Source organism: Kocuria salina (assembly GCF_013368965.1).
Taxonomy (GTDB): domain Bacteria; phylum Actinomycetota; class Actinomycetes; order Actinomycetales; family Micrococcaceae; genus Kocuria; species Kocuria rosea.
The window spans coordinates 503,217-616,494 of record NZ_SSSF01000001.1 but is presented as its reverse complement, the minus strand read 5'-3'; the positions used below and the strand labels follow the sequence as shown (position 1 = coordinate 616,494).

The window sequence follows — 113,278 nt, the reverse complement described above, 5'->3', positions numbered from 1 at the left end:
CGGTCCGCCGCGGCCAGCGGCAGGACCTGCTGGGCGATGAAGTTGTTCTCCGGGTCCTCCAGCACCACGAGGTCGTTGTCGGCGATCGCCGGGGTGGTCGTGAAGATGTCGGCGACGTCCACGTCCCCGTCGAGGAGGGCCTGGACGGTGAGCGGGCCGCCGCCGTCGTTGATCGGCTCGAAGGACTCCGGCACGCAGCCGTACTTCTGCTCCAGGCCGTCGAGGCCGTAGGCGCGCTCGGCGAACTCGGGCGGACCCGCGATCACGAGCTCCCCGCACACCTCCGCCAGGTCCGCGATGCTCGTGAGCCCGTACTGCTCCGCGGTCCCGGAGGTGACCACCATGGCGTCCTTGTTCTCCGCCTCGGAGGCCTCGAGCACGGTCAGGCCCTCGGGCAGCGCGTCGGGCAGGGCCGCCATGATCTCGTCGGCCGAGCTCGCCGTGGCCTCGGGGTCCGCGAAGAGCAGCAGGTTGCCGGAGTAGTCCGGGACCACGTCCACGGACCCGTCCTGCACGGCCCCCACGTAGGCCTCGCGGGCACCGATGCCCAGGGACGTCTCCGTCTCGACCCCGGCGGACTTCAGCGCCCCGGCGTAGAGCTCGGCCACGATCTGGCTCTCCGGGAAGTCGGCGGAGCCCACGGTCACGGTCTCCGAGGACGTGGTCGCGGACCCGTCCTCCTCGGCGAGGGGGTCGCCGCCGCCGCAGGCGGTCAGGCCCAGCAGCAGGGCGGCGCCCAGGGCGGGCGCGGCGGCGCGGCGGCGGAGCGCGGGAGCGGTGGTCATGGTGGTTCTCCTGTCGGTCGGTGGCACGGAGGACGGTGGGGCTCGGGAGGACGGGGGTCAGGGGCAGCGGTGGGTCAGGGAGCGGCGAGGCGCAGCCCCGGCGAGGTGGACAGCCGCTGGGCCAGGGCCAGGACGGCGTCCACGACGAGCGCGAGGACCGCCACGAGCACCACGGAGCCGAGCATCCGGTCGTAGTCGCGCACGGCGAGGCCGTCGATGAGGTAGCGGCCGAGGCCGCCGAGGTTGATGTAGGCGACCACGGTCACGGTCGCCACGACCTGCAGGGCGGCGTTGCGGACCCCGCCCAGGATCACGGGCAGGGCGTTGGGCACCTCCACGCGGGTCAGCACCTGGCTCCCGGTCATCCCCATCGCCGCCCCGGCGTCCTTGAGGGCCGGGGACACGTTCGCGACCCCCGCGTAGGCCCCCGACAGGATCGGGGGGATCGCGAGCAGGACGAGCGCGATGATCGGCGGCACCAGTCCGAGCCCGAGCAGCAGGGTGAAGAGGGTGAGCAGGCCCAGCGTGGGCAGGGCGCGCAGCGCCCCGGCCAGGCCGACGACGACGCCGGAGCCGCGCCCCGTGTGCCCCACCCACAGGCCCAGGGGGACCGCCACGGCCAGGGCCACGGCCATCGTCACGCCGCTGTACGTCAGGTGCTCCAGCAGCCGGGCGGGGATGCCGCCGGGCCCGGACCAGTTCTCGGGATCGGTCAGCCACTCCAGGGCGCCGCCGGCGAGGCTCACGCGACCGCTCCTCTGCGCACGCGCGGGACCGGGGCCGTGCCCGCCCGCTGCCAGCGCGTCAGGGCGCGGCCGGCCCCCCGCAGCACGAGGTCCATGAGCACCGCCAGGACCACGGTCAGGACGATGCCCACCGCGATCTCCTCGAGGATGGACCGGCGCAGCCCGTCGGTGAACAGGGTGCCGAGGGACTGCACGCCGATCACCGCTCCCACGCTGACCATGGAGATGTTGCTGACGGAGGCGACCCGCAGCCCGGCGACCAGCACGGGCACCGCGAGCGGCAGCTCGACCGCGAAGAAGCGCCGCAGCGGGCGGTAGCCCATCGCGGTGGAGGCCTGCAGGATGTCGCGGTCCACGGACTCGAAGGCGTCCACGGAGGAGCGCACCAGGATGGCCACGACGTAGACGGTCAGCGCCACGACCACGTTCACCACCGAGGTGATCTGCGTGCCGAGGAGCAGGGGCAGCACCACGAACAGGGTCAGGGAGGGGATGGTGTAGAGCAGGGAGGAGCCCGTGACGAGCACCGGGCGCAGCGTGCGGTTGCGGGCGGCGAGCCGCGCCACCGGGACGGCGACGAGGGCGCCGAGCAGCAGGGGCAGCACCGACTGGACGAGGTGCGTGCCCGTGAGCTCCAGGACGTAGGGCCAGTTCCGGCTCGTCCAGTTCATCGGGGCGTCCGCCCGCCGAGCCGCGCGTCCTCGATGGCCGCGATGATCTCCCCCGGCTGCATGATCCCGACCGCCCGGCCGTCGTCGTCGACGACCACGGCGAGGCCCGACGGCGAGGACAGGGCCGCGTCCAGGGCGCTGCGCAGGGAGCTGCCGGGCCGGTGCAGGGTGCCGCCGACCACGGGGTCGTCCTCCGCGCCGGGCCGCACCCAGCCGCGGGGGGCGCCGTCGTCGTCGACCCGCAGCGTCCACCCGTCGGGGACGGGCCCGTCCCCGGTGCCGGCCACGCCCTGGGTGCCGTCCGGGCGCACGGTGGCCACCGGGTGCACGGGGATGTCGTGGGCCGAGTCGAAGGTCAGGGAGCGGAAGCCGCGGTCCCGGCCCACGAAGTCCGCCACGAAGTCGTCGGCGGGCGCGCGCAGCAGCTCCTCCGGGGTGGCGTACTGCGCCAGCCGCCCGCCGGTGGCGAAGACGGCCACCCGGTTGCCGAGCAGGATCGCCTCGTCGATGTCGTGGGTGACGAACACGATGGTGCGGTGCAGCCGGCGCTGGAGGTCCAGCAGCTCGCGCTGCAGGTCCTGGCGCACCACGGGGTCCACGGCGGAGAACGGCTCGTCCATGAGCAGGACCGGCGGGTCGGCGGCGAGCGCCCGGGCCACGCCCACGCGCTGCTGCTGACCGCCCGAGAGCTGGGAGGGGTAGCGGGAGCCCAGGGCCTCGGCGAGCCCCACGGTGCTCAGCAGCTCGCGGGCCCGCTCCCGCGCCTGCTTCCTCGGCACGCCGTTGAGCCGCGGGACGGTCGCGATGTTGTCCACCACGGTCCGGTGCGGCAGGAGGCCCGACTGCTGCATGACGTAGCCCATGGAGCGGCGCAGCTCGTGGGCGGGCACGGACGTGACGTCACGGCCCTCGACCGTGACGGAGCCGGAGGTGGGCTCCACCATGCGGTTGATCATCCGCAGGGAGGTGGTCTTGCCGCAGCCGGAGGGTCCCACGAACACGGTGAGGGACCCGCGGGGGATCTCGAGGTCGAGGGCCTCGACGGCCGTGGTCCCGTCCGGGTACGTCTTGCCGGCGCCCTCGAAACGGATCGCGATGTCGGTCATGGAGATCCTCCCGTTGCCGTCCGGCCAGTATAGGCAAGCACGGCGGACGCCCCGCTAGACTCGCGTCCACCGGAGGCGGATCCCGCGGGACCGCCGGCCGACGCGCGAGGAGGTGGACGGTGCACAGCCTGGAGCTGCTGCTCGGCGAGGACGCCGAGGCGGCCGTGCGCGCGGACTGGGACCGGCTGGCCGAGGCGGGACTGCCCAGCTCCGGCCGGCACCGCTCCGAGTCCAACCGTCCCCACATCACCCTGGTGGCCGCCCCGTCCCTGGCCCCGGAGACCGTGCCGGGGGTCGACGAGCGGGTCGCCGCGGCCGCCGGGTTCGTGGACCTGCCGCTGACCAGCGCGGGCGTGCTGCTGTTCGGTCCGGGCCGGGGCGGCTACGTGGTGGTCCGCCAGGTCGTGACCACCCCCGAGCTGCTCGAGCTGCACCGGCGGGTCTGCGACGCCGTGGGCTCGGTCCCCGGGCAGGCGCGCACCTCCTTCCCCGGGGCCTGGACGCCGCACATCACCCTGGCGCGCCGGATGCGCCCGGAGCAGGTGGCCGCCGCGCTCGACGTCCTGGCCCCGCACCCCGAGCCGCTTCGCGCCGTGGCGCTGCGCCGCTGGGACGCGGACGCCCGCACCGTGGTGCAGCTGGCCTGAAGGTCCGGCCCCGTGCCGGCGACGGGTGCGGAGCCGCGTAGGCTCGGATCATGACGAGCGCACAGGACATCGCCACCTGGATGATCGACCGCATCCGGACCGAGGGACGACTGTCCCAGGACCAGGCCGTCCAGGACATCCCCGGGACCTTCGGCCCCGAGTGGGTCCGGACCCTGGAGAACGGGCACACCGGGATCAGCAAGGAGGTCCTCGCGGAGTTCCGCAAGGCCCACGGCGGCACGGTGCAGTGGGACCGCGACCGCCGCTTCTGGTCCCTCAAGAGCTGAGCCGCCGGGCCGATCCGCCGGGCGGCTCCCCCGGCACGGCCGGGGTTCCCCGCGTGACGGTGGACACCTCTTTCCGGCTCCGGCTATCCTAGGAGCAGAAGACGCCCATGAGCTGTGGTGGGAGAGTCCCGCCGGTGCACTCGGACCGGCGGGCGCCGTAGGAGCAATTCCTCCCCAGGAAACTCTCAGGCCCCCGTACCACCACGGATCGGCAACTCTGGAAAGCAGCCCGGCGCGCGTCGCCGGACTCACCGACGGTGCAAGCGGCTCCACGGCCGCGGAATCTCTCAGGTCCCAGACAGAGCGGGGAGGAACTCGAACCGATCCACGCCGCCCTGGCGTGCAGCACCCGGGAGTTCCTCATGACGATCCAGCTCGCCACCACGTCCCCGACCACCGTCTTCGCCGACCGGCACATCGGTGCCGGCTCCGACGCCGTCCGGACCATGCTCGCCCGCGTGGGCCGCACCAGCCTCGACGACCTGGCGGACGCCGCCGTGCCCGCCGACATCCGGCAGAACACCCCTCTGGACCTGCCCGCGGCGCTCAGCGAGCAGGAGGTGCTCGAGCAGCTGCGCGCCTTCGCGGACCGCAACACCACGGCCGTGCAGATGATCGGGCAGGGCTACTACGACACCCACACGCCCCCGGTGATCCTGCGCAACGTGCTGGAGTCCCCGGGCTGGTACACCGCCTACACCCCCTACCAGCCCGAGATCTCCCAGGGCCGCCTCGAGGCGCTGCTGAACTTCCAGACCATGGTCTCCGACCTCACGGGGCTGCCGGTGGCCAACGCCTCGCTGCTGGACGAGGCCACGGCGGTGGTCGAGGCCGTGCTCCTGATGCGCCGGGCCAACAAGGCCCGCGGCAACGGCGCGATCGTGGTCGACGCCGACATCCTGCCGCAGACCCTGGCCGTGGTGCTGGCCCGCGCCGAGGCGCTGGGCTTCGCCGTGCAGGTCGCCGATCTGACGGCGGGCCTGCCCGAGGGCGAGATCACCGGCGTGGTCCTGCAGCAGCCCGGGGTCTCCGGGCGGGTCGTCGACCACGCCGCGGTGATCGCCGAGGCCAAGGAGCGCGGGGCGATGGTCACGGTCGCGGCCGACCTGCTGGCCCTGACCCTGATCACCCCGCCCGGCGAGCAGGGCGCGGACATCGCGGTGGGCTCCTCCCAGCGCTTCGGGGTCCCCCTGTTCTTCGGCGGCCCGCACGCCGCCTACATGGCGGTGCGCTCCGGCCTGGAGCGCAACCTGCCCGGCCGCCTGGTGGGCGTCTCCAAGGACGCCACGGGACGGGCCGCCTACCGCCTGGCGCTGCAGACGCGCGAGCAGCACATCCGCCGGGAGAAGGCCACCTCCAACATCTGCACCGCTCAGGCGCTGCTGGCCGTCGTGGCCGGCATGTACGCCGTCTACCACGGCCCGGAGGGGCTGAAGGCCATCGCCCGGCGCGTGCACGGCCTCGCCCGCACCCTGGCCACCGTGCTGCAGGGCGCCGGCCACGAGCTCGTCGCGGAGCAGTTCTTCGACACCCTCACCGTGCGGGTCCCCGGCCGGGCGGAGCAGGTGGTCCGCGCGGCCGAGGGCCGCGGCGTGAACCTGCGGCTCGTCGACGCCGACCACGTGGGGATCTCCTGCGACGAGGCGACCACGGAGCAGCACCTCGTGCTCGTCGCCGAGGCCTTCGGCGTGGCGGACGCCGCCGCGGCGGTCGCCGCCGGGCCGCGCGGCCCGGAGCTGGACGCCGGGCTGCGGCGCACCACGGAGTTCCTCACCCACCCGGTGTTCTCCACCCACCGCTCCGAGACGCAGATGCTGCGCTACCTGCGGCGCCTGGAGAACCGGGACCTGGCCCTGGACCGGACGATGATCCCGCTGGGCTCCTGCACCATGAAGCTCAACGCCACCGCCGAGATGGCGGCCATGAGCTGGCCCGAGTTCGCCTCGATCCACCCGCTGGCCCCGGCCCACCAGACCACCGGCTGGCGCGAGCTGATCGCCGACCTGGAGGGCCGCCTGGAGGAGATCACCGGCTACGCGGCCGTGTCCCTCCAGCCCAACGCCGGTTCCCAGGGCGAGCTGGCGGGCCTGCTGGCCATCCGCGGCTACCACCGGTCCCGCGGCGAGGAGCAGCGCACCGTGTGCCTCATCCCCGCCTCGGCCCACGGCACCAACGCCGCCTCCGCGGTCCTGGCCGGCATGAAGGTCGTCGTGGTGAAGACGGCCACCGACGGCACGATCGACCACGCCGACCTCGAGGCGAAGATCGAGGCCCACCGCGACCAGCTGGCCGCCATCATGATCACGTACCCCTCCACCCACGGGGTCTACGACGCCGACGTGCGCCAGGTCTGCGACGCCGTCCACGCCGCCGGCGGGCAGGTGTACCTCGACGGGGCCAACCTCAACGCCCTGGTCGGGCTGGCCCAGCCGGGGAAGTTCGGCGGGGACGTCTCCCACCTGAACCTGCACAAGACCTTCTGCATCCCGCACGGCGGCGGCGGGCCCGGCGTGGGCCCCGTGGCGGTGGCCGCGCACCTGGCCCCCTTCCTGCCCGGCGACGCCACCCGCGCCGAGGCGGACGGGGAGTCCGGCGCGCCGATCTCCGCCACGATGTTCGGCTCGGCCGGCGTGCTGCCGATCTCCTGGGCCTACATCGCGATGATGGGCGGCGACGGCCTCACCCGGGCCACGCAGACCGCGCTCCTGACGGCGAACTACGTCGCCGCCGCGCTCGACGAGCACTACCCGGTGCTCTACACCGGCAACAACGGGCTGGTCGCCCACGAGTGCATCCTGGACCTGCGACCGCTCACGGCCCGCACCAAGGTGACCGCCGAGGACGTGGCCAAGCGGCTGATCGACTTCGGGTTCCACGCCCCGACCCTCTCCTTCCCGGTGGCCGGGACGCTGATGGTCGAGCCGACCGAGTCCGAGGACCTCGCCGAGATCGACCGGTTCATCACCGCGATGACCACCATCCGCGAGGAGATCGAGCAGGTCGCCCGCGGTGAGCTCAGCGCCGAGGACAGCCCCCTGCGCCACGCCCCGCACACCGCCGAGGTCGTGGCCGCGAGCGACTGGGACCGCCGCTATCCCCGCGAGCAGGGCGCCTTCCCCGTCCCGGAGCTGCGCCAGGACAAGTACTTCCCGCCGGTGGGCCGCATCGACGGCGCCGCCGGGGACCGCAACCTGATCTGCTCCTGCCCGGCCCCCGAGGCCTTCGAGAACTGATCCGGCACCGCACCGCCACGAAAGGCACGACATGAGCGTCAGCACCACCTCCCGCCACACCGCCCTGCACGACGAGCACGCCGCGCTGGGGGCGTCCTTCACCGACTTCGGCGGCTGGGACATGCCCCTGAAGTACGGCTCAGAGCTGGCCGAGCACCGCGCCGTGCGCACCGCCGCCGGTCTGTTCGACCTCTCCCACATGGGGGAGATCCGGGTGACCGGCCCGGACGCGGCGGCCTTCCTGAACACGGCCCTGGTGGGCAACCTCGCCGCCATCGCCGTGGGCCGGGCCAAGTACTCCCTCATCTGCACCCCCGAGGGCGGGATCATCGACGACCTGATCAGCTATCGGCTGGCCGAGCAGGAGTACCTGGTGGTGCCCAACGCCGGCAACGCGCCGACCGTGCTCGCCGCCCTCCAGGAGCGGGCCGCCGGCTTCGACGTCACCGTGGCCGACGAGTCCGCCGACACCTCGCTGGTCGCCGTCCAGGGCCCCTCCGCGCAGGCGATCCTGCAGGAGCTCGTCCCCGCCGAGCAGCAGGAGCTGGTCGCCGAGCTGAAGTACTACTCGGCCGCGCCGGTCACCGTCGCCGGGACCGACGTGCTGCTCGCCCGCACCGGCTACACCGGGGAGGACGGGTTCGAGCTCTACGTGCCCGACGCCCAGGCGGTGTCCCTGTGGCGGAAGCTCCTGGAGGCCGGGCAGGGCCACGGGCTCGTCCCCTGCGGCCTCGCCTGCCGCGACTCCCTGCGCCTGGAGGCCGGGATGCCGCTCTACGGCCAGGAGCTCACCCTGGACCTCACCCCCTACGAGGCCGGTCTCGGCCCGGTCGTCTCCTTCAAGAAGGAGGAGGACTTCGTGGGCCGCACGGCCCTGGAGGCCCGCAGGGGCGCCGGGACGGACCGCAAGCTGGTCGGCCTGCGGGGCGAGGGCCGGCGCGCGGCCCGCGGCCACTACCCGATCAGCGTGGACGGCGAGGTCGTCGGCGAGGTCACCTCGGGGGCGCTCAGCCCGACCCTGGGCTACCCCATCGCCATGGCCTACGTCGACAACGCGCACGCCGAGCCCGGCACCGAGGTGCAGGTCGACCTGCGCGGCAAGCCGGTCCCGTTCGAGGTCGTGTCCCTGCCGTTCTACCGGCGCGGGCAGTGACCCGGCCGGCTCCGGCAGCCCGTTCCACCACCCGTCGTCCTCCCCTCCTGCTGAAAGGTTCTCGATCATGAGCAACATCCCGTCCCACCTGCGCTACTCCGCCGAGCACGAGTGGGTGGACGAGTCCTCCCCCGTGAAGGTCGGCCTGTCCGCGGTCGCCGTCGACGCCCTCGGCGACGTCGTCTACCTCGACCTGCCCGAGGCCGGTTCCACCGTGACCGCCGGCGAGGTCTGCGGCGAGGTGGAGTCCACCAAGTCCGTCTCCGAGCTCTTCGCCCCGGTCTCCGGAACGGTGGTGGACGTCAACGCGGCCGTCGTCGACGAGCCCGGGCTGGTGAACTCCGACCCGTACGGGGACGGCTGGCTGTTCACCGTCGAGGTCACCGACGAGGGCGAGCTGCTCACCGCGGAGCAGTACGAGCAGGCCCAGGAGGACCAGGCCTGAGCACGCCCCCACGAGCGCAGCAGGACGTCGGGACCCTGGGCGAGGGCTGAGCACCGGCCGCGCCCGGGTACCGTCGAGGACCGTGGTGCGGGCCGGGTCCCGGCCCGCACCACGACCGTTCCACCCACCACCGCCCCGCACCGGGGCACCACCTCCTTTGGAGCATCACCGTCATGGCCATCAGCGTCTTCGAACTGTTCACCGTGGGCATCGGCCCCTCGAGCTCCCACACCGTCGGCCCCATGCGCGCCGCACGGCGCTTCGCCGAGACCCTGACCGGGGACGGGCTGCTGGAGCTCACCGCGGACCTGCGCGTGGACGTCTACGGGTCGCTGGCCGCGACCGGCCGGGGCCACGGCACCTTCACCGCGATCCTGCTCGGCCTGGAGGGCTACGACCCCGAGACCGTGCTGCCCGCCGAGGTGGACGAGCGGCTCGCCGACCTCGCCGAGACCGGGACGCTGCGGCTGTGCGCGGCCCTCGGGCAGCGCAAGGACCTCCCCTACCGGGTCGAGGACATGGTGCAGCACCCGCTGACCGTCCTGGAGCGGCACACCAACGGCATGCGCTTCCAGGCCCTGGACGCCTCCGGCGCCGTGCTGGCCGACGAGACCTGGTTCTCCGTGGGCGGCGGCTTCATCGTCCGCGAGGGCCAGGAGGGCGCCGCCGCGGCCGAGCTGGACGCCGCCAGCGCCCAGGTGCCCCACCCCTTCCGCACCGCCGCACAGCTGCTGGCCCACTGCGAGCGCACCGGCCTGCCGATCAGCGGGGTGATGCTGGCCAACGAGCGGACCTGGCGCGACGAGGACGAGATCCGGCAGCAGCTGCTGCACATCTGGACCGTGATGGAGGAGTGCAAGGACTCCAGCCTCCGGCGCACCGGCCCGCTGCCGGGCGGGCTGAACGTGGCCCGCCGCGCCCCCGAGTGGCACCGGCGCCTGCGCACCGAGGACCCGGACCGGGACCCGGGCTTCTGGCCGGAGTGGGTGAACCTCGTGGCCCTGGCGGTCAACGAGGAGAACGCCTCCGGCGGACGCGTGGTCACCGCCCCCACCAACGGGGCGGCCGGCATCATCCCGGCGGTGCTGTTCTACGCCACCCACTACTCCCCCGCCGCCCGCGCCGCCGCCGCGGAGGGCCCCGAGGCGCTCGCGGCCGCCCGGCGGGACATCGTGGTCCGCTTCCTGCTCACGGCCGGGGCGGTCGGGGTGCTCTACAAGGAGCAGGCCTCGATCTCCGGGGCCGAGGTGGGGTGCCAGGGCGAGGTCGGCTCCGCCTCCTCGATGGCCGCCGCCGGCCTCGCCGAGGTCCTGGACGGGACCCCGGCCCAGGTGGAGAACGCCGCGGAGATCGCCATGGAGCACAACCTCGGGCTGACCTGCGACCCCATCGGCGGACTGGTGCAGATCCCCTGCATCGAGCGCAACGCGATCGCCGCGGCCAAGGCGATCAACGCCGCCAAGATGGCGATGTGGGGCGACGGCACCCACCGGGTCAGCCTCGACGAGGTCATCGTGACCATGCGCGAGACCGGCAGAGACATGAGCCACAAGTACAAGGAGACCGCCCTGGGCGGACTCGCCGTGAACGTCGTGGAGTGCTGACCGTGAGACGCTGAGCCCGTCGACCCGGACGGTCCTGTCCGTGCGGACCGGCGAGCAGCGTTGGCACCCACCGAGGAGACGAGACCGCACCGTGACAGCCCCCGCCCAGGACACCCGTTCCCCGCAGCGTCCCACCGCCCTGGTGGTGGGGGCCAGCGGCATCGCCGGTTCGGCGATCGTCGAGCAGCTGACCCGCACCGAGGACTGGGACGTGCTCGCCCTCTCCCGCAACCCCGTCCCCGGCAGCTCGGCCCGGCACCTCGGCGCCGACCTCCGCTCCCCCGAGAGCCTGGCCGCGGCCCTGGCCGGGGAGCGGCCCACGCACGTGTTCTTCACCGCCTGGTCCCGCCAGGCCACCGAGAAGGAGAACATCGAGGTCAACGCCGGGATGGTCCGCAACCTCCTGGCCGCCCTGGCCCACGCCCCGGTGGAGCACGTGGCGCTGATGACCGGGCTCAAGCACTACCTGGGCCCCTTCGAGGCCTACGGCAAGGGGGACATGCCCGACACCCCCTTCCTCGAGGAGGAGCCGCGCCTGCCGGTGGAGAACTTCTACTACGCCCAGGAGGACGAGCTCTGGGCGGCCGCCGGCCGCCAGGGCTTCCGCTGGTCCGTGCACCGGGCGCACACGGTCATCGGCCACGCGGTGGGCAACGCCATGAACATGGGGCTGACCCTGGCCGCGCAGGCGGCGATCTGCCGGGAGACGGGCCGCCCGTTCGTGTTCCCCGGCTCCGAGGTCCAGTGGAACAGCCTGACCGACATGACCGACGGGTCCCTGCTGGCCGAGCACATGGTCTGGGCCGCCACCGAGGAGGCCGCCGGCAACGAGGCCTACAACGTGGTCAACGGCGACGTCTTCCGCTGGCGCCGGATGTGGCCGGCGCTGGCCGCCTGGTTCGGGCTCGAGTGGGAGGGCTACCAGGACGCACCGCGGCCGCTGGAGCAGCAGATGCGCGGCGCCGAGGACGTCTGGGCCCGGATCGTCGCCGAGCACGGGCTCGCGGAGCCCGACCTCGCCCGCGTGGCCTCCTGGTGGCACACCGACGCCGACCTCGGCCGGCCCATCGAGGTGGTCGCCGACATGAGCAAGAGCCGGCTGGCCGGGTTCACCGGCTACCGCCGCACCCAGGACTGCTTCACCGGCCTCTTCGACCGCTACCGGACCGAGCACATCATCCCCTGACCCCCAGACAGGGACCCGGGAGGGGTCAGCCGCCCACGCGGGAGAGGATCGCGGTGAGGGCGGTCCGCACCCCGGTGGAGAGCGTCGGCTCGATCGCCGGGGCGAAGAACGGCGAGTGGTTCACCGGCACGGGTCCCTCCCCCTCGAGGACGGCTCCGTCGTGGCCGCCGAACATCCAGAACACCGAGGGCACCCCGATCGCCGCGCCGAGGGCCCCGAAGTCCTCCGAGCCCATCATCGGTTCGACCTCCACCACGTTGTCCTCCCCCAGCACCTCGCGGAAGCGCTCGACGAGAGCAGCGGTGGCCGCCGGGTCGTTGTAGTTGCGGGGGAAGGTCGAGAGTTCCTCGATGGTGGGCTCCGGGGCCCCCGAGGCCGCCGCCTCCGCGGCGATGATCCGCCGCAGGGCCCCCAGGACGTGGTCCCGGACGGCGGGGTCGAAGGTGCGCACGTTGAGCGTGAACTCGGCCGAGGCCGGGATGATGTTCTCCTTGAGCCCGCCGTGGAAGGTCGCCACGGTGACCACCGCGGCCCGGCGCGCGTCGATCTCGCGGGAGACGATGGTCTGGATCCGGGTGATCATGTGCGCCCCGAGCACGATCGGGTCGGTGGCGTCCTGCGGCTGGGACGCGTGGGCCCCCTTGCCGTGGACGGTGACCCGCCAGGAGTCGGCCATCGCCATGACGTCCCCCGCGGCCCAGCTGACCGTGCCGGCCCGGGAGGGCATCACGTGCTGGCCGAGGACGACCTCCGGCAGCGGCGCCCGCTCCCACAGCCCGTCCTCGAGCATCGCCCGGGCGCCGGCGGCGGTCTCCTCCCCGGGCTGGAACACGAGCACCACGGTCCCGGCCCAGGCCTCCCGCGCGCCGGCCAGCAGCTCGGCGGCCGTCAGCAGGGCGGCCATGTGCGTGTCGTGGCCGCACCCGTGCATCACGGGGACCTCGGTGCCGTCCTCCAGCCGCCCGGTGGCGGTGCTGGCGTAGTCCAGACCGGTGTCCTCGGCCAGGGGCAGGCCGTCGGTGTCGGCGCGGAAGGCCACCGTGGGCCCGTCCCCGTTGCGCAGCACCCCGACCACCCCGGTGCCGCCGCAGCGGAAGTTCTCGATGCCCAGGGCGGTGAGCCGCTGCTCGAGCAGGGCCGCGGTGGCGTGCTCCTGCATGGACAGCTCCGGGTGGGCGTGCAGCTCGCGGTACAGCAGGTGCATCCGCCGGCGCAGGTCGTCGGTCAGCTGGAGGTCCGTGGTGGTGCTCATGGTGCGGGGTCCTTTCGGGAGAACGGTGCTAGCCGATGCGGAGGTCGTCGGAGGAGGCCTCCGGCTGGGGCGCGACGGGATCGGCCTCGGCCGACCTGTCGCGCAGGAACCATGCCAGCACAGCGGTGGCGATCACCGCGATGGCGGTGCCGAAGAACGCCAGGGTGGGCACGGTCGGCACCAGCAGGAACACGACGGCCGCGGCGACGACGCCGGCGGTCACCGTCATCCGCAGGTTGCGGGTCGAGACGACGGCCTGCACGAGCACCGCGCCCAGCACCGACGGCAGGATGTAGGTCTGGACCACGGCGACGACGTCGGCGGGCACGACGCTCACCAGCCAGGAGCCCAGGAGACCGACCAGGACGAGCAGCGAGACCAGGTGCACCATGGCCGCTCCGCTGATCGCCATCACCGCCGCCAGCTCCCCGCGGCGGGTGCCGGGCTTCGCACCGATGGCGGACTGGGCGATCAGCGCCGAGGGCAGCAGCTTGTTGGAGATGTTGCCGATCATGAAGGCCTGGTACATCGAGGCCTGGCCCAGGATCGGGTAGTAGGTCAGCGGCTCCACGATCCAGAGCACCCCGAAGGTGCCGGCGATGGCCAGCAGAGCGGTCCAGATCCGGGCCTGGTCCACGTCCAGGCCGGAGAAGAGCACGAAGTAGGCGGGACCGGCCAGGGCGAAGAGCAGCCCGGCGATCATCGTCAGCCGGCCCCAGCGGGCGGTGGTCGCGTCGAACTGCTCCAGGGCGGGGACGGCGGCGGGGTTCACGGTGGTCATGGCAGAAGTCCTTCGGTGGGTCTGACGCACGGTCTCGGGCACGGGCACGGGCTCAGGCGGTCGGTCTCAGACGATCGGTCTCAGGCGGTCGGGAAGACACCGGCGCCGACGGTGGCGTAGGTGACGACGAGCGCGGTCAGGATGGCGATGCCCAGCGCCCACTCGCGGATCCACTGCGCCCGGAGGGCCTTGGCGATGCCCAGGCACACCGCCATCACGGCCGCGGAGGCGAGGAAGGCCACCACGTGGTTGCCCGACTTCGGCAGCTCCCCGAGCCCGAGGGCGAAGAACGCCCCGAGCAGGGCCGCCCCGGGGACCACGGTCATCACGGCGGGGTTGACCTTGCGCAGGCTGACGTCGCCGCGCTTGAGCAGCGGGGTGAGGACCAGCGTGGCGAGCATCCACATCGCCCCGCCCAGGCTCATCGCCATGAACGCCACGGCGAAGACGCCCTGCGTGTAGGTCGGGCCGCCCAGGTCGGCCCCCATGGTGCCGGCGGCGATGCTGGCCGCACCGGTCTCGAAGGACACCGACCCGATCAGTCCGATCCGCACCAGCACGGCGGGAGCGCCGAAGACGGTCAGCAGCGCGACGGCCACCAAGGCCACGGCCAGGGACGGCCCGATCGCCGAGACCGCCCCGGCGCGGAAGGAGGTCCTCAGCTCCGCCGGGCTCACCCCGGCGGCGGGGGCCGCCACACGAGCGGCCCGGACGTAGATGACGGTCTGCACGACGATGACGGCGAAGACGCCGAGGGCGCAGATCCACAGCACGGGCAGGTTGGCCACGGACAGGATGTCGGTGGAGGCGCCGTCGACAGCGGTGCGCAGGTTCATGGGAACTCCCGGAGGTGGTCGGATCGGCGGGGAAGGAGAGGCGGGGCCACGAGGAGTCCGTCGCCGGCGGATCTCTGCTCCGAGCGTGACGTGACGCCGATCACTCTCATTGGAGATCTTCAATAAACTGCACCGAATGCACTCTTGACCGAAGGAACGAGCATGGAGCTGCCACCGGAGGACCTCGAGCTCGTGCACGCCCTGCAGATCGCGCCGCGGGCGTCCTGGACCCAGCTGGGGGCCGCGCTCGGCCGCCACCCCACCACGCTGGCCGCCCGCTGGGACCGGCTCCGGGCCGACGGCCGCAGCTGGGTCACCGCCCACCTGGGCACCTCCGGCACGCAGGGCTGCGCCACCTTCATCGGCCTCGAGTGCCGCCCGGGCCGCCGGGCGGAGGTGCTGGAGCGGCTGTGCGCCGTCCCGGAGATCGGCACCGTGGAGGAGTCCGCGCGCGCCTGGGACGTCCGGCTCACCGTCCTCACCCGCAGCTGGGAGCAGATGACCCGGGACGTGCTGCCGCTGGTGCGCGCCGATCCGGCGATCCTGCGGGCCCAGCTCACGGTGGCCACCCGGCTCCACGCCATCGGCAGCAACTGGCGCCTGGACGTGCTGTCCCCGGAGCAGCAGCGCCGCGTGAGCGCACTGCGCTCGGAGGCGCACCGCCCGCACGGCGCCGTCCCCGCCCACCTCGAGGAGATGACGGCCGTGCTCCAGGCCGACGGGCGGGCCACCGCCGCGCAGATCGCCGCCGCGACCGGGACCCACCCGACGACGGCGGCCCGGCACCTGCACCAGGCGCTCGAGACCGGCCTGGTGGCCCTCCGCTGCGAACTGGCCCAGCAGCAGTCCGGCTACCCGGTGTCCTGCCAGTGGTACGTCCGGGTGCCGCCGGCGCAGCTCGAGGCGGCCGTGCGCTGCCTGCGCTCCCACCGGACGCTGCGCCTGTGCGCCTCGACCACGGGCGACACCAACCTCACCTTCCTGCTCTGGCTGCGCACCCCCGGGGACATCTTCGACGTGGAGGCGGAGCTGCAGGCCGCCGCGCCGGGGGTCCAGGTGGTCGAGTCCGACGTGGGGGTGCGGACCCACAAGCGCATGGGCTGGATGCTGCGCGACGACTCGACCGCGACCGGCGAGGTGGTGACCGAGCTCGGCCCGGCCGCCCCGTGACGCCGTGCTCGGTCCTCAGCCCCGGCCCGGCTCCCGCAGGAGGTCCGCCGGGACCAGGTGGGCGTCCCGGACGCCCTCGAGCAGCCGGGGGTCGACCGGCGTGCCGCGCCGGAGGACGCTGATCGTGCCGGCGGCCTCGAAGACCACGCACGCGACCTCGTCGGGGCTGCGCACCCCGGCGCCCCGCAGCGCACCGAAGAGCTCGGACTCCACCACGTGGACCCGGCGGAGGTTGGCCTCCAGGACCCGCTCGCCGGCCATCAGCAGCACCGCCCGGTTGTTCATCAGCGCCGACACGCGGATCCCCGCGCGGAGCCGGCCGAAGCCCGCCTCGAGCGCGAACAGCGTGCCGAGCCCCAGCACGCCCGCGGCGAGCGTGGGCGTGTCCCCCAGGACCGCGCGCCCGGCCACGGCACCGAGCATGACCACCACGACCGCGTCGAAGGTCGACAGCCGGGACAGCACGCGCTGCCCGAGGACCCGCACCATGAGCAGGAACGCCAGGTAGATCCCCACCGCCGAGGCCACCACCGCCAGCGCCCCCGGGGCGTCCACGCCGAGGCGCGCCACGGCGTCGTCGAGCACCGGTCAGACCTCCTGGTCCGCGAACTGGGTCTCGTAGAGCTCCGCGTAGCGCCCGCTCACGGCGAGGAGCTCGGCGTGCCGGCCCCGCTCCACGATCCGGCCGTCCTCGACCACCAGGATCTGGTCGGCGGAGCGGATGGTCGAGAGCCGGTGGGCGATGACCAGGGCGGTGCGCCCTTCCATCGCCTCGCCCAGTGCCGCCTGGACGTAGGCCTCGTTGGTGGAGTCCAGCGCCGAGGTGGCCTCGTCGAGGATCACCACGCGCGGGGCCGCGAGCAGCAGGCGGGCGATGGTCAGCCGCTGCCGCTCGCCGCCGGAGAGCCGGTAGCCGCGCTCGCCCACCACGGTGTCCAGCCCGTCCGGGAGGGAGCGGATCACGTGCTCCATGCGGGCCCGGGCCAGCGCGTCCCACAGCTGCTCGTCCGTGGCCTCCGGCTTCACCAGGGCGAGGTTGTCCCGGATCGACTCGTGGAACAGGTGCCCGTCCTGGGTGACCATCCCGATGGTCTCCCGCAGCGAGGCGAAGGTGGCGTCCCGCACGTCCGTGCCCCCGATCCGGACCGCTCCCGAGGTGACGTCGTAGAGCCGGGCCACGAGCTGGGCGATCGTCGACTTGCCCGCGCCGGAGGACCCCACGAGGGCCACCGTCTGCCCCGGCAGGACGGTGAAGCCCACCCCGTGCAGCACCTCCTCGCCGCCCCTGGTGTCGAGCACCGCGACGTCCTCGAGCGAGGCGAGCGAGACCTCCTCGGCGGAGGGGTAGGCGAACCGGACGTCGTCGAACTCCACCGACGCGGGCCCGGCGGGCAGCGACCGGGCCCCGGGCCGCTCCTGGATCAGGGGGACGAGGTCGAGGATCTCGAAGACCCGCTCGAAGCTCACCACGGCGCTCATGACGTCCATCCGGGCGTTCGCGAGCATGGTCAGCGGGGTGTACAGCCGGGTGAGGAGCAGGGCGAGGGTCACGACCGCGCCGGCGTCCAGGTTGCCGAGGATCGCCTGCGCGCCGCCGAGCCCGTAGACGAGCGCCAGGGCGAGCGCCGAGACCAGCGTCAGGGCCGTGACGAACACGGTCTGCAGCATCGCCACCCGCACGCCGATGTCCCGGACGCGGCCGGCACGGCGGGCGAACTCGGCGGCCTCGGCGTCGGGCCGGCCGAAGAGCTTGACCAGGGTGGCGCCGCCGGCGGAGAACCGTTCGGTCATCTGCGTGGACATGGACGCGTTGTGCTGGGCCGCCTCCCGCTGGAGGTTCGCCAGGCGCCCGCCCATGGCCCGGGCCGGGACCAGGAAGATCGGCAGCAGCAGCACGGACAGCGCGGTGACCTGCCACGAGATCGAGACCATGACGACGACGGTCAGGATCAGGGAGACGATGTTGCTCACCACGCCGGAGAGCGTGTTGGAGAACGCCCGCTGGGCGCCGATGACGTCGTTGTTGAGCCGGGAGACCAGGGCCCCGGTGCGCGTGCGGGTGAAGAAGGCGATCGGCATCCGCTGCACGTGGTCGTAGACGGCGGTGCGCAGGTCCAGGATGAGCCCCTCGCCGATCAGGGAGGAGAGCCACCGGTTGAGGATGCTCAGCCCCGCGTCCACGACCGCCACGGCGGCGATGGCCACCGCGAGCCAGACGACCACGGAGACCGCGTCCCCGGCGTTGATCGCACGGACCACGTCGCCGGCCAGGATCGGGGTGACCACGCCCAGCAGCGCCGTGAGCACCGAGATCACCAGGAACACCGTGAGCCTGGTCTTGTGCGGGCGCGCGAAGACGACGATGCGCCGGAGCGTGCCCCGGTCGATCTTCCGGTCCTTGACGTCCTGACCCTGGACGGTGCGCCACAGCACCATGTACGGCGAGTTCTGCATGCTCATGCGGCCAACCCCGATCTGCGGGGATCGCCCGCGCTGCACCAGGCGCGGCACCGTGGTGGTCGTGCGCGCCGCGCCGCCACTGATTTTACGCGGCCGCGCCGACACGTCCGCGCCCGCCCGCCGCGGCCCGCCGACGGAACGCCGGACGACGACGGGCCCCCGCGCCGCAGGGTGCTGCGGTCGGGGGCGGGTCGCTCCGGCGCGGCGGAGCAGCCGGGACGTCGGCGGGAAGGGGTCAGGCCCGGGCGGACCCGCGGCGCCGCGCCGCGACCAGGTGGTCCAGCGACCAGCGGCCGGCACCGGCCAGGACGAAGAGGACGGACGCGGCGGCGAGGAGCAGGACGAGCTCGACCCCGCCGTCGGCGGCGAAGAAGCCCGCGGGAAGGTGCACCAGCACCAGGGCGCCCAGCATGGTCAGGGCGAGCAGGGCGGCGACCACGCGGGTGCCGAGACCCAGGAGGAGCATCAGCCCGCCCACGAGCTCGAGGACGGCCGCGACGGGCGCGGCGAGCTCGGCCGCCGGGACGCCCATCTGGGCGAAGGAGGCCTGGGTGCCGGCGACGGTCCACCCGGTGACCTTCTGCCAGCCGTGCAGGAGGAACGTGGTGCCGAGGACGACGCGCAGAACGGTCAGGCCGAGGGTCGCGGCGGAGGAGTCGGCGGTGGGGACGGTGGGGGCGGAGGAACGGGCGGAGGACGTGCGCTGCGGCACCTGTGTTGTGGACATGTCACCACAGTAGGGGGCAGATACTTTCCGCGTCAAGCTTCTTGGTGAAGGGGGCCCGGTGTCACGGCTGGTCCGAGGCCAGTCCCCGGGCCGTGGGGCCGGCCGCGGCGTCGTCGACCATGCGGCCGATCAGCGCGAGCTGCTGGACCTGCACCGGCGTCAGCCGGTCGATCACCGTCCGCCGGACGTGCTCCACGTGGCCCGGGGCCACCTGCTGGACCCGCTCCAGGCCGCGGTCGGTGATCTCCGCGAGCACCACCCGCTTGTCCTGCTCCCCGCCGGCGCGCACCACCAGGCCGTCCCGCTCGAGACGCGCGACGATCCGGGACAACCGGGACTGGGAGGTGTTGGTGGCCGCCGCGAGGTCCGACATGCGCCGGCGCCGGTCGGGGGCCTCCGAGAGCATCGCGAGCACCAGGTACTCGGCCAGGCTGAGGTCCGCCTCCGCCTGCAGCTGGGACTCGATGCTGCCGGGCAGCGTGAACATGATGGAGACGAGCGCCAGCCAGGCCTCGCGCTCCTCGGGGGACAGCCATCGGGTCTCGGTCATGGCCCGATTCTACGAGCCGATCCTTGACGCCTCATGGGAACGCGTCCGCCGAGCGCGCCCCATAATGGAACCCATGGACTCCCTCGGCACCTGGCCCCGGCCCGTACCCGCGGACGACCGCGACTTCGACGTCCAGGTCATGCGGCGGCTGCGCACCGCTCCCGGCGAGGACGGGGCGCCCGACCGCCCCTCCCTGGGCGAGCGCCTGGGCACGTCGCTGCTGCTGGTGGTCCCGGTGCTGACCGCGCTCGCCGTGGTCCTGCTGTGGCAGCAGTGGTCCCGGTCCGGCTCGGTGCTCTACCTCGCCCTCGTCGCCGTGGTGCTGGTGGCCACGGCCCTGTGGTGGACGGCCCGGCTCAAGCGCGCCTTCAGCACCGCGCAGGGCCGGCTGGGCGCCCGCCTGGCGAACGTCGTGGAGCACGGCGTGGGCGTCGTCCGGGAGGTCGCCCTCGAGCCGGTCGCCGAGGACGCGTCCGCCGCCGGGCGCACGGGCGGGAGCACGGGCGGGAGCACGGCGGCGGACGCGGCGACGGACGGCGGCCGGGTCCGTGCCCGGTTGGAGCTGTCCGTGACCCCGGTGCGGGGGGACCGCTTCAGCACCTCCGTGGAGGCCCTGTACGACGCCGACGCCGCGCTCCTCCTGGAGACCGGCTCGCACGGGCCCGTCCGCTTCCTGCGCGACGACCCGGAGGGCACCACCGTGATCGACACCCGGCTCTCCGAGGAGCAGGTCGCGCAGGTCTACCGGGGCGCAGCCCTCAACTGAGGGCGGCGGCTCACTCGTCGCGCCGGCCGGCCGCCCGCTGCTCCTTCTCGACCCGCAGCCGGAGCTGGTCGCACAGGTCCTCGCCCGCCCGGAGCAGCTCCGGCATCCGGTGCCGCTCCGTGGTCTGGGCGCGGAAGGCGTCCGCCACGCCCACCCCGTGCCCGGCGCGGCGGGTGAGCTCGACCGGCAGACCGGCCCGCAGCGTGCCCGGCTCCAGGACCTTGAGGTAGGCCCCGGAGCGGCCCCGCTCCGTGAAGCGGCGCAGCCAGCCGCGCACCTCCATGCTCGCGCGGAACGTGCCGCAGGGGATGCGGGCGTCCGTGACCTGCAGCAGCACCCCGCCGATGCGCCAGACGTCGCCCAGCCGCGCGTCGTCGACGTCGACGCCCGAGAGCGTGAGGTTCTCCCCGAAGGAGCCGTCGGGGATCTCCCGCCCCAGCTCCTGCGCCCAGAAGTCCAGCTCCTCGCGCGCGAACGCGTACACCGCCTGGTCCGTGCCGCCGTGGTACTTGCCGTCCCCGATGAAGTCCCCGGCCAGGCCAGAGCCGACACCACCCCTGCGGGGGCCCGGGTCGCGGACCTCCACCGGTCCGTCCACGGGGCGCTTGCGGATGCCGGTGGCGCGGTTCGGCCGGGCGGGATTGACCCCGGACCGTCCCACGTTGACGCTGTGCACGCGTCCGGTCACGGCCGGACGTCCTCGCCGGGGCGGCCGGCCTCGTCCTCGGTGCGCTCCTCCAGCTCGTTGTGGTGGGTCGGGGAGTAGACCGCGGAGCCGATGAGGTACCCGGAGCGGGCCAGCGCCATGCTGCCCACGGCCGAGGTCACCAGTTGCAGGACCACCGCGACGATCAGCTTCACCGCGTTCTCCACGCCGGGCAGGAAGAAGAACGCCCCGGTGAGGACGAACGAGACGCCGAGGCCCGTGGCCGTGGCGACCGCCGAGGACCGGGTGTAGAGGTCGGGGAACCGGGTGATCCCCACCGTGGCGCTGAGGAAGATCAGCGAGCCCAGGACGATGAACGCCTGTCCCACCACGCTCATCCACAGGGTGTCGTGCATGATCGGGTCGAAGTCCACGGTCACCGCCTTCCCTTGGTCAGTGCGCGTGCCAGGGACAGGGTCGCCAGGAAGCCCACGAGAGTCGCGATGAGGACCAGGTCGAAGACCGGAGGGCTCATCGCCAGCACGCCGAACAGGGCGATGAGCCCCACCACGGAGGAGAACAGCAGGTCCGCGGCGATGGCCCGGTTGGCGTCGTTGGGGCCGCGGAACATCCGCACCCCCGCGACGAGGACGGAGGCGGCGAGCACCAGCACGCCGAAGAGGATGCCGATCATCGGGGTCCCCCTCCCGGTCGGATGCCGTTCAGCATGTGGGTCTCCATCTCTCGCAGGCCCGACCGGGCGTCCTGCGGTCCGTCCGAGTACATGGCGTGCACGAAGATGTCGTAGCCCTCCGTGCCCGGAGCCCCGTCGTCCCCCGTGCCCACGTCGACCGCGGGACCGTCCGCGCCGCCACGGGTCCGGGCCACGGTGGCCAGGGTCAGGGTCCCAGGGGTCAGGGTGATGAGCACGCTGAGCAGGACCGTCTCGAACTCGCTGCGGCACCGGGTCCGGTAGCGGACCACGATGGGCGAGGACCCCTGACCCGGGGTGAGCACGTCGCGGGTCACCGCGGCGTTGGAGAGGACCAGCTCCCAGGCGTACCAGAGCAGGAAGCCGATCAGGCGCAGCGGCCAGGTCAACCACTTCACGAGTTCACCACCGCCTCCACGAACGCGCTGGTGTCCACGAGCCCGTCCGCCGCCGTGGCGGCGACGCCCAGCAGCAGCTCACCGCCCACACCGAGGACGAGGGTGACGACCGCCAGGACGAGGGCCGGTGCGATGAGGCCCACCGGGATGCGGCGCTCCTTCGTGCCGACCGCGGCGACGACCTCGCTCGACGAGTCCTCCGGATTCCCCAGGAACATCTTCCCCCAGATCTTGAGCAGGTACAGGAGCGTGAACAGGCTGACGCCGACCGCCACGAGGGCCACCACGACCTGCTGCTCCTCGAACGCGGCCAGGATCAGCGCCAGCTTGGCCACGAACCCCGAGAACGGCGGGATGCCGGTCAGGGACATGGCGGCGGCGAAGAACACCACGGCGGTGAGCGGCTCCCGCCGCAGCAGTCCCGTGACCTCGCCCAGCGGCTGCCGCCCGTAGGCGATCTCCACCGCACCGGTGGACAGGAACAGGGACACCTTCACCACCGTGTGGTGCAGCAGGAAGAAGATGCCCGCGGTGAGTCCGGCGGCCCCGAACAGGGCGACGCCCAGCAGGATGTAGCCGATCTGGCTCACGGTGGAGTAGGCGAGGATCGCCCGCGCGTCCCGCTCCCCCACGGCGCCGAGCACACCGACCACCATCGAGACGGTGAAGACCACCAGCCCGATCCACAGGTACTGCTCCGCGCCGTCGAAGATCACGGCGTAGATCCGGTAGATCGCGTAGACCGCGATCTTCGTGTGCAGCCCCGAGAACAGGGCGGTGACGGTGGGCGACATGAAGGGGTAGGTGCGCGCCAGCCACCCGTGCACGGGGACCACCGCCGCCTTCACGGCCAGGGCGGTGAGAGCAACGGCGACCGACACGGCCACGGCGGTGGACTCCGCGGCCCGGCCCGCCAGCTCGGCGAGGTTCACGGTGCCGGCCGTGCCGTAGACGAGCCCCACCCCCGCGAGGAAGATCGTGGAGGCCAGCAGGTTGACGCTCACGTAGATCCGCGAGGACGTGACCTGCATCAGCCGTCCCCGGCCGCGGTGGGCCAAGATGATCAGCGCGTAGGACGGCACGAGCATGACCTCGATGAACACGAACAGGTTGAACAGGTCCGCCGTGAGCAGGGCTCCGTTGAAGCCGGCCGTGAGCACGAGCACCAGGGGGCCGAAGTAGCGCTTCTCCGCCTGCCCCGAGACCACCCCGAACCAGGAGCTGACCAGGGTCACGAAGCCGGTCGCGGTGAGCATGAGGGCGGTGAACAGATCGGCCGCGAAGGGGATGGCGATGCCGGCGGGCCAGCCGCTGATCCGGTGGGCCAGCACGGTGCCGCCGTCCAGGAGGGTGGCCACGAGCCACACGGCCCACACCACGTCCGCCCCGAGGACGGCGAGCAGCCCCGCCTTGCCGATCCGCCCGGAGCCGCCGGCGAGCACCAGCAGACCGGCGGCCAGCAGCGGGACGATGACGAAGAACGGGATCAGGTCCGCGCTCATGCGCGACCACCCCGCCCCGGGCGCCGCTCGGGGCGGGTGCCCACCGGATCCGGGTCCGCGGGGGCGGCGCCGTGCGTTCCGGTGCTGTCTGCGGGGTCGTCCATCAGGTCAGGGGTCTCCATCTCCCGGCCGGTGAGCTCGAGATCGGTGTCGTCGTCCTCGTCGCCGGTCACGGCGAGCACGAGCATGTACATGGTGATGGCGAACGCGATGACGATCGCCGTCAGCACGAAGGCCTGCGGCAGGGCGTCCGCCGTGGTCGCCGGGTCCGGGGAGGAACCGAGGGGCTCACCGCGGCGGTCGATGCCGCCGGTGGACATGATCAGCAGGTTCACCCCGTGGCTGAGGAGGGCGAAGCCGATGATCAGGCGGACCATGCCGCGCCGCAGCATCATGAAGACGCCGCCTCCGATGAGCACCCCCACGGTCAGTGCGAGTGCCATCAGGAATCGTCTCCTCGGGGTCGGTCGGGGTGCTCGGCGGACGCCCCGGAAGGCCGTCCGGAACTCCGGTCGAGAACCCGGATGCTGCTGAGGTCCATGGGCGCCGTGCTGGGGTGGTGCGGCTCGTCCGTGGTGGGGGTCGGGCGGGGGGCGGGACCGTCCACCGCGGTGGAGCCCACCCGCCGCAGGGGCGGTGGTTCCTTCTCCTCCACGCCGAGACGGCTGACCGCGGCCAGGATCACGCCGACCACCGCGAGGTACACGCCGACGTCGAAGAACAGCGCCGTGGTGATCGCGACCCCGAACACGTCGAAGTGCAGGGCGCGCAGGAACGAGCCCTCGGCCAGGCCCAGGAGGCCCACGACCACCGCCACGGCGACCCCGGCGCCGATGAGCTTCACGTAGGGCACACCGAGCCGGCTGACCCGGTCGTCCTGCGCCGAGAGATAGACCAGGGAGATGCCCGCGGCACCGATGAGGGCGGCGATGAAGCCGCCGCCGGGCTGGTAGTGCCCGCGGAGCAGGAAGAAGAGGGACAGGACCACGATGACCGGCCCGAGCAGGCGCTCGGTGACCCGCAGGACCATGGTGTTGTCCCGGGCGTCGCTGATCGGCGACCCGGGCGGCTCCGTGATGGGGCTGTGCAGCTTGGGCAGCAGCCCCCGCGACTCCAGGGCCACGACGATCGCGATGCCGGCCACGCCCAGAACGGTCAGCTCACCGAGGGTGTCCAGGGCGCGGAAGTCCACGAGGATCGTGTTCACCACGTTCGACCCGCCGGTCTCCGTCTTGGCCTCCGCGAGGAAGTACTGGCCCGCGTCGGAGAGCCCCCGCCGGCCGGTGAGCGCCCACGTGGCCACGGCGGCGGAGGTGCCCGCGAGGACCGCGACGACGGCCGCCGTGGTCGACCGCCGCTTCCCGGTCCGGTGGAAGGTGGAGGGCAGTCGGTTGAGCAGCAGGACGATCACCACCACGGTGAGGATCTCGACCAGCAGCTGGGTCAGCGCCACGTCCGCGGCGCCGAGCTCGTAGAACCACAGCGCGACCGCGAAGCCCACCACGCCGATGATCGTCACGAGGGCGATCCGGCTGCGCACGCCCAGGGCCAGGAGCACCCCGACCAGGACCACGCCGAGCAGGACCCAGTCCAGGGGGCGCGTCACGTCCCCGTGCAGCGGCGGGACGTCGACCGTGAACACGCCGACGACCGTCAGCGCCACCAGCACGACCACGGGCGGGACCAGGTGCCGGTAGGGGGCGTCGGCGCGGGTGAGGCCGCCGATCCACGCGCCCAGGGCGACGGAGCCGCCGCGCAGCGCCTCGACCGTGCCCACCCCGGTGATGGGCGACAGCTCCCGGTCCAGGAGCCGGTCCACGCTCCTCCGGGCGAGCACCAGGATCGTGCCCAGGGTGAAGACCGCCACGGACATGTACAGCTCGGGGGCGAGGCCGTGCCACAGCCCCAGGTGGGGCTCGGCGTCGGGCCCGGCCACGGCGGCGGCGGCGGCACCGAGCAGCGGCTCGGCCAGCACACCGGCCAGCCCCAGCACCAGACCGGCCACGGAGACCAGGGCCACGGGCGCCAGGAAGGCCGCGGAGGCCTCCTTCGGCGGGTCCTGGGCGGGGCGGCCGGGGAAGATCGTGATGATCATCCGGGCCGAGTAGGCGAAGGTGAAGGACGCGGCCAGGACCGCCACGGCGCCCACGAGCCACACCGCCGCGGTGGGCGCCGGGCTCTCCGCCATGGCCTTGAACATGGCTTCCTTGGAGACGAACCCGAACAGCGGGACGACCCCGGCCATGGAGACCGCCGCGAGCGTCATCACGACGGCCGTGACGGGCATCGTCCGCGCCAGCCCGGAGAGCTTGCGGATGTCCCGGCTGCCGGCCTGGTGGTCGACCACCCCCAGGGACATGAACAGCGCCGACTTGAACAGCGCGTGGGCCGCCACGTGCACCACGGCCCCCACCACCGCGTAGGAGGTGCCGATGCCGATGGTCGCCGTCAGGAAGCCCAGCTGGCTCACGGTGGAGTATGCGAGCAGCTCCTTGAGGTCGTTGCGCTGCAGCGCGAACACCGCCCCCATCAGGGCGGTGAACAGACCCACGGAGATCAGCAGGACGTTCCACACCGGCACCTCGCTGAGAGCCGTGGAGAAGCGCAGCATGAGGTAGATGCCGGCCTTCACCATGGCCGCCGCGTGCAGGTAGGCGCTCACGGGGGTGATCGCGACCATGGCGTCGGGCAGCCAGGCGTGGAAGGGGAACTGCGCGGACTTGGTGAAGGCCGCGAGGGCGATCAGCACCGCGACGAACGCGGCGAACCCGGGGGACGTGGACCACACGTCGTCGACGAGGATGTCGCTGAGGCGCGTGGTGCCGGTGGCCACCCACATCGCGACCACCGCGGCGAGCAGGCACAGCCCGCCGGCCATGGTCACCAGGAAGGTCCGGATCGCCGGGTCCTTGGCGTGCGGGCCGGAGCGGGCGATGAGCAGGAAGGAGCACAGCGTGGTGAACTCCCACATCACGAACAGCAGGACCACGTCGTCGGCCAGGACCAGCCCGAGCATCGCCGCGGCGAAGAACGTCATGAGGGTGTAGAAGGCGCTGTGCGAGCCCTTGGCGAGGTAGCGGGCCGAGTAGCCGATGACCACCGCGCCGATGACCAGCACGATGAGGCCGAAGAACAGCCCGAGCCCGTCGAGCCGCAGGTGGAAGGTCACGCCCAGGGTCGGCATCCACGGGATCTGCTGGGAGACCGCGTCGGCGTCCCCCCGGCCGTTCCACACCGCGACCAGCGCACCGGCGAGCACGAGGAGGCCCGCGGCGAGCGGCCAGCCGGCGTCACGGCCCGCCCGGCGGCCCAGGACGGCCGCCGCAGGGCACAGCAGGGTGGTGAGAGCAAGAATGATCAGGAGGGACACGCCTGGCAACCGTCCGGTCGGTGGGATGGGAACGAGGTGGACTCGGCCGTCGACTGACCGGCCGCACCGGCCGGTGTCCCGGCCGGAGTGCTCAGGCGTCCCGGGGGCATCCGGAGAGCAGCGGCCCCCAGGAGTTCAGGTAGCCGTTCGTCCCGTTGGACACGCACCGGACCGCCGAGGACAGCACGCGGCCCGGCGGCACAGCGGGGCCGCGGCCGTGGACGTGGTTCCTGGGGCTGGTCATCGCCCCGAATTTACCATGACGGCCACCACAGCCCCCGGCGAGGTGCTGCGGTGCCCGTGACTCCTCCGCGCGCGGTCCGGCCGCCCTTCCGGCCGGTGACGGGGTCAGCGCCGCTCCCGCAGGGGACTCGAACCGGAGTGCGGGACGGTCGGGGTGGCGGCGGTCTCGGCGTCCGGCTCGACGGGCGCGCGGCGTGCCGGCTCCTCCGGCGGGAGCGCGTCCCCGAGGTCCTCGTCCCGGTCCTCGACGAGCTCGCCGTCGCCACCGCGGTCGCCGTCGCGGGGGGCGAGGGCAGGACGACGGCGCGGGGCGTCGTTGATCTCGGTGACGGACACGGCCATCGCGTTGAGCGCGAGACCGGCGAGCACGAACAGCCACGCCGCGACGGGGTACCACGCCAGACCGAGGACCACTCCGACCACGACGAGGGCGACGGAGGTCAGGTAGGCGGGGGTCAGCACGCGCTGGACGTTGAACTTCATGGTTTCCATTCCACCACGCGCGCGTGCGGATCGACCAACGGGCCCGGGCGTTTCCCCGCACCGGCCCGGGCACCCTGGTCCGGGAGCCTCCGTGCGTATACCGTCGGCGGCATGGACGACCTCGACCCCGAGCTGCTCGAGCTGGCGCGCTCCGCGCGCACCGTGACCGTGCTCTCCGGCGCCGGGATGTCGGCCGAGAGCGGGGTGCCCACCTTCCGGGACGCCGGCACCGGACTGTGGGCCCGCTGGTCCCCCGAGGAGCTGGCCACCCCCGAGGCGTGGGACGCCGACCCCGGGCTCGTCTGGTCCTGGTACCTCTGGCGGGCCCGCCAGGTGCGCCGGCTCCGCCCCAACGCCGGACACCGGGCGATCGCCCGGTGGGCGGACCGCGCTTGCGTCCACGTGGTCACCCAGAACGTCGACGACCTCCACGAGCGGGCGGGCTCCGCGGTCCTCGCCCACCTGCACGGCAGCCTGTTCGCGTTCCGCTGCTCGGACTGCGGCGCCCCGTTCCCGGAGCGTCTCCTCCCGGGCCTGGCAGCGGAGGCCCGTCCGGAGGCACCACCCGCTCCCCAGGAGCCCGACCACGAGGAGCCGGGCCGCGAGCGCCCCCCGGTGTGCCCCTCCTGCGGCGGAGCGGTGCGGCCCGCGGTCGTGTGGTTCGGGGAGCAGCTGCCCGAGGGCGCCGTGGAGCGCGCCGCCGCGGCCGTGGCCGAGGCGGAGCTCGTGCTCGTGGTGGGCACGTCCGGGCTCGTGCAGCCCGCCGCCTCCCTGCCGCTGATCGCGGCCGGCCGCGGGACGCCCGTGGTCGAGATCAACCCCGAGGACACCGCGCTCACCCCGCACGCCGACCGGACCGTCCGGGCCGGCGCCGCCGAGGCCCTGCCCCGCCTCCTGCCCCCGTGGGGCGACCGGCGCCCGACCGCCCGGCGGCCACGCGCCGACGGCTGAGCGCCCGCCGCCGGCTGCGGCTGCGGCCACCGTTCCCCGCCTTCCCGGGGCCTCCCGCTGCGGCTGGGCAGCGGAGGCCGATTGCTGAGAGCAGAAAGCACGCTGTCCTTCTTGTCAGCGCGCGGCGACAGCAGGAGACTGTTCGACGGACACCGGGCCCGGACGAGCTCCTCCCGGCCCTCCCTGTCAGCCCCTGGCTGTCTCCCCACGAAAGGCACGGTCCATGACGCAGTCCACGACGCAGTCCCCGACCCTCACCCTGCACGACGGCAGGACCATCCCCCAGCTCGGCTACGGCGTGTGGCAGGTCGACGCCGACATCGCCGAGGACGTGGTGGGCCAGGCCCTCGAGGCCGGCTACCGCCACATCGACACCGCCATGATCTACGGCAACGAGGAGGGCGTCGGCCGGGCGATCGCGAACAGCGGCATCCCGCGCGACGAGATCTTCGTGACCACCAAGCTGTGGAACGACGACCACGGCCACGACTCCGCGCTGAAGGCCATCGACGCCTCCCTGGAGCGTCTCGGCCTGGAGTACGTCGACCTGTACCTCATCCACTGGCCCACCCCGAAGCGCGGGAAGTACCTGGAGACCTGGAAGGCGTTCCAGGAGATCCGGGAGAGCGGCAAGGCCCGGTCCATCGGCGTCTCGAACTTCCCGCAGGAGGAGCTGCAGGAGATCATCGACGCGACGGGCGTGGTCCCCGTGGTGAACCAGGTGGAGCTGCACCCCTACTTCAACCAGTCCGCGCTGCGGGACTTCAACGCCTCGCACGGCATCCTGACCGAGGCCTGGTCCCCCCTGGGCCAGGGCGGCGACCTGCTGAAGGACCCGGTGATCGACTCGATCGCCCGCAAGCACGGCGCCACCCCGGGACAGGTCATCATCGCGTGGCACCTGGCGATCGGCAACGTGGTCTTCCCCAAGACCGTCACGCCGGAGCGGATCCGCGAGAACTACGCGGCCCTCGACGTCCGGCTCGACGACGAGGACGTCCGGGCGATCAGCGGCCTCGACAACGGCGGGCGGATCGGCTCCGACCCGAAGGACTTCAACTGAGTCCTGGCTCCTTCCCCGGCGACGCCCGGGACCGCGGTGGGTGCACCGCGGTCCCGGGCGTCGCCCGTCCCGCCGCCGGCACCGCCCACCGGGGGTGAGCGCGACGGGGCCGCCGGCCGCGGGCGCGCACCGATTGGTGCTCGACCGCCCGGCAGGCCGATCATGGTGCGCATGACTTCCCACACCCCCCGCGCGGCGGACGGCGCCACCGGCGCCCCCGACCCGCGCGACCACCACGACAACCGCTCCGACGTCCGGTCCTTCTTCGGCCAGCCGCGCATGCTGGCGAACCTGTTCAGCGTCGAGCTGTGGGAGCGCTTCTCCTTCTACGGCATGCAGGGCATCGTCCTGCTGTACATGTACTTCGCCACCACCGAGGGCGGGCTCGGCATCGACCGCGCCACGGCCGCGGGCATCGTGGGCGCCTACGGCGGCGCCGTCTACCTGTTCGCCATCCTGGGCGGGTGGGTCGCCGACCGGCTCCTCGGCTCCGAGCGGACGATGTTCCTCAGCGGCGTCCTCATCATGGCCGGCCACGTCTCGCTGGCGCTGATCCCCGCCGTCGCGGGCCTCACGATCGGCCTCGTCCTCATCGCGATCGGGTCCGGGGGGCTCAAGGCCACGATCACCAATCTCGTGGGTGCCCTCTACGACCGCCAGGACCCGCGCCGCGACGCCGGCTTCTCGATCTTCTACATGGGCGTGAACATCGGCGGACTCCTCGGGCCGCTCCTGACCGGCTTCGCGCAGAAGACCTGGGGCTTCCACCTCGGCTTCGGCCTGGCCGCGGTGGGCATGGCCTTCGGCCTGGCCCAGTACGCCCTCGGGCGCAGGAGGCTTCCCGCAGAGGTCCACCACGTGCCCAACCCCCTGCCGCGCGAGCAGTACGGGAAGTGGGCGGGGATCGCCGCGGCGGCGATCGCCGTCGTCGTGGCCGCCGCCCTCACGGGGGTGCTCAACGCGGCCAACCTCGCCGACGTCGTGGTGGGGGTGATTGTGGTGGCGGCCGTGGCGCTGTTCGTCCTCCTGCTCACCAGCAAGAAGGTCGACGACGACGAGCGCTCCCGCGTGCGGGCGTTCATCCCGCTGTTCATCGGCTCGGCCGCGTTCTGGGCACTGTTCCAGCAGCAGTTCACGGTCATCACGATCTACTCGGACACCCGGCTGGACCGCGCGCTCGGCGACTGGACCATGCCGATCTCCTGGGTCCAGTCCTTCAACCCCTTCTTCATCATCCTGCTCGCGCCGGTGTTCGCGGTGCTGTGGACGAAGCTGGGCGACCGCCAGCCCGGCACGCCCACCAAGTTCGGCCTCGGCATCGTGCTGATGGGATCGGCGTTCCTGATCTTCCTGCCCATGGTCGGGGTGTCCTCGGTGCCGGTCCTGTGGGCCGCGCTGATCCTGCTGGTCGCCACCCTGGGCGAGCTGATGGTCTCCCCGGTGGGCCTGTCCCTGTCCACCCGGCTGGCCCCGCGGGCCTATCCCGTGCTGATGGTCGCCCTCTTCTACCTGTCGGTGGCCCTGGGCACGGCCCTGTCCGGCGCGCTGGCCGGCTACTACAGCGAGCAGGCCGAGGCCGCCTACTTCGGGATCCTGGGCGCCGTGACCATCGTCGTCGGCGCCGCCCTGCTCGTGCTGTCCCCCTGGATCCGGCGGATGATGCGCGGGGTGCGCTGACGGCCGTGCCGGGCACCCGCCGTCAGGGACCGGTCGGTGCGCGGAGGATGCCGCGCACCACCTCGGCGGCGGGGACCTCCTGTGCGGCCGCGAACTGCGGACCGGCCCACAGGGCGATGGCCTCGGGGTCCCCGGCCTGCGCCGCGGCCGCCCGGATGGGCTTGGTCATCTGGTTGACCTGGGGATATGCCGCTGGGGCCATATTCGTGAAGCGGTCGAGGAAACCGTTGCGCACCCCGCGCGCCAGCCGTCCCGAGAACGCGCGGGTCACGGCGGTCTCCGTGTAGCGGCCCGAGCCGAGGGCCTCCCGGTACGCGGCGGACGTCCCGGCCTCGTGCGTGCGCAGCAGCAGCGTGCCGACCTGCACGGCGTCCGCCCCGGCGGTCAGGGCCGCGTCCGCGTCCGCCGCGGAGGCGATGCCGCCCGCGGCCACGAGCGGGACGTCCACGGCGGCGCGGACCGCGGCGACGAGCTCCACCAGGGGCTCCTCGCCCGGGACGTCCTCCGCGCGGTGGGTGCCCCGGTGCCCGCCGGCCGCCGGGCCCTGGACCGTCAGCAGGTGGGCACCGGCCCGCACGGCGGCCTGGGCCTCCGGGACCGAGGTCACCGTGACGGACGTCGTGGTGCCCACCGCCGCGAGCCGCGCCAGCACGGAGACCGCGGGGAGCCCGAAGGTGAACGAGACGACCGGGACCCGCAGCGCCTCGACGAGCTCGAGCTTGGCGGCCCACCCGTCGTCGTCGGCGGGGTCCGTGTCCGGCAGCTCCACCCCGTACCGGCGGGCCGTGTCTTCCAGCGCCTCCCGGTAGGCCGCGACCGACCGGTGCACGGCGGGGTCGACCGCCGTCCCGGGGGCCGCGGTGTTCGCCGCCTGCGGGACGAACAGGTTCACCCCGAACGGGCCGTCCGTGCGCGCCCGGACCTCCTCGACGTCCGCGCGGACGCCCGCCGCGGGACGGTTGCCGGCGGCCAGGAAGCCCAGGCCGCCGGCGGCCGTGACCGCCGCGGCCAGCGCCGGGGTCGAGGGCCCGCCGGCCATCGGGGCGCCCAGGAAGGGGAGGCGGAGTTCGGTCAGCCGGAAGCGGGGCGCTGTGCTCGTCATGGTCCCAGGCTAGGAACACGGCGGCTCGTCGTCACCACCTGGGCCGGGCGCGGGGCGTGGCATAGGCTGTGGCCACGGTCACCGCACGCCGGGGCCCGCCAGCCCGTCACCACCGATTCGAGGCATCCGATGGCCCAGTCAGCCGAATCCGGGACCCGGTCCCGCCCCCAGCCGGAGCTCAAGCGCGTCATGGGCCCCGGCCTGCTCCTGCTGTTCATCGTGGGCGACATCCTCGGCACCGGGGTGTACGCCCTCACCGGGAACATCGCCGGAGAGATCGGCGGCGCCGCGTGGGCCCCGATCCTCGTGGCGTTCCTCGTGGCGACCATCACGGCCTTCTCCTACCTCGAGCTCGTGACCAAGTACCCCGGCGCCTCGGGCGCAGCGCTGTACACGCACAAGGCCTTCGGCATCCACTTCATCACCTTCCTCGTGACGTTCGCGGTGCTCAGCTCGGGCCTGACCTCCGCCTCGACGGCGGCCTCGGCCGTGGCCTCGAACTTCGCCCGCGGCTTCGGGCTGGAGGTGGACACCACGACCATCACCGTGATCGCCGTGATCTTCATCGCGATCCTCGCCGCCATCAACATCCGCGGCGTCACCGAGGGCCTCGCGTTCAACGTGGTGCTGACGTCGATCGAGCTCACCGGCCTGCTCATCGTCATCCTCGTGGGGTTCTGGGCGGCGTTCCAGGGCCAGGCCGACTTCAGCCAGACGATGGTGTTCGAGACCTCGGAGGACAAGGGCATCTTCCTGGCCCTCACCGCGGTGACCTCGCTCGCGTTCTTCTCCTTCGTGGGCTTCGAGGACTCCGTCAACATGGTCGAGGAGACCAAGAACCCCAGCCGCGACTTCCCGCGCGTGATGCTCTTCGGCCTCGGCCTGACGGGCGTGGTCTACATCCTGGTCTCGATCTTCACCGTGGCGGTCGTCCCCATCGGCGTGCTCGGGGAGTCGACCACGCCGCTGCTGGACATGGTCCGGATCGGCGCCCCCAACATCCCCATCGACACGATCTACCCGTTCCTGACGATCTTCGCCGTGGCCAACACCGCCCTGATCAACATGCTCATGGCCTCCCGGCTGCTCTACGGCATGGCCCGCCAGGGCGTGCTGCCGGACTTCCTGGGCCACGTCCTGCAGGGCCGGCGCACCCCCTGGTCGGCCATCGTGTTCACGAGCCTTCTCGCCATGGCGCTGATCGTCGTCATCAACAACATCCTCGGCAGCGGCACGGCGAGCGCCCTCGGCGGCACCACGGCCCTTCTCCTCCTGGGCGTGTTCACCATCGTCAACGTCGCGGCGATCATCCTGCGCAAGGACCACAGCCCCACCCACGACTACTTCCACGCCCCCCGGGTCCTGCCCTACCTGGGCGCGATCACCTGCGCCTACCTCGTGGGGCCCTGGGCACAGGACCTCGTCGAGTACCAGATCGCCGTGGTCCTGCTGCTGATTGGGCTGGGCCTGTGGATCGTCAACTTCGTCTACGACCGCCTGTTCCTCGGCCGCAAGGTGCGGTTCGAGCACCCGGAGGCCCTCGCCCGCATGGAGGACGAGCCCGCGGACCAGGACCCCCACCGCGGTCCCTGACCCGTTCCGCCCCACCGTGCCGCTACCCCAGGAGAACCCGTGACCGTCGTCGTCGGATACATGCCCACCGCCCCCGGACACGCGGCGCTGGACGCCGCCATCCTCGAGGCAGAGCGCCGCGGCACCGACCTGGTGGTGGTGCAGCCGCGGCCGAGGCGCCACCAGCCGCCGGAGATCAAGGCAGACATCGACGTGGAGCGGGAGAGGCTCGCCCGTGCCGGAGTGCGCTACGAGCTGCGGGAGCCCGACCACGACAGCGACCCCGCCGACGTCATCCTCGACACCGCCCGCGAGCACGGGGCCGAGCTCATCGTGCTGGGCATCCGGCGCCGCTCCCCCGTGGGCAAGATCATCATGGCGAGCACCGCCCAGCGCGTCCTGCTCGAGAGCCCCTGCCCGGTGCTGTGCGTCAAGGCCGTCTACGACTGAGCCCGGGATTTTATTTCTGTTTTCGAAATATTAGTCTGATCCCAGACCCCGGCGCCTCCGGTTCCGCGGTGGGGTCCGTCGGTCGCCGCGGCTCCGACCTGCTCCTGCCGCTCGTGAAAGGCACGCCATGACCACCCCGGCCCCCACCGCGTCCCGTCCCGCCCCGTGGGCCGAGGCCCCCGGGTCCCCCGCACCCCCGCGGCGCTCCCGCTGGACCACGCTGCTGCGGATCCTGCTGCCGGCGCTGCTGATCGTCGGGTGGCTCGCGGTGGCCGGCGTGGGCGGGCCGTACTTCGGGAAGATCTCCGAGGTCTCGACCAACGACCAGTCCAGCTTCCTGCCCGAGTCCACCGAGTCCACGCAGGTCACCCGGCTGCTGGGCGAGTTCCGGGACTCGGAGGCGATCCCCGCGATCGTCCTCCTCGCCCGGGAGGGCGGGCTGACCGCCGCCGACCGGGCGTGGGCGGAGGACGCCGCCGCGGCGGTGCAGGAGAGCGGCCTTGCCGAGGGGCAGACCTCGCCGCTGATCCCGTCCGAGGACGGGGAGGCCTTCCAGCTCGTCGTCCCCCTGCCCGACGGCGAGGTCGTCGACGACGTCGAGGCTCTCGCGGAACGGTTCGAGACGGACCGGCCGGAGGGCCTGCAGAGCTACGTGACGGGCCCCGCCGGGTTCACGGCCGATCTCGTGGCCGGTTTCGAGGGCATCGACGGGATCCTGCTGGGCGTGGCGCTGGCCGTGGTGTTCGTGATCCTCCTCGTGGTCTACCGCTCCCCCGTGCTGCCCGTCCTGGTGCTGCTGACCTCGGTCTTCGCCCTCAGCGCCGCCATCCTGGTCGTGTACTGGCTGGCGGCCAACGAGCTCGTGACCATCAGCGGCCAGGTGCAGGGCATCCTGTTCATCCTCGTGGTCGGCGCCGCCACCGACTACTCGCTGCTCTACACGGCCCGGTACCGGGACGCCCTCCTGCACCACCGGGGACGGGCGGACGCGACCCGGGCGGCCCTCAAGGGCTCGGTCGAGCCGATCGTCGCCTCCGGCGCCACCGTCATCGCGGGCCTGCTGTGCCTGTTGCTCTCGGACCTCGCCTCGAACAAGGCGCTGGGCCCGGTGGCCTCCGTCGGCATCGTGATGTCCGTCCTGGCGGCCCTGACCTTCCTGCCCGCGGTCCTCTACGCCACGGGACGGGGGGCCTTCTGGCCGTTCCGGCCCCGCTACGACGCCTCGGGCGCGGAGCGCGTGCGCGTGGTCGAGCACGGGGCCGGCACCCGCCCGACCGTCGAGGGGCGAGGCGTGTGGGCCTCGGTGGCCCGGTTCGTGGCCCGCGCCCCGCGGGCGATCTGGGTGGTGACCACTGTGGTGCTCCTCGCCCTCGCCGGGTTCAGCACCCAGTTCGAGGCCTCGGGCGTGGAGCAGAGCGAGCTCGTGCTCGGCGAGTCCCAGGCGCGGGACGGCCAGGAGGCCCTGGCCCAGCACTTCCCCGGCGGCTCCGGCAGCCCAGCGGTCCTGCTGGTCCCGACCCGTTCCCTGGACGCCGCGGTCGAGGCGGTCGAGGGCACGGAGGGCGTGGCCGGCGTCGTCGCCGTCGCCAACGACTCCCCGTCCGGCACCCTGCCCCTCGGGGAGGACGCCCCGCCCCCGGCCGGGCCCTTCGCCGGGGCCGAGCCGACGGAGGCCGAGGGCCTCTATCAGCTCCAGGCCACGCTGTCCGACGCCGCCGACTCCCCCGAGGCGGAGCAGACCGTCCGGGAGCTGCGCGAGAACCTGCGCGCGGCGGACGCGGAGATCCTCGTGGGCGGCACCACAGCGACGAACATCGACACCAACGAGACCTCGATCGCCGACCGCACGCTGATCATCCCGGTGATCCTCGTGGTCATCACCCTGATCCTCATGCTGCTGCTGCGCTCCGTCCTGGCCCCGGTGCTGCTGATCCTCACCACCGTGGTCTCGTTCTTCACGGCCCTGGGCGTCTCCGCCCTCGTGTTCAACAACGTCCTGGACCTGCCCGGTGCGGACCCCTCGGTCCCGCTCTTCGGCTTCGTCTTCCTCGTGGCGCTGGGCATCGACTACAACATCTTCCTGATGTCCCGGGTGCGGGAGGAGTCGCTGGTGCACGGCACCCGGGCTGGCATCCTCCGGGGTCTCACCCTCACCGGCGGGGTGATCACCTCGGCCGGCATCGTGCTCGCGGCCACGTTCGCGGCGCTGGCCGTCATCCCGATCATGTTCCTGGTGCAGCTGGCGTTCATCGTGGCGTTCGGCGTGCTCCTGGACGCGCTGATCGTCCGGTCGCTGCTGGTGCCGGCCCTGACCTACGACATCGGCCGGGCCATATGGTGGCCCTTCCACCGGCGGATCGAGCCCTGAGACCCGGCGGGGCGCCCGGTGCCACGGCCGCGGGCGGCGTGTCAGGCGGCGTGGTGGTCCGTCCGCCGGGCCACGACCGGCACCCGTGCCGTGTCCGGACGAGCGTCCTCGGCGGGGCTCTCCTCGGCGGCGGGCCCCTGCTCGACGTCGTGCCACGCCGCGTCCTCCTGCTGCCAGCCGAAGCCGTAGGCGAGCGCGGGCACCAGGTGGTTGGCGAGACCGCACCCCACGGCCAGGCCCGCCCAGGCGACGGGGAACGAGGCGAGGACGTCGAGGGGGTAGTGCACGCCCAGGTAGAGCCGGGACAGCCCGACGAGCACGGCCGTGCCCAGGCCCGCGACGAGGACGGCGGAGGCGGACCTCGACCGGCGCATCGCGAGGCAGAACGCCGCCGCGATGGCCAGCGCGGCACCCGCGTGCCCGGAGGGGAAGGACGTGATGCCGTCCACGAGGACGAGGGGTTCCGGGAACGCCGTGCTGTCCGGCCGGGGGCGGCCGACGGCGACCTTCACCATCCCGACCGCGGCCCAGCCGGAGAGCGCCGTGACGGCGAAGCCGGCGGCGTCCCAGGGCCGCCGGCGCGCCAGGGCGAGCCAGGCGGTGAGGGCGGCGATGATCGCGAACGCCCCCGGGGTGGAGAACGCGTGGTGCAGGACGAGCGCCAGCGCGTCCAGGACGCCGAGGCGCGCCGCGTCGAGCCGGTGCAGGACCTCGGTCTCCTGTGCCGCGACTCCCGGGGAGTACACCAGCAGCCGCCCCACGGTCGCCGTGACGAGCACGACGATGAAGGGGACGACCACCCACTGGTGCAGCTGGGGGAGGGACCAGGTGGAGCGGGCCGGCCGGGGGGAAGAGTGCTGCGCCGGAATTGCCATGCCCACCACCATGACACACGCCACGTTCCGGGAGTCCCCGAACGCCCGGCCCGCAAGAGAGTTCGGGAACAATTCCCCGAATCGGTACAGAGAATGACAAATCATGAAGCTTGACCGCAGGAACGGCGCCGGCAGGGCTGCTGTGTGACGCTCCGCATCCTCGGTGTGACGTCAGCAGTGCCATCGACCGGAAAGGGTTGATTTTCGATTACAGGCGTGCGGTTTCACGTGGAACACTGGACATTCGCGAGAGGATCAACGCTAGACGGATGTCCTCGGTGATAGACACCACTATGACGGGCCTCCGCCGACCTCCTGCCAACTTTGCCCCCTGTCCCCTCATCGGGGGACAGCTCTTGACGTGGAACGGTCCGGCTAGACTGGGCCGCCACTCCCACCCCGCCGCCCGACCCGCGAGGAGCCCCCGTGTTCAAGAAGGACAAGTCCCGCAGCCGCCGCCCGGCCGCCTCCCACGCCGAGGCCGTCCAGCACGTGGCGGAGGACGGGGTCGCCATCTACTGGCGGCCCGGGTGCCCGTTCTGCGGCATGCTCGAGCGCGGACTCGGACCGGACGCCGAGCGCGCCATGTGGACCAACATCTGGGAGGACCGGGACGCCCTGGCCTTCGTGGAGTCCCTCAACGACGGCAACGCCACGGTGCCCACGGTGGTGACCCGCGACGAGCACTTCGTCGCGGCCTCCCCCGCCCAGGTCGCCGCCGCCAGAGGGCTGATCGCCGAGGCCGGCAAGGTCCTCTGAGAACAGGCGGGCGGAGCCGCCGGCCCGCCCACCCCTGTCTTCGACCTGTGAACGCTGATTAGGATGACAGTCCTGTTCACGTTCACCGGTGAAAGAGGACGATGATGTCCGAGCCCGCGGGGTCCCCCGTTCCACCCGGTTCGCAGACGTCCCTGCGCAACGCCAACCAGCGCCGGGTGCTCGACGCGGTGCGCCGTGACGGGCACCTGACCCAGGCGCAGATCTCCCGTCGCACCGCACTGGCGCCCTCGACGGTGTCCAGCATCGTCCACCAGCTGATCGGCGCCGGCCTGCTCGTCATGGAGACGGACGGCGCCGGCCGCCGGGGTCAGCGCATCGGCTTCCGGGGCTCCGCCGGCCACGTGGTCGGCATCGACGTGGGACACCGCCACGTCACGGTGGCCGTCGCGGACCTGAACCAGAGGATCCTCGCCCAGCGGCGTCACGAGCTGCCTGCCGAGCACCGCTTCGCCGAGGACCTCGAGCTGGTCGGCCGGACCCTCGACGCCCTCCTCCGGGAGCACGGCACGGCACGGTCCGGGCTGCTCGCCGCGGGCCTCACCCTCCCGGCCCCCGTGGACCTCGAGGGCCGGCTGGTCAGTGCGAGCGCGATCCTCCCGGCGTGGAGCGGGATCGACGTGCGCGAGGAGGCCGGCCGCCGGCTCGGACTGCCCGTCGTCGTCGAGAACGACGCCAACGCGGGCGCCCTGGGCGAGCACGCCTGGGGCGCCGGGCGCGGAGCGCAGCACATGGCCTACCTCAAGATCGGCCACGGCGTGGGCGCCGGTCTGATCCTCAACGGGTCCCTCTTCCGCGGCGCCACCGGGTCCGCCGGGGAGCTCGGCCACACGACCGTGGACGAGCACGGCCGGGTGTGCCGGTGCGGAAACCGCGGGTGCCTCGAGACCTACGTGTCCTCCGGGGACGTCACCGGCCTGCTGAGCACCACGCACGGGCCCGACCTGACCGTGCCCGATCTCGTGGCCGCGGCGCTCGCCGGCGACGTCGGCTGCGGGCGGGTCATCGGCGACACCGGCCGCCTGCTCGGCACGGCGGTGGCCAACCTGTGCAACACCATCAACCCGGAGCTCGTGGTCGTCGGCGGCGAGATCGCCCGGGCCGGCGAGCTGCTGCTCGGCCCGCTGCGCGAGGTCGTCTCCCGCCAGGGGGTCCGCGGCAGCGTGCGGGACCTGCGGATCGAGACCGCCACGCTGGGCATCGAGGCGCACGTGGCGGGCGCGGTGATCCTCGCCCTGCAGCACGCGGAGCTGCCCGTCGGGGCCCTTCCGGCAGGATGACGCGCCGGACGACACCTGTCTTCGACTAATGGACATTCAGCGCACTGAGTTTTAGTGTGGATCGCGTCACACGAACCCTGCGGCGTCGGCGGGTGCGTCCGCCCCGGGGTGCGGCGGACGGCACGTCCCGGGCCCACGCCGTTTCCTCCACCAGCAGCCGATCTCCACCAGCAAGGGAGCTGTCCGATGAGCCAAGACGCCACGACCCCCAGGGTCGCGGAGCACCCGAACACCTCGGCGGTCCTCCGGATCACCATCGTCGCCGCCTTCGGCGGCTTCCTCTTCGGCTACGACTCCGCGGTCATCAACGGCGCGGTCTCGGCCATCCAGGAGGAGTTCGGGGTCGCTCCCGGACCGCTCGGCTTCGCCGTGGCCTCGGCCCTGCTCGGCGCCGCCGCAGGTGCGTTCTTCGGCGGCCGGGTCGCCGACGCCCTGGGCCGCGTCCCGGTGATGAAGATCGCCGCGGTCCTCTTCCTCGTCAGCGCGATCGGCTGCGGTGTGGTGGACAGCTTCGGCTGGCTGATCTTCTGGCGCGTCGTCGGAGGCATCGGCGTGGGTGTCGCCTCCGTCATCGCTCCCGCCTACATCGCCGAGGTCGCCCCGGCTTCCATCCGCGGCCGGCTCGGCTCGCTGCAGCAGATGGGCATCGTGCTCGGCATCTTCATCTCGCTGGCGGTGGACGCCTGGCTCGCCGCCATGGCCGGCGGCTCCACCCAGGAGCTGTGGCTCGGCCTGGAGGCCTGGCGGTGGATGTTCATGGCCGAGGCCATCCCGGCCATCGCCTATCTGATCGGCTCGTTCACGATCCCCGAGTCCCCCCGCTACCTGGTGGAGGACGGTCGCTCCGACGAGGCCGAGGCCGTGCTGGCCAATCTGCAGGGCTCCGCGTCGGCGGCCGAGCGGGTGCGCCTCATCAAGGAGACCCTCCGGATCGAGCACAAGCCCCGGCTGTCCGATCTGAAGGGACGGACGGCCGGTCTCAAGCCGATCGTGTGGGTGGGCATCGGCCTGGCCGCGCTGCAGCAGTTCGTGGGCATCAACGTGATCTTCTACTACTCGAACGTGCTCTGGCAGTCCGTGGGGTTCACCGAGGCCGACTCGTTCACCATCACGGTGATCACGTCCGTGGTCAACGTCGCCGTGACCATCGTGGCGATCGCGCTCGTCGAGAAGGTCGGCCGGCGCCGGCTCCTGCTCATCGGCTCGGCGGGCATGACCCTGTCCCTCGCCACCCTCGCCGTCCTGTTCGCCACGGCCGACGTGGTCGACGGCGCACCGGTGCTCGGCCCCACCGCCGGTCCCCTCGCCCTCGTGGCCGCCAACCTGTTCGTGGTCTTCTTCGGCGTCTCGTGGGGTCCCATGATGTGGGTCCTGCTGGGCGAGATGTTCCCGAACCGGATCCGCGGCGCCGCCCTGGCCGTGGCCGGATTCGTGCAGTGGATCGCCAACTGGCTGGTCACCGTGACCTTCCCGGCCCTGGCGGCCTTCTCCCTGGGCGTCGCGTACGGGCTCTACGCGTTCTTCGGGCTCGTCTCCCTGATCTTCACGATCAAGATGGTCCGCGAGACCACCGGCATCGAGCTCGAGGACATGCAGGACTGAGCACCGCGCAGGATCCACGACGGCGGCGGTGGTCGTCCCCTCCGGGGGAGACCACCGCCGCCGCCGTCGTCGTGCCCGGGCCCGGGAGCGCACAGGGCACCGCGGGCGCTGTGCGTCCTTCTTTACTCCTCCGTGACCGCCAGGACACGGATCGCCGCCCGCATCGGGTATTTTCGGATGAACTGCGCCAGGCCCGGACCCCCGAGCCGGTTCCGGCCTGCCCAGCCCCACCGCTCCATTTTCAACGGCGAAAAGGACCCACGTTGACCCAGACCACTGCGGACCCCGCATCCCCCGCACAGACCACTGCCCGCAAGTCGGCGGGCCACGTCATCGTGGACACGCTCGTGGCGCACGGCGTGCAGCGCACCTACGTGGTGCCCGGCGAGTCCTACCTGGACGTGCTCGACGGTCTGCACCACTCGTCGATCGAGACGGTCGTCTGCCGCCACGAGGGCGGTGCGGCCTACATGGCCGAGGCCGACGGCAAGATGGGCCCCGTCCCGGGCGTGGCCATGGTGACCCGCGGCCCCGGCGCGGCCAACGCCCACGTGGGCCTGCACACCTCGTGGCAGGACTCCACCCCGATGGTGCTGTTCGTGGGCCTGATCCCGTTCGAGCACCGCGACAAGGAGGCGTTCCAGGAGTTCGACCCGCACGCGTGGTTCGACTCCGGGGCTAAGCGCGTGATGGTCCTCGACCACGCCGAGCGGGCCTCCGAGATCGTGGCCGAGGCGATGTTCGCCGCCAACTCCGGCCGCCCCGGCCCCGTGGTCGTGGGTCTGCCCGAGGACATCATCCGGGCCGAGATCGACGCGACCCTGCACCCGCCGATCCCCGTGGCCCACGGCGGGATGACGGTCAACGACTGGAAGGCGCTGCGCGACGCGCTCTCGACCGCGGAGAAGCCCCTGTTCGTGACCGGCGGCAACGACTGGACCGTCGAGGGTGCGGCCGGCCTCACGGACTGGCTCGAGGAGCACCACCTCCCGGCCGCGGCCGAGTGGCGCACCGAGGGCACCGTCCCGTTCGACTCGGACTCCTACGTGGGCCCGATCGGCTACGGCCGCCCGAAGGCGACCTTCGAGATGCTCGAGGAGACCGACCTGCTGGTCTTCGTGGGCACCGTCCCCGGCGACGTCATCACCAACGGGTTCCTGGTCCGCCAGGACTGGGAGAAGAAGAACTTCCTGGTCACCATCGACCCGTCCCTGCGCGGGCGCTCCGGGCCGGTGTCCTACCAGATCGTGGCCAAGCCCGACGTGTTCGTGCGCGACCTCGTGCGCATCGACCTGCCGGCCAAGCCGGCGTGGAAGGAGTGGACCGCCCGGCTGCGGGCGCAGCAGGTCGAGTTCTCCACCCCCGTGTCCACGGAGCCGGCCACGGAGCCGTCCGGAGGCCGGGCCCGGATGGACACCATGATGGCCCACCTCGTGGCGGGTCTGCCCGGCGACGCCATGTGCACCTTCGGCGCCGGGGAGCACACCAACTGGGCGCACCGCTACTTCCCCGCCAAGGGGTACGCGGCGATGATCTCCGCCCGCAACGGCTCCATGGGCTACTCGGTGCCCTCCGCCGTCGCGGCCTCTTTGCGCTACCCCGGCCGGCGGGTGGTGACCATCGCCGGTGACGGCGAGTTCCTGATGAACGGCCAGGAGCTGGCCACCGCCGCCCAGTACGGGGCCACCCCGCTGGTGATCGTGATGGACAACCAGGAGTACGGCACGATCCGCACCCACCAGGAGCGGGACTACCCGGACCGCGTCTCGGGCACCCAGCTCAAGAACCCCGACTTCGCTCTCATGGCCCAGGCCTTCGGCGGGTTCGGGGTGCGCGTGGAGACCGACGCCGAGATCCCCGGCGCGCTGGCGGCCGCCCTGAGGGCGATCGACGAGGAAGGGCAGTTCGCCCTGATCCACCTGATCGTGGAGCAGCGCGTCAAGGCCTACTGACCCGCGGGCCGTCCACCGCTCGTGCGGTGAGCGGGGCGGTGCCGCGTCCGGTCGGGACGCGGCACCGCCCCCGGTCCGCACGTCCCCGTCCCTGCGCCCTGTGGGGTGCAACGGCGGCGCTCAGCCGGCCAGCGAGTGCGCCAGCTCGTCCTCGCGCATCCGCCCGGCCCACAGGGCCACCAGCCCCAGCGCCGGGGTCAGCAGGGCCACGGTCCAGAAGATCACCGGGAGGGGCACCACCTGGGCCACGGGTCCCGCGACCGCCATCGACACCGGCATGAGGGCGATCGAGACGAAGAAGTCGAGGCTCGAGACCCGCCCCAGCATGTGGCGCGGGACCCGGCGCTGCAGGAGAGTGCCCCACAGCACCATGCCCGCGCCGTCCCCGGCGCCCACGAAGGCCAGGCACAGCGCCATGACCCAGAACGAGTCGGTGGTCGCGACGAGACCGAAGGGCAGCGTCCCGAACCCCCACAGCACGATCATCCAGCTGAGGTAGCGCCGCGGCAGGGGCAGCGACGCGACCACCAGGGAGGCCACCGCGCTGGCCCCGCCGTAGCACGCCAGCAGGTAGCCGAACGTGGAGGCGTCCCCGCCCAGCCGGTCCCGGACCAGGAACGGGACGAGGACCTCCAGGGGACCCAGCAGCAGGAAGACCGCGAGCACCGCCCACAGCAGGGTCCACAGCAGCCACGGGGTCCGCACCGTGTAGCTCACGCCCTCCATGAGGTCCTGCCGCACGGACCGGAGGGCGCCCACCGCCTCCCGCGGCGGGGACGGCTCCCCCGCGCCTGGATCCGTGTCCGCGCCGGCGTCCGAATCGGCGTCGTGGCCGGGCACGTGCAGGCGCAGCAGCAGCACGAGCGCGGCGGCGTGGCAGAGCGCGATCAGGGCGAGCGCGCCGCCGGGAGCGACCAGCCCGATGAGCAGACCCGCCACGGCCGGTCCCGCCGCCTGCTGCAGCAGCGGGCGCGCCGTGCCCTCCACCCCGTTGGCCGCGAGCAGCTGCCGGGCGGGCAGGATCCGGGGCAGCGAGGCCGAGTAGGCCGGATAGAAGAAGCCGAGACCCGCGCCGAACACGAACGCCGCCGCGGCGAGGTGCCCCATGCGCAGCCCGTCCGCCAGGGCCAGGACTGCGACCGTCCCCGCCGTCAGGAGGTTGGCGGTCTCGACGAGGCGCAGCACCCGGGCCAGGGGGAAGCGGTCGGCCGCGATCCCGCCCACGAGCACGAAGACGAGCATGCCGAGGGCGCCCACCGCCGTCACGGCCGAGAGGTCCACGGCCGTGCCGTCCAGCTGCAGGACCTGGTGCACGAGGGCCACCGCCCACATCCCGGCGCCGAAGACGCTGCTGAACATCGCGAAGGCGAGCACACGGTACCGGCCGAGCCGGAACGGCTCCAGCGCGCGGGGCAGGGGCATGCCCCCAGTGTCCCCCCGCGCGGGCCCCGGCGCACGGGCCGGTGCGGTGGTGGAGGCCGCGGATCCGTAGGACACTGGGGCGGTGCAGACCTTCCTCCCGTACCCGGACTTCGCCCGCTCGGCCCGCGTCCTCGACCGCAAGCGGCTCGGCAAGCAGCGGGTGGAGACCCTGCAGGTGCTGCGCGCGGCCACCGTGCCGGGCTACGGGTGGTACCGCCACCCGGCCACGGCGATGTGGTCCGGGCACGTGCCCGCACTGGTCGCCTACGGCCGCGCGATGGTCGACGAGTGGACGGCCCGCGGCGGGGCCGACAGCACGGGGTGGCAGATCCGCGAGTTCGCCCCCGAGGCCTGGGACCGCGCCCCCGACGACGACGTGGCGCCGCCGCCGCCCTGGCTGGGCGACGAGGCGTTCCACCGCTCGCACCGGTCGAACCTGCTGCGCAAGGACGAGGAGCTCTACCGCGCGGTCTTCCCCGGCGACCCCGCCGGCCTGGACTACGTGTGGCCCGTGCCCGCGGAGGGCCGCACGCCCCCCGCCGAGCCGCCGCACGGCCGGCGGGCGTGGGTCCTGGCGCCGGGCGCGCACGAGGCGGCGGGCGGCGCCGTCGTCGTGCCCTTCCGCGTCCCGGACGGCGTGCGGGAGAGCCACTGGGTGCAGGCGGTGGCCCGCGTCGAGGAGGAGCTGCGGGAGGGTGAGCCGGTGCTGCTGCTGCACGGGCCGCCCGGCCCGGAGCAGGTCGTGGAGCGGACGGTGCTGGGCGAGAACGTGCACCACGCCGTCGGCGGGTTCTCCCTCGAGCTCGAGCGCGGGGACCGGGTGCTGCGCCGCGACCTGCCCGCACCCGCCCGGCTGCAGTCCCCCCGCCCCGTCTTCGCGGTCCCCGCCGAGGCCGTCGGCGCCGATCCGGGCGCGCCGCGGGTTTAATCCAGCGTCACGCCCGTCCCAGGCACCAAACCGTGGGTAGCATGTCACCCACCGGCGCCCGGCGCGCCCGACCCCAGGAGGCGCGCATGCGAGCATCCCACGTCCCCACCACGGGCACCGTCACGGTCACCGACTGGCCCGATCCGCACGCCCGGGAACCCGGTCAGCTGGTGGTGCGCATGCTGCACGCCTCGATCTGCGGATCCGACCTGCACGCGGCCTTCCACGGGCTGCTCCACGCGGAGGGCCCGCGCCGCCCCGGCTACCCCGGCCACGAAGGGGTCGGCGTGGTGGTCGAGTCCCGCTCGGAGCGCGTCCCGGAGGGCACCCTGGTGCTGACGGTCCCCCAGGGCGAGATGGGCGGGTGCTTCGCGGAGCTCCAGCTGCTGGACGACCTGCACGTCGTGGAGCTGCCCGCCGGCACGGACCCGGGCGACTCCCTGCAGCTGCGGCGGCTCATGATGGCCCAGCAGTACGGCACGTGCCTCTACGCCATGCGCCAGTTCTGGCCCGTGGAGACGCCTGCCCGCCGGGCGCACACGTGCGTGGTGATGGGCGCGGGCTCCGCCGGGCTGTTCTTCGTGGAGGAGGCCCGCCGACTGGGCTTCGCGCACGTCGTCGCCTCCGACCTGGACACGGGCAGGCTCGAGGTCGCCCGCCGGCTGGGCGCCGTCCCCGTGCGGGTGCCGGAGGAGGACCTCGCCGCGGTCGTGGCCGAGGTCACCGGGGGCCGCGGCGCCGACCTCGTCATCGAGGCCGTGGGGCACGACGTGCTGCGCGACCAGGCCGTCGAGCTCGCGGCCGACCGGGGCATCGTCGGCTTCTTCGGCCTGCCGGAGCGGCACGGGCACACCGAGGTCCCGCTGTGGACGGCGTTCCGCAAGAACCTGCGGCTGCAGTGCTCCGTGGCGGCGCAGGCCGAGCCGGGGCTGACGTCCTTCCGCGAGGCCCTGCGGCGGATCTCCGAGGGCGAGATCGACGTGGAGCACTGTCTCGGGCCCGAGTTCCCCCTCGAGCGGATCGCGGAGGCCATGCAGCGGGCCGAGGAGCACCGGCCCGGGGACATCAAGCTGACGATCACCCCGTGACCACCCCACCCCGCTCCGTCACTGGGTCCCCGGCCGGCGACCGTCCCGGGCCGGCGGCCCCCGCGCTGCCGTCCGTCACCGCCACGACCGGGAGCTCGCTCGCCGTGCAGGTGATGGCCGCGGTGCGCCGGGCGATCACGGCGGGCGAGATGGAGCCCGGGCGCCTCTACTCGGTGCAGCAGCTGGCCTCCGCCATGGACGTCTCCCGCAGCCCGGTGCGGGAGGGCCTGCTGCGGCTGGGCGAGGCCGGGCTGATCCGGTTCCACCGCAACCGCGGCTTCGAGATCGTCGAGGTCAGTCCCGACGACGTCGCCGAGATCTTCGCGGTGCGCACCGCCCTGGAGGTCCCGGCCGCCCGCCGGGCCGCACGTCTCGCGGCGCCCGAGGAGCTGGACCGGATCCGGGCCCGGTGGGAGGCGCTGCACGAGGCGGCCGGGACCGGGGACCTCGAGGCCACCGCCGAGGCGGACGAGGGACTGCACCGTGCGCTGCTGCTCGTCGCCGGCAACGCCCAGGCCGTCCAGCTCGTGGAGCGGCTGCGCACCACCACGTCCTTCCTGGGCGTCGTCGCCGCCACGTCGCGGCGGCCCGTCGGGGAGCTCGCGCGCGAGCACGACGCGCTGGTCCGGGCCGTGCTCGCCCGGGACGAGGCGGAGGCGGCACGCGCCATGCGCGAGCATCTCGCCTCCACCGCGCAGCGGCTCGTCGCCCAGGCCCTGCGCGCCCAGCACACGCCCGAGGAGCGCCTCGAGGAGCTCACCGCGCAGGTCTGGGGCGCCGCCGCCGCCGGGTACTGAGAGCCCGGCGGGCGAGCCGCCGCCGGAGGCCGGGGACCCCGGGCGCGGAGCAGTCGAATGCCCCGGTCCGCCGACGGACCGGGGCATTCCGCACGGCTGCCCGGGGGTGCATCCGTGCTCGTCGGAGCGGGGTCGGGGGGCTCCCGCCGACCAGGGAGACGCTAGGCGGCCCGCGTGACGGTGCCGCCAACGGGAGGTGAACGCGAGGTGCTCAGCCCTCGCCGTCCCCGCCCTCCCGCGGGAGACGCACCTGGAAGCGGCACCGGCCCTCCGGGTCCTCGCCCGCGCCGATCGTCCCCCCGTGGGCCGCGACGATCTCCCGGCTGATGGCCAGGCCCAGCCCGGATCCGCCCGTGTCCCGGGTCCGGGAGTCGTCGAGCCGCACGAACCGTTCGAAGACCCGTTCCCGGTCCTCCGGCGCGATGCGGTCGCCGTCGTTGACCACGGTCACGACCGCCTCGTCCCCCTCGGCCGCCAGGGAGACGGCGATCCAGGTGTCCGCGTGCCGCTCCGCGTTGGAGAGCAGGTTGCGGACCACCTGCTGGAGCCGGCTGGCGTCCCCGCGGACCCGCACGGGGTCCACGTGCACGCGCACCTCGTGCCGCGAGGCCGGCCGCATCCGGGCGATCTCCTCCCGGACCACCTCGTCCAGGTCGGTGTCCGCGGTGCGCAGCCGCAGCCCGGCGTCGTCGACCTTGGCGAGGGTCAGGAGGTCCTCCACGAGCTGGCCCATGCGGCGGGACTGGGACCTCAGGACGGGGGCGACCTCGGGCCACGTCGCCCCGGACGGGTCGGAGGCGGCCACCTCGATCGTGGTGGTGAGGGTGGCGAGCGGGCTGCGGAGCTCGTGGGAGGCGTCCGCCACGAACCGCCGCTGTGCCCGGTCGGAGGTCTGCAGCCGGTCCAGCATCCCGTTCATGGTCTCGGCGAGCGCCGCGATCTCGTCCCGGGTGGGGGGCACGTCGACCCGTTCCCCCAGGCGGGCCGTGCCGATGCGCCGGACCTGTCCGGTGATGCGGCGCACCGGGGCCAGGGAGCGGCCGACCAGGAACCACATGAGCGCGGCCCCGAGCAGCGCCAGCACCGGCCCGCCGACCAGCAGGAACAGGGACACGGTCTGGAGGGTGCCCTGCTGCAGCGCCATGGGCACGGCCACGGTGAGGGTCAGAGGCACGCCGTTGATGTACATGCCGTGAGCGACATACACGTGGTCGTCGGTCCTGAGCGCGAGCCCGTCCCCGGTCGCCGCGGAGTCGAAGGACCGCCCCGGCTCCAGGACCGGCACGGACAGGTCCGTGCCCAGCGCGCTGGCGGGGGACGCGGCCACCACCTGTCCGTCGGCGTCCTGGATTTGCACGATGACCCCCGGGCGGCCGAGCCGCAGCATCAGCTCGCCGAGCCCGGCCTGCGTGAACACGGCCGTCTCCCCCGCCGCGCCCCCGGCGCTGCGCGGGCCCCACGGGAGCCCCAGGTCCTGGAGGATCTCCGTCTGCCGGGCCACGGCCTGGTCGTGGGCGGCCCCCACGGCCGCGCGGCTGAGGACCTCGAGCAGCACGGCTCCGGCCACGGCCATCACCAGGAGGATGAGCAGCGCCGCGGCGGCGGTGCTGCGCTCCCGCACCCCCCACCGGTCGAGGAGCCCCCTCCTGGCGGAGGTCACGACGCCGGCGCCCCGGGCTCGTCCGGGACCAGCCGGTAGCCCATGCCGCGGACCGTCTGCAGGGTGGAGAGGCCGAAGGGCGCGTCGATCTTCTTCCGGAGATAGCCCACGTAGACCTCGACGATGTTCTCGGAGCCCTCGAAGCCGGCGTCCCACGCGTTGTCCATGATCTCCAGCTTCGAGACGACCTTCTCCGCGTTCTGCATCAGGTACTGGAGGATGACGTACTCCTTCGCGGTGAGCTCGAGCGCCGTCCCCCGGCGGGTCACGGTCCGGCGGACGGGGTCGAGCTGCAGGGACCCGACCGTGAGCACCACGGGCCGCTCGGGCGCCCCCCGGCGGATGAGGGCGCGCAGCCGCGCCACGAGCACGAGGAAGCTGAAGGGCTTGGTGAGGTAGTCGTCGGCGCCGAGGTCGAAGGCGTCGGTCTGGTCGTACTCGCCGTCCTTGGCGGTGAGCATCAGGACGGGGACCCAGTTCTCGGCGGCGCGCAGCCCCTCGAGCACCGCGTAGCCGTTCCTGCCGGGCAGCATCAGGTCCAGGACCACGACGTCGTAGGGGTTCTCGCCGGCCAGCCACCCCCCGGTGATGCCGTCGTGGGCGACGTCGACGACGAAGCCCTCGTTCGTGAGTCCGCGGCGCAGCGACTCCGCGAGGTCCACCTCGTCCTCCACCAGCAGCACGCGCACGTGTCCTCCCGTTCTCCTCCGTGGGCGCGGCGGGATCCGCACCCCTCCAGTCTTCCGCACGCCGCCTGAGGATCCGATGAGGACGGCATCCCGGCCGGCACGGTCGTGCCCCTTCTCCCCAACCGGTGCACAACGTTGTCCACAGGTGTGGAGAACTGTGTGCACAGCTCGCTCTCCACAGCGTTATTAACAGCTGTGGAAGCCGCCCCGGCCCTGTCCACACCGTTGCTCACAGGTGTGGAATTCCACCGGTGTAACTTGTCGACAGGTGGGGACAACCCCTGTGGAGAACACGGTCGTCCGCCGGCGCGCGAGTGCTCGGGGACGGGCTGCGGCCGGCGTCACCGGCGGCCGCCGGCACCCCGGCGCCGGCGGCTGGCGGCCGTGTAGCCGAAGGCGACGATGGCTCCCGTGACGAGTCCGCCGAGGTGCGCCTGCCAGGCGATGCCGGGGAAGAGGAAGCCGAAGACGACGTTCACGCCGATCAGCACCGCGATGGGGGTGATGGACTGCCCCAGGTGGCGCTGCAGCACGAACAGGGCGCCGAACAGGCCGAAGACGCCCCCGGACGCGCCGACCACGAGGCTGAGCGGATGCGACAGGAGCAGGACGCCCACGGATCCGCCCAGGACGGAGAGCAGGAACAGCAGCAGGAACCGGCCGCGACCCAGCGCCGGCTCGAGCATCCGCCCGAACAGGTAGAGCATGTACATGTTCAGGATCAGGTGCAGCGGACTGGACATCGAGTGCAGGAAACCGCTCGTGAGCATCCGCCACGGCTCGGAGGTCGTGGTCACGGGGGCGTAGGCGAACATCTGCAGCAGGCTCACGCCCGCCGCCTGCACGAGCCACTGCAGCGCGTAGACCACCGCGTTGATGCCGACGAGCCACCAGGTGACGAGCATCGGGGAGCCCTGGGCCGCGCGGCCGCCGAGGCTCGTGCGGACGGCGGGGCGCGAGCGCGTCGCCTCCTGCACGCAGTCGACGCAGTGGACGCCCACCGCGGCCGTGCGCTGGCACTCCGGGCACGTCGGCCGGCCGCACCGCTGGCACCGCACGTACGCCGGCCGGTCGGGGTGGCGCGGGCACACCGGGACGTCTCCCCCGGTGGACGCGCCGTACTGCGGTCGCTCGCCGCTCACTGGGACTCCTCCTGGGCCGCTTCGCTGCGGGCCCGGTTCGCTGGACGGGATGGACTGGGGCGGACGGGACGGCAACGGCGCAGGCCCGTCCGGATCGCTCCGGACGGGCCTGCGCCGCTGGTCCCCGTCCCGGCGGTGCCGGGACGGGGAGACTGCTCGGATCTAGAGCTGCTCGATGTCGATCGAGGTGACCACGCAGTCCTCGACCGGACGGTCCATGCCGCCGGTGCGGACGCTGTTCAGCTCGTCCACGACCTTCCGCGACGCGTCGTCGGCCACCTCGCCGAAGATGGTGTGCTTGCCCTGCAGCCAGGTGGTCGGGGCGGTGGTGATGAAGAACTGGGACCCGTTGGTGCCCTTGCCGTTGCGCTTGCCGGCGTTGGCCATCGCCAGGATGTAGGGCTCGTTGAAGTCGAGCTCGGGGTGGATCTCGTCGTCGAACTCGTAGCCCGGTCCGCCGATGCCCTGGCCCAAGGGGTCCCCGCCCTGGATCATGAAGTCCTTGATGATGCGGTGGAAGACCACGTCCTTGTAGAGGGGACCGGTCTGCTTCTCACCGGTGCGCGGGTCGCTCCACTCCTGGGTGCCGTCCGAGAGGCCGATGAAGTTCTTGACGGTCTTCGGGGCGTGGTTGCCGAACAGGTTCACGACGATGTCGCCGTGGTTCGTGTGGATGGTCGCCTTGGCGGTGGGGATGGCAGAAGTCATGCGCCCATTCTTGCACGGTCCCCGGAGGCCCTTCCCGGTGGGGCAGCGGGGTTCAGCGCACAGTGAAAAGGCCCGGGATTGCGCGGCGCACCCTCCTGCCCCGACGGCTCTGCCCGTATGCTGACAGTGGATTGTCACGACCCGAGGAGGGATGGATTCATGAGCTTCAAGAAGACCAAGAGCGAGAAGAAGGCCGTCGCGGCGCAGAAGGCCGCGGAGAGCAAGGTCCTGGACGCCGGCAAGTGGGCGTCCAAGGAGATCGGCGACCTCGCGCCCCGGCTCCAGCACAGCGTCGAGGCGGGCGCCGCGGCCCTCGCCGGTGGCGTCGCGACCGCCGGCCCAAAGGTCCAGGAGGGTCTGGGCCGCGCCCACGACCTCTCCGGCTCCGCCAAGCTGAAGGCCGCCGCGGTGACCGCCCCGGTCGCGGCCAAGGCCGCGAAGACCGCCGGCCCCGTGGCCGCGAAGGCCGCGGACCGGGCCTCCGAGAGCCGCGCCGCGATGCAGGCGAAGTACGCCGGTGCCGCCGCCCTGCTCGCGGGCAAGTTCGCCGACGCGGACACCCCCGAGCAGCTCGAGGCGATCGTCGCGAAGCTGACCGGTGACAAGAAGGCCGTGGCCAACGCGAAGAAGGCCGCCTCGAAGGTCGCCAAGGACTACGCCAGGCAGCAGAAGAAGGCCGAGAAGTCCCACAAGGGCTTCCTGCTGCTGGGCCTGCTCGTGGCCGGCGGTGCGGCCGGCGTGGCCGCCTGGAAGGCGTCCCGCCCGGTCGAGGACCCCTGGAAGACCCCGGCGGCCACGTCCCCGCGCGTGACCGCCTCCCCGGTGGCCCAGCAGTCCACCGTGGCCGCCGGCACCGGTGTGCAGGTCGACGACGTCAAGGACACGACCACCCCGGCCGGCCAGTCCGGTGGTGTCTCGGACGCCGCCGCCGAGGTCAAGGACAGCGCCAAGACCGTCGGCGAGGACGCCAAGACCACGATCCACGAGGTCAAGGAGCAGATCCAGGGCAAGAAGGACGAGAACGAGGCCTGACCCCCGCCCGTTCGGGCAGAGGCCCCCGCTCCCTGCCGGGAGCGGGGGCCTCTGCCGTTGCGGCGGCGCGCGGTGATGCGCCCGGGGATGCGGCCGGGAACGAGAAGATCCCGACCGAGCGTCTGCTCGATCGGGATCCGATGTGGTGGAGACGAGGGGACTCGAACCCCTAACCCTCTGCTTGCAAAGCAGATGCGCTACCAATTGCGCCACGTCCCCGCGGTGTACCGGGCTACTCCACCTCGTCGGTGGCGTCCGCCCAGGCATTCCTGTCGGCGTCGGCCTCCCGCAGCTTGGTGAGCACCGCGACCGACGCGCCGACCAGGGCGAGAGCCGCAGCCATCTTCCTGTTCACGCCTGCCTCCTGACCTGCGGAAAAGGGAAACCGTGGGCGTACCAGGAATTGAACCTGGGACCTCTTCGTTATCAGCGAAGCGCTCTAACCGTCTGAGCTATACGCCCTCTCACGGCCCTTGCGGACCGAGAAGAAACGATACCGGAGTTGCCGACCCGTGCCAAATCGCCCCGGCCGGGCCGGACTCCCCGGAACCGCGCCGGATCAGTCGTCCGTGAGGGTGAGCCCGATCCCGCCCACGAGTGCCGCCGCGATGTTGTACAGCAGGGCGGCGAGCACCGACAGGGCGGTCAGCAGGATGACGTTGACCACGGAGACGATGGTCGCGAAGATCGCGATCTGCCCCAGGGACAGGAAGTCCTTGATGTTCAGGGCCCCGCCCGCGCCACCCAGCATCCCGAGCAGCTCGTTGATCCCGTCGAACAGGCCCGTGAGGTCCAGGACGATCCACAGCACGACCGCGGCGACCACGGTGATGATCCCCAGCGCGACCGACAGCAGGAACGCGAGCTTGAGCACCGACCAGGTGTCCACCTTCGAGACCACGAGCCGCGCCCGGCGCACCCGCGGCCGCGGGGCCGGGCGGACCAGGCCCTTCGTCGAGCTCGCGGGCCGGGCGCTCTTCGCCGGGCCGGAGCCGGACCGGGTGGCGCTCGGCTTCGCGGGACCCGAACCCGACTTCGCCGGCTTCGGCGCGGTCCGGGCGCTCGTCGAGGGCCTCGCCGTCCCGGACGGCGACCCGTTCCCGGGGCGGGGTGCGGACGCCAGGGGGGAGCGTCCGGACCGGCCGGCGGTGTTGGAGCCGGAACTCGAGCTCATGCGTTACCTCCGTTGTTGTTCGGGTCCAACGCTACTTCATCGTCCGTCGTGTCCCCGGAACCGGGGACCGGACCGAGCTCGTCGGCCTCTCCGTCTGCCTCGCCCGTGTCCAGGACGTCGGCCGTCTCCATCGTCTCGTCGAGCTGGACGTCGACCTCGGCCACGGCCTCGGCGTCGACCTCCTCGGCGATCTCCCGGTCGGCGTTGCGGGCCACCCCGGTGATCGTGTCGCCCTGGGCGGGCTTCGCGAAGATCACGCCCATCGTGTCGCGGCCCTTGGCCGGGACCTCGGAGGCGCCGGTGCGCACGACCTTGCCGGACTCCATGACCACGAGGACCTCGTCCTCCTCGCCCACGATGATCCCGCCGACCAGCCGGCCGCGCTGCTCCGCGAGCTTGGCCACCTTGATGCCGATGCCGCCGCGGCCCTGCACCCGGTACTCCTCCACCTTGGTGCGCTTGGCGTAGCCGCCCTCGGTGACCACGAAGACGTAGGCGTCGTCGGTGACCACGTTGGCGGAGAGCAGCTCGTCGCCGTCCCGGAACTTCATGCCGGTGACCCCGGAGGTCGCCCGCCCCATGGGACGCAGCACCTCGTCGCTCGCGGTGAAGCGCAGGGACATCCCGTTGCGGGAGACCAGGAGCAGGTCGTCCTGCGCGGACGCCAGCTGGGCCGAGACGAGCTCGTCGTCGTCGCGCAGGTTGATCGCGATCACCCCGGCCGTGCGGTTGGTGTCGTAGTCCATCAGCCGGGACTTCTTGATCAGGCCCCTGCGGGTGGCGAGCACCAGGTACGGGGCGTCGCTGTACGAGCGCAGCTCCATGACCTGGGCGATCCGCTCCCCCGGCTGGAAGGCCATCAGGTTCGCCACGTGCTGGCCCTTGGAGTCCCGGCCCGCCTCCAGCAGCTCGTACGCCTTGGTGCGGTAGACCCGGCCCAGGTTCGTGAAGAACAGGATCCAGTTGTGGGTGGTGGTGACGAAGAAGTGCTCCACGACGTCGTCCCCGCGCAGCTGCGCGCCCTTCACGCCCTTGCCGCCGCGCCGCTGGGAGCGGTACTGGTCGGAGCGCGTGCGCTTGACGTATCCGCCGCGGGTGATGGTCACGACCATCTCCTCCTCGGGGATCAGGTCCTCCATCGACATGTCGCCGTCGTAGCCGTACATGATCTCGGAGCGGCGGTCGTCGCCGTAGCGGCCCACGATCTCGTCGAGCTCCGAGGAGATGATGCCGCGCTGGCGCTCCTCCGAGGCGATGATCTCGGTGTACTCGGCGATGAGCCGCTCGAGCTCCGCGTGCCGGTCCTGGATCTTCTGCCGCTCGAGGGCCGCGAGCCGGCGCAGCTGCATGTTGAGGATGGCCTGCGCCTGGTCCTCGTCGATCTGCAGCAGCTCCATGAGCCCGCTGCGGGCGTCGTCGGCCGTCGGGGAGCGGCGGATGAGCGCGATGACCTCGTCGAGGGCGTCGAGCGCCTTGAGCAGACCCCGCAGGATGTGGGCCTCCGCCTCGGCCTGCCGCAGGCGGTACTCGGTGCGGCGGACGATGACGTCCATCTGGTGGGTGACCCAGTGCCGGATGAACGCGTCGAGGCTCAGAGTGCGGGGCACCCCGTCCACGAGCGCGAGCATGTTGGCGGAGAAGTTGTCCTGCAGCTGCGTGTGCTTGTAGAGGTTGTTGAGCACCACCTTGGCCACGGCGTCGCGCTTGAGCACGATCACCAGCCGCTGCCCGGTGCGCCCGGAGGTCTCGTCCCGGATGTCGGCGATGCCGGTGATGCGGCCGTCCTTGACGAGGTCCGCGATCTTCATCGCGAGGTTGTCCGGGTTCGCCTGGTAGGGCAGCTCGGTGACCACCAGGCAGGTGCGGTTGTGGATCTCCTCGACGCTGACCACGGCGCGCATGGAGATCGAGCCGCGGCCGGTGCGGTAGGCGTCCTCGATGCCCTTGTGCCCGAGGATCTGCGCGCCGGTCGGGAAGTCCGGGCCCTTGATCCGCTGCAGCAGCTCCTCGAGCAGCGTCTCGTTGGAGACGTCCGGGTGCTGGAGGTACCACTGCACGCCGTCCGCGACCTCGCGCAGGTTGTGCGGCGGGATGTTGGTGGCCATGCCCACGGCGATGCCGGACGAGCCGTTGACCAGCAGGTTGGGGAACCGGGACGGCAGCACCGACGGCTCCTGGTTCTTGCCGTCGTAGTTGTCCTGGAAGTCGACGGTCTCCTCGTGGATGTCCCGGACCATCTCCATGGCGATGGGCGCCATCTTGGTCTCGGTGTACCGCGGGGCGGCCGCGCCGTCGTTGCCCGGGGAGCCGAAGTTGCCCTGCCCCAGGGCGAGCGGATAGCGCATCACCCAGCCCTGGATCAGCCGCACGAGGGCGTCGTAGATCGCGGAGTCGCCGTGCGGGTGGTACTGGCCCATGACCTCGCCCACCACACGGGCGCACTTGTTGAAGGAGCGGTCGGGGCGGTAGCCGCCGTCGTACATCGCGTACAGCACGCGCCGGTGCACCGGCTTGAGCCCGTCCCGGACGTCCGGCAGGGCGCGGCCCACGATGACAGCCATCGCGTAGTCGAGGTAGGACCGCTGCATCTCGGTCTGCAGGTCCACCTGCTCCACGCGGTCGGTCAGCACGGGGGTGTGCTCGAGGTCGCCGGCGAGGCCGGCGTCCTCCGGGGTCGGTCCGTCCTGGGTCTCGTCACTCATGCGGTCTTTCCGTTCTGTCTGCTCGTCCTCGTGGTCCTGCGCAGGTCCCGTCCCCGGTCATTGCATGCCGAGCGGGACATATGTCGCGGGTCAGATGTCGAGGAACCGGATGTCCTTGGCGTTCTGCTGGATGAACTCGCGGCGGGACTCGACGTCCTCGCCCATGAGCACGGAGAAGATCTGGTCGGCGGCGGCCGCGTCCTCCATGGTCACCTGCAGCAGGGTGCGGTGGTCGGGGTCCATCGTGGTGTCCCACAGCTCGGTGTAGTCCATCTCGCCGAGGCCCTTGTAGCGCTGGATGCCGTTGTCCTTGGGGATGCGCTGGTTGTTGGCGAGCCCGCGCGCCAGCGCCTCGTCCCGCTCGGCGTCCGTGTAGACGTAGTCGTGCGGGGCGTTGGACCACTTGATCCGGTACAGCGGCGGCTGGGCCAGGTAGACGAAGCCGTGCTCGATCAGCGGGCGCATGAACCGGAACAGCAGCGTCAGCAGCAGCGTGGTGATGTGCTGGCCGTCCACGTCGGCGTCGGCCATCAGCACGATCTTGTGGTACCGCGCCTTCTCGATGTCGAAGTCGTCGCCGATGCCGGCGCCGAACGCGGTGATCATCGACTGCACCTCGGTGTTGGACAGCGCCCGGTCCAGCCGCGCGCGCTCCACGTTGAGGATCTTGCCGCGCAGCGGCAGGATCGCCTGGTGCGCGGGGTCCCGGCCCTGCACCGCCGAGCCGCCCGCGGAGTCGCCCTCCACGATGTAGATCTCGGACAGGGAGGGGTCCTTGGAGGAGCAGTCCTTGAGCTTGCCGGGCATCCCGCCCGACTCGAGCAGGCCCTTGCGCCGGGTGGTCTCGCGCGCCTTGCGGGCCGCGAGCCGCGCCTGCGAGGCGTTGATCGCCTTGCGGATGATCTCCCGTGCCGCGGCCGGGTTGCGCTCGAGCCAGTCACCGAACCGGTTGTTCACCTCGCGCTGGACGAAGGTCTTCGCCTCGGAGTTGCCGAGCTTCGTCTTGGTCTGGCCCTCGAACTGGGGCTCGGCGAGCTTGATCGAGATGACGGCCGTGAGGCCCTCGCGGACGTCGTCGCCGGTGAGGTTCTCGTCCTTGTCCCGGAGCAGCTTGTTCTCCCGGGCGTAGCGGTTCACGAGGGACGTCATCGCCGAGCGGAAGCCCTCCTCGTGGGTGCCGCCCTCGTGGGTGTTGATCGTGTTCGCGTACGTGTGCACGGACTCGGTGTAGGCCGTGGTCCACTGCATGGCGAGCTCGAGGGACATCTTGCGCTCCGTGTCCTCGGACTCGAGCGCGATGACGTCGTCGTGGACGAGGTCGGCCTTCTTGGACGTGTTCAGGAACGTCACATAGTCCAGCAGGCCGTGGTCGTACTTGTAGACGACCCGGCGGTGGCCGGCGCCGTCCTCGTCCTCGTGGTTGAGCCGGGCGACGTCGGTGCCGCCGTCGCGGCCCTCGACCGGCTCGGCGTCCGCGTGAACGGCGGTGCGGTCCGAGGCGGAGCCGGCGATCTCCTCGCCGGACTCCTCCGGCGCCCGCTCGTCCGTGAGGGTGATCCGCAAACCCTTGTTGAGGAACGCCATCTGCTGGAAGCGGGCCCGCAGCGTCTCGAAGTCGAAGTCGACGGTCTCGAAGATGTCGGGGTCCGGGTAGAAGACCTGGGTGGTGCCGGTCTCCGAGGTCTCCTCCCCCCGGACCAGCTCGCCCTGGGGCATGCCGCCGTCGGCGAAGACCATCCGCCAGACGTGGCCCTGGCGCCGCACCTCGGTCTCGACGCGCCGGGACAGCGCGTTGACCACGGAGATGCCCACGCCGTGCAGCCCGCCCGAGACGGCGTAGCCGCCGCCGCCGAACTTGCCGCCCGCGTGCAGGATCGTCATGACGACCTCGACCGTGGGCCGGCCCTCGGTCGGGTGGATGTCCACGGGGATGCCGCGGCCGTTGTCCACGACCTTGACGCCGCCGTCGGCCTGCAGGGTGATCTCGATGTGGTCGCAGTAGCCCGCCAGGGCCTCGTCGACCGAGTTGTCGACCACCTCGTACACGAGGTGGTGCAGCCCCCGCGGGCCGGTCGAGCCGATGTACATGCCGGGTCGCTTCCGGACGGCCTCGAGACCTTCCAGGACGGTGATGTCACCGGCACCGTACTCGCGCTTCTGCGGATCCTCTGTTGCCACGGGTTCCTGGCTCCTCCTGTTGGGCACACCGGTCCCGCTCCGGACGGCACAAGAGAACGCCGATGAGACGTTCGGGCGGCTCATCGGCTCGTGCGGGGTCGGAACGGGTCGACGACTCCGGGTGCCCGCGCCGCGGGCGGGGTGGTCGCGATCGGCCGTGGGGGCCCGGTCCGTCGATTGCTGTCTGGAACCGATTCTATCGGAAAACCGTGGGCTCGGGGTGCTCACAGGTCCCTCTGAGCGGCCGGGAAAGGGCCTCAGGACCACTTTTCCTCCGCTCCGCCACCCCCAGGACGCCACCGGGGGGCCGCAGCGCGCCACGAGGCCGCTCAGCGGTCCGGACCACCGGCCTCAGCCGTAGGTGTCGCGGGGCCCCCGGCCCTGCACGGAGCGGCGGCCGCGCTTCCAGCTCGGGGCCGTGGGACCGAGGATCTCGATCCGGGTGACGATGCCCTCCCCCAGGTGCTCGTCGAACATGCGCAGCAGCTGCGGGACCATGAGGCGCAGGTTCGCGGCGTAGGCGGTGGAGTCGCACCGGACCCGCACCACGGTCTCGTCGAAGCTCTCCGGCCGGCAGTGCCCGGCGATGCCCGGGCCCACGAGGTCGTCCCAGCGGGCCAGCACCGACCCCACGGCGACCGGCGCCTTCCAGCCGCGCCCGGACACGAGCCCGTCCAGCACCGTGCCGACCCCCCGGGGGTCGCGGGCGGAACGGCCCGCCCCGGAGTACCCGCCGAGCGCCCGCGGGTCCACGTCGTTGCCGCGGCGGCCCAGGCGCTCGGCGGCCGACGCGGTGGCCGCCTCCATGGCGGCGCCGAAGCCCTTGAGGTTGCGCCGGGCGGCCGCCCCGTAGAGCCGCCCGTCCCCGCGCGCCTCCGCCGCGTGGCGCATCCGGGTGAGCAGCGCCGCCGGCGCGTCGATCTCGTCCTCGATCCGCACGACGTTCGCCTCGGGGACAGGGGACTCCTGGGGCTCCCCGGCGGGGAGCGGGTCGTCCTCGCGCCGCGGCCCGGTCACGACGACGACGCCTCCTCCGGCTCCGGACCGGTCCCGGCGGGCGCCTGCTCGTCGTCCCGGACGGCGGTGCCGGGACCCACCCGCACCACGTCGTGCGGACCGGCCACGAGCTCGGCCGGGAGGTCCTCCTCGACCGCGGCGGTCACGAGCACCTGCTCCGCGGAGGCCACGATCGCGGCGAGACGGCTGCGGCGGCGGGCGTCGAGCTCCGCGAACACGTCGTCCAGGACGAGGATCGGCGCGGCGCCCTCCGTGGGGTCGTCCGCCAGGTGGACGTACCAGGAGCCGAGGCGGAGCGCGAGGGCGTAGGACCAGGTCTCGCCGTGGGAGGCGTAGCCCCGGGCCGGCGCCGTCCCGAGCAGCAGCTCGAGCTCGTCGCGGTGCGGGCCCACGAGGGTCAGCCCCCGCTCGAGCTCCCGCTGCTCCGAGGCCTCGCACGCGTCGAGGATCAGCTGGTGCAGGTCCGCGGGCGTGAACCCGCGCAGCCGCTCGGCGTCCCCGGCCGCGCTCTCGGGCAGCACCGAGGACACGTAGCGCAGGGTCGTCTCCTTGGTCCCGTCCGTGAGCTGGCCGTAGGCGGTCGCCACCTGGGGCGCCAGGGCGTCGATGAGCTGCAGGCGCGCGTGCAGGATGCCGGCGCCGGCGCGGGCGAACTGGTCGTTCCACGCCGCCAGGGTCGACCGGTGGGTGTCCGTGAACCGGCCGCTCCGGCGGGCCGACTTCAGCAGCGCGTTGCGCTGCCGGAGCACCTTCTCGTAGTCGGCCAGGGTGCCCGCGAGGACGGGGCGCATGGACTTCGCGAGGTCGTCGAGGAAGCGCCGGCGGTGGGAGGGGTCCCCCTTCACCAGCGCCAGGTCCTCCGGCGAGAACAGGACGGTCCGCACGATGCCGAGCGCGTCCCGGGCCCGCACCGGGGAGGCCCGGTTGATGCGCACCCGGTTGGCGCGGCCGTCGTTGAGCTCGAGCTCCAGGACGGTCTGCTGCCCGCCCCGCCGCACCCGGACGCGGACGATCGCGCGGTCGGCGCCGAAGCGGATCAGCGGGCCGTCGGAGGACACCCGGTGCGAGGACAGGCCCGCCGTGTAGTCGAGGGCCTCGACGATGTTCGTCTTGCCCACGCCGTTCGGCCCGAGGAACACGGTGGTCCCGGGAGCGAGACGTATGTCCAGATGGGCATACGTCCGGTAGTCGAGCAGGGAGAGGTGGTCGACGAACACGCCGGGATCAGCAGCTTCCGGTTCCGGGCCGGCCGGTCACTGGCTGGGGAGCCGCACCGGCATCAGCAGGTACTTGTAGTCGTCCTTGTCCTCGCCCTCGGGCTCGGCCTGGGCGGAGAGCACGGCCGGCTTGGGCGGGGCGGTGAAGGAGAACCGGACGTAGTCGGAGGCGAAGGCGTGCAGGCCCTCGGAGAGGTACGTCGGGTTGAAGGCCACCGTGATGTCGTCGCCGGTGAGGTGCGCGTCGAGGACCTCGGAGGCCTGGGCGTCCTCGCCGGTCCCGGCGTCCAGGGCCACCTGCCCCTGGGTGAAGGCCAGGCGCACGGGGGTGTTGCGCTCGGCCACGAGCGAGACGCGCCGGACGGCCTCGACGAGCTCGGTGGTCCGCACCGCCGCGGTGATCGGCGTGTGCTCCGGGAACAGCGACCGGATCTTGGGGTACTCGCCGTCGATGAGCAGGCTCGTGGTGCGGCGGCCGCCGGACTCGAAGCCGACGAGCTCCGCGGAGTCGGACAGGGCGATGTTGATGTCACCGGCCGGGCCGAGGGTCTTGGCGATGTCGTTGAGGGTGCGCGCCTTGATCAGCGCGGCCGTGGAGATGTCCTGGGTGCTGGGCCGCCAGGTGAGCTCGCGCATCGCGAGCCGGTAGCGGTCCGTGGCGAGCAGCGTCATCTTCTCGCCCTCGATCTCCACGCGGACGCCGGTGAGGATGGGCAGGGTGTCGTCCTTGCTCGCGGCGATGTTCACCTGCGCCACGGCGTGGGCGAACTCGTCGCCGGCCACCACGCCGGAGACGTCCGGCAGCGCGGGCAGCTCCGGGTAGTCGCCGACCGGCATGGCCGCGAGGTTGAAGCGCGAGGAGCGGCAGGTCAGGGTGACCTTCCCCTCGTCGGCGTGCACCTCGACCGGGGCGGAGGGCAGGGAGCGGCAGATGTCCGCGAGCAGACGGCCGGAGACGAGGGTGGTGCCCTCCTCCTGGACGTCGGCGCTGATCGACAGCCGCGCGGAGATCTCGTAGTCGAAGCTCGCGATGGACAGCTGACCGCCCTCCGCACGGATGAGCAGACCGGACAGCACGGGGACCGGGGGCCGAGGAGAGAGGGACCGAGCGGTCCAGGTGACGGCCTCGGCGAGAACATCGCGTTCGACGGAGAACTTCACGAGAGGTTGCTGCCTTTCAGTCTGAGCAAGGACGGCGGAGCCACGGTCCCGGACAGGGTCCGGTGCGGGCCGCGCCGCGGGGTGCAGCGGTGCGAACAGGGTCTTCGCCCTCTGCATCGTATCGGTCCGTTTCACAGGACGGCCATTCGGCCGCTCCGTGGCGGCGTCCGGGTGATCCGGGGCCCGGGAGGTCCCGGACGGGGTCGGCGTTCCAGGATTCTTGTTGTTTGGCCAGATGTCTCTTTAAGGATGGGAGTGTTAATAACCGCTGTGGAATCTGTGGATAACTGCCCCTCGGCCAGCACCCGGGCGGTGGCGGCCTGTTGAGTTCCTGTGGTTCGGGGTCCACCGGAACGCGTGCTGCCGGTGGACGAGATCCGCGTGGTTCCGCGGGTTCCACAGCCCTCCACCGAGTTGTACCGAGGTTCTCCACCGGTCGGACGGAGAATTCCACAATTTTATCCACAGGTGTGGGTTCTGTCCTGTGCACAGGCGCTCCACAAGCGCCGACATCCTGTGCAGGAGGGTGCCCCCGGGCCCGGGATCCCGCGGGCGGAGCCTGTGGACGAACTACACGAAAAGGCCCCGGCGGTGCTCCGCCGGGGCCTTCGAGGAGGGGTGGGGCCGGGCTCAGCCCTCGCGCTGCTGCTGCTTGATCCGGTTGGTGAGCTCCGTGACCTGGTTGAAGATCTGCCGGCGCTCGGCCATCAGCGTGCGGATCTTGCGGTCGGCGTGCATCACCGTGGTGTGGTCGCGGCCGCCGAGCTCCTGGCCGATCTTCGGCAGGGACATGTCGGTGAGCTCGCGCAGCAGGTACATCGCGATCTGCCGGGCGGTGACCAGGGTGCGCGTGCGGGACTTGCTCTTGAGCTCCTCGAGGCTGATGTCGAAGTACACCGCGGTCTGGGCCAGGATCGAGGCCGCGGTGATCTCCTGCGCGCCGTCGTCGGTGATGAGGTCCTTGAGCACCAGCTCGGCCAGGGGCAGGTCCACCGACTGCTTGTTCAGGGAGGCGAACGCGGTGACCCGGATCAGGGCGCCCTCGAGCTCGCGGATGTTGGTGGAGATGTGGGAGGCGATGTACTCCAGCACGTCGTCGGGGGCGTCCATGCCCTCGCTCGTGGCCTTCTTGCGCAGGATCGCGATGCGCGTCTCCAGCTCCGGCGGCTGCACGTCGGTGATCAGGCCCCACTCGAAGCGGGACCGCATCCGCTCGGCGAAGCCGGTGAGCTGCTTGGGCGGCATGTCGGAGGTGATCACGATCTGCTTCTCGTGGTTGTGCAGCGCGTTGAAGGTGTGGAAGAACTCCTCCTGCGTGTGCTCCTTGCCCGCCAGGAACTGGATGTCGTCGATCAGCAGCATGTCCACGTTGCGGTAGATCTCCTTGAAGGAGGAGCCCTCGTCGTCGCGGATCGAGTTGATGAAGTCGTTGGTGAACTCCTCCGAGTTCACGTAGCGCACCCGCACCTGGGGGTAGAGACGCTTGGCGTAGTGGCCGATCGCGTGCAGCAGGTGCGTCTTGCCCAGCCCGGACTCCCCGTAGATGAACAGGGGGTTGTAGGCCTTGGCCGGGGTCTCGGCCACCGCGAAGGCCGCGGCGTGGGCGAACCGGTTGGACTGGCCGATCACGAAGGAGTCGAAGACGTACTTGGGGTTCAGCCGCGCGGAGCTGTCCCACTCCCCCACCACGGCGGGAGCGGTGCCGGTGTCCTGGACGGGGCGGCGGGGCGGGGCGGCCTGCGGGTCCCGCGGCGGCGGCAGGGTCCGGTCGGCCCCGCCCATCTCGGAGCGGTGTGCCGGCTCCGGGGGCGGCGCCATGAGCCCGGCGGGCTGCCGGTCGAGGCCGGCCGTCCGCCGGTCGACCTCCACCGCGTCGGCGGTGTCGGCGTGGTCGACCCGTGCGGGCAGGTCGGTGCGGTTGCGCTCCGCCTCGAGCTCGCTGATCGGGGGCAGGGCCGCGGTGGGCGTCGAGGCGCCCGCCTCCGGTGCGGGAGCGGTCTCGAGGTCGGCGTCCACCACGAACGCCACGAGCGTCTCGGGGCTGAAGGCCCGGCCCACGGAGGACCGGAGCACGGACGCCATCTGGTTCTGGAAGAACTCGCGGGTGAGCTCGTTCGGGACCGCGACGAGCAGCGTGGTGCCGATGAGGCCCTGGGGCTGGGCCAGGGAGATGAACCCCCGGTAGCGCCCCGTGGTCATGGGGTCCTCGTACATGTACTGCACGCATTCGGCCCATTGCGCGCTGAGCGCCTGATTGTCCTGCGTGCCCACGCGTACTCCTGCTGTCGTCGAGATGTCATCGAGCTGTCGTCGGGATGACGAGGCGGTGGACGGGTCGTCCCGGCCCCTCGCCGGGGATCTTGTCCACAGCGTTGTTCACAACGGTGGAAAAGCTGTCGGGGGCCAGCCGCGAGTGCCAGCCTAGAACATGCGCCGAACCTGTTCATAGCCGTTTTCCGGGGGCTCCGGGAACTACAGACGTGTAGTTCGACGCCCGATCCGCGTGGTTCCGCGGCTCCGGCCGGGCCGGTTTTCCACAGGATGTGATGAAGATCCGTGCACAGCTGTGGGTAGGATGTGAACTGCACAGCGGCGCCGGGTCTCCCGGTGCCCGGTCCAGCACTCGACCACCGTTCGACCCGGTTCCGCCCCGGCCGCCCCGCTCCTGCGCCGGCGGCACCGGGGCCCGCGGCCACCCGTCGCTGATTTGACCGCCCCCTGCCCGTTGTCTAGGGTGAAGTAGTCTTTTGTGTCCACTGTCATGCCCATCCGCATGCTCGGACGCATCCACCAGCACCGCTGTGACCGTCCCTCTCCTCCGCGCCGAACCCGGTGCGGTGAGACCGAGGACGGGCGCACACCCTGACGCCTTTGGAGTAACCAGTGAGCAAGCGGACTTTTCAGCCGAATAACCGCCGTCGCGCCAAGAAGCACGGCTTCCGTGCCCGGATGCGCACCCGCGCCGGCCGCGCCATCCTCGCCGCCCGCCGCAGCAAGGGCCGCACCGAGCTCTCCGCCTGAGCCGGTCCGTGTCGGCGCCGGCGCTTCCGAGGACCGCCCCGCGACGGGCGCTCCTCGTCGTGCCGGAGCCGCCCGAGCCGCCGACCGTGCAGGAGCGGGACCGTGCTGCCTGAACAGCACCGGATCCGGACCTCGGCCCAGTTCTCGGCCACCACGCGTTCCGGCGCCCGCAACGGGCGCCGGAACGTCGTCGTCTATGTGCGTCCCACCGGCGAGGAGCACCCGGCCCGGTTCGGCTTCGTCGTCTCGAAGGCCGTGGGCAACGCCGTGCGCCGCAACAAGGTGAAGCGACGCCTCCGGGAGCTCGCCCAGACCACGGTCAGGCAGGCCCCGTACGGTTACGACGTCGTGGTGCGCGCGCTGCCGCCCGCCTCCCGCGCGGACTGGGCGGAGCTGGCCGCCGACTACGCGAAGGCGTGGCGGACGGCGTCCGCGCGGGCCGGGGCTCCCGGGACCGCCGGGACGACGACCACCGCAGCAGACCGACGACCCGCACGGGAGGAGCCGGAGTCATGAGCGAGCACGCTCACGCGCCCGAGGACCTCCTCGCGGCGGCTCCCCACGAGTTCGTCCGCCCGGCGTCCGCGTGGCAGGTCCTGTGGTTCCTGCCCCAGAACGCGCTCATCGCGGGTCTCAAGCTCTACCGGACCATCGTCTCCCCCCTGTACGGGGACGTCTGCCGGTACTTCCCCTCCTGCTCGGCCTACGCCCTCGAGTCCGTCACGGTGCACGGCGCCGTGCGCGGCCTGGGCCTCAGCGTCCGCAGGCTCCTCCGCTGCCACCCCTGGGCGGCGGGTGGGATCGACAGGGTCCCGGACGGGGGCCGGGTCTTCCCTGACTTCGCGTCCCTTCCCCGGATCGTCCTGCTGAACCATCCCACCCTTGCTGAGCGCCACCAGCACCACCCCGCCGGGGCCACCGGTCCCGCGGCCCAAGGAGAGCCTTCCCCATGAACCTGTTCGAAATGATCCTCTTCCCCTTCAGGTGGGTCGTCTCCGCCGTGCTGTGGGTGTTCCACGAGATGCTCACGGCCCTCGGGATGGACCCCGCCGCGGGCATCACCTGGGTGCTGTGCATCGTGGGCCTGACCCTGGTCATGCGCACGCTGACCATCCCGCTGTTCCTCAAGCAGATCAAGTCCATGCGCGGCATGCAGGAGCTGCAGCCGGAGATGGCCAAGCTCCAGGCCAAGTACAAGGGCAAGAAGGACCAGCTGTCCCGGCAGGCCATGGCCCAGGAGCAGATGGAGCTGTACAAGAGCCACGGCTCCAACCCGTTCTCCGCCTGCCTGCCCATCCTGGTGCAGATGCCCATCTTCTTCGGGCTGTTCCAGGTCCTCAACGGCGTGCCCGGGTCCGCGGCCGCCGGCGAGGGCGTGCACGTCCTGAACGCGGCCACCGTGCAGTCCTTCAACGAGGCCACGTTCTTCGGCGCCCCGCTGTTCTCCACGCTGCTCAACCCCGGCGACGGCAACCACGTGGCCACGATCCTCCTGGCGATCGTGATGATCGTCGCGATGTCCGCCTCGCAGTTCTTCACCCAGAAGCAGCTGACGGCCAAGAACATGAGCGAGGCCGCGAAGGCCTCCCCGATGTACCGCCAGCAGCAGATGATGCTGTACCTGTTCCCCCTGGTCTTCGCGATCGGCGGCATCAACTTCCCCATCGGCGTCCTCATCTACTGGACCGTCTCCAACGTCTGGTCCATGGGCCAGCAGTGGTGGGTCATCCGCAACAACCCGACCCCGGGCTCGCAGGCCGAGCAGGAGCTCAACGAGCGCCGCGCCGCGAAGGGGCTCCCCCCGGTCGGCAAGACCGTGGAGGAGCACGAGGCCGACATCGAGGAGCAGCGTGCCCGCGCCGCCGCCGGGCAGCGTCAGCAGCCGGTCGGCAAGAAGCGCCAGAGGCAGCAGGCGAAGCGGAAACAGGCGCGATGACCGCGGCCGGCCGACCCGGCTCGACCCCCTCCCCGCACGGGGCCGGCGCGCCCGGCCCCGTGCTTCCACGGCCCCAGGAGACGACATGACCGACATCCGGCAGACCACCCAGGACGCCGACGACGTGCAGCCCCCCGCGCCGCGCGACGATGCCGACCGCGGCGCCGGGGCGGGAGCCCCCGCCGCGGAGACCCCGGCCGCGAAAACCCCGGCCGCGGAGACCGCCGCCGCAGAGACCGACGCCGTCGATCCGCTCGAGGAGGAGGGCGAGATCGCGGCCGACTACCTCGAGGAGCTGCTGGACACGGCGGACCTCGACGGCGACATCGACATCGAGGTCCGCGACGGTCGCACCTACCTGTCGGTCGTCGCCGACGGGGACGACGTCGAAGGCCTGTCGGCGCTGGTCGGCGAGGACGGCGAGGTCCTGGAGGCCCTCCAGGAGCTCCTGCGCCTCTCCGTGCTGGCCGCCACCGACCGGCGCTCCCGCCTGGTGCTCGACATCGGCGGCTACCGGCTCCGCCGGGCCGGTCAGCTCCAGGACCTGGCCCTGGCGGCCGTGCGAGAGGCACAGGAGACCGGGGAGCGCGTGCACCTCGACCCCCTGTCCGCCTACGAGCGCAAGATCGTGCACGACGTGGTCGCCGAGCAGGGTCTCGTCAGCGAGTCCGAGGGCGAAGGGGCGGCACGGCACATCGTCGTGTCCGTTCCGCAGGGCTGATGGCCGAGGAGCCGCGCCCCTCCCCCGCTCCGCAGGACCCGCCGGTCCCGGACGAGCAGGAGCGGCGCGCCGCCGAGCGGCTGTTCGGCGAGCGGCTGCCGCTGGCGGAGCGCTACGTGGCGCACCTGGCGTCATCCGGCATCGTCCGGGGGCTCATCGGCCCGCGGGAGGTGCCCCGGCTGTGGAGCCGGCACGTGCTCAACTGCGCCGTGGTCGAGGAGCTCATCGCGACCGGCGCCCGCGTGGCCGACGTCGGATCGGGCGCAGGTCTGCCCGGGCTGTGCCTCGCCCTCGCCCGGCCCGACCTGCAGATCACGCTCATCGAGCCGCTGGAGCGGCGCGTGCAGTGGCTGGACGAGGTCGTGGCCGACCTCGGGCTCACGAACGTGCGTGTGCTGCGGGCCCGGGCGGAGCAGGCCCGGGACGAGGTCGGAGAGGTGGACGTGGTCACCGCCCGCGCGGTCTCGGCCCTGGTGGGTCTCGTGGACATCACCCTGCCGCTGCTGCGCGGCACCGGAGAGCTGCTCGCCCTCAAGGGCCGTTCCGCGGCGGACGAGGTGCGCAAGGCGCAGAAGAAGCTGAACCGGCTCGGCGCCCGGTCCACCGAGATCGTCCCGGCCGGGGCGGACCTGCTCGAGGAGCCCACCACGGTGGTGCGGGTCCGGCTCTGAGCACCGCCGCCTGCTCCGCGCGGTGTCGGCGGTAGGCTGGGAGGAGTGTGCCACGGGCGGTGCGCCGAGCTCGGCCACGGGTCGACGGCGACCTGACCTGCGGCGCGGTCCCAGGCACCCCTCCCCCGCGGGAGGCGTGCTCCGACGGAACGAGTTCGAGACGAACCGGGAAGGTGCGCAGTCAGATGCCGATCGACGACGGCGCGGGAAGTCCGCGAGGCTTCGACGCCGAGTTTCCCCCCGATCCGCTTGATCAATCGATCAAGGTTGTTCCTGATCGGGGTACTCGTGTTTCACGTGAAACGGACGGACAGCTGCCCAAGATGACCACAACGATGGCGGAGGACACGCCGCTGGGGAGGAAGCTCGTGGAGGAGACCAGGCGACGCGCCAGGCTGAAAAAGGTCCAGCTGGAGAAGCCCGCCGCAACGCGGATCTTCACGATCAGCAACCAGAAGGGCGGCGTGGGCAAGACGAGCACGTCGGTGAACATCGCGGTGGCCCTCGCCCGACAGGGGCAGAACGTCCTCGTCATCGACAACGATCCCCAGGGCAACGCGTCGACGGCCCTCGGCGTGGAGCACCACTCGGAGGTCGACAGCACCTACGACGTGCTCATCGACGAGATGCCCATCGCCGACGCGGTGAAGCCGTCCGCCGAGGCGGACAACCTGTGGGTCGTCCCGGCCACCATCGATCTGGCCGGCGCGGAGATCGAGCTCGTGTCCATGGTAGCGCGGGAGCACCGGCTCCGCCGGGCGCTCGAGGCGTACGCGAAGCAGCGCGAGGCCGACGGTCTGGAGCGGCTCGACTACGTCTTCATCGACTGCCCGCCGAGTCTCGGGCTGCTGACCCTCAACGCGTTCGTCGCGGCCACCGAGGTGCTGATCCCCATTCAGTGCGAGTACTACGCGCTCGAGGGGCTCAGCCAGCTGCTCAAGAACATCGAGATGATCCAGAAGCACCTGAACCCCGAGCTGTCGGTGTCGACGATCCTGCTCACCATGTACGACGGTCGCACCAACCTCGCGTCGCAGGTGGCCGAAGAGGTGCGCAACCACTTCCCCGCCGAGGTCCTGGAGACCATGATCCCCCGCTCGGTGCGCATCTCGGAGGCGCCGAGCTACCAGCAGAGCGTCATCAGCTACGACCCCAGTTCCACGGGGGCGCTGTCCTACCTGGAGGCGGCGGCCGAGATCGCCCAGCGCGCCCAGCGCTGACGGAGCGGCCCCTGGCCATTTCCCGGCCACTCCCCCGCCCGACGCCCGTCTCCTTCTGGAGGCGGGCGTCCTGCTGTTCCCGTTCCGCGCCGCGCGCAAGTGACCCACCGTTCCACGTGAAACGGCACGTCGGAACGCGCGGCTCGGCTAGAATTGTCCGGATTGCCGGGCGAGGGAGAGGAACATCGTGAGCGAACGACGACGTGGACTGGGCCGAGGTCTGGGAGCACTCATTCCGAGTGCACCCGCTGCCGAGGCCCCGGTGAAGGAGGAACAGGGCGCGGACGTCGGCCCGGCTCCGGTGCCGTCGACGAGCGCGGAGGACACGTCCCGGAAGGACGCGCCCCGCACGGATGTTTCACGTGAAACGACGTCCGCCGAAGCCGCATCCGCACGTGCTGAGAATTCGACCGACCAGCCGGACGCAGCAACCGGGACCCCGACGCACCGGCCCTCAGCCGGCGGAGAGCCAGCCACTAGGACCCCGAGCACGTCGAAGGCCGCCGCGCGTCCCGCTGGCGGGACCGCAGACGCAGATGACGTCCCCGAGCAGCCCGGGTCCGCCGAGCCGGCGAAGCGGTCGGCTGCCGGGGGACGGAGCAGGACTGTCAGCCCTGCCGCTCGGCAGAAGGCCATGAAAGCGCGGATGGACATGGGCGAGGCCCTGCGCAACACCACACTCGTCAGCCGACCCTCCGACATGTTCTTCCTGCCATCGGCCGGTGCCCCTGACGCCGCGCCGGCGGCTGACCCCGGGGAGACGTCGTCGACGACCACGGAACCCGGTCCGGGGAACCGGGCCGGCGTTTCACGTGAAACATCGCGTCCGAAGGAGACTCGCCCGTCCGCGGAGGACGTCGAGGCCCCGTCCGGGGGGCGCAGCCGGACCGCGGCGGAGCCGGAGCAGCAGCGACTCGATGTCTCTCCGGCCGGGCCCGCCGCCGCGGGCGATGCGCCGGAGGCGACAGATGATTCCGGCGCGGGAGAGGCGACCGAGGCGACCGCCGTGACGGACCGTCCCGCTTCCGATACGTCCGCGGGCGATGTTTCACGTGAAACGGACGCGGCGGTCGAGGAGCTGGCGGCGGTGCCCGGTGCTACGTTCGCCGAGATCCCGATCGCGGCCATCCACCCCAACCGCAAGCAGCCCCGTCAGGTGTTCGACGAGGAGGAGCTCGCAGAGCTCGCGTACTCGATCGGCGAGCTCGGTGTGCTGCAGCCCATCGTGGTGCGACCCACCCGCGAGGACGGGGAGCAGTCGTACGAACTGGTCATGGGCGAGCGACGGTGGCGCGCCACCCAGCGCGCCGGGCTGCCGACCATCCCGGCGATCGTCCGCGAGACGGCGGACAACGACCTGCTCCGGGACGCCCTGCTCGAGAACCTGCACCGCAGCCAGCTGAACCCGCTCGAGGAGGCCGCGGCCTACCAGCAGCTGCTGGAAGAGTTCGGCGCCACGCAGGAGGAGCTGTCCCGGCGCATCGGCCGATCCCGCCCCCAGATCAGCAACACGATCCGTTTGCTCCGCCTGCCGCCGCTCGTCCAGCGCCGTGTGGCCGCCGGCGTCCTGTCCTCGGGGCACGCCCGCGCCCTGCTGTCCTTGGCCGACCCCGCGCAGATGGAACGACTCGCGCAGCGGATCGTGGCGGAGGGGCTCTCGGTCCGGGCCACGGAGGAGGCCGTGCAGCTGACGGAGACGGGGGAGCGCAAGCCGCAGCGGGCGGCCGCCCCGGCCGGGCGCAACAAGGAGCGGCTCGACTACATCGCGGAGGCGTTCTCCGACCGCCTGGACACGAGCGTGCGGATCGCCCTGGGCGCCCGCAAGGGCAAGATGACCATCGAGTTCGCCTCGGTGGAGGACCTGAACCGCATCATCGAGGTGCTGGACCCCGGGATGGACCGCACCTAGACCACCGATCGCACGGAAGAGCCCCGGTGTTTCACGTGAAACACCGGGGCTCTTCCGTGCGCCGGGTCCGCCCGGCGGGGCGGTTCAGCGTCCGTTGTACTCGGCGACGTCGTCGACGCTCATGGTGCCCGTGGGCACGTCGTCCTCCGCGAGCAGGAACATGCGCTGCAGACCGAAGACGACGGCCTCGGCCAGGTGGTTCCGGTGATCGGGATCGGCGAGGGCGGCCCGGTCGGCAGGGCTGGACAGGTAGCCGAGGTCGAGCCAGATGGTCGGCGCGTCCTGGGAGCGCAACAGGTCCCACTGCCGGGCGTGGGTGCCGAGGTCGAGCGCCCCGGTCCGGGCGACCATCTCCTTGAGCACGAGCACCGCGGCCCGTTCGCCGATGGGAGAGTAGATCTCGGAGCGGTCCTGCTCGCCCCAGTAGTAGGAGGCGACACCGCCGGCGGCGGGGGAGGCGTTCCAGTCGCAGTGCAGGGTGACCACCACGGAGTCCGTCCGGCTCCCGGCGACGGCCTCCCGGGTGGAGTCTGCGGTCCGCACGGGCACGCCGCGGCGGTCGTGGAGCTTCCGCCCGGGCGAGACCACCGAGGGGTCGGCGCCGATCTCGTGCAGCAGCTCGGAGGCGCGGACGGCGACGTCCCGGGTCACCTCGTCGGCGCGGTCGCGGAAGTCCGGCGCCGCCGAGGCCGGCGGCTGCTGCCCCGCTGCCCCGGACGGGACGAGCACCACGGAGCGGCCGCGCAGGGCCGAGGTGGCCCGTTCCAGGCGGTGGTACTCGCGCAGCGAGAAGGCCTTGGAGGACGTGATGTTCTTGTTGATCCGGGCGAGCGCGGCGATGGTCTCGCGGTCCACCACTCCGGTGGCCCCGAGACCCAGACTCTGCTGGAGCTCCATGACCGCGTGGTGCGTGCTGCTGCCGAACACCCCGTTCAGGTGTCCGTAGTAGAAACCCAACCGCGAGAGGTTGTGTTGCAGCATGCTGACGTCGTCGCCCCGGAGCGGGTGGTCGTCGTCGGCGTAGAGCGGGCGGTCACCGAGGGCGTACTGCGCCTCGTTGAGGCACCGGTCCGTCTCCGGGCCCACCAGACCGTCCACGATGAGCCCGCGCTCCTGCTGGAAGGCGCGCACGGCGGCGTCGACGTGGTCGTCGAAGTAGGAGGGGTTGTTGACGTCCTGCGGGGCGAGGTAGGCCACGGTGACGCCGGCCCGGAGCAGCCGCTCCCGCAGGCTGACCACCCGGCGGCTCGTCATGGTCCGGCGCAGCATCGGTTCGGTGTCGTCGTTGTTCACGGGTGTCCCACGGGTCGGAGGGGTCGGCGTGGCGCCAGGACAGCGGCTCGTCCGCCCCTCCCCGACGGGGGAGGGGCGGACGAGCCCGGGGTGTCGCGGATGTCGGGGGTCCGCTCAGTTCCCGGGAACGAGGTAGTCGGCGAACTCCTTCTCGAGGGCGCTCTTCGGCTTCGCACCGATGGCCTTTTTGACCACCTCGCCGCCGGAGAAGAGGTAGATGGCCGGGATGGACGTGATGCCGTACTGCGACGCCACGGCGGGGTTCTCGTCCACGTTCAGCTTCACGACCTCGACGGCGTCGGCGTGCTCGGCGGCGATCGCGTCGAGGACCGGGCCGACCATGCGGCAGGGGCCGCACCACTCGGCCCAGAAGTCCACGATGACGGGCTTGTCCGATTCGAGGACCTCGGTGCGGAAGTCGGCGTCGGTGACGTTCTTGGCGGCGCTCATGTTTCTCCTTGTCCGGGTGCCGGGCGCGCGGTCGGCGTGCCCGGACCGCTCTGGGTGACGTGGTGCGGAAGGCGGATCTGGTTCGATTATGGCCCATCCCGGTCCGGGCGCCGGCGGCGCCCGGACCGGGACGGCTCAGCTGTGCAGGACCGAGCGGTCGTGCAGGGCGGCGAGGTAGTGCTCGGTGTCGACGGCGGCGACGCATCCGGAGCCCGCCGCCGTGATGGCCTGGCGGTAGGTGGCGTCCACGACGTCGCCCGCCGCGAAGACCCCGGCGAGGCTCGTGGTGGAGCTGCGGCCGTCCACGGCGATGGTGCCGTCCACGGTGAGCTCGAGCTGGTCCTTGACCAGGGCGGTGCGGGGATCGGAGCCGATGGCGACGAACAGCCCCGTCACGGGCAGCTCCGAGGTCTGGTGGGACTCCGTGTCACGGACGGTGACGGAGCGGACCTTGTCCTCGCCGTTGATGCCCACGACCTCGGCCTTCCACAGGACCTCGATCTTGGGGTCGTCGAAGGCGCGCTGCTGCATGATCTCGGAGGCGCGGAAGCTGTCCCGCCGGTGGATGATCGTGACCTTGGAGGCGAAGCGGGAGAGGAACGTGGCCTCCTCGAGGGCGGAGTCGCCGCCGCCGACCACCGCGATGTGCTGCTCCTTGAAGAAGAAGCCGTCGCAGGTGGCGCACCAGCTCACCCCGTGGCCGGAGAGCCGCTTCTCGTCCGGCAGGCCGAGCTCCCGGTACGCGGAGCCGGTCGCGAGGATCACGGCGTGGGCGCGGTGCACGGAGCCGTCCTCGAGGGTCACGGTCTTCACCTCGCCCTCGAGCTCGAGGGCGACGACGTCCTCGTAGCGGATGTCGGCGCCGAAGCGCTCCGCCTGCTGCTGCATGTTGGACATCAGCTCCGGGCCCTGGATCCCGTCGATGAACCCGGGGTAGTTCTCCACCTCGGTCGTGTTCATCAGCTCACCGCCCGCGGTCACGGACCCGGCGAAGACGATGGGGTGGAGGTTGGCGCGCGCCGCGTAGACGGCCGCGGTGTACCCGGCGGGGCCGGATCCCACGATGATCACCTCGTGGACGGTCTCGTCGTCCGCGCCGGCCTTCGGCTCGCCGGTCGAGGGGACGAGGTTGAGGGCGTTGATCACGGGACCGAAGTCGGGGCTCACTGTTCTGCAGACCTTCCGTACAGGGAGCGGCCGGGCACGCCGACCGCAGGGACCACTGGCACAACGGGGCGCGCGCGGCGGATATTCCGGTGCCGGACCCGCCCCGGCGGGTCCGGCGGGGGGAGCGGGGCCCTCAGTCGAGCTGGATCTCGCCGATCCGCAGGCCGTGGTTGAACCCGGCGATGGGGTTCGTCAGCTGCGGCAGCTGCGTCCAGTTCACGATCACGTACTGCTGGTCCTCGTCCTGGGCGGCCGCGGCGAGCGGAACCGTGATCTCCGGGCCCGTGAAGGAGCCGGAGGCCACCTGGTCGGCGCCGTCCAGGCTCGGGGTGTCGTTGACGTACACGTCGAACATCCCGCCCGAGCCGGCCGACTGGCTGAGCCTGAGCGTCTCCACGGGCGCGGGCTCCTCGAGCTGCACGGCGAGGCCGACGCTCGGCGTCCGGTTGCCGAAGTTCGGGTCGGAGAACCCGTAGCTGATCCAGTAGGTGGACGGGTTGCCGTCGACGATCTGGCCCAGCTGCGCGTCCTGGTCGGCCATGAAGCCCGGGTCGGTGGGCACCACCCGGGTGACGGCGCGGGGCTCCGGCTCGGCGGCCGGGGCCTCCGGCTCGGGGCTGGGCTGCACCTGCTCCGTCCCGGCCTGCTCCTCGGCCGGCGCGCTCACGGCGGGCTCCGGGCCCTCCGACCCGGCGAAGAGTCCGCCCAGCCGGTCGAAGCTGAACACCACGGCACCGATCAGCAGGGCCAGCAGCAGGAGCAGGAGCAGCAGCAGGCCCCGGCCGCCCTTCTGCGGCCGGTCCTCGGTCGCCTCCCGGCGCGGCGGCGCGGCCGCGGCCGCCTCCTCCGGCCCGTGGGGCGTGTCCGGGTGCCCGTCGTCGTAGTCGTCGTAGCTGTCGTAGCGGTTGTCACCGTCGTAGCCCGGGTCGATGTCCGTCCCGGCCGTGCGGACGGCCGAGGCCGCCGTGCCGCTCGCCGCTGCGCGGTCGAAGAGGGTCGAGCGGGTCGAGGTGGCGCTGACCCGCACCGGCCGGCCGAGACGGGTGCGCACCGAGGGGGCGGGCGCGGCGTCGTCGTACGAGTCGTCGTCCCGCCACCGGGTGACCTTGGGCTGGGGGGCCGCGCCGCCGAGGTCGTCGGAGGCCTCGGTCGCGACCACGGGGGTCGGGCTGGTGGGGTCCGGCTCGTCGTACACGTAGGACCCGGGGCCGCTGCCGCGCGGGGCGCCGAAGATGTCGTCGCTGAGGGACTCGTCCTCGACGTCGTCCGGCTCCACGAGCAGGGAGTCCAGCATGTCCGCGGCCGGAGTGTGCGAGGTCACGAGGTAGGTGTGCGCCTCCGCCTGGCCCAGGTCCAGGATCTGGAAGGGGACGCCGATGCTGCCGTTGGCCATGGAGCGGGCGTTCTCCACGAGCAGGGACGTGTGCCGCTCCGCGGGCAGCAGGATCGACACGCGGCGGCCGAGGATCTGGTCCTGTCCCTCGAGCACGCGGTCGCCCTCGGCGGTGGCCAGCACGTCGGTGACGACCTTGTAGCGGCCGCCGAGGACGGAACCGAGCTTCATCGGTGCGGGCACGTTGGCTCCCTGGGGGTCGGGAATCCGCGGCGGGGGCCGGAATTCGCGGGCGGGGGTGGCCGGCGGGGCAGAAGGGGTGTTCCTGACCCACGTCACCGACCACTCAGCACTTTACCGGTCCCGGCCTCCCGCGGCCGAGAGCCTCGTCACACGGCCGGTCCGAGCGCTCGGTCCGGGCGCCCGGTCCGCCCGGTCGGGGCGGTCAGCGGCCGAGGCGCGCGAGGAGCGGGCGCACGAGGCTGTCGAGCTCCCGGACGCGGCAGAGCTTGAGGGCGCCCAGGTAGGCGATCCCCATGACGGTCCCGCCCGCGGCGACGGTCGCGATCGCCGTCAGCTGGTTGGTCCAGGGGAAGCCGGCGGGGTCGTATCCGCCGAGCAGGAACAGGGCCACGGCGCCCACCGCGCCGGCGAGCAGGGACGCCACGAGGATCCGGGCGTGGGAGTCCACGATCCGGGCCACGTCGTAGTCCCCGATCCGGCGGACCAGGACCACGTGGTAGATCAGCGCGCTCAGGACGTTCTGGGCCGCGTAGCACGCGGCGACCGCGAAGACGATGAGGTCCGGCGGGACGAACGACCAGATCAGCAGCGCCGAGACCACGGTGAAGAGGGCGACGCCGACCTGCACGAGGAACGGGGTGCGGGCGTCCTCCTGCGCGTAGAACGCCCGGCCGAGCATGAAGGACACCGACATGAAGGGCGCGCCGATCGCGATCACCGTGATCACCTGGCCGACCACGGCTCCCGCGGAGGGGACGCCGCCGCTGAAGAGCATGCCGAGGGGGCCGGCGAAGACCACGAGGGCGACGGTGGCGAAGACCGTCGCCACACCGGTGATGCGCAGGCTCGAGGACAGGGACGCGACCATCCCGGCCCGGTCCCCGTCCGTCGAGGCGGCGGCCATCCGGTTGAACAGCACCGTGGCGATGGACAGCCCGATCACCCCGTGCGGGAGGGAGTACAGCATCGAGGCCTGGTTGAGGGCCGCCACGCCCGCGATCTGCTGCGGCGGGTCCATCGCGAGGTACTCCGGGCGGTAGCCGGTGGGGATCGCCGCGACCTTGGTCAGGGTCAGGAACGCCAGGTTGGCGAGGACCCCGGTGGCGAGGGTCCAGCCCGCGAGCCGCGCCGCGGTGGAGAGGCCGATGCCGCGCCAGCCGAACTTCGGGCGCAGTCCCAGCCCGAGCCGGCGCAGCGGCCAGAACAGCACGAGGGCCTGGGCCGCGACGCCCACCGTGGCCATGGCCGCCAGCCAGAAGGTCTTGGCCGGGGACCAGTTCTCGAGGGTGTGCACCGTCTCGGCGTACGCCCCGAACTGCTGGACGAACACGAGCAGCGCGGCGATGGCCACCACGTTGTTGACCACCGGCGCCCACATGTACCAGCCGAAGGCGCCGCGGGCGTTCAGGACCTGCCCCACCACGGTGTAGAGGCCGTAGAAGAAGATCTGCGGGAACGTGAACAGCGCGAACGTCAGCCCGAGCGAGAGCTGCTCCTCGGTCCAGTCGGTGCCCATGGTCCGGATGATGGGTCCCGCCAGCAGCACCACGACCGCCGTGACCCCCAGCAGGGCGAGCACGGCGAGGGTGAGCAGGCGGGCGATGTAGTCGGCCCCGCCGTCGTCCGCGGTCCTGGAGGCCTTGATGATCTGCGGCACCAGGACGGCGTTGAAGATGCCGCCCGCCACGAGGACGTAGATCAGGTTCGGCAGCGTGTTCGCGAGCTCGAAGACGTCGGAGACGGTCGTGATGGAGCCGATCGCCACCGTGATGAGGACCGTCTTGACGAACCCCAGCGCGCGGGAGACGAGCGTGCCCGAGGCCATGATGGCGCTGGAGGCCGCGCCCGAGCGGCGGGCCGGGGCCGCCGGGGTGCCCTTCCCGGCCGGCCCGGAGGGCTCCGCGGTCTCAGAGCTGGTGGATGATGTATTCACGGGCGATGTCGGCGATGCGCCGTTCGTTGGGGAAGGACAGCTTCCGGCCGAGGTCGTCGATGTTCACCCAGGCGACGTCCACGGCCTCGTGGTCGGGGTCGTTGTCCGTGGTGAGGTGACCGCCCGTGGCGCGCAGCAGGAAGTGGTGCACCGTCTTGTGCACGCGGTGCCCGGAGACCGTGAACCAGTAGTCGATGCTGCCCAGCGGGCTCAGCACCTCACCGGCGATGCCGGTCTCCTCCTCGATCTCGCGGATCGCGGCTTCCTCGTTGGACTCCTCGCCCTCGGGGTGGCCCTTGGGCAGGCACCACTCGAGGCGCCCGCCGCGGTTGATCCGGGCGATGATGGCCACCGGGTGGGAGGGCGCGCCGAGGTCGACGACGATCCCGCCGGCGGAGACTTCCTCGACCGTGGGCAGCGCAGCGGCCGGCGCGGTCGGCCGCTTCTTCGGTGCGCTGGGTACGGGGAAAGCCATGTCTCCTACCTTGCCACAATCGCCCGGGCTCCCGCCGGAGCGGGGGAGGGGCTCCGGCGGTCGGTTCCGGCGGGGCCGCGGCGGCCGGGTCCGCGCCCCGGGGTCTGGAACAATGGGCGGCACCATGACGCAGCTCCCCGACGCCCACGCGATCCACCCCGCCGCCCTCGACCTGGGGCGGCGGTTCTCCGCCGCCGGCCACGAGCTCTCCCTCGTGGGCGGGCCCGTGCGGGACCTCTTCCTCGGCCGGCCCGCCCTGGACCTGGACTTCACCACCGACGCGACGCCCGAGGAGACGCTCGCCGTGGTCACGGGGTGGGCGGACGCGGTGTGGGAGATCGGCCGCGCCTTCGGGACCATCGGGATGCGCCGCGGCGACGTCCAGCTGGAGGTGACCACCTACCGGGCCGAGGCCTACGACGCGGACTCCCGCAAGCCGCAGGTGGCCTTCGGCGACTCCCTCGAGGACGACCTGTTCCGCCGCGACTTCACCATCAACGCCATGGCGCTGCGGCTGCCCGGCCTGGAGCTCGTGGACCCGCACGGCGGGATCAAGGACCTGCACGCCCGGGCGCTGCGCACCCCGGGCGCCCCGGAGGACTCCTTCTCGGACGACCCCCTGCGCATGATGCGCGCCGCCCGCTTCGCGTCCCAGCTCGACGTCGAGGTGGCCCCCGAGGTGCGCGCGGCCATGACCGGCATGGCGGAGCGCATCGCGATCGTCTCGGCCGAGCGCGTGCGGGAGGAGCTCGTCAAGCTGGTCTGCGGGCGCCGGCCCCGCCGCGGCATCGACCTCCTGGTGAGCACGGGGCTCGCCGAGGTCGTGCTGCCCGAGGTGCCCGCGCTCCAGCTCGAGACGGACGAGCACCACCGGCACAAGGACGTCTACCAGCACTCCCTGACCGTCATGGAGCAGGCCGCGGCCCTGGAGTCCGGTCCGGACGGCCCCGTGCCCGGGCCCGACTTCGCGCTGCGCTTCGCCGCGCTCATGCACGACGTCGGCAAGCCCGCGACCCGGCGCTTCGAGGAGTCCGGTGCCGTGAGCTTCCGCCACCACGAGGTGGTGGGCGCGAAGCTCACGGCCAAGCGGATGCGGGCCCTGCGCTTCGACAACGACACGATCAGGACGGTGGGCCGGCTGGTCGAGCTGCACATGCGCTTCTACGGCTACGGGGACGCCGAGTGGACCGACTCCGCCGTGCGCCGCTACGTCCGGGACGCCGGGGAGTGCCTGGAGCGGCTGCACCGGCTCACGCGGGCGGACGTGACCTCCCGGAACCGGCGGAAGGTGGCACGGCTCGCCGCCGCCTACGACGACCTCGAGGCGCGGATCGAGGAGCTCTCCGCGCGCGAGGAGCTCGACGCCGTGCGGCCGGAGCTGGACGGCGAGCGGATCATGGCGGTGCTCGGCATCCCGCCGGGGCCGGCGGTGGGCCGGGCCTACAAGTTCCTGCTGGACCTGCGCCTGGACGAGGGGGAGCTGGGGCCGGAGGAGGCCGAGCGGCGGCTGCGGGCCTGGGCCGCGGACACCCTGTGAGCCCCCGGTCCGGCGCCGGCGCCGCGGGGAACGCCCTCTGCTGCTCCTGGAGTGCATATATCGGCGAAGGCATATCTTCCGACCTCGCCGCGGTCCTCCTGGCCGGGGTCGGGGTCGGGGCGGGCGTGCTGCGCGGACGGCGGGAGGGGCCGTGAGCCTCCTGGGCGGGTCCCGGGGCGGCCACCGGGCGCTGCTCGTCGGCCTGAGCCTCTACGCGGTCATGACGGCATGGCTGCTGCGGCTGCCCTGCCGGGTGCCCGGCTGGGGCGCCGCGGAGAGCCTGCCCGCGCTGTGCGCCTCCGAGATCGCGCCCGGCGAGGCGTCCGGGGCGGGCGGGTTCCTCACGGGCGGGCCCGCGGGGGACCAGCCCGCCCTGGTCGGGATGATCACCACGGTGGTCGGCTGGCTCGCGGCCCGCCTCTCCGCGCTGTTCGGGACGGACGTGGACCGGGGCGTGTTCGCCGACCTCTCCGTGCTGCTGCTGGCCCTGGTGTGGATCGGCACGGTGGCCGCGGTCTCCGCGCTCTCCGGCAGGCGCGGCGCGGACGCGTTCGTGCTGGCGCTCGCACCGGTGGCGGTCCTGGTGGGCTTCGGCACGTGGGACCTGTGGGCCGTGCTGCTCATGATGCTGGCGCTGCTCTTCCACGTCCGGGGCAGCCCCGTGCCGGCGGGGATCCTGCTGGGGCTCGCGGCGTCCGTGGCGCTGTTCCCCCTGGTGGTCCTCCTGGCCGTGCTGCTCCTGGCCGTGCGGTACCGGCAGCTCCGGGACTTCGCGGTGGTCCTGGCCGGGACGCTGCTCACCTGGGCGCTGGTCAACGGGCCGTTCCTGCTCTCCGCCCCGGACCGGTGGGTCCGGCAGCTCCGCCTGCCCTGGGACGGGCCCGTGGAGAGCTCCTCCTCCTGGGGCGTCTGGGCCCGGGTGGAGCAGGCGCGCACGGGTGCGGCCCCGGACCCGGCGGGGGCGGGGCAGTGGGTGCTCCTGGCCCTCGTGCTGGGTCTCGTGGCGGTGCTCGTGCTGACCCTGCTCACCCGGCAGGAGCCCAGCGTCGTCCAGATCGCGTTCCTCCTGCTGGCCGTGCTCGTGCTCTCCGGCCCCGCCTACTCCCTCGTCCACGTGCTCTGGCTGGCGCCCCTCGTGGTGCTCAGCCGGCGCAACTGGCTCGAGTTCGCCGCCTGGCAGCTCGTCGAGGTCCTGTGGTGGACCACCCTGGTCCTGCCCGAGCCGACCTGGCCGGTGCTGCCCGGGCTCGGTCTGATCGGCTGGGACGCGCAGGACCTGCTCGCGGCAGTGCGCGTGCTGCTCCTCGTCCTCCTGGTGGTCGCGGTCGCGGTCGACGTCCTGCGGGGCGGTCAGGCGCGGCGGATCGGGCTCTCCGAGGCCGGTTGAGCGTCCCGGCTCCGCCGGGAGGGGGAGACCGGCGGCCGCCACGCCCGCACGGGTTCATCCTGACGGCGGTGCCGTCCCGTGCCGGCTCTCCCGTAGGTTGGTGGCGGAGAAGAACAGACGAGTGCTCGGGAGGAGCGCCGGTGATCGAGATCGAGAACCTGACGAAGACCTACGGCGGCAAGACGGCGGTGGACGACGTCAGCTTCACCGTCCGCCCCGGCAAGGTGACCGGGTTCCTGGGGCCCAACGGGGCCGGCAAGTCGACCACGATGCGCCTCGTCGTCGGGCTGGAGTCCGCGACCCGGGGCCACACCCGCGTCAACGGCAGGCCGTACGCCCAGCACCGGGCGCCGCTCGCGGAGGTCGGGGTGCTGCTGGACGCGAAGGCGGTCCACCCCCGGCGCACCGCGCGCGCGCACCTCTCGGCGCTCGCCGCGACCCACGGCATCGCGAAGTCCCGCGTCCAGGAGGTCGTGGACCTCACCGGGCTCGGGGCCGCGGCCGACAAGCGGGTGGGAGGCTTCTCCCTCGGCATGGGCCAGCGCCTCGGGATCGCCGCGGCGCTGATCGGCGACCCGCACACCGTGATCCTCGACGAGCCCGTCAACGGACTGGACCCCGAGGGCGTGGTGTGGGTGCGCCACCTCGCCAAGTTCCTCGCCTCGGAGGGCCGTACGGTCTTCCTGTCCTCCCACCTCATGTCCGAGATGGCGCAGACCGCCGACCACCTCGTGGTGATCGGCCGGGGCCGGATCCTCGCGGACGCGCCGATCCAGCAGATCCTCGCCGGGGGCCGCACGCGCACCCGGCTGCGCGCCACCGACCGGGAGGCGATGCGCCGCGCCCTGCAGGGCATGGACGCCGGCATCACGGAGTTCGACGACGACGGACTCCTGGTCACGGGGCCGGAGCCGCGGCGCATCGCCGAGGCCGCCCTCTCCCACGGGGTGCTGGTCCACGAGCTCACCCCCCTCACGGAAACCCTCGAGGACGTGTACATGGCCATGACCCAGAACGAGGTCGAGTACCGCTCCGGCGGCGCTCCCGCACCGACCGACCCGGCGCCCTGGGCGGGCGCCGACGCACGAACCGGAGACCGAGCATGAGCACCAGCACCTCGACCGCCCCCCGCCCGCAGACCGGTACCCCGGAGCGCACCGGGCCGTCCGACCCCGCGTCCCGGGTGCGGCTGGGCTTCGGCCGGGTCCTGCACTCCGAGTGGATCAAGTTCCGCTCCCTGCGCTCGCACTGGATCCTGCTCGGCGTCGCCCTGCTCCTCTCCCTCGGCTTCGCAGCGCTGGGCGCCTGGAGCACCACGTCGCTGCAGAGCTTCAACGAGCAGGCCGCGCAGGAGCAGGTCGACGAGTCGCTGGACGGACGGTCCCCGGAGGAGCTCGGGCTCACCGAGGAGGAGGTCCAGCAGCAGCAGGACGCGTTCGCCGCCGAGTCGGACCAGCAGATCGCCGCGCAGTCCGACATTGCCCTGCCGGACGGGATGGGCTTCAGCGAGTACCTGGCCATGACCAGCGCCAACAGCGGCCTGCAGCTCGTCATGCTGCTCCTGGGAGCGTTGGCCGTGCTGTTCATCGGCTCCGAGTACGCCACCGGCGCCATCCGCACCACCATGACGGCGGTGCCGCGGCGCACCCCGGTGATGCTCGCCAAGACCGTGGTGCTCTCCGTGGTCGCGTTCCTCTTCGGGGTGCTCAGCGGGCTCCTGTGCCACCTCGTCGTCCAGCCGGTCCTGGCGGGCGGGGACCTCGGCTACGACGTGTGGCAGGAGCCCGTCCTGCTCAACGTCCTGGCGGTGGGCGTCTTCTACATGGTCACCGCGTGGCTGGGCTTCGGGCTCGGGGCCCTGCTGAAGTCCACGACGTGGGGGATCGTGGTGCTCGTGGTGCTGGTGATGGTCCTGGAGATCGTGCTGTTCGCGCTGTCCTTCGAGTGGCTCGAGGACGTCAAGCCGTACTCCCCGGGGGCGGCCGGCACCCAGCTGACCACGATGTACCAGTCCGCCGACCCGGTGCTCACCCACGTGGAGTCCGGCCTCGTCTACGGCGCCTGGGGCCTGGTGCTCGTCGCGGCCGGGATCCTGGCCACCCGGAGGCGCGCGCTCTAGCGGTTCTTCCGTCCCGGCGGCGACGCCGGCCCTACGATGTGAGCTGGTGGGCCGGGACGTGGCCCGCACCGTCCGGGCCGAGTGCCGGACGGACCCCTGGGGAACGGGAGCTGCGGTGTCGGTGTCACGGGAGCGGGAGGCCGGCGAGGCCCTCTCCGCGGTCGACGCCCGGGGCCTGCGGCGGACCCTGCTGCACTGGCTGACGGTCGTGGTGGTCCTCGTGACCGTGTTCAGCTCCGTGGTCAACTGGGTCTTCGTGGACCGGGAGCCGCAGGACCCGGTGGCCACGTGGCTCGGCGGGCTCGAGAACGGGCGCTCGCGGCAGCTGCTGTCCCGCACCGAGGCCGTCGTGGCGGACCCCACCCTGAACATCTTCTCGAACCGCGTGTACCGCAACGCCGCGGGGCGGATCGGCGGCTACGAGATCCTGGGCGTGGACCGCCGCGGGAGCCGCGCCGAGATCCGGGCGCGCGTGTGGTGGGACGGACCCGACGGCGCCCGGGACCGGGAGGAGGTCCACGTCTACGGGGTGCACCAGGTGCGGCGCAGCGGTCCCTTCAACGACCAGTGGCAGCTCGACTCCCCGGACGCGGCCCCCTTCTCGATCCACCTGCCCGCCCCCCTCGACGAGCTCTCCGTCAACGGGGAGACCGTCCGCCCGGACCCGGACGACCGGGTGCCCGACCCCGAGGGCCCCGGCGGCACCTGGCGCTTCGAGGCCCTGCCCGGGAACTACGCGATCGGACTGCCCGGGAACTCCTACTACACGGCGGACCCGCCCCTGGAGCCGCACACCGTGGCGTTCCGGGATCCGGCACCGGCCTCGGTGGCGCTGCGGATCGAGCCCTCCCCGAGGATGTGGCAGGAGGTCGACGACCGGATCGAGGAATGGCTGGAGAGCTGCACCGACTCCGACGAGCTGTCCCCCGAGGACTGCCCCTCGTCCCGGCGCTGGGCGGCCCCGCAGGAGCCGCTCGAGCCGTCCGCGGCGGCGACCGGGACGCCGGACCCGGAGATCACCGGCGTCCGGTGGCGGCTGGTCTCCCGGCCCGCCCTGGTCCTGGTCCCGGACCCGGCGGACCCGCTGCGCTGGACGGCGGACGCGCACCGGCCCGCGGAGGCGCGGCTGAGCTACGAGGAGGACGGGGAGACCGTCACGGAGCGGATCGAGTTCCCCGTCCGCGCCGCCGTGCGCTCCACGGGCCAGAGCGCCGACATCGAGGTGGGCCTGGACTAGACCGGTGCTCCCGTGGCTGTGGTGGCCCTGGCGGCTCGGCGCCCCGGGGTACTGCCCCTCGGGGGTGTCCCGGCGTCTCTGAGCGTCTGCGTCCGGGGGACCGGCTCAGCTCGCCGGGACGGCCGTGACCTCGCCGTCGACCAGGGCGAACACCCGGTCACCGGGACGGTAGTCCACGAGCGGGCCGTCGACCATCCGGGACATGGCCTCGGTCCCGTCCGAGAGCCGGAAGGCCACGAGCGTGTCGTGGCCGTGGTAGTCCACGCGGGTCACCACGGCCGGCTCGCCGCGCCCGGCCTGCGGGGTCCGCTTGTGCGCCAGGAGCACCTGCTCGGGCCGGACCACCGCGGCCATCGGCCCGGTCCAGGGGCGGTCGTCCTGGCGCAGGACCAGCGGCCCGAGGGGGGAGTCGCGCCGGGTGCCGGCCGTGGCGCCGTCCAGCGGGACGAGGACGGCCTCGCCCACGAAGCCCGCCACCCACGCGTCCGCCGGCTGCCGGTAGATCTCCGCCGGGGTGCCGACCTGGCGGATCCGGCCGCCGTTCATCACGGCCACCCGGTCCGCCATGGACAGGGCCTCCCCCTGGTCGTGGGTCACGAGGATCGCCGTGGCGCCGTCCTCCCGCAGCGCCCGGCGGACGTCCCGGCGCAGCTCCGAGCGCAGGGAGGCGTCGAGGGCGCTGAAGGGCTCGTCGAGCAGCACGAGGGGCGGCCGAGGGGCCAGCGCCCGAGCCACGGCCACGCGCTGGCGCTGTCCGCCCGAGAGCTCGTGGGGCATCCGGGCACCGTACCCGCCGAGGCCCACCAGCTGGAGGCACTGCTCCACCCGGGCGGCCCGGTCCTTGCGGCCGCGGCGCAGCCCGTAGGCCACGTTGCCGGCCACGTCCAGGTGCGGGAACAGCGCCCCCTCCTGCGGGACCACCGCGACGTGCCGCCGGTGCGGGGGCACGTGGACGCCCGGCAGCGCCACGAGGCGGCCGCCCAGCGCGATCCGCCCCTCGTCGATCTGCTCGAAGCCCGCCACGCAGCGCAACAGCGTGGTCTTGCCGCAGCCCGAGGGGCCCAGCACGGCCACGAACTCGCCCGAGCGCATGCTCAGGTCCACGCCCTGCAGCGCCCGGACGGGGCCGAAGGACTTCCCGACCCGGTTGATCGCGACGTCAGTCATGGATGATCAGCTCCTCGTCCAGGATGCGGGCCGGTGTCCGGGTCCGGGTGGTCGTGACCACGCCGCTGCGGCGGACGAGGGCCCACGTGGGGATCGTCGCGAGCAGCACCAGGAGGAAGGCATAGGGGGCGGCCTCGGCGTAGCGCTGGTAGCTGGTGGCCTGCCACAGCTCGGTGGCCAGCGTGTCCAGCCCCGTGGGCCGCAGCATGAGCGTGGCGGGCAGCTCCTTCATGCAGGTGAGGAACACCAGGGCCGCGCCGGCGCCGATGCCGGGCAGGGTCAGCGGCAGGGTCACCGAGCGGAAGACCTGGGCGGGGGAGCGGCCCAGCGACGTGCCCACCTCCTCGAGCGCCGGCGGTGCCTGCGCCGCGGCGCCGGTCACCGCCGCCACGCCCAGCGGCAGGAACAGGGTGGCGTAGGCGAACGCCAGCAGCCACGTGGTCTGGTAGAGCGGCATCAGGACGGTCACGCCGAGGAAGACCAGGGACAGTCCCACCACCACCCCGGGGAGGCTGTGCGCGAGGTAGGCGGCCCGTTCGGTCAGGGCGCTGAGCCGGCCGGGGTGCCGGGCGGCGAGGATGCCGATGGGCAGGGCCAGGACCATGGTCAGCAGGGCGCCGGCCAGGGACACCGTGAGGGAGCCCGCCGCGGCCGTGAGGACCTGCCCCCAGGAGTCGGCGCGGGACGTGCCCGCGGTCATCCACCGCAGCATCGAGACGGCGGGCACCCCCAGCGCCAGCAGGGCCGTGGCGGTCAGCACCGCCGCGGCCGCCCACCGGCTGCGGCCCAGGTCCAGGGTGCTCGTGGCCCGGCCCGCGCCGGCGGACTCGTAGCGGGCGTCCCGCCGCCGGGTGCGGCCCTCGAGGGTCAGCACGAGCACCGTCAGCAGGACGAGGATCGTGGACAGGCTCAGGGCGGTGGCCCGGTCGAAGCCGGCGCTGAAGGCCGTGAAGATGGCCCGGGTGAAGGTGTCCACGCGCAGGATCGAGACGGCGCCGAAGTCCGAGAGGATGTAGAGGATCGCCAGCAGCCCGCCGCCGGTGATGGCCGGGCGGACCTGGGGGAGGCTCACGGTGGTGAGCGTGCGCCACGGCCCCCGGCCCAGGGAGCGGGCCACCTCCTCCTGGGCCACGTCCGCGCCCGCGAACGCGGCGGCCACGGGCAGGTAGACGTACGGGTAGGTGTAGAGCGTCAGCACCACCACCGCCGCGCCGAAGCCCTCGAAGCGGGCCGCGGAGGACCACAGGTCCGCGACCGACACCCAGGTGTAGGCGGCGACGTAGCTGGGCACGGCCAGGGGCAGGGCGGCCAGCACCGCGAAGCCACGGCGGAACGGCACGTTCGTCCGGGTCACCAGGTAGGCGCTGCCCACCCCCAGCACGAGGGAGCCCGCCGTGACGACGAGGGCCAGGGCCAGGCTCGTCGCCGCCAGCCGGGCCGTGCGCTCCGTGGTGACCAGCTCCCACCAGGCGCCCACGCCGCCCTGCCCGGTCCGCACCAGGATGTAGAACAGGGGCACGAGCGCGACCACCGCGGCCAGGACGGCCGCGGTGGTCAGGACGGAACGGGGGCGCCGTGCGCTCAGCTGAGACCAGCCTCCGAGATCATCGTCACGGTGGTCTGCAGGTCCTCGAGATCGTTGAGGTCGACCTCGGGCACCTCGAGGGTGTCGAGGGCCGGCAGGCCCTCGGGCGGGTCGACCGACTCGACCATCGGGTACTCGTGGGTCTCGTCCCGGAAGTACTCCTGGCCCTGCTGGCTCAGCAGGTGGTCGACGAAGGCCTGGCCGTCAGCGTCCTCCTGCTCGTTGACGAGGCCCACGCCGGAGACGTTGACCAGCGCGCCGGTGTCGCCGTCGGGGAAGAAGTGCAGGGAGGCGGCGAGGTCCTCGGCGGGCGTGCCCTCCTCCTGGGCCAGCTCGTAGAGGTAGTAGTGGTTGACGAGACCGGTGTCGATGACGCCCTCGTTGACGTCGGAGACGATCATCCCGTTCTTCTCGCGGATCTGCGGGTCGTTCGCGGCGAGGTCGTCGAGCCACTGGCGGGTCCGCTCGTCACCGTGCTCCACGCGCATGGCCGTGACGAACGCCTGGAAGGACGCGTTGGTCGGGGCGATGCCCACACGGCCCTCCCACTCGGGCTCCGTGAGGTCGAAGACGGAGGCGGGCAGCTCCGCCTCGGGGACCGCCTCCTCGTTGTAGACGAGCACGCGGGAGCGACCGGTGACGCCCACCCAGGTGCCGTCCTCCGCGCGGTAGGTCTCGGGGACCTGCTCCGTGGTCTCCGCGGGCAGCTCCGTGAGCAGACCCTCCCCGGAGACGGCGGCCAGGGCGCCGGCGTCCTGGGCGAGGAACACGTCCGCCGGGGAGTTCTCGCCCTCCTCGAGCAGCTGCGCCGCCATCTCGGCCGTGCCGCCGTAGCGGACCTCCACCTCGATGCCCGTCTCCTCGCTGAACCGGTCGATCAGCGGCTGCACGAGCGCCTCGTCGCGCCCGCTGTAGACCGTGAGGCTGTTGTCGCCGCCGCCGGTGCCCGCGGTCTCCTCGGCGCCGGTGGTGCCGCCGGTCTCCCCGGAGCCGCACGCGGCGAGTCCGAGCGCCAGGGCAGAAGTGGTCAGCAGGCCCGCGGTGCGGGCGAGGGGTCGGGCAGTGCGCAAGGTCGGCTCCTGGAGTGGCGCGGAAGTCGTGGGTCCCGGTGGTCCCTGTGACTTAGGACATCCTCAGTCCAGCACGGATGCGCCCCTGGGTGCAATTCGGGCACAGAAGTATGATTTATCGGGTCACAGCTCCGGAATACCGGCCGCCGGCGAACGGTTGAACGGGTCAGGACGTCCGCCGAGGACGCTCCGCAGCAGTTCCTGTCCGCCCTTCCCGCAGCCCGATCCCGGGCGCCCCGAAAGGATCCGCGTGGCTCCCGAGCCCGAGTACTACCGCCCCGTCCCGCTGAACGACGACCCCGGCCGCGCCGGGTACTCCCGGGCGCCCCACGGGCAGCCGTTCGGCGGGCAGCCCTTCGGCGGGGGCGGGCGCGGCGCCCCGTACCCCGGGCCGCCCGTGGTCAACGTGGTGGGCGGGAAGTCCGTGGTCCTCGCCTACGTCCTGTGGCTCTTCCTGGGCTGGCTGGGCATCCACAAGTTCTACCTGCGCCAGCCGATCTGGGGCCTGATCTACCTGTTCCTCGGGGGCCTGGGCTGGACCCTCGCGGGGGTCGGCGTCGGGATCCTGTTCCTGATCCCGTGGATGCTGCTGATGTTCGTGGACGTCTTCACCATGCCGTTCCGCACGGCCCTCGTGAACGCCTCGATCGCCCGCAGCGCCTACCGGTACTGAGCCCCCGTTCCCTGACCACCGCGGCCCCGCGCCCGCCCCGTTGGGCGCGGGGCCGCGGGTGTAGTAGTGTTGTGAGGTCTGTGTGCCCGCCGCCCGACGTGCGGTGCCGGCGCGCGGACGACGCTACAGAACCTCCTGCTGCGGAAGGACCGCAGCCGCTCAGCCCGAAGGAGGTGGGTTCGAACATGCGTGAGTACGAACTGATGGTGATCATCAACCCCGAGGTCGAGGATCGTGCCGTGGAGCCGACTCTCAAGAAGTTCCTCGAGGTCGTCACCAAGGACAACGGGACCGTCGACAACGTCGACATCTGGGGCCGTCGTCGCCTCGCCTACGAGATCCAGAAGAAGACCGAGGGTATCTACGCGGTCGTCCGGTTTACCGCGACCCCGCAGACCACCCAGGAGCTCGACCGCGTCCTGAACCTCAACGAGGCCATCATGCGCACCAAGATCATCCGCCCGGAAGAGCAGAAGATCTCCGCCGAGTAAGGACTTCACAACTGATCACCGAGGGCGCCCCGACCGGGCCCCCGGTGAGATGCTTGAGAGATCCCAGCACGTCCCGCACGACCGCGAACATCCTCGACCCGGGAGGTCCACATGGCTGGTGACACCGTCATCACCGTAATCGGCAACCTGACCGCTGACCCCGAGCTGCGCTTCACCCCGTCGGGTGCGGCGGTGGCCAACTTCACCGTTGCGTCCACGCCCCGCACCTTCGACCGCCAGTCCAACGAGTGGAAGGACGGGGAGACCCTGTTCCTCCGCTGCTCCGTGTGGCGCGAGGCGGCCGAGAACGTGGCGGAGTCGCTGCAGAAGGGCATGCGCGTCATCGTCCAGGGTCGGCTCAAGTCGCGGTCCTACGACACCAAGGAAGGCGAGCGGCGCACCGTCACCGAGCTCGACGTCGACGAGGTCGGTCCTTCCCTGCGCTACGCCTCCGCGAAGGTCAACCGCAACGCCCGCTCCGGCGGGCAGGGCGGCGGCTTCGGCGGCCAGCAGGGCGGCGGTCAGCAGGGCGGCGGCTTCGGCGCCGGCGCCCCGGCCGGCGGCGGATTCGGGGGCGACTCCGGGTTCGGCGGCGGTGGCGGCGGCCAGCAGGGCGGCGGCTCCGGCTTCGGCCAGGGCGGCCGCTCCGGCGGCGGACGCCAGCCCGCTCCGCAGGCCGCACCCCAGAGCGACCCCTGGAGCCAGTCCTCCGGCGGGAACTACGACTGGGGCAGCGGCCAGGACGACGAACCGCCGTTCTAGACCTTCCGCACTTTTCCCATCCACCCCATCCCGCGGTGACAAGCCGCGGGCTCCACTCGAAGAACAAGGAGCACCACGATGGCCAAGGCTGAACTCCGTAAGCCCAAACCAAAGCAGAACCCGCTCAAGGCTGCCAAAGTCACTGAGATCGACTACAAGGACGTTGCGCTGCTGCGCAAGTTCATCTCCGATCGCGGCAAGATCCGCGCCCGCCGCGTCACCGGTGTGACCGTGCAGGAGCAGCGCAAGATCGCCCTGGCGATCAAGAACGCCCGCGAGGTCGCGCTGCTGCCCTACTCCGGCGCCGGCCGCTGATCAGAGAGGACAGACACTCATGGCAAAGATCATCCTGACGACCGAGGTCACGGGTCTCGGCGCTGCCGGTGACGTGGTCGAGGTCAAGAACGGGTACGCCCGCAACTACCTCTTCCCGCGCGGCTTCGCGACCCCGTGGTCGCGCGGCGGCGAGAAGCAGATCGAGAGCATCAAGGCCGCCCGCGCCGCGCGCGAGGTCGCCTCGCTCGAGGACGCCCAGGTCCTGGCGCAGAAGCTGACCTCGGCCACCGTGACCATCCCGGTCAAGGCCGGCTCCGAGGGTCGCCTCTTCGGCACCGTCAAGGCCGAGGACGTGGCCAAGGCCGTCGAGGCCGCCGGCCTCGGCTCCGTGGACAAGCGCAAGGTCGAGCTCAACCAGCACATCAAGACCACCGGTGTGTACCAGGCCTCCGTGCGTCTGCACGAGGACGTCAACGCGAACGTCGAGTTCGAGGTCGTCCCCGCCTGATCGGTTCCTCCGGTCCGTGCAAGCACGGAAAGGGCCCCCGCGGTGCGCCGCAGGGGCCCTTTCCGCATGTCCGGCGTCTCCAGCGGAATCGGCCGGCGGGAGCGCTCAGTGGGGCCGGAGGGCCTCGAGGACGACGTCGAGCGCGGTGTCGGTGGTGCGCACCTGCTCGGCGCGCAGCAGGTCCAGTCCCTTGCCCTCGAGCACGGCGACGGTCTCCTGGAGGGTCGGCCGGGGCACGGTCGGGGGCGGGCCCTCGACGCTGCCGGGGGCGTGCGTGATCCACAGCAGCCGGCCGCCGGGGACGAGCCACTCGGCGGCGCGGCGCAGCAGCGCCAGGTCGTGCTGGAAGTACGCGGCCACGATCAGGTCGAACTGCGGGGGCACGGCGTCGGGCCCGGAGCGCTGCTCCTGCTCGGGGGTCCAGGTCCGCAGGTCGGCGACCAGGGCGCGGCCGGGCAGGCCGCGCTCCGCCAGCGCCCCGGCGATGGTCCGCACGGCGCTGGGGGAGAAGTCCACGGCCGTGGGGTCGTAGCCGGCCGCCGCCAGGGCCAGGGTGTGGCGGCCGGTGCCCGCGCCCAGGTCGAGGGCGGTCGGCGGGCCGCCCGTGCGCTCCCGGGCCGTCCGGTCCAGGAGGGCGGCCACCTCGGGGTGCGGCTGGGCGCCGTCGGGGGAGGACCCCCCGGAGGCGTACCGGTCCTCCCACATGCGCTGGTTGTCGTCCACGGGGACCTCCTGGAGGGGTCGGATGCGTCGGTCGGGCGTTCGGGCGGCCGCGGGCCGGTGCGGCGGGGCCGTCGGGTTCCCCGGGGGACAATGGGTCCATGCCGTCCCTGATCTCCCGCGTCTCACCGTCCGCCCTGTACTGGTTCGGCGTGGGGTGCCTCCTCTTCACCGTACTGGCTTTTGTCGTGGCCTTCCTGGGCGGGAACTCCGCGGGGCCCGAGACCTCCATGGCGTTCTTCGTGATCGGCTTCGTCGCGGCGGCGGTGGGGGCCACCGTGACGGCGGTGGTGGCCCTCGCGGGGGCCATCGGGTTCGCGTCCGAGCGGGTCCGGTTCCTGGTGCTGCTGGGGCTGTCGGTGCTCTGCCACCCGCTGCTGTGGCTGGCGCTGCTCGCCTCGGTCTCCTGAGGGCGGAGGCCCGCTCCGGCCCCCCGGACAGGGCGTGCGGGTCCGTGGCGCGCACATCGTGCCCGGCGTGCTCCGGGGTGTGCGGCGCTCCTGAGGGACCCGCCTCCGACGTGGGCCGGAACACGAGTCGGAGAACACGGTGCTGTGGACGGCACCGGTGGTGCCCCGGTCCGCCCTGCACAGGGTGTGCATCATCGTCGCCGCTGGTCAGAACGGGGTCTGCGACGACCTGTGCATAACTTTCCACAGGGTTCTCCCCAACCTGTGCACAGCCGTCCACGGCGTTTTCCACCGGTTGTCCACAGCGTGGAAAACGCCGCCGGCTGATAGGCTCCTCCGTCCTTCCCGGCTGGTCCGGCACCCGGTCCGGGAGCCGTCCTCCGCGGCCGGCGGGCTAGGCTCGGGGCACCCGGCCGGTCCAGTGGCCGGGTCCCTGCGGGAGAGGAGCGGCGGATGTCCCCACGCACGCGCGTGGCCCTGGCGCTGGGCAGCGGAGGCGCCCGCGGCTACGCCCACATCGGCGTGATCGAGGTGCTTGAGGAGCGCGGCTACGACATCGTGACCGTGGCGGGGAGCTCGATGGGGGCGCTCGTGGGCGGCCTCCACGCCGCCGGGCAGATGGAGTCGTATGCGCAGTGGGTGCGGGGTCTCAGCCAGCGGGACGTGCTGCGACTGCTGGACCCGTCCCCCTCGGCGCCTGGGGTGATCCGCGCGGAGAAGATCATGGCGAAGGTGCGCGAGCTGCTCGCCGGCCGGCTCATCGAGGACCTGCCCGTCCCTTTCACGGCGGTGGCCACGGACCTGCTCGCCCGCAAGGAGGTCTGGTTCCAGGAGGGTCCCGTGGACGTGGCGGTCCGCGCGTCGATCGCCCTGCCGAGCATCATCACCCCCGTCATGCTCAACGGCCGGCTGCTCGCCGACGGGGGGATCATGAACCCCGTGCCCATCGCCGCGACCGTCGCCACCCGCGCGGACGTGACGGTGGCGGTGTCCCTGTCCGGAGGACAGCAGTCCGGGGAGGGCCGGGTCCCCGCCCACGAGACGTCCGCCGTGCGGCCGTCCGAGGAGTGGGCGGAGCGGTTCCGGCGCAGCGCCTCCCACGTCCTGGACCGCGAGCTGACGCGCAGCGTCCTGGAGCGCTTGGCGGAGACGCGCGGCCGCGGCACCCCGTCCCGGTTCCTGCGCCCCGCCGGGACGGCCCCGGTGGACCCCGCCGAGGCCCTCGTCCGGGACGCCGTCCAGGACGTCGGCCGGGACGCGCTCGTGGACGCCGCCGAGGAGCTCACCCAGGACGGCTTCGGCGCCCTGCCGGCGGGGCTGCGCACGCTGGACGTCATGCAGCTCTCCCTCGAGGTGCTGCAGTCCATGGTGCTGCGCTACCGGCTGGCCGGCTACCCGCCCGACCTGCTCATCACCGTGCCGAAGAGCGCCAGGCGGCTGCTGGACTTCCACCGCGCCGGGGAGCTCATCGAGCTCGGCCGGCGGATGACCGAGGAGGCCATCGACCGCGCCGACGAGTTCCCGCCGGCGCGGCCGCGGTCCTAGTCGGCCTGGACGATCTCGTCCAGGTTCGCCTCGTTGTCGATCACGTCGTACTTGAGCATCAGCTCGGCGAGCGTGTCGAGCTCGTCGCGGTCCACCTCCGCGTCGAACTCCTCCAGCCGCAGGTCGGTGGCGACCTCCTCCGGCATGTTGAGGAAGCTCACGATGGTCTCGCGCACCCGGTCGGGGTTCTCCTGCGCGAACTGGAGGGCCTCCTCGATCGCGGCGTCGTAGTTCTCGAGGACCTCCGGGTTCTCCTCGGTGAACGCCGTGCTGCTGAAGGTGACCATGGTGTCGAGGCCCGGGACGGTGTCCTGGTAGTTGTAGCCGACCAGGGCGGTCTGCTCGCCGTTGATCAGCTGGGTCAGGAACGGCTCCGGGACCCAGGCGGCGTCGATCTCCCCGCGCTCCAGCTGGGCCGGCATGTCCTGGAAGGGCATCTCCACGAAGTTCACGGCGTCGGGATCGCCGCCGTCCTGGCTCACGGCCTCCTTGATGGTGAGGTCGCCCTGACCGTTGATCGTGTTCACGGCCACCCGCTTGCCGGCCAGGTCGGCCCAGGACGCGATGCCGGCGTCCTGGTTGGCGGCCACGCCGGTGATGTCCTCGCCCTCGGCCATCGAGCTGCTGTAGCCGCTGAGGATCTTCATGTCGAGGCCCTGGTCCTTGGCGAGGATGACCGAGAGCGGGTTGCCCACGCCGATGTCCATGGAGCCGCCCGAGACGGCCGGGAGCATGGCCGCACCGCCCTGGGCGGTCTCGATCGTGACGTCCAGGCCGTGCTTCTCGAAGATGCCCTCGTCGAGGGCGAGCTGCACGGGCGCGGAGGGCGCGATGGGGATGACGCCGATGGTGAGCGGCTGCAGCTCCTCGCCGTCCCCGCCGCCGCCGGTGGTGCCCCCGCCGCCGCAGGCGGTCAGGGCGAACGTCAGGACGGTTCCGACGGCGGCTGCTCTGGCGAACGGGTGCTTCATGGTGGTCCTCTTCCTCGGGTCGGTCCTGCCGGCGCCCGGCACCGGCGAATCCGCTGTGAGATGCATCACGCACATCGGTGACCTCACGGTAGAGGGCGACCGTTGGATTCGTCAACGGTTGTAGCTCTGAATTGTTGCGCTGTCCCCCGAAAAGGACCGCGGCGGCTCACTGGTCGCGCAGCAGCGCCTCCACGGTGCGGGCGAGGTCCAGGAGCACGGCGTCCGCCCCCGGCCCCGCCGCGAGCTCCAGGCCCACCGGCAGGCCCTCGGCGGTGCGCCCGGCAGGGATGCTGATCCCGAGGGTCCCGATGATGCCGGCGAGGTCGGAGTGGCGGGTGAAGGTGTCGAAGGTGGGCACGCGCCGGCCGTTGAGCTCCACGGTCTCGTCGTCGCCGATCGGCCGGGCCGTCAGCGGGCACGTGGGCTGCACCAGGGCCGTGACCCCCTGGGCCTGCATCGCCCCGGTGTACAGCCGCAGAGCGAGCCGGCGGTCCTCCTGGGCCGCGCGGTAGTCGTCGTCGGCGGCGCGGAACACCTGCGCCAGCTCCCAGATCCGCCGCACGTCCGGGCTGCCGATCCCGTCCCGCACCTCGTCGAGGGAGCGTCCTGTGCCGCGCGCCTCCAGATAGGCCTGGAGGTCGGGCAGGAACTCGTGGAGGGCGATCGTCATGCCGGCCGTGGCGGCCAGCTCGCGGGCGGGGCGCACGTCCACCGGCACGAGCTCCGCGCCCGCCGCCTCGAGTGCCCGCAGGCCCGCGCCGAAGACCGTGTCCACGCCCGGCTCCAGGTCCTCGAGGAACAGCTCGGGCACGCCGAGCCGGACGCCGTGGAGCGGGCCGGGGCCCTCGTCGTCGAACTCCAGGTGCCGCGCGCCCGGCGCGCCCAGCGGGTGCTCGCCCGCGAGCAGGGCGTCCAGCAGCACGATGTCGTCCACGGTCCGGGCCATGGGGCCGATCGTGTCCCGCGAGTGGGCGATCGGCAGGACGCCCGACGACGGGTAGCGGCCCAGCGTGGGCCGGAAGCCCACGATCCCGCACAGGGCGGCGGGGATGCGGGTCGAGCCCCCGGTGTCCGCGGCGACCGCGGCCGGGACCAGGCCCACCGCCACGGCCACCGCCGAGCCCCCGCTGCTGCCGCCGGGGCTCAGCGCCGGGTCGGCGGGGTGGCGCACCGGCCCGTACGAGCCGTTGTTGGAGGTGATGCCGAAGGACAGCTCGTGCAGGTTGGTCTTCAGGGCGAACAGGGCCCCCGCCTCGCGCAGGCGGGCCACCGCGGGGGCGTCCCGCGCCACCACGTCGTGCTCCAGCGACCGGGTCCCGCCGGTGGTGGGGAACCCCGCGACGTCCACGATGTCCTTGACCGCCAGCGGGATCCCCGTCAGCGGGCCCCGCGTCTCCCGGCGGTCCAGCGCGTGGGCGAAGGCCCGGGCCAGCTCCGGGTCCGCGCTGATCACCGCGCCCAGCCGCTGCGCCGTGGGCAGGCGCTCCAGCAGGGCGTCGAGGTGCTCCACGTGGCTGATCCGGCCCGCGGCCAGCTCCGCCCGGGTGGTCCTGATGTCCCACGAACAGGGGCCGCTGAGGTCTGTGGTGAGCGTCATGATCCATGGTGTCCACGGACGGGCCCGGGCGGCAAGCGGTGTCCGCGGTCGGTGCGAGAATGGAGGGGCTGCCCGGAAGATCGGGGCGGCGTCGTCGTGTGCGCGCTCCGCTGTCCGCGGGGTGCGCGGGGAGAGGTGGACCAGGTGTCGATGGTGTCGGAGCGCTCGTCCGGGAGCGACCGGGAGTACGGCCGGACCCCGCCGCAGGACAACGTCGCGGAGCAGTCCGTGCTCGGCGGGATGATGCTGTCCAAGGACGCGATCGCGGACGTGGTGGAGGTCCTGCGCGGCGTCGACTTCTACAAGCCCGCCCACGAGTCCATCTACGAGGCCGTGATCTCCCTGTACGGGCGCGGCGAGCCCGCGGACGCCATCACCGTGGCGGACGAGCTGACCAAGCGCGGCGAGATCGAGCGCGTCGGCGGTCCCGCGTACCTGCACACCCTCATCTCCTCCGTGCCCACCGCGGCCAACGCGGGCTTCTACGCCGAGATCGTGCGCGAGCGCGGCGTGCTGCGCCGGCTCGTGGAGGCCGGCACCAAGATCGTGCAGCTCGGCTACAGCTCCGACGGCGAGGTCGACGACATCGTCAACGCCGCCCAGGCCGAGATCTACCAGGTGGCCGAGCGCCGCTCCTCCGAGGACTACACGGTGCTCAAGGAGGTCATCGAGTCCACGGTCGACGAGATCGAGGCCGCCGGCTCCCGCGGCGAGGGCATGCGCGGTGTGCCCACCGGCTTCATCGAGCTCGACGAGCTGACCCAGGGCTTCCAGGGCGGTCAGATGATCGTCATCGCGGCGAGGCCGGCCATGGGCAAGGCGCTCGCCCTGGACACTGCGATCCCCACACCCACGGGGTGGACCACCATGGGCGAGGTCCAGGTGGGGGACGAAGTCATCGCCGCCGACGGCACGCCGTCCCGTGTGGTCGCGGCCACCGAGGTCATGACCGAACGTCCCTGCTACCGCGTGAGCTTCGACGACGGATCCGAGATCGTCGCCGACGAGCAGCACCAGTGGCTGACAGTCACCGACGACTCCTCCGCGGTGCGGACCACCGAGGAGATCCTGGCTTCCATGCTGGTGGGAGAGCAGCACACCGTCGTCAACGCCCCCGTCCTCGACCGCCCGGAGGCCGGCTATGAACCAGGGGGACGACGGCGTCTCACGGCTGTCGAGCCGATCGACTCCGTGCCGGTGCGGTGCATCGAGATCGACCATCCCTCGCACCTGTATCTAGCCGGCAGGACGTTCATCCCCACGCACAACTCGACGCTGGCCCTCGACGTCGCGCGGTCCGCGGCGATCAAGCACAACCAGACCACAGTGATCTTCTCCCTCGAGATGAGCCGCAACGAGATCGCGATGCGCCTGCTCTCCGCCGAGGCCACGCTGAACATGCAGGACCTGCGCAAAGGCCGGCTGCAGGACGAGCAGTGGGCCAAGATCGCCACCACGATGGGCAAGATGGACTCCGCTCCGTTGTTCATCGACGACTCCCCGAACATGTCCCTCATGGAAATCCGGGCGAAGTGCCGCCGGCTCAAGCAGAAGCACGACCTCAAGCTCGTGGTGCTCGACTACCTCCAGCTCATGAGCTCCGGCAAGAAGGTCGAGTCCCGCCAGCAGGAGGTCTCGGAGTTCTCCCGTGCCCTGAAGCTGCTGGCCAAGGAGCTCGAGGTCCCGGTCATCGCGCTGTCGCAGCTGAACCGTGGGTCCGAGCAGCGTCAGGACAAGAAGCCGATGGTGTCTGACCTCCGCGAGTCGGGCTGTCTCACTGCGGACACTCGGATTCTCCGTTCCGACACCGGAGCCGAGGTCACCATGGGCGAGCTGTTCGAGTCCGGGGCCAAGGATGTCCCTGTGTGGTCGCTGGGCGATGACATGCGCTACGTCGAACGCACGCTCACCCACGTTTTCTCGACAGGGGTCAAGCCGGTCCACCGGCTCACGCTGGCGTCGGGGAAGACGGTCCGGGCGACCGCGAACCACCCGTTCTTCACGTACCAGGGGTGGAAACCCTTGGACGAGCTGTCCGTGGGGGATCGGCTGGGCGTGCCTCGGCACACTGACGGACCGACGCAGCGCACGGAGTGGGACGACGCGCAGGTCGTCTTGCTCGCGCACCTGTTGGGCGACGGATCGTTCGTCGAGCGCCAGCCGCTGCGTTATGCGTCTGTGGATGAAATGAACCTCAATGCTGTCGCCGAGGCGGCGACCTACTTCGGCATCACCGCTGTCCGGGACGAGCACCCGGCCGCACGGTGCACTTCTCTCCGCCTGCCGGCTCCGTTCCGTCTGACGCACGGAAGACGAAACCCTATTGCCGCATGGCTTGGTGAGGAGCACCTTTTCGGGCGCCGCAGCTACGAGAAGTTCGTTCCGCAATCGGTGTTCGCGTTGTCAAAAAGGCAGATCACCCTGTTCCTCCACCACATCTGGGCCACGGATGGCTCCGTCACTATCAACAAGAACCAGAATGGTGGACGGATCTATTTCGCATCGACTTCACGTCGTCTGCTCGACGATCTGAGTCGACTGTTGCTTCGTTTCGGCATCACCACCCGTATCCGTCGCACCACGCCCAAGGCGCAGTATCGACCCGGTTACACGCTGGACATCTCCGGTATGGATGATCAGTTACGTTTTCTGCGGGAGATCGGCGTGCACGGGGAGAGGTCGGCGAACTGCGCGAAGCTGCTGACAATTCTCGAGACCAAATCCGGCAACACCAATGTCGACACTGTTCCGGTCGACGTCTGGGAGGACGTCAAAGGCATCCTCCGGGATAAGGGAATCACCCACCGGGCGTTCCAATCGTCCATGGGCAGTGAATACTGCGGAAGTGCATACTACAAGTCAGCGCCGTCTCGGCAGAGGTTGGCGAAGATCGCTGCCACGCTGGACTCTGTGGAACTCGAACTCATGGCGGTCAATGACCTGATGTGGGATTCCGTGGTGTCCATCGAGCACGAGGGCGAGGAAGAGGTCTTCGACGCAACTGTGCTCGGCAACCACAACTTCGTTGCCAACGGCATCGCGGTGCACAACTCCATCGAGCAGGACGCGGACATGGTGATCCTGCTGCACCGCGACGACGTCTACGACAAGGAGTCGCCGCGTGCCGGTGAGGCCGACGTGATCGTGGCCAAGCACCGCAACGGTCCCACCAAGACGATCGTGGTGGCGTTCCAGGGCCACTACTCCCGGTTCGCGAACATGGCGCACGAGGGACTCTGACCCGCACACGGGCCGAGAAGTGCTCCCCGGCTGCTCGCCTCGGGGTACCGGCGGAGCGGCACGGCCGTGCCGCTCCGCCGGATCGGTCCCCAACGATTGCCTAACGGACGTTGTCGGGGCCGTCGGCCGGGGGGACCATGGTGGTGTCGGATCCCGGAGACGAGGAGCCTGCCATGACCGCACCGACCGCAGACACGACGGATCCGGGGATGGATCCCGGAGGGCTCAGCAGGCGGGTGCTCGACGAGCAGGTCGCCGCGATCAACGCTCACGACGTTGCCCGCTTCGTCTCCTTCTACGCCGAGGACGCCGTGGTCGTCGACCCGCAGTACCCCGACCCCCTGCGGGGTCGGGCCGCGATCGAGCGGGACATCACTGACTTCCTGAGGGCCTTCCCGGACCTGGGCATGGAGGTCACGAGCACGGTCGTCGACGGCCCGGTGACCGCGGTCGAGGCGACCATGACCGGCACGCACGACGGACCGCTGGCGTTGCCCACCGGGGACGTTCCCGCGACCGGGCGTCGGCTGCGGTTCCCCATGGCGTTCTTCGATCGGCTGGACGAGGAGGGCCTGATAGTGGAGGCGCGGCGCTACCACGATCTCGCGACCCAGCAGGAACAGCTCGGCCTGAGCTGACCACGCGGACACGGGAGGTGCCCATGCCGAGCATCCACGTCGAGCACTGGGGTGCCGGTCCGCCCGTGCTGCTGGTCCACGGCAGCGTCACCGGCGGGGCGATGACCTGGGACGCCCAGCGCCCCCTGGCCCAGCACTGGCACCTGGTCGTGGTGGACCGGCGCGGCTACTTCCCCAACCCGCCGGTCGAGGTCGAGGACTTCGAGGTCGACGCCGGGGACGTCGCCGAACTGCTCACCGAGCCCATGCACCTGGTCGGGCACTCCTACGGCGGCGTCGTTGCCCTGCTGGCGGCCGCCCAGCGCCCCGGGATGGTCCGGTCCCTGACCGTCAACGAACCGCCGGCCTTCGGCCTGCTGCCCAACGACCCGATCGTGCGCGACTACGCCCGGGGGCTGCGGGAGCTGTGGGACCAGGGCCCGGCCGATCCCACCGCGTTCCTGCACGCGTTCATCGGCTACGTCGGCAGCGCCGTCACCCCGCCGGACCCGCTGCCGCCCGCGCTGCTGCAGAACGCGCAGCTCCTCCGGCACGAACGCCTCACCGACGAGGCCCGGATCCCGCTGGGCGTCTTGCGGGAGACGCCCTTTCCGAAGCTGGTCGTCTCCGGCAGTCACAACCCGGTCTTCGACACCGTCTGCGATGTCCTCGAGCGTGAGCTCGAGGCCGAGCGGGCGGTCGTGCCCGGTGCTGGCCACAGCATTCAGCGCACCGGGGAGCCCTACAACGAGGTGCTCCACCGCTTCCTGGCCGCAGCGCGCTGACGCGAGAAGCAGGCATCCCGGAGGCCGGCTCCTCGTCGCCGTCCGGGGCGAACTGGGCGGCATGGGCGAGCGGGTCGTCGAAGTGTCGGGTCACAATGGTGCGGGCCCTCCGGCAGATCTGGAGAATGGTCCTTCGGAGCAGAGCCCCCGTGGGGTGGGCCCTGGGCGGGAGGCGGTGCTGACTCATGGGTGAGATGTTCCGCCACGAGCTCACGATCCTGGATCCCGAGGTGCTGCCCGCGCTCGGCGAGCGGACCGGCATGCGCTTCGGCTACAGCTCCACCGATCCGGGGTTCTCCTACCGGTTGTCGAGGGCCGGGGACGGCCAGGTCGCCCTGTCGACGGTGCACGTGGGCGGAACGATGTCCCTGTGGGGGGACACCGAGGTCTTCACGGTGGCCCACGTGCGAGGGGTCCGGTACGACTGGCAGATCCGTGCGGAGATCGGCGCCGCGGCTGCGGGCTCATCGGTGCTGTTCCGCCCCGAGCACCCGTCCCTGGTGGTGGCGCAGGACGTCGACGTGACCATGGCGCACCTGCCGGTGGACCTGGTGCAGGCCACGGCCGACACCGTCTACGGCCACGAGACCCCGGTGGACTTCAGCTCGTCCGCCCCGGTCAGCGCCCGGCTCGGCGAGTACTGGGCGGGCCTGGTGCGCCGTGGTGCCGACATGCTGGGGTCGACGGTCTTCGAGGAGCCCATGGTGCGCGCCGACCTGACCCGCCACCTGGCCGTGGGTCTGCTGGAGTGCTTCCCGCTGCTCGGGGACCGGGAGGCGCGGTACCTGTCCATGGAGGCCCAGTCCCGCCGCTACCGGATCGCGGCGCAGTTCTTCGACGACCACGCCTCGGACCCCATCACCGTGGAGGATGCCGCCCGCGCCGCCCGGACGACCACGAAGGTCCTGGTGCGGGCGTTCCGGGCCAACCATCCCCTGGGACTGACCCCGGCCCAGTATCTGCGCCGGACGCGGATGGACGCCGCCCACCGGGACCTGCAGGACGGCGACCCGGCTCGCGGGGACACCGTGAAGGGGATTGCGGCCCGATGGGGCTTCACCCATGCGGGACGCTTCGCGCAGTACTACCGGCAGCTCTACGGGACGACACCGAGCCGCACCCTGGACCGCTGACCGCTGACCGCCGACCGGTGCCGCACGGGCGTGGGAGAGTGGGGGCATGCGCGCAGTGGTGATCGATGCTGTCCGGGGCCGGCCGGAGGTCCGTGACGTCGCCGAGCCCACGGCACCGCCCGACGGGGTGGTCGTCCGGGTCGAGGCCACGGGCCTGTGCCGCAGCGACTGGCACGCCTGGGCCGGGCACGACGAGATCGCGCTGCCCCACGTCCCCGGGCACGAGCTGGCCGGGGTGGTCGTCGCGGTGGGGGCGGGCGTGCGCCGCTGGAGCACCGGGGACCGGGTGACCGTCCCCTTCGTCTGCGGCTGCGGCCGGTGCGAGTGGTGCCGTTCCGGCAACGCGCAGGTCTGCCCCGATCAGCAGCAGCCGGGGTTCACCCACTGGGGATCCTTCGCCGAGTACGTCGCCCTGCACGGGGCCGACACGAACCTCGTGGCCGTCCCCGAGCACGTCGACCTCGCCACCGCGGCCGCGCTGGGGTGCCGGTTCGCCACGGCGTACCGGGCCCTGGCCGACCGGGCGCGCCTCGCCGAGGGGGAGTGGGTCACCGTGGTCGGAGCCGGCGGGGTGGGGCTCAGCGCGGTGATGATCGCCCGGGCACTGGGCGGACGCGTGATCGCGGTCGACCGCAACCCGGAGGCGCTCGCCCTCGCCCGCGAGCTCGGCGCGGAGCACACGCTGCGCGCGGACGGACGCGACGTCCCCGCGGCGGTCGCCGCCCTCACCGGCGGGGGTGGCCACGTCGCCGTCGACGCCGTGGGCAGCGAGCAGACCTGCGCCGATGCGGTCCTCAGCCTGCGCCGGCGGGGCCGGCACGTCCAGATCGGCCTGCTGCCGCCGGTCGAGGGCCACCCGCGCGTGCCGATGGCGCGGGTCATCGGCTGGGAGCTGGACCTGCTCGGCAGCCACGGCATGGCCGCGGCCGACTATCCGGCCATGATGGCGCTCATCGAGCAGGGCGCACTGCAGCCCCAGAAGCTCATCGAGCGCACCATCGGACTCGACGAGGCGGCGGCGCTGCTGCCGGTGTTCGACACCGCGACGGTCGCCGGCATGACGATGATCGATCCGGCGCTGTAGATCCCCTCGGAGGCGGCGAGCGGACCGACCCCGGCGCCGGGGACCACCCGCCGCTGCCCGGGCCCCGTCCCCGCATCCTGACAGCCGATTTTCGTGGATCGTGAAGAATCGGCAATGTTCTTCCGGAAAAGAGGGGTGCACCCCCTTCCGCCTCGGGCAGAGTGATCTGCACCACTCGGGGGACGCGAACTTCCCCGGTGCATCGCGTGAAGGGCGACCGCCGTTCACCCCGGTGTCCGCCGCTCCCATCCCGGTCGGCTCCACCGCCACCGTCCAGCTCCGCAACAACTCACCAGGTGCCCCCGAAAACGCTTCGGGCCTGAACTCCTCCCTCCGATCGCCCCGGCGGCGCCGCGTGCGCCCGCCACCCGGCACGGAGCGAGGACCTCATGATCGAACAGGAGATGACAGCATGAACCGACAGGCCGTTCATCTGAATGCGCACGAGGTGACTCCCGTAGGACTGTGGAGCCTCCGTGCCAAAGCGCCCACCGTGGCGACCGTGGTGTCGCTGAACTTCCCGGGCCTCACCCCGCAGACCCGGGACCTGATGCGCCGCCGCACCCGCACCGCGCTGCAGTGCCTGGTCAACACCGGTGCCCGGCCGATCCTGGTCGACTCCAGTGCCCGGGAGCTGCCCGACCCCGCCGTCACCGCCTCCGCGGACGCGGTGCTGGTGCTCGGAGGGGGGGACGTCGACCCTGCCCTCTACGGGGCGGGCGGGCCCGTGCCGAACGGGTACGGGGTCGACCGGCGCGCCGATCTCTACACCGTGGACCTCCTCGTGCAGAGCCTCGACCGCGACGCCCCGCTGCTGACGATCGGACGGGGGGCCCAGCTGCTCAACCTGACCTGCGGGGGAACTCTCGTCCCCGATCTCGGCACCGGCCACGGACACCGCGGTGCGCCGGGGGACCCGGTGTGCCCCGAGGAGGAGGTCGCCCTGGAGCCCGGGAGCAGGCTGGCCGCCGTCTTCGGCGCCCGGCGGCTCACCGTCCGGTCGGACCACCACCAGGCCATGGGGGTCGTGGCCCCCGAGCTGCGCGTCACCGCCGTGGCCGAGGACGGCGTGGTCGAGGCGACGGAGCACCTGGACCGCACCTGGGCCGTCGGGGTGCAGTGGCACCCGGAGGACTCCCACGGCTCGGCCGCGGACCGGGGGCGGCTGTTCTCCGCGTTCGTGGAGCAGGCCGGGTCCGGGCGGCGCCGCGTCCCCAGGTCGCGAGTGCTGGCGGCGTGAGCCGGTCCGTCTCCGGTCCGCGCCGCGGAGCGCCACGCCGCGGCGCGGACCGGAGGGGCGGCGGCCGGACCTCGGGCGGGTGGACCTGCTCGAGGATGCGTCGTCGGCCGGCGGTCCTCACCGGGCGGCGGGCGGCGTGACGTCCTCCGCCAGGCCGGCCAGCCACGCGGCGCACAGCGCCGGCCAGGCCGCGGGCGCACCGGTGCCGCCGGCCAGTCCGAGACCGTGTGGTCCGCGGGGAAAGACGTGGAGGGCGTGCGGCACGCCCCGGCGCGCCAGCGCTTGGGCCAGCAGGTAGGAGTGCTGCACCGGCACGGACGCGTCGTCGGCGGTGTGCCACACGAAGAAGGGCGGCGCGGCTCGGGTCACCAGCCGGTCGAGGGACGTGGCCGCCCGCACCTCGGCGGCGGGCCCCGGGCCCAGGAGCTCCTCCTGCGACCCCCGGTGCGTGTCGAGCTGCATGGACACCACCGGGTAGCCCAGGACCACGGCGTCGACCCGCTCGGGGCCCGAGACCGGCGCGGTGAGCGCGGCGTGCCCGGCCAGGTGCCCGCCGGCGGAGAACCCCAGCAGGACGACCCGCCCGGCCCCGGCCGCCCTGACCCGGCGCACCTCGGCGCGCACCGCGTCCACGGGGGCGGGGTGCCTGGCGTGCACGGGATAGCGGAGGACGCCGGCGGAGAGGCCGAGGCCGCGGAGCCACTCGGCCACGGGTTCGCCCTCGTGGTCCGCGTGCCGGGCGTACCCGCCGCCGGGGAGGACGACGACGTGCGGAGCGGGCGACGGCGCGGGCGGTCGCGCCCCCGCCGGTCCGGCGGCAGGGTGAACGGGGTCCATGCGGGGTGCCTCCTGGTCGGTGCTACCTGGTCGGGGGTGGACGGTCCGGCGCCGGGCGCACGGCACCGGCTCCGCGGAACGGCAGGACATCGGTGCCCGTTCGTCCCGCGCGGGAGCATCCGGGCGTCCGAGGCCCTACTCTGTCATCATGCTGATCACCACCGCGGCTCCGCCCGCCCCTGTTGAGACCGCGCCGGAGGCCCTCCGATGAGCGGCGGTCTGATGGCCCTGCTGGACGACGTCGCCGCCCTGGCCCGCGTCACCGCCGCCTCCGTGGACGACATCGGCGCGGCGGCGGGCCGGGCGAGCATGAAGGCCGCCGGCGTCGTCGTCGACGACACCGCCGTGACCCCGCAGTACGTCCAGGACGTCTCCCCGGCCCGCGAGCTGCCCATCATCTGGCGCATCACCAAGGGCTCGCTGCGCAACAAGCTCATCTTCATCCTCCCGGTCATCCTGCTGCTGAGCCAGTTCGCGCCGTGGCTGCTCACCCCGATCCTCATGCTCGGCGGCAGCTACCTGTGCTTCGAGGGGGCCGAGAAGATCTGGTCGAAGGTCTCGGGCCACGGGGCCAAGACCAAGACCCCCGTGGTCGAGAAGGGCAAGGACGCGGAGGACGCGATGGTCGGGGGCGCGGTGCGCACCGACCTGATCCTCTCGGCCGAGATCATGGTCATCTCCCTCAACGAGGTGGCCGGCGAGCCGCTGCTCTCGCGGGCGGCCATCCTGGTGGTCGTGGCCATCGGCATCACCGTCCTGGTCTACGGGGTGGTGGCGCTGATCATCCGGATGGACGACTTCGGCCTGCACCTGGCCGGACGGTCCTCCCCGACCACGCAGAAGATCGGCCACGGCCTGGTGAAGGGCATGCCCGGGCTGCTCACGGTCATCTCGGTCGTGGGCACCGCCGCCATGATCTGGGTGGGCGGGCACATCGTCCTCGTCGGCCTCGACGACCTGGGCTGGCACGCCCCGTACGCGGCCGTCCACCACGTGGAGGTGCTCGTGCACGACGCCGTCCCCGGCGGTCTCGGCGCGGCGCTCGCCTGGCTCACGAACACCTTCTTCTCCGCCGTCCTGGGCCTGGCCTGGGGCGCCGTCCTGGTGCTGGTCTGGGAGCTGCTGCCCTTCGGCAAGGGCGAGCACGAGGCCGAGCACGCCGCCCACGGCGCCCACGAGGCGCAGGACGAGCGCCACGGGAAGCACTCCTCGGCGGCGTCCTCCGCGGCGGCGTCCTCGGGGGAGGAGGGCGCGGGACCGTCCGGCCCGTCCGACCCCACCCCGCCGGCCGACGGGGGCTCCACCGCGGCCCGCTGACCGGGCTCGCCGGGAGTCCGCTCAGAGATCGTCGGGGTCCCCGGCGCGGGCGTTGAGGTACTCGTCCAGGACGGCGGAGCCCAGATCCCCCGGGTCCGGCGCCACCACGCGCCCGTCGATCCGCTCGGCCATCCGCCGCAGGAACCGCTCCAGCCCCGGGTCGTCGCCGAGCCGGAAGAACGTCGCCTGGGCCCCCATGCGTCCCAGCCGGTCGAGCTCCTCGACCGTGGCGCGCAGGGTCTCCGGCTCCGTGGGCCAGGAGAACCAGCTCTCGCCGTCGGGCAGCAGGTGCGCCGTGGGCTCCCCGTCGGTGACCACGAGCAGGACGGGCTGCATCGAGGGGTGCTTGCGGAAGAACCGCGTGGCGAGCAGCAGGGCGTGGTGCAGGTTGGTGCCCTGCTCCCGCACCGGCGGCAGCCCCGTGAGCTCGTCGACCGGCAGGGCGCGGGCGTAGCGGCCGAACGCGACGATCTGCAGCTGGTCCCCCCGGAACCGGGTGGAGACGAGGTGGTGGAGCGCGAGCGCCGTGCGCTTCATGGGCACCCAGCGCCCCTCGGCGGCCATGGAGAACGAGGTGTCCACGAGGAGGACGACGGCGGCCTGCGTGCGCGCCTCGGTCTCGGCGACCTCGATGTCGCGGACGTCGAGGCGCAGCCCGCGCCGGACGTCGCCGCCCTCGGCGGCGGTGCGCCGGATCGCGTTGGTGATGGTGCGGGTGGTGTCCCACGGCTCGGCGTCCCCGAACTGCCACTCCCGGGTGGCGCCGGAGGGCTCGCCGGCCGCACCGGCGAGGCGGGTGTCGCGCTGACCGGTCCGGGAGGACAGGTTCTGCGCGGCGTCCCGCATCAGCGCCTTCCCGATCCGGCGCACGGCGCGGGGCGAGAGCCGCAGGTCCCCGTCGGCGCCGCGCTGCAGGTAGCCGCTGTCCCGCATCGCCCGCTCCAGCTCGGCCAGGGTCCGGGCCGAGACCGCGGCGTCCTCGCCCAGCTGCCGTGCGAGCGCGTCGAGGTCCATGTCGTCCAGGTTGGCGCCCCGGTGGTGCTGCGCCAGCTGCTCGGCGAGAGAGTCGAGCTCGGCGATGTCCTGGAGCACGCCCGTCCCGTCGCCGAGGCCCAGGCCGTCCTGGCCCTCGAAGCCCTCCGACCCGCCCCAGTCCTCGCCGGGGCGCAGTCCCTGCAGGTTCGCGTCGAGCCGGCCGAGCTGGTCCATCAGCTCGGGGGAGCCGAACGCCTGGGCGGAGAGCTGCATCAGCTCCTGGCGCTGCTCGGGGGACATGGAGTTGAGCATCCGCTGGGCCGCCGCCGCGCGCTGGGCCAGGGCGTCGATCAGCTCGTCGACCGACTGCGGGTTCTCGGGGAAGTGGTCCCCGTGCTTCGCCATGAAGTCCTGGAAGTCCTCCTCGGTGTCCTCGCCCCGCCCGTGCTTCTCGAGCAGCTCGTTGAGGTCCCGGAGCATCTCGGCCACGGCCTCCCGGTCCGCGTCCGTGGCGTTCTCCAGGGCCTGCTTCATCCCGGCGAAGCGCTGGTCGAGCAGCTCGCGGCCGAGGAGGTCCTTGATCTGCTCGTAGGCCACCCGGGCGGACTCGGACTGCCAGTCGTAGGAGGCGAGCTCGCTGACGGCGGCGGCCGTGGAGCTCGGCAGGCCGTCGAGCTGCATCTCCCGGAAGGAGCGGTCCATCGGGTCCATCCGGGCGTCCCGCAGGAACTGCTCGCGCTCCAGGCGCAGCGCCTTGTCCAGCAGCTTCTTCGCCTCCTCGAGCGTGCCGCCCAGGCCGTGGCGCTTCAGCAGCTCGCGCCGGCGCTGCTGCAGGCGCCGGGACAGGTCGTCCAGGCCGTCGCGGCCGCGGCCGCCCCGCCGGAGGAACTCGCGCAGCGCGTGCTCCGGCGAGTACCCGGCCATGACGTCCTCGGAGACGGCCTCGAGCGCCTCGGAGAGGTCCACCGGCGGGGCCAGCGGATCGGGTCCTCCGGTGTACCGGCCGTACCTCGAGGACCGGTGGTGTGCGGGCATGACGCCCCCTCTGTGTCTTCTCTGTGTCCCGGTGCGGAACCCGGTGCGGGTCCTGGTGCCGGCCGTGCGGTCAGCCGTAGACGGTGCCGGCCTCGTCGGCGTCCTTGGAGATCTTCTGGGCGAGGTAGAGCCCCTCCAGCGCCAGCTCGATCGCGCTGGCGCGCTGGCCCGGCGTGCTCGCGCCGAGGCGTGCGGCGATCTCGTCGTAGGCGGTCGCGGCCCCGTCGTCGTCGGAGGCCGTCAGCTCGGGCAGCCCGGCGAGGAAGTCCTGGGCGGAGACGTCGTCGCCGGTGGACACGGTCGTGCGGCCGTCGAAGGCCTCCACGACCGGGCCGAGGTCGAGACCGCGGAAGCGGCCGCGGACGGTCTCGGCGGTGGCCCGGCGGAGCAGGTGGTCGAGGATCGCGCGCTCGCGGCCCTCCTCGCCGGACTCGAACTCGATCTTGCCGGCCAGGACGTCGGTGGCCGTCTCCATGTCCACCATCCGCGCGACCGCCTCCGCCTCGCCGCGGATCGTGGCGCGGCGCAGCGCCGCGGCCGCGACCGTCTCCGCGCCGGCGATGGCGAAGCGCGCCGACACCCCCGAGCGCTGGTCCACCGCGGAGGACTCCCGCAGGAGGCGGGTGAACCGGGCCAGGGTCTCCAGGATCGTGTCCGGGACCTCGGCGATCAGCTCGGCCTCCTGGCGGATCACGGCGATCTCGTCCTCCAGCTCGAGCGGGTAGTGGGTGCGGATCTCGGCGCCGAACCGGTCCTTGAGCGGCGTGATGATCCGGCCTCGGTTCGTGTAGTCCTCGGGGTTGGCCGTGGCCACCACGAGCACGTCCAGCGGCAGCCGCAGGACGTAGCCGCGGATCTGGATGTCCCGCTCCTCCATCACGTTGAGCATGGCCACCTGGATGCGCTCGGCGAGGTCGGGCAGCTCGTTGATCGCCACGATCCCGCGGTGCGAGCGGGGCACGAGCCCGTAGTGGATGGTCTCCGGGTCCCCGAGCCGCCGGCCCTCGGCCACGCGCATCGGGTCCACGTCCCCGATGAGGTCCGCCACGGACGTGTCCGGGGTGGCGAGCTTCTCGACGTAGCGCTCCGACCGGTGCCGCCAGACCACGGGCAGCTCGTCGCCCTCGAGCAGGATCCGGCGCCGCGACGCCTCGGTCAGCGGCTCCAGGGGGTGCTCGTTGAGCTCCGACCCCTCGATGGCGGGGGACCACTCGTCGAGCAGGCCGGCGAGGGTGCGCAGCAGGCGGGTCTTGCCCTGGCCGCGCTCGCCCAGCAGCACCACGTCGTGGCCGGCGAGCAGGGCCCGCTCGAGCTGCGGCAGGACCGTGCGCCCGAGCCCGTGCAGGCCCGGCCAGGGGTCACCGCCCTCGGCCAGCGTGCGCAGGAGGTTCTCGCGGATCTCCTCGCGCAGCGTCCGGTGGGTCACGCCGGCGGCGCGGAGCTCGCCGAGCGTGCGAATGTCAGGGTGATCGGTGCGATCAGTCACAGCGCCAACCTAACCCCGGCGTCAAGAGGGCGCCCCCGGGCCGGGGCCGGCGTCGTCGCAGGCGGCGCCCGACGACGACGGGCGCGGGGCCCCTGTGGCCCCGGGGCCCCCGCCAGTACGCTGGTGCATCATGGTCACTCGCAAGGCACCACGGAGCACCCTCGTCCTGCTCGTGCGGCACGGGGAGACCCCCACCACGGGCAAGGTCCTGCCGGGGCGGGCCCCCGGCCTGCACCTCTCCGAGCGCGGCCGGGCCCAGGCGGACCGGGTGGCGGAGCGGCTCGCGGGCGTGCGCGTCGACGCCGTGTACACCTCACCGCTCGAGCGCACGCGCGAGACCGCGGCGCCGACCGCGGCCCGGACCGGCCGGGAGGCCGTCGTGGAGCCGGGACTGCTCGAGTGCGACTTCGGGGAGTGGACGGGCGAGGAGCTCTCCCGCCTCTCCCGGCTCAAGGCGTGGTCGACCGTCCAGCGGGCGCCCTCGACCTTCCGCTTCCCCGGCGGCGAGAGCTTCCCCGAGATGCAGGCGCGCACCGTGGGCGCCGTGGACCGGGTGCGCGCCGCCCACGAGGGCGGGGTGGTGGTCTGCTTCTCGCACGCCGACCCCATCAAGGCGGCCCTCGCCCACGCCCTGGGCACGCACCTGGACCTGTTCCAGCGGATCGTGGTCAGCCCGTGCTCCGTCTCGGCGATCTCGTACGCGCCGGGGCAGGCGCCGGCCGTGCTCACCGTGAACTCCACGGACCAGCCGCTGGCCGGCCTGAGGGTGTCGTGAGCGGACGCTGATGGGCGAGCTCGTGCTCCTGACGGAGGGCCGGTTGGAGCTCCTCGGACTGATCCGGGAGAGCAGCAACTCGGCGCTGCTCGTCGAGGTCACGCTCGAGGAGGAGACGGCCCGGGGGATCTACAAGCCGCTCGAGGGCGAGCGGCCGCTGCTCGACTTCCGCCCCGGCCTGCACCGGCGGGAGCGCGCCGCGTACGTGCTGAGCGAGTTCCTGGGCTGGGGCATCGTCCCGCCCACCGTCCTGCGCCAGGACGGCCCGTTCGGCACGGGGTCCCTGCAGCGGTTCGTGGAGCACGACCCCCGGCAGCACTACTTCACCCTCTACGACACCGCCCCCGAGACCCACGACGCCCTGCGCCGGATCGCGCTGTTCGACCTCGTGGCCAACAACGCCGACCGCAAGGGCGGCCACGTGCTGCGGGGCGCCGACGGCCGGATCTGGGGGATCGACCACGGTCTGTGCTTCGCGGCGGCGTTCAAGCTGCGGACCGTCGTCTGGGACTTCTCCGGCGAGCCCGTGCCCCAGGACCTGCTCCGGGACATCGCCCCGCTGGCCGACGACGTCCCCGCCGAGCTCGCCGAGCTCCTCGACGCCGAGGAGGTGGCCGCGCTGCGGCGGCGGGTGCGCCGGCTCCTCGACGAGGCGGTCCTGCCGGTCGACGTCACCGGCCGCCGGATCCCCTGGCCGCTGCTCTAACGGCGCAGGGTGGCGGCCGGGTTCTCGCCGTAGGCCTGCCGGTGGCGGCGCGCGAAGTCGCCGGGGTGGTTCATGCCCCAGCGCCGGGCGATGCCGCGCACGGTGTCGCCGCGGGCCGGGTCGCCCTGCACCAGGTCGTCGTGGGCGGCCACCAGCCGCAGCTCGCGCAGATAGGCCCCCGGCGTGGTCCCGGCGTGGGAGCGGAAGGCCCGGACGAGCTCCACGGTGCTCACCCCCGCGTGGCGGGCGACGTCCTCGACCGTGATCGGCGAGGACGCGGCGGCGTGCAGGAACTCGACCGCGTCCCGGTAGGCCGCCTGCTGCCCGGCGGCCGACGCGCGCCGGGCCACGGGCTCCCCGGCGAGGGCGAACGCCTCCAGGGTCGCCACCGACATCCGCCGCCGCAGATCCGCGCGCAGCAGGGGGAGGGAAGCGACCTCGGGGTCGGCCAGGACCTGCTGCGCGAACGCGAAGGTGCTCCTCCAGTGCCTCTCCCGGGCGGGGGAGTGCGGGCGCGGTCCGTGGAAGGCGACCTCGAGGGTCTCGTCCCCGTGGACCGTCCGGGCGGTCTCCCGCAGCGTGGACCGGTCGATGGTGACCGAGTCGACCAGCAGCTGGTCCACCTCGCCGCAGTACTCCTGGCCCGGCTGCAGCAGGAACACCCCGAGCCCGCTGCCCCTCCGGCCGTCGATGCTCCAGTCGACGCCCCCGGCGCGGGGCACGACGACCGAGAACATGTCGTCGAGCACCATCCGGCCGGCGATGCTGCCGCGGAAGGTGAGCCGGCCCAGTTGGAGGTCGGCGTCGCCCAGCACGTCCTGGCGGTACAGGAAGGACGACTCGTCGGTGATCGTGCCCATGCGCGCACTGGTGTAGATCTGCTGCAGCGCCTCGTTCGCCACCTCCGGGTCGGTGGTCGCCGTGTGCAAGCGGATCGGCGTCCCCGGCGCCCGCTCCGTCTCCTGGGGCATCCCGGTCAGCTCCGCAGGGTGGTGGCGGGGGCCTGGCCGTGCCGGTCCCGGTAGGCGGCGGCGAAGCGGCCGCGGTGGCCGAAGCCCCAGCGCGCGGCCACCGCCTCCACGGTCGAGCCGGTCGTGGGGTCGGCGGCGAGCAGCTCCCGGTGGACGGCGTCGAGCCGGGCGTCGCGCAGGTAGGCCATCGGGGTGGTGTCCAGCTCCCGGCGGAAGGCCGCCTGGAGACCGCGCACGCTCATCCGGGCGGCGGCGGCGATGTCGGCCGGTCCGACGTCCGCGGCCACGTGCTCCTCGATGAAGGCCA

Annotated in this window: 104 protein-coding genes, 2 tRNA genes and 2 riboswitches (2 of these 108 only partly in view); of the genes, 52 read left to right on the top strand and 54 right to left on the bottom strand. The window is 72.5% G+C overall.

What is annotated here, in order from left to right:
- From E7Z53_RS02860 to E7Z53_RS02845, 4 genes are all read right to left on the bottom strand, one after another.
- Positions 1 to 785, bottom strand: partial view of an ABC transporter substrate-binding protein gene (locus tag E7Z53_RS02860; RefSeq protein WP_035924285.1) — the 5' portion only. The gene continues 151 nt to the left of window position 1, outside the view; 785 of the gene's 936 nt are visible here — the first part of the coding sequence; its start codon is at positions 783 to 785; its stop codon lies off the left edge, out of view.
- 74 nt (positions 786 to 859) lie between these two features.
- On the bottom strand, positions 860 to 1,531 hold the full coding sequence (locus tag E7Z53_RS02855) for an ABC transporter permease (protein WP_095650011.1): 672 nt from the start codon (positions 1,529 to 1,531) through the stop codon (positions 860 to 862).
- Complete coding sequence (locus E7Z53_RS02850; RefSeq protein WP_017831737.1) at positions 1,528 to 2,202, bottom strand: ABC transporter permease; 675 nt, start codon at positions 2,200 to 2,202, stop codon at positions 1,528 to 1,530. The genes E7Z53_RS02855 and E7Z53_RS02850 overlap by 4 nt, the downstream gene beginning before the upstream one ends.
- The gene (locus tag E7Z53_RS02845) at positions 2,199 to 3,308 is read right to left on the bottom strand and encodes an ABC transporter ATP-binding protein (RefSeq protein ID WP_017831736.1); all 1,110 of its coding nucleotides are present in this window, start codon (positions 3,306 to 3,308) and stop codon (positions 2,199 to 2,201) included. The genes E7Z53_RS02850 and E7Z53_RS02845 overlap by 4 nt, the downstream gene beginning before the upstream one ends.
- A gap of 119 nt (positions 3,309 to 3,427) precedes the next feature.
- On the opposite strand from E7Z53_RS02845, the gene E7Z53_RS02840 reads away from it, so the two are divergent.
- From E7Z53_RS02840 to E7Z53_RS02810, 7 genes are all read left to right on the top strand, one after another.
- Positions 3,428 to 3,955 carry a 2'-5' RNA ligase family protein gene (locus E7Z53_RS02840; protein ID WP_017831735.1) on the top strand — a complete coding sequence of 176 codons (528 nt, stop codon included), beginning with the start codon at positions 3,428 to 3,430 and terminating at the stop codon, positions 3,953 to 3,955.
- Between the two features lie 50 nt (positions 3,956 to 4,005).
- A complete protein-coding gene (locus tag E7Z53_RS02835; RefSeq protein WP_017831734.1) occupies positions 4,006 to 4,242 on the top strand; it encodes a DUF6953 family protein in 237 nt (78 codons plus the stop codon).
- 108 nt (positions 4,243 to 4,350) lie between these two features.
- A riboswitch (glycine riboswitch) is annotated at positions 4,351 to 4,453 on the top strand.
- Positions 4,454 to 4,554, top strand: a riboswitch (glycine riboswitch). It begins immediately after the preceding riboswitch.
- Between the two features lie 50 nt (positions 4,555 to 4,604).
- Entirely contained in the window at positions 4,605 to 7,475 is a 2,871-nt protein-coding gene (gcvP, locus tag E7Z53_RS02830; protein ID WP_017831733.1) for an aminomethyl-transferring glycine dehydrogenase, read from the top strand.
- Between the two features lie 31 nt (positions 7,476 to 7,506).
- The gene (gcvT, locus tag E7Z53_RS02825; RefSeq protein ID WP_144835628.1) at positions 7,507 to 8,628 is read left to right on the top strand and encodes a glycine cleavage system aminomethyltransferase GcvT; all 1,122 of its coding nucleotides are present in this window, start codon (positions 7,507 to 7,509) and stop codon (positions 8,626 to 8,628) included.
- A 67-nt stretch (positions 8,629 to 8,695) separates the two neighbouring features.
- Positions 8,696 to 9,073, top strand: coding sequence for a glycine cleavage system protein GcvH (gene gcvH, locus E7Z53_RS02820; protein WP_035924297.1), 378 nt, complete (start codon positions 8,696 to 8,698; stop codon positions 9,071 to 9,073).
- A gap of 173 nt (positions 9,074 to 9,246) precedes the next feature.
- Entirely contained in the window at positions 9,247 to 10,677 is a 1,431-nt protein-coding gene (locus E7Z53_RS02815) for an L-serine ammonia-lyase (RefSeq protein ID WP_095650016.1), read from the top strand.
- A 91-nt stretch (positions 10,678 to 10,768) separates the two neighbouring features.
- Positions 10,769 to 11,863 carry an SDR family oxidoreductase gene (locus E7Z53_RS02810; protein WP_035924302.1) on the top strand — a complete coding sequence of 365 codons (1,095 nt, stop codon included), beginning with the start codon at positions 10,769 to 10,771 and terminating at the stop codon, positions 11,861 to 11,863.
- A gap of 25 nt (positions 11,864 to 11,888) precedes the next feature.
- Here E7Z53_RS02810 and E7Z53_RS02805 read toward each other — a convergent pair whose 3' ends face one another.
- The 3 genes from E7Z53_RS02805 to E7Z53_RS02795 all read right to left on the bottom strand — a co-directional run bounded on the left by E7Z53_RS02805 (position 11,889) and on the right by E7Z53_RS02795 (position 14,732).
- On the bottom strand, positions 11,889 to 13,115 hold the full coding sequence (locus E7Z53_RS02805) for an amidohydrolase (protein ID WP_176337111.1): 1,227 nt from the start codon (positions 13,113 to 13,115) through the stop codon (positions 11,889 to 11,891).
- A gap of 28 nt (positions 13,116 to 13,143) precedes the next feature.
- A complete protein-coding gene (locus E7Z53_RS02800) occupies positions 13,144 to 13,896 on the bottom strand; it encodes a hypothetical protein (protein WP_176337110.1) in 753 nt (250 codons plus the stop codon).
- 80 nt (positions 13,897 to 13,976) lie between these two features.
- Positions 13,977 to 14,732: a DUF5058 family protein gene (locus tag E7Z53_RS02795; RefSeq protein ID WP_017831726.1), complete on the bottom strand. Its 756-nt coding sequence runs from the start codon at positions 14,730 to 14,732 to the stop codon at positions 13,977 to 13,979.
- Positions 14,733 to 14,894: 162 nt separating this feature from the next.
- Here E7Z53_RS02795 and E7Z53_RS02790 point away from each other — a divergent pair, with 162 nt between their 5' ends.
- Complete coding sequence (locus tag E7Z53_RS02790; RefSeq protein ID WP_176337109.1) at positions 14,895 to 15,902, top strand: AsnC family protein; 1,008 nt, start codon at positions 14,895 to 14,897, stop codon at positions 15,900 to 15,902.
- 15 nt (positions 15,903 to 15,917) lie between these two features.
- Here the strand turns inward: E7Z53_RS02790 and E7Z53_RS02785 are convergent, their stop codons facing one another.
- The 4 genes from E7Z53_RS02785 to E7Z53_RS02770 all read right to left on the bottom strand — a co-directional run bounded on the left by E7Z53_RS02785 (position 15,918) and on the right by E7Z53_RS02770 (position 19,639).
- Positions 15,918 to 16,487, bottom strand: coding sequence for a DUF421 domain-containing protein (locus E7Z53_RS02785; protein ID WP_017831724.1), 570 nt, complete (start codon positions 16,485 to 16,487; stop codon positions 15,918 to 15,920).
- A 3-nt stretch (positions 16,488 to 16,490) separates the two neighbouring features.
- Entirely contained in the window at positions 16,491 to 18,338 is a 1,848-nt protein-coding gene (locus E7Z53_RS02780; RefSeq protein WP_051063693.1) for an ABC transporter ATP-binding protein, read from the bottom strand.
- 259 nt (positions 18,339 to 18,597) lie between these two features.
- Positions 18,598 to 19,089, bottom strand: a complete 492-nt coding sequence (locus E7Z53_RS02775; RefSeq protein ID WP_255219370.1) for a DoxX family protein — start codon at positions 19,087 to 19,089, stop codon at positions 18,598 to 18,600.
- 61 nt (positions 19,090 to 19,150) lie between these two features.
- Complete coding sequence (locus tag E7Z53_RS02770; RefSeq protein WP_017831721.1) at positions 19,151 to 19,639, bottom strand: MarR family winged helix-turn-helix transcriptional regulator; 489 nt, start codon at positions 19,637 to 19,639, stop codon at positions 19,151 to 19,153.
- 73 nt (positions 19,640 to 19,712) lie between these two features.
- Here E7Z53_RS02770 and E7Z53_RS02765 point away from each other — a divergent pair, with 73 nt between their 5' ends.
- Positions 19,713 to 20,405, top strand: coding sequence for a hypothetical protein (locus E7Z53_RS02765; protein WP_017831720.1), 693 nt, complete (start codon positions 19,713 to 19,715; stop codon positions 20,403 to 20,405).
- 10 nt (positions 20,406 to 20,415) lie between these two features.
- On the opposite strand, the gene E7Z53_RS02760 is transcribed toward E7Z53_RS02765, so the two are convergent.
- The 9 genes from E7Z53_RS02760 to E7Z53_RS02720 all read right to left on the bottom strand — a co-directional run bounded on the left by E7Z53_RS02760 (position 20,416) and on the right by E7Z53_RS02720 (position 27,759).
- Complete coding sequence (locus tag E7Z53_RS02760; protein ID WP_176337108.1) at positions 20,416 to 21,093, bottom strand: MOSC domain-containing protein; 678 nt, start codon at positions 21,091 to 21,093, stop codon at positions 20,416 to 20,418.
- Positions 21,090 to 21,485 (bottom strand): monovalent cation/H(+) antiporter subunit G, encoded by a 396-nt coding sequence (gene mnhG / locus E7Z53_RS02755; protein WP_237740394.1) that lies wholly within the window; start codon positions 21,483 to 21,485, stop codon positions 21,090 to 21,092. The genes E7Z53_RS02760 and mnhG overlap by 4 nt, the downstream gene beginning before the upstream one ends.
- 2 nt (positions 21,486 to 21,487) lie before the next feature.
- Positions 21,488 to 21,745 (bottom strand): monovalent cation/H+ antiporter complex subunit F, encoded by a 258-nt coding sequence (locus E7Z53_RS02750; protein ID WP_017831717.1) that lies wholly within the window; start codon positions 21,743 to 21,745, stop codon positions 21,488 to 21,490.
- Entirely contained in the window at positions 21,742 to 22,161 is a 420-nt protein-coding gene (locus tag E7Z53_RS02745) for a Na+/H+ antiporter subunit E (RefSeq protein WP_017831716.1), read from the bottom strand. The genes E7Z53_RS02750 and E7Z53_RS02745 overlap by 4 nt, the downstream gene beginning before the upstream one ends.
- Entirely contained in the window at positions 22,158 to 23,663 is a 1,506-nt protein-coding gene (locus E7Z53_RS02740; RefSeq protein ID WP_035924319.1) for a monovalent cation/H+ antiporter subunit D family protein, read from the bottom strand. Before E7Z53_RS02740 ends, E7Z53_RS02745 begins: the two co-directional genes overlap by 4 nt.
- Entirely contained in the window at positions 23,660 to 24,106 is a 447-nt protein-coding gene (locus E7Z53_RS02735) for a sodium:proton antiporter (protein ID WP_109243540.1), read from the bottom strand. Before E7Z53_RS02735 ends, E7Z53_RS02740 begins: the two co-directional genes overlap by 4 nt.
- Positions 24,106 to 27,033 (bottom strand): DUF4040 family protein, encoded by a 2,928-nt coding sequence (locus E7Z53_RS02730; RefSeq protein ID WP_176337107.1) that lies wholly within the window; start codon positions 27,031 to 27,033, stop codon positions 24,106 to 24,108. The genes E7Z53_RS02735 and E7Z53_RS02730 overlap by 1 nt, the downstream gene beginning before the upstream one ends.
- 91 nt (positions 27,034 to 27,124) lie before the next feature.
- Positions 27,125 to 27,277, bottom strand: coding sequence for a hypothetical protein (locus E7Z53_RS02725; protein ID WP_160291625.1), 153 nt, complete (start codon positions 27,275 to 27,277; stop codon positions 27,125 to 27,127).
- 104 nt (positions 27,278 to 27,381) lie between these two features.
- Positions 27,382 to 27,759, bottom strand: coding sequence for a hypothetical protein (locus E7Z53_RS02720; RefSeq protein ID WP_017835101.1), 378 nt, complete (start codon positions 27,757 to 27,759; stop codon positions 27,382 to 27,384).
- Between the two features lie 111 nt (positions 27,760 to 27,870).
- Between E7Z53_RS02720 and E7Z53_RS02715 the strand changes: the two genes are divergently transcribed.
- The 3 genes from E7Z53_RS02715 (at position 27,871) to E7Z53_RS02705 (ending at position 31,450) form a co-directional block, all read left to right on the top strand.
- Positions 27,871 to 28,710: an SIR2 family NAD-dependent protein deacylase gene (locus tag E7Z53_RS02715; protein ID WP_176337106.1), complete on the top strand. Its 840-nt coding sequence runs from the start codon at positions 27,871 to 27,873 to the stop codon at positions 28,708 to 28,710.
- Between the two features lie 223 nt (positions 28,711 to 28,933).
- Positions 28,934 to 29,773 (top strand): aldo/keto reductase, encoded by an 840-nt coding sequence (locus E7Z53_RS02710; RefSeq protein ID WP_017835099.1) that lies wholly within the window; start codon positions 28,934 to 28,936, stop codon positions 29,771 to 29,773.
- A gap of 171 nt (positions 29,774 to 29,944) precedes the next feature.
- Positions 29,945 to 31,450, top strand: a complete 1,506-nt coding sequence (locus E7Z53_RS02705) for a peptide MFS transporter (RefSeq protein WP_176337105.1) — start codon at positions 29,945 to 29,947, stop codon at positions 31,448 to 31,450.
- Positions 31,451 to 31,472: 22 nt separating this feature from the next.
- Here E7Z53_RS02705 and E7Z53_RS02700 read toward each other — a convergent pair whose 3' ends face one another.
- Positions 31,473 to 32,552: a nitronate monooxygenase gene (locus E7Z53_RS02700; protein WP_017835097.1), complete on the bottom strand. Its 1,080-nt coding sequence runs from the start codon at positions 32,550 to 32,552 to the stop codon at positions 31,473 to 31,475.
- Between the two features lie 129 nt (positions 32,553 to 32,681).
- On the opposite strand from E7Z53_RS02700, the gene E7Z53_RS02695 reads away from it, so the two are divergent.
- From E7Z53_RS02695 to E7Z53_RS02685, 3 genes are all read left to right on the top strand, one after another.
- A complete protein-coding gene (locus E7Z53_RS02695; protein WP_051063846.1) occupies positions 32,682 to 34,145 on the top strand; it encodes an APC family permease in 1,464 nt (487 codons plus the stop codon).
- A 39-nt stretch (positions 34,146 to 34,184) separates the two neighbouring features.
- Positions 34,185 to 34,574, top strand: coding sequence for a universal stress protein (locus tag E7Z53_RS02690; protein ID WP_176337104.1), 390 nt, complete (start codon positions 34,185 to 34,187; stop codon positions 34,572 to 34,574).
- A gap of 127 nt (positions 34,575 to 34,701) precedes the next feature.
- On the top strand, positions 34,702 to 36,942 hold the full coding sequence (locus E7Z53_RS02685) for an MMPL family transporter (RefSeq protein WP_095650031.1): 2,241 nt from the start codon (positions 34,702 to 34,704) through the stop codon (positions 36,940 to 36,942).
- A gap of 41 nt (positions 36,943 to 36,983) precedes the next feature.
- Here the strand turns inward: E7Z53_RS02685 and E7Z53_RS02680 are convergent, their stop codons facing one another.
- Positions 36,984 to 37,817 (bottom strand): phosphatase PAP2 family protein, encoded by an 834-nt coding sequence (locus E7Z53_RS02680; protein ID WP_241482817.1) that lies wholly within the window; start codon positions 37,815 to 37,817, stop codon positions 36,984 to 36,986.
- A gap of 426 nt (positions 37,818 to 38,243) precedes the next feature.
- Here E7Z53_RS02680 and E7Z53_RS02675 point away from each other — a divergent pair, with 426 nt between their 5' ends.
- From E7Z53_RS02675 to E7Z53_RS02660, 4 genes are all read left to right on the top strand, one after another.
- Entirely contained in the window at positions 38,244 to 38,576 is a 333-nt protein-coding gene (locus E7Z53_RS02675; RefSeq protein WP_176337103.1) for a glutaredoxin domain-containing protein, read from the top strand.
- Positions 38,577 to 38,680: 104 nt separating this feature from the next.
- A complete protein-coding gene (locus E7Z53_RS02670) occupies positions 38,681 to 39,874 on the top strand; it encodes an ROK family transcriptional regulator (protein ID WP_035924339.1) in 1,194 nt (397 codons plus the stop codon).
- Between the two features lie 186 nt (positions 39,875 to 40,060).
- Positions 40,061 to 41,476: a sugar porter family MFS transporter gene (locus tag E7Z53_RS02665; protein ID WP_035924342.1), complete on the top strand. Its 1,416-nt coding sequence runs from the start codon at positions 40,061 to 40,063 to the stop codon at positions 41,474 to 41,476.
- A 263-nt stretch (positions 41,477 to 41,739) separates the two neighbouring features.
- Entirely contained in the window at positions 41,740 to 43,428 is a 1,689-nt protein-coding gene (locus E7Z53_RS02660; RefSeq protein WP_176337102.1) for a thiamine pyrophosphate-dependent enzyme, read from the top strand.
- A gap of 120 nt (positions 43,429 to 43,548) precedes the next feature.
- Here the strand turns inward: E7Z53_RS02660 and E7Z53_RS02655 are convergent, their stop codons facing one another.
- Positions 43,549 to 44,850, bottom strand: coding sequence for an MFS transporter (locus tag E7Z53_RS02655; protein ID WP_176337101.1), 1,302 nt, complete (start codon positions 44,848 to 44,850; stop codon positions 43,549 to 43,551).
- 82 nt (positions 44,851 to 44,932) lie between these two features.
- On the opposite strand from E7Z53_RS02655, the gene E7Z53_RS02650 reads away from it, so the two are divergent.
- From E7Z53_RS02650 to E7Z53_RS02640, 3 genes are all read left to right on the top strand, one after another.
- Positions 44,933 to 45,778 (top strand): MSMEG_6728 family protein, encoded by an 846-nt coding sequence (locus E7Z53_RS02650; protein ID WP_109268892.1) that lies wholly within the window; start codon positions 44,933 to 44,935, stop codon positions 45,776 to 45,778.
- Positions 45,779 to 45,864: 86 nt separating this feature from the next.
- On the top strand, positions 45,865 to 46,866 hold the full coding sequence (locus E7Z53_RS02645) for a zinc-binding dehydrogenase (RefSeq protein ID WP_017835086.1): 1,002 nt from the start codon (positions 45,865 to 45,867) through the stop codon (positions 46,864 to 46,866).
- Positions 46,863 to 47,663 carry a GntR family transcriptional regulator gene (locus tag E7Z53_RS02640; protein WP_217905336.1) on the top strand — a complete coding sequence of 267 codons (801 nt, stop codon included), beginning with the start codon at positions 46,863 to 46,865 and terminating at the stop codon, positions 47,661 to 47,663. Before E7Z53_RS02645 ends, E7Z53_RS02640 begins: the two co-directional genes overlap by 4 nt.
- 211 nt (positions 47,664 to 47,874) lie before the next feature.
- On the opposite strand, the gene E7Z53_RS20690 is transcribed toward E7Z53_RS02640, so the two are convergent.
- From E7Z53_RS20690 to E7Z53_RS02620, 4 genes are all read right to left on the bottom strand, one after another.
- Complete coding sequence (locus E7Z53_RS20690; protein ID WP_176337100.1) at positions 47,875 to 49,323, bottom strand: sensor histidine kinase; 1,449 nt, start codon at positions 49,321 to 49,323, stop codon at positions 47,875 to 47,877.
- Entirely contained in the window at positions 49,320 to 50,012 is a 693-nt protein-coding gene (locus E7Z53_RS02630; protein ID WP_017835083.1) for a response regulator transcription factor, read from the bottom strand. Before E7Z53_RS02630 ends, E7Z53_RS20690 begins: the two co-directional genes overlap by 4 nt.
- A 341-nt stretch (positions 50,013 to 50,353) precedes the next feature.
- Entirely contained in the window at positions 50,354 to 51,154 is an 801-nt protein-coding gene (locus E7Z53_RS20685; protein ID WP_035924350.1) for a rhomboid family intramembrane serine protease, read from the bottom strand.
- A 162-nt stretch (positions 51,155 to 51,316) separates the two neighbouring features.
- Complete coding sequence (locus E7Z53_RS02620; protein WP_017835081.1) at positions 51,317 to 51,862, bottom strand: peptidylprolyl isomerase; 546 nt, start codon at positions 51,860 to 51,862, stop codon at positions 51,317 to 51,319.
- Positions 51,863 to 52,021: 159 nt separating this feature from the next.
- Between E7Z53_RS02620 and E7Z53_RS02615 the strand changes: the two genes are divergently transcribed.
- Entirely contained in the window at positions 52,022 to 52,894 is an 873-nt protein-coding gene (locus tag E7Z53_RS02615) for a hypothetical protein (RefSeq protein WP_176337099.1), read from the top strand.
- Positions 52,895 to 53,037: 143 nt separating this feature from the next.
- On the opposite strand, the gene E7Z53_RS02610 is transcribed toward E7Z53_RS02615, so the two are convergent.
- From E7Z53_RS02610 to dnaA, 10 genes are all read right to left on the bottom strand, one after another.
- Positions 53,038 to 53,113: transfer RNA gene (locus tag E7Z53_RS02610), tRNA-Ala, on the bottom strand.
- 13 nt (positions 53,114 to 53,126) lie between these two features.
- Positions 53,127 to 53,249, bottom strand: a complete 123-nt coding sequence (locus E7Z53_RS20130) for a hypothetical protein (RefSeq protein WP_255219369.1) — start codon at positions 53,247 to 53,249, stop codon at positions 53,127 to 53,129.
- Between the two features lie 33 nt (positions 53,250 to 53,282).
- Positions 53,283 to 53,356: transfer RNA gene (locus tag E7Z53_RS02605), tRNA-Ile, on the bottom strand.
- Positions 53,357 to 53,453: 97 nt separating this feature from the next.
- Positions 53,454 to 54,068, bottom strand: coding sequence for a DUF3566 domain-containing protein (locus E7Z53_RS02600; protein WP_136341121.1), 615 nt, complete (start codon positions 54,066 to 54,068; stop codon positions 53,454 to 53,456).
- On the bottom strand, positions 54,065 to 56,770 hold the full coding sequence (gene gyrA / locus E7Z53_RS02595; protein WP_017835077.1) for a DNA gyrase subunit A: 2,706 nt from the start codon (positions 56,768 to 56,770) through the stop codon (positions 54,065 to 54,067). Before gyrA ends, E7Z53_RS02600 begins: the two co-directional genes overlap by 4 nt.
- A gap of 90 nt (positions 56,771 to 56,860) precedes the next feature.
- On the bottom strand, positions 56,861 to 58,948 hold the full coding sequence (gene gyrB / locus E7Z53_RS02590) for a DNA topoisomerase (ATP-hydrolyzing) subunit B (RefSeq protein ID WP_017835076.1): 2,088 nt from the start codon (positions 58,946 to 58,948) through the stop codon (positions 56,861 to 56,863).
- 351 nt (positions 58,949 to 59,299) lie between these two features.
- Positions 59,300 to 59,965 carry a DUF721 domain-containing protein gene (locus E7Z53_RS02585; RefSeq protein ID WP_172604895.1) on the bottom strand — a complete coding sequence of 222 codons (666 nt, stop codon included), beginning with the start codon at positions 59,963 to 59,965 and terminating at the stop codon, positions 59,300 to 59,302.
- Positions 59,962 to 61,182, bottom strand: a complete 1,221-nt coding sequence (recF, locus tag E7Z53_RS02580; RefSeq protein ID WP_017835074.1) for a DNA replication/repair protein RecF — start codon at positions 61,180 to 61,182, stop codon at positions 59,962 to 59,964. Before recF ends, E7Z53_RS02585 begins: the two co-directional genes overlap by 4 nt.
- Before the next feature lie 36 nt (positions 61,183 to 61,218).
- Positions 61,219 to 62,343, bottom strand: a complete 1,125-nt coding sequence (gene dnaN / locus E7Z53_RS02575; protein WP_035924354.1) for a DNA polymerase III subunit beta — start codon at positions 62,341 to 62,343, stop codon at positions 61,219 to 61,221.
- Between the two features lie 630 nt (positions 62,344 to 62,973).
- Positions 62,974 to 64,557: a chromosomal replication initiator protein DnaA gene (dnaA, locus tag E7Z53_RS02570; RefSeq protein ID WP_051063853.1), complete on the bottom strand. Its 1,584-nt coding sequence runs from the start codon at positions 64,555 to 64,557 to the stop codon at positions 62,974 to 62,976.
- 669 nt (positions 64,558 to 65,226) lie between these two features.
- Between dnaA and rpmH the strand changes: the two genes are divergently transcribed.
- The 8 genes from rpmH to E7Z53_RS02530 all read left to right on the top strand — a co-directional run bounded on the left by rpmH (position 65,227) and on the right by E7Z53_RS02530 (position 71,821).
- Positions 65,227 to 65,364, top strand: a complete 138-nt coding sequence (gene rpmH / locus E7Z53_RS02565) for a 50S ribosomal protein L34 (protein WP_019181680.1) — start codon at positions 65,227 to 65,229, stop codon at positions 65,362 to 65,364.
- A 102-nt stretch (positions 65,365 to 65,466) separates the two neighbouring features.
- The gene (gene rnpA, locus E7Z53_RS02560; protein ID WP_017835071.1) at positions 65,467 to 65,880 is read left to right on the top strand and encodes a ribonuclease P protein component; all 414 of its coding nucleotides are present in this window, start codon (positions 65,467 to 65,469) and stop codon (positions 65,878 to 65,880) included.
- Positions 65,877 to 66,317, top strand: coding sequence for a membrane protein insertion efficiency factor YidD (gene yidD, locus E7Z53_RS02555; RefSeq protein ID WP_035924359.1), 441 nt, complete (start codon positions 65,877 to 65,879; stop codon positions 66,315 to 66,317). Before rnpA ends, yidD begins: the two co-directional genes overlap by 4 nt.
- The gene (gene yidC, locus E7Z53_RS02550) at positions 66,314 to 67,300 is read left to right on the top strand and encodes a membrane protein insertase YidC (protein ID WP_035924361.1); all 987 of its coding nucleotides are present in this window, start codon (positions 66,314 to 66,316) and stop codon (positions 67,298 to 67,300) included. The genes yidD and yidC overlap by 4 nt, the downstream gene beginning before the upstream one ends.
- Positions 67,301 to 67,385: 85 nt before the next feature.
- Positions 67,386 to 68,021: a Jag family protein gene (locus E7Z53_RS02545; RefSeq protein WP_126349598.1), complete on the top strand. Its 636-nt coding sequence runs from the start codon at positions 67,386 to 67,388 to the stop codon at positions 68,019 to 68,021.
- Complete coding sequence (gene rsmG / locus E7Z53_RS02540) at positions 68,021 to 68,692, top strand: 16S rRNA (guanine(527)-N(7))-methyltransferase RsmG (RefSeq protein ID WP_017835067.1); 672 nt, start codon at positions 68,021 to 68,023, stop codon at positions 68,690 to 68,692. The genes E7Z53_RS02545 and rsmG overlap by 1 nt, the downstream gene beginning before the upstream one ends.
- A 323-nt stretch (positions 68,693 to 69,015) precedes the next feature.
- Positions 69,016 to 69,912, top strand: coding sequence for a ParA family protein (locus tag E7Z53_RS02535; RefSeq protein WP_109268899.1), 897 nt, complete (start codon positions 69,016 to 69,018; stop codon positions 69,910 to 69,912).
- Between the two features lie 652 nt (positions 69,913 to 70,564).
- On the top strand, positions 70,565 to 71,821 hold the full coding sequence (locus E7Z53_RS02530; protein WP_255219418.1) for a ParB/RepB/Spo0J family partition protein: 1,257 nt from the start codon (positions 70,565 to 70,567) through the stop codon (positions 71,819 to 71,821).
- Positions 71,822 to 71,905: 84 nt separating this feature from the next.
- On the opposite strand, the gene E7Z53_RS02525 is transcribed toward E7Z53_RS02530, so the two are convergent.
- The 6 genes from E7Z53_RS02525 to E7Z53_RS02500 all read right to left on the bottom strand — a co-directional run bounded on the left by E7Z53_RS02525 (position 71,906) and on the right by E7Z53_RS02500 (position 78,715).
- Complete coding sequence (locus tag E7Z53_RS02525) at positions 71,906 to 73,114, bottom strand: peptidoglycan-binding protein (RefSeq protein WP_176337097.1); 1,209 nt, start codon at positions 73,112 to 73,114, stop codon at positions 71,906 to 71,908.
- A gap of 114 nt (positions 73,115 to 73,228) precedes the next feature.
- On the bottom strand, positions 73,229 to 73,564 hold the full coding sequence (trxA, locus tag E7Z53_RS02520; protein ID WP_017835063.1) for a thioredoxin: 336 nt from the start codon (positions 73,562 to 73,564) through the stop codon (positions 73,229 to 73,231).
- A 135-nt stretch (positions 73,565 to 73,699) separates the two neighbouring features.
- Positions 73,700 to 74,731 (bottom strand): thioredoxin-disulfide reductase, encoded by a 1,032-nt coding sequence (trxB, locus tag E7Z53_RS02515; RefSeq protein WP_176337096.1) that lies wholly within the window; start codon positions 74,729 to 74,731, stop codon positions 73,700 to 73,702.
- 133 nt (positions 74,732 to 74,864) lie between these two features.
- Complete coding sequence (locus E7Z53_RS02510; protein WP_176337095.1) at positions 74,865 to 76,307, bottom strand: hypothetical protein; 1,443 nt, start codon at positions 76,305 to 76,307, stop codon at positions 74,865 to 74,867.
- A 202-nt stretch (positions 76,308 to 76,509) separates the two neighbouring features.
- Positions 76,510 to 78,132 carry a murein biosynthesis integral membrane protein MurJ gene (gene murJ, locus E7Z53_RS02505; protein WP_017835061.1) on the bottom strand — a complete coding sequence of 541 codons (1,623 nt, stop codon included), beginning with the start codon at positions 78,130 to 78,132 and terminating at the stop codon, positions 76,510 to 76,512.
- An 82-nt stretch (positions 78,133 to 78,214) separates the two neighbouring features.
- Positions 78,215 to 78,715 carry an NUDIX domain-containing protein gene (locus E7Z53_RS02500; RefSeq protein ID WP_017835060.1) on the bottom strand — a complete coding sequence of 167 codons (501 nt, stop codon included), beginning with the start codon at positions 78,713 to 78,715 and terminating at the stop codon, positions 78,215 to 78,217.
- A gap of 124 nt (positions 78,716 to 78,839) precedes the next feature.
- Here E7Z53_RS02500 and E7Z53_RS02495 point away from each other — a divergent pair, with 124 nt between their 5' ends.
- The 5 genes from E7Z53_RS02495 to E7Z53_RS02475 all read left to right on the top strand — a co-directional run bounded on the left by E7Z53_RS02495 (position 78,840) and on the right by E7Z53_RS02475 (position 84,995).
- Entirely contained in the window at positions 78,840 to 80,252 is a 1,413-nt protein-coding gene (locus E7Z53_RS02495) for a CCA tRNA nucleotidyltransferase (protein WP_035924684.1), read from the top strand.
- Positions 80,253 to 80,403: 151 nt separating this feature from the next.
- Positions 80,404 to 81,639 (top strand): glycosyltransferase 87 family protein, encoded by a 1,236-nt coding sequence (locus E7Z53_RS02490; protein ID WP_176337094.1) that lies wholly within the window; start codon positions 80,404 to 80,406, stop codon positions 81,637 to 81,639.
- 140 nt (positions 81,640 to 81,779) lie between these two features.
- Positions 81,780 to 82,745 carry an ABC transporter ATP-binding protein gene (locus tag E7Z53_RS02485; RefSeq protein WP_176337093.1) on the top strand — a complete coding sequence of 322 codons (966 nt, stop codon included), beginning with the start codon at positions 81,780 to 81,782 and terminating at the stop codon, positions 82,743 to 82,745.
- Positions 82,742 to 83,758, top strand: coding sequence for an ABC transporter permease subunit (locus tag E7Z53_RS02480; RefSeq protein ID WP_176337092.1), 1,017 nt, complete (start codon positions 82,742 to 82,744; stop codon positions 83,756 to 83,758). The genes E7Z53_RS02485 and E7Z53_RS02480 overlap by 4 nt, the downstream gene beginning before the upstream one ends.
- A gap of 115 nt (positions 83,759 to 83,873) precedes the next feature.
- Positions 83,874 to 84,995 (top strand): hypothetical protein, encoded by a 1,122-nt coding sequence (locus E7Z53_RS02475; RefSeq protein ID WP_144835637.1) that lies wholly within the window; start codon positions 83,874 to 83,876, stop codon positions 84,993 to 84,995.
- A gap of 105 nt (positions 84,996 to 85,100) precedes the next feature.
- Here the strand turns inward: E7Z53_RS02475 and E7Z53_RS20610 are convergent, their stop codons facing one another.
- Genes E7Z53_RS20610 through E7Z53_RS02460 form a run of 3 tightly spaced genes read right to left on the bottom strand, consistent with a single transcriptional unit; the run spans position 85,101 to position 88,817 of the window.
- Positions 85,101 to 86,162, bottom strand: a complete 1,062-nt coding sequence (locus E7Z53_RS20610) for an ABC transporter ATP-binding protein (protein ID WP_017835054.1) — start codon at positions 86,160 to 86,162, stop codon at positions 85,101 to 85,103.
- Complete coding sequence (locus tag E7Z53_RS02465; RefSeq protein ID WP_176337091.1) at positions 86,155 to 87,693, bottom strand: ABC transporter permease; 1,539 nt, start codon at positions 87,691 to 87,693, stop codon at positions 86,155 to 86,157. Before E7Z53_RS02465 ends, E7Z53_RS20610 begins: the two co-directional genes overlap by 8 nt.
- Positions 87,694 to 87,743: 50 nt before the next feature.
- Entirely contained in the window at positions 87,744 to 88,817 is a 1,074-nt protein-coding gene (locus tag E7Z53_RS02460) for an iron ABC transporter substrate-binding protein (protein WP_017835052.1), read from the bottom strand.
- Positions 88,818 to 89,067: 250 nt separating this feature from the next.
- Between E7Z53_RS02460 and E7Z53_RS02455 the strand changes: the two genes are divergently transcribed.
- The 5 genes from E7Z53_RS02455 to rplI all read left to right on the top strand — a co-directional run bounded on the left by E7Z53_RS02455 (position 89,068) and on the right by rplI (position 91,527).
- On the top strand, positions 89,068 to 89,490 hold the full coding sequence (locus E7Z53_RS02455) for a TM2 domain-containing protein (RefSeq protein ID WP_232035215.1): 423 nt from the start codon (positions 89,068 to 89,070) through the stop codon (positions 89,488 to 89,490).
- A gap of 185 nt (positions 89,491 to 89,675) precedes the next feature.
- Positions 89,676 to 89,981: a 30S ribosomal protein S6 gene (gene rpsF / locus E7Z53_RS02450; protein ID WP_035924389.1), complete on the top strand. Its 306-nt coding sequence runs from the start codon at positions 89,676 to 89,678 to the stop codon at positions 89,979 to 89,981.
- 111 nt (positions 89,982 to 90,092) lie between these two features.
- Complete coding sequence (locus E7Z53_RS02445) at positions 90,093 to 90,743, top strand: single-stranded DNA-binding protein (protein ID WP_017835049.1); 651 nt, start codon at positions 90,093 to 90,095, stop codon at positions 90,741 to 90,743.
- Positions 90,744 to 90,821: 78 nt separating this feature from the next.
- On the top strand, positions 90,822 to 91,058 hold the full coding sequence (gene rpsR, locus E7Z53_RS02440) for a 30S ribosomal protein S18 (RefSeq protein ID WP_017835048.1): 237 nt from the start codon (positions 90,822 to 90,824) through the stop codon (positions 91,056 to 91,058).
- A 19-nt stretch (positions 91,059 to 91,077) separates the two neighbouring features.
- Positions 91,078 to 91,527: a 50S ribosomal protein L9 gene (gene rplI, locus E7Z53_RS02435; protein ID WP_017835047.1), complete on the top strand. Its 450-nt coding sequence runs from the start codon at positions 91,078 to 91,080 to the stop codon at positions 91,525 to 91,527.
- A 105-nt stretch (positions 91,528 to 91,632) separates the two neighbouring features.
- On the opposite strand, the gene E7Z53_RS02430 is transcribed toward rplI, so the two are convergent.
- Positions 91,633 to 92,250: a class I SAM-dependent methyltransferase gene (locus tag E7Z53_RS02430; RefSeq protein WP_109221575.1), complete on the bottom strand. Its 618-nt coding sequence runs from the start codon at positions 92,248 to 92,250 to the stop codon at positions 91,633 to 91,635.
- A 98-nt stretch (positions 92,251 to 92,348) separates the two neighbouring features.
- On the opposite strand from E7Z53_RS02430, the gene E7Z53_RS02425 reads away from it, so the two are divergent.
- Together E7Z53_RS02425 and E7Z53_RS02420 are read left to right on the top strand one after the other, a co-directional pair.
- Positions 92,349 to 92,657 carry a hypothetical protein gene (locus tag E7Z53_RS02425; protein WP_176337090.1) on the top strand — a complete coding sequence of 103 codons (309 nt, stop codon included), beginning with the start codon at positions 92,349 to 92,351 and terminating at the stop codon, positions 92,655 to 92,657.
- A 453-nt stretch (positions 92,658 to 93,110) separates the two neighbouring features.
- Positions 93,111 to 94,202, top strand: a complete 1,092-nt coding sequence (locus E7Z53_RS02420) for a patatin-like phospholipase family protein (RefSeq protein WP_176337089.1) — start codon at positions 93,111 to 93,113, stop codon at positions 94,200 to 94,202.
- Here the strand turns inward: E7Z53_RS02420 and E7Z53_RS02415 are convergent.
- Together E7Z53_RS02415 and E7Z53_RS02410 are read right to left on the bottom strand one after the other, a co-directional pair.
- On the bottom strand, positions 94,199 to 95,173 hold the full coding sequence (locus tag E7Z53_RS02415) for an ABC transporter substrate-binding protein (protein ID WP_109221572.1): 975 nt from the start codon (positions 95,171 to 95,173) through the stop codon (positions 94,199 to 94,201). The genes E7Z53_RS02420 and E7Z53_RS02415 overlap by 4 nt on opposite strands.
- A gap of 166 nt (positions 95,174 to 95,339) precedes the next feature.
- On the bottom strand, positions 95,340 to 96,770 hold the full coding sequence (locus E7Z53_RS02410) for an amidase family protein (RefSeq protein WP_176337088.1): 1,431 nt from the start codon (positions 96,768 to 96,770) through the stop codon (positions 95,340 to 95,342).
- A gap of 150 nt (positions 96,771 to 96,920) precedes the next feature.
- On the opposite strand from E7Z53_RS02410, the gene E7Z53_RS02405 reads away from it, so the two are divergent.
- The 6 genes from E7Z53_RS02405 to E7Z53_RS02380 all read left to right on the top strand — a co-directional run bounded on the left by E7Z53_RS02405 (position 96,921) and on the right by E7Z53_RS02380 (position 104,869).
- Positions 96,921 to 100,010: a replicative DNA helicase gene (locus E7Z53_RS02405; protein ID WP_081994253.1), complete on the top strand. Its 3,090-nt coding sequence runs from the start codon at positions 96,921 to 96,923 to the stop codon at positions 100,008 to 100,010.
- A 173-nt stretch (positions 100,011 to 100,183) separates the two neighbouring features.
- On the top strand, positions 100,184 to 100,648 hold the full coding sequence (locus E7Z53_RS02400) for an ester cyclase (protein ID WP_176337087.1): 465 nt from the start codon (positions 100,184 to 100,186) through the stop codon (positions 100,646 to 100,648).
- A 23-nt stretch (positions 100,649 to 100,671) separates the two neighbouring features.
- Positions 100,672 to 101,412: an alpha/beta fold hydrolase gene (locus tag E7Z53_RS02395; RefSeq protein WP_035924398.1), complete on the top strand. Its 741-nt coding sequence runs from the start codon at positions 100,672 to 100,674 to the stop codon at positions 101,410 to 101,412.
- 185 nt (positions 101,413 to 101,597) lie between these two features.
- The gene (locus E7Z53_RS19940) at positions 101,598 to 102,545 is read left to right on the top strand and encodes a helix-turn-helix transcriptional regulator (RefSeq protein ID WP_017835039.1); all 948 of its coding nucleotides are present in this window, start codon (positions 101,598 to 101,600) and stop codon (positions 102,543 to 102,545) included.
- Positions 102,546 to 102,591: 46 nt separating this feature from the next.
- Positions 102,592 to 103,629: a zinc-binding dehydrogenase gene (locus E7Z53_RS02385; RefSeq protein ID WP_035924400.1), complete on the top strand. Its 1,038-nt coding sequence runs from the start codon at positions 102,592 to 102,594 to the stop codon at positions 103,627 to 103,629.
- 493 nt (positions 103,630 to 104,122) lie between these two features.
- The gene (locus E7Z53_RS02380) at positions 104,123 to 104,869 is read left to right on the top strand and encodes a gamma-glutamyl-gamma-aminobutyrate hydrolase family protein (protein ID WP_176337086.1); all 747 of its coding nucleotides are present in this window, start codon (positions 104,123 to 104,125) and stop codon (positions 104,867 to 104,869) included.
- Positions 104,870 to 104,986: 117 nt separating this feature from the next.
- Here the strand turns inward: E7Z53_RS02380 and E7Z53_RS02375 are convergent, their stop codons facing one another.
- Positions 104,987 to 105,706 (bottom strand): alpha/beta hydrolase, encoded by a 720-nt coding sequence (locus E7Z53_RS02375; RefSeq protein WP_035924408.1) that lies wholly within the window; start codon positions 105,704 to 105,706, stop codon positions 104,987 to 104,989.
- Between the two features lie 207 nt (positions 105,707 to 105,913).
- On the opposite strand from E7Z53_RS02375, the gene E7Z53_RS02370 reads away from it, so the two are divergent.
- Positions 105,914 to 107,023: a DUF808 domain-containing protein gene (locus tag E7Z53_RS02370; protein WP_176337085.1), complete on the top strand. Its 1,110-nt coding sequence runs from the start codon at positions 105,914 to 105,916 to the stop codon at positions 107,021 to 107,023.
- A gap of 21 nt (positions 107,024 to 107,044) precedes the next feature.
- Here E7Z53_RS02370 and E7Z53_RS02365 read toward each other — a convergent pair whose 3' ends face one another.
- Together E7Z53_RS02365 and E7Z53_RS02360 are read right to left on the bottom strand one after the other, a co-directional pair.
- A complete protein-coding gene (locus E7Z53_RS02365) occupies positions 107,045 to 109,033 on the bottom strand; it encodes a vWA domain-containing protein (RefSeq protein WP_035924414.1) in 1,989 nt (662 codons plus the stop codon).
- Between the two features lie 70 nt (positions 109,034 to 109,103).
- Positions 109,104 to 110,519, bottom strand: coding sequence for a sigma 54-interacting transcriptional regulator (locus tag E7Z53_RS02360; protein ID WP_035924417.1), 1,416 nt, complete (start codon positions 110,517 to 110,519; stop codon positions 109,104 to 109,106).
- Positions 110,520 to 110,649: 130 nt separating this feature from the next.
- On the opposite strand from E7Z53_RS02360, the gene E7Z53_RS02355 reads away from it, so the two are divergent.
- Entirely contained in the window at positions 110,650 to 111,294 is a 645-nt protein-coding gene (locus tag E7Z53_RS02355) for an MSMEG_4193 family putative phosphomutase (protein ID WP_017835026.1), read from the top strand.
- 10 nt (positions 111,295 to 111,304) lie between these two features.
- Positions 111,305 to 112,000 (top strand): SCO1664 family protein, encoded by a 696-nt coding sequence (locus E7Z53_RS02350; protein ID WP_176337084.1) that lies wholly within the window; start codon positions 111,305 to 111,307, stop codon positions 111,998 to 112,000.
- Here the strand turns inward: E7Z53_RS02350 and E7Z53_RS02345 are convergent.
- The gene (locus tag E7Z53_RS02345; RefSeq protein WP_052132775.1) at positions 111,997 to 112,971 is read right to left on the bottom strand and encodes a helix-turn-helix transcriptional regulator; all 975 of its coding nucleotides are present in this window, start codon (positions 112,969 to 112,971) and stop codon (positions 111,997 to 111,999) included. The genes E7Z53_RS02350 and E7Z53_RS02345 overlap by 4 nt on opposite strands.
- 5 nt (positions 112,972 to 112,976) lie before the next feature.
- Positions 112,977 to 113,278 carry the end of an AraC family transcriptional regulator gene (locus E7Z53_RS02340; RefSeq protein WP_017835023.1) on the bottom strand. The gene runs 658 nt beyond the window's last position, so the window shows 302 of its 960 coding nt (coding positions 659–960); the start codon falls outside the window, past its right edge; the stop codon is at positions 112,977 to 112,979.

Coding starts and splice junctions, on each gene's coding strand:
- E7Z53_RS02850 (WP_017831737.1), bottom strand. CDS start 2,202: ATGAACTGGACGAGCCGGAACTGGCCCTACGTCCTGGAGCTCACGGGC.
- E7Z53_RS02845 (WP_017831736.1), bottom strand. CDS start 3,308: ATGACCGACATCGCGATCCGTTTCGAGGGCGCCGGCAAGACGTACCCG.
- E7Z53_RS02835 (WP_017831734.1), top strand. CDS start 4,006: ATGACGAGCGCACAGGACATCGCCACCTGGATGATCGACCGCATCCGG.
- gcvP (WP_017831733.1), top strand. CDS start 4,605: ATGACGATCCAGCTCGCCACCACGTCCCCGACCACCGTCTTCGCCGAC.
- gcvT (WP_144835628.1), top strand. CDS start 7,507: ATGAGCGTCAGCACCACCTCCCGCCACACCGCCCTGCACGACGAGCAC.
- gcvH (WP_035924297.1), top strand. CDS start 8,696: ATGAGCAACATCCCGTCCCACCTGCGCTACTCCGCCGAGCACGAGTGG.
- E7Z53_RS02815 (WP_095650016.1), top strand. CDS start 9,247: ATGGCCATCAGCGTCTTCGAACTGTTCACCGTGGGCATCGGCCCCTCG.
- E7Z53_RS02805 (WP_176337111.1), bottom strand. CDS start 13,115: ATGAGCACCACCACGGACCTCCAGCTGACCGACGACCTGCGCCGGCGG.
- E7Z53_RS02800 (WP_176337110.1), bottom strand. CDS start 13,896: ATGACCACCGTGAACCCCGCCGCCGTCCCCGCCCTGGAGCAGTTCGAC.
- E7Z53_RS02795 (WP_017831726.1), bottom strand. CDS start 14,732: ATGAACCTGCGCACCGCTGTCGACGGCGCCTCCACCGACATCCTGTCC.
- E7Z53_RS02790 (WP_176337109.1), top strand. CDS start 14,895: ATGGAGCTGCCACCGGAGGACCTCGAGCTCGTGCACGCCCTGCAGATC.
- E7Z53_RS02780 (WP_051063693.1), bottom strand. CDS start 18,338: ATGGTGCTGTGGCGCACCGTCCAGGGTCAGGACGTCAAGGACCGGAAG.
- E7Z53_RS02775 (WP_255219370.1), bottom strand. CDS start 19,089: ATGTCCACAACACAGGTGCCGCAGCGCACGTCCTCCGCCCGTTCCTCC.
- E7Z53_RS02770 (WP_017831721.1), bottom strand. CDS start 19,639: ATGACCGAGACCCGATGGCTGTCCCCCGAGGAGCGCGAGGCCTGGCTG.
- E7Z53_RS02765 (WP_017831720.1), top strand. CDS start 19,713: ATGGACTCCCTCGGCACCTGGCCCCGGCCCGTACCCGCGGACGACCGC.
- E7Z53_RS02750 (WP_017831717.1), bottom strand. CDS start 21,745: ATGATCGGCATCCTCTTCGGCGTGCTGGTGCTCGCCGCCTCCGTCCTC.
- E7Z53_RS02740 (WP_035924319.1), bottom strand. CDS start 23,663: ATGAGCGCGGACCTGATCCCGTTCTTCGTCATCGTCCCGCTGCTGGCC.
- E7Z53_RS02735 (WP_109243540.1), bottom strand. CDS start 24,106: ATGGCACTCGCACTGACCGTGGGGGTGCTCATCGGAGGCGGCGTCTTC.
- E7Z53_RS02725 (WP_160291625.1), bottom strand. CDS start 27,277: ATGACCAGCCCCAGGAACCACGTCCACGGCCGCGGCCCCGCTGTGCCG.
- E7Z53_RS02720 (WP_017835101.1), bottom strand. CDS start 27,759: ATGAAGTTCAACGTCCAGCGCGTGCTGACCCCCGCCTACCTGACCTCC.
- E7Z53_RS02715 (WP_176337106.1), top strand. CDS start 27,871: ATGGACGACCTCGACCCCGAGCTGCTCGAGCTGGCGCGCTCCGCGCGC.
- E7Z53_RS02710 (WP_017835099.1), top strand. CDS start 28,934: ATGACGCAGTCCACGACGCAGTCCCCGACCCTCACCCTGCACGACGGC.
- E7Z53_RS02705 (WP_176337105.1), top strand. CDS start 29,945: ATGACTTCCCACACCCCCCGCGCGGCGGACGGCGCCACCGGCGCCCCC.
- E7Z53_RS02700 (WP_017835097.1), bottom strand. CDS start 32,552: ATGACGAGCACAGCGCCCCGCTTCCGGCTGACCGAACTCCGCCTCCCC.
- E7Z53_RS02695 (WP_051063846.1), top strand. CDS start 32,682: ATGGCCCAGTCAGCCGAATCCGGGACCCGGTCCCGCCCCCAGCCGGAG.
- E7Z53_RS02685 (WP_095650031.1), top strand. CDS start 34,702: ATGACCACCCCGGCCCCCACCGCGTCCCGTCCCGCCCCGTGGGCCGAG.
- E7Z53_RS02680 (WP_241482817.1), bottom strand. CDS start 37,817: ATGGCAATTCCGGCGCAGCACTCTTCCCCCCGGCCGGCCCGCTCCACC.
- E7Z53_RS02670 (WP_035924339.1), top strand. CDS start 38,681: ATGTCCGAGCCCGCGGGGTCCCCCGTTCCACCCGGTTCGCAGACGTCC.
- E7Z53_RS02665 (WP_035924342.1), top strand. CDS start 40,061: ATGAGCCAAGACGCCACGACCCCCAGGGTCGCGGAGCACCCGAACACC.
- E7Z53_RS02655 (WP_176337101.1), bottom strand. CDS start 44,850: ATGCCCCTGCCCCGCGCGCTGGAGCCGTTCCGGCTCGGCCGGTACCGT.
- E7Z53_RS02645 (WP_017835086.1), top strand. CDS start 45,865: ATGCGAGCATCCCACGTCCCCACCACGGGCACCGTCACGGTCACCGAC.
- E7Z53_RS02620 (WP_017835081.1), bottom strand. CDS start 51,862: ATGACTTCTGCCATCCCCACCGCCAAGGCGACCATCCACACGAACCAC.
- E7Z53_RS02615 (WP_176337099.1), top strand. CDS start 52,022: ATGAGCTTCAAGAAGACCAAGAGCGAGAAGAAGGCCGTCGCGGCGCAG.
- E7Z53_RS02600 (WP_136341121.1), bottom strand. CDS start 54,068: ATGAGCTCGAGTTCCGGCTCCAACACCGCCGGCCGGTCCGGACGCTCC.
- gyrA (WP_017835077.1), bottom strand. CDS start 56,770: ATGAGTGACGAGACCCAGGACGGACCGACCCCGGAGGACGCCGGCCTC.
- dnaA (WP_051063853.1), bottom strand. CDS start 64,557: ATGTACGAGGACCCCATGACCACGGGGCGCTACCGGGGGTTCATCTCC.
- yidD (WP_035924359.1), top strand. CDS start 65,877: ATGAGCGAGCACGCTCACGCGCCCGAGGACCTCCTCGCGGCGGCTCCC.
- yidC (WP_035924361.1), top strand. CDS start 66,314: ATGAACCTGTTCGAAATGATCCTCTTCCCCTTCAGGTGGGTCGTCTCC.
- E7Z53_RS02545 (WP_126349598.1), top strand. CDS start 67,386: ATGACCGACATCCGGCAGACCACCCAGGACGCCGACGACGTGCAGCCC.
- rsmG (WP_017835067.1), top strand. CDS start 68,021: ATGGCCGAGGAGCCGCGCCCCTCCCCCGCTCCGCAGGACCCGCCGGTC.
- E7Z53_RS02535 (WP_109268899.1), top strand. CDS start 69,016: ATGACCACAACGATGGCGGAGGACACGCCGCTGGGGAGGAAGCTCGTG.
- E7Z53_RS02530 (WP_255219418.1), top strand. CDS start 70,565: ATGGGCGAGGCCCTGCGCAACACCACACTCGTCAGCCGACCCTCCGAC.
- trxA (WP_017835063.1), bottom strand. CDS start 73,564: ATGAGCGCCGCCAAGAACGTCACCGACGCCGACTTCCGCACCGAGGTC.
- murJ (WP_017835061.1), bottom strand. CDS start 78,132: ATGGCCTCGGGCACGCTCGTCTCCCGCGCGCTGGGGTTCGTCAAGACG.
- E7Z53_RS02500 (WP_017835060.1), bottom strand. CDS start 78,715: ATGGCTTTCCCCGTACCCAGCGCACCGAAGAAGCGGCCGACCGCGCCG.
- E7Z53_RS02495 (WP_035924684.1), top strand. CDS start 78,840: ATGACGCAGCTCCCCGACGCCCACGCGATCCACCCCGCCGCCCTCGAC.
- E7Z53_RS02480 (WP_176337092.1), top strand. CDS start 82,742: ATGAGCACCAGCACCTCGACCGCCCCCCGCCCGCAGACCGGTACCCCG.
- E7Z53_RS20610 (WP_017835054.1), bottom strand. CDS start 86,162: ATGACTGACGTCGCGATCAACCGGGTCGGGAAGTCCTTCGGCCCCGTC.
- rpsF (WP_035924389.1), top strand. CDS start 89,676: ATGCGTGAGTACGAACTGATGGTGATCATCAACCCCGAGGTCGAGGAT.
- E7Z53_RS02445 (WP_017835049.1), top strand. CDS start 90,093: ATGGCTGGTGACACCGTCATCACCGTAATCGGCAACCTGACCGCTGAC.
- rpsR (WP_017835048.1), top strand. CDS start 90,822: ATGGCCAAGGCTGAACTCCGTAAGCCCAAACCAAAGCAGAACCCGCTC.
- rplI (WP_017835047.1), top strand. CDS start 91,078: ATGGCAAAGATCATCCTGACGACCGAGGTCACGGGTCTCGGCGCTGCC.
- E7Z53_RS02425 (WP_176337090.1), top strand. CDS start 92,349: ATGCCGTCCCTGATCTCCCGCGTCTCACCGTCCGCCCTGTACTGGTTC.
- E7Z53_RS02420 (WP_176337089.1), top strand. CDS start 93,111: ATGTCCCCACGCACGCGCGTGGCCCTGGCGCTGGGCAGCGGAGGCGCC.
- E7Z53_RS02415 (WP_109221572.1), bottom strand. CDS start 95,173: ATGAAGCACCCGTTCGCCAGAGCAGCCGCCGTCGGAACCGTCCTGACG.
- E7Z53_RS02410 (WP_176337088.1), bottom strand. CDS start 96,770: ATGACGCTCACCACAGACCTCAGCGGCCCCTGTTCGTGGGACATCAGG.
- E7Z53_RS02405 (WP_081994253.1), top strand. CDS start 96,921: ATGGTGTCGGAGCGCTCGTCCGGGAGCGACCGGGAGTACGGCCGGACC.
- E7Z53_RS02400 (WP_176337087.1), top strand. CDS start 100,184: ATGACCGCACCGACCGCAGACACGACGGATCCGGGGATGGATCCCGGA.
- E7Z53_RS02395 (WP_035924398.1), top strand. CDS start 100,672: ATGCCGAGCATCCACGTCGAGCACTGGGGTGCCGGTCCGCCCGTGCTG.
- E7Z53_RS19940 (WP_017835039.1), top strand. CDS start 101,598: ATGGGTGAGATGTTCCGCCACGAGCTCACGATCCTGGATCCCGAGGTG.
- E7Z53_RS02385 (WP_035924400.1), top strand. CDS start 102,592: ATGCGCGCAGTGGTGATCGATGCTGTCCGGGGCCGGCCGGAGGTCCGT.
- E7Z53_RS02375 (WP_035924408.1), bottom strand. CDS start 105,706: ATGGACCCCGTTCACCCTGCCGCCGGACCGGCGGGGGCGCGACCGCCC.
- E7Z53_RS02370 (WP_176337085.1), top strand. CDS start 105,914: ATGAGCGGCGGTCTGATGGCCCTGCTGGACGACGTCGCCGCCCTGGCC.
- E7Z53_RS02365 (WP_035924414.1), bottom strand. CDS start 109,033: ATGCCCGCACACCACCGGTCCTCGAGGTACGGCCGGTACACCGGAGGA.
- E7Z53_RS02355 (WP_017835026.1), top strand. CDS start 110,650: ATGGTCACTCGCAAGGCACCACGGAGCACCCTCGTCCTGCTCGTGCGG.
- E7Z53_RS02350 (WP_176337084.1), top strand. CDS start 111,305: ATGGGCGAGCTCGTGCTCCTGACGGAGGGCCGGTTGGAGCTCCTCGGA.
- E7Z53_RS02345 (WP_052132775.1), bottom strand. CDS start 112,971: ATGCCCCAGGAGACGGAGCGGGCGCCGGGGACGCCGATCCGCTTGCAC.